Source organism: Mesorhizobium sp. M1409, assembly GCF_040317535.1.
Classification (GTDB): Bacteria; Pseudomonadota; Alphaproteobacteria; order Rhizobiales; family Rhizobiaceae; genus Mesorhizobium.
Genome location: NZ_JAMYKV010000008.1, coordinates 1 through 115,343, shown reverse-complemented (window position 1 = coordinate 115,343; position 115,343 = coordinate 1). Strand labels below are relative to the sequence as shown.

At 62.1% G+C, this 115,343-nt stretch carries 97 protein-coding genes and 2 pseudogenes; 48 read left to right on the top strand and 51 right to left on the bottom strand.

Annotation, left to right across the window (positions count from 1 at the left end):
- Window positions 1-289: 289 nt before the first annotated feature.
- The 4 genes from NKG99_RS09750 to tssH form a co-directional block, all read right to left on the bottom strand.
- Window positions 290-2,002 carry a glycerol-3-phosphate dehydrogenase/oxidase gene (locus NKG99_RS09750; protein WP_502913070.1) on the bottom strand — a complete coding sequence of 571 codons (1,713 nt, stop codon included), beginning with the start codon at window positions 2,000-2,002 and terminating at the stop codon, window positions 290-292.
- Window positions 1,999-2,775, bottom strand: a complete 777-nt coding sequence (locus NKG99_RS09745; protein WP_352655930.1) for a DeoR/GlpR family DNA-binding transcription regulator — start codon at window positions 2,773-2,775, stop codon at window positions 1,999-2,001. The genes NKG99_RS09750 and NKG99_RS09745 overlap by 4 nt, the downstream gene beginning before the upstream one ends.
- Window positions 2,772-4,307 carry an FGGY-family carbohydrate kinase gene (locus NKG99_RS09740; RefSeq protein ID WP_352866785.1) on the bottom strand — a complete coding sequence of 512 codons (1,536 nt, stop codon included), beginning with the start codon at window positions 4,305-4,307 and terminating at the stop codon, window positions 2,772-2,774. The genes NKG99_RS09745 and NKG99_RS09740 overlap by 4 nt, the downstream gene beginning before the upstream one ends.
- Before the next feature lie 619 nt (window positions 4,308-4,926).
- Window positions 4,927-7,707 (bottom strand): type VI secretion system ATPase TssH, encoded by a 2,781-nt coding sequence (gene tssH / locus NKG99_RS09735; protein WP_352866782.1) that lies wholly within the window; start codon window positions 7,705-7,707, stop codon window positions 4,927-4,929.
- 333 nt (window positions 7,708-8,040) lie between these two features.
- Between tssH and tssA the strand changes: the two genes are divergently transcribed.
- Genes tssA through NKG99_RS09650 form a run of 17 tightly spaced genes read left to right on the top strand, consistent with a single transcriptional unit; the run spans window position 8,041 to window position 28,104 of the window.
- On the top strand, window positions 8,041-9,213 hold the full coding sequence (gene tssA, locus NKG99_RS09730; protein WP_352866780.1) for a type VI secretion system protein TssA: 1,173 nt from the start codon (window positions 8,041-8,043) through the stop codon (window positions 9,211-9,213).
- Between the two features lie 6 nt (window positions 9,214-9,219).
- Window positions 9,220-9,759 (top strand): type VI secretion system contractile sheath small subunit, encoded by a 540-nt coding sequence (gene tssB, locus NKG99_RS09725; protein ID WP_027025877.1) that lies wholly within the window; start codon window positions 9,220-9,222, stop codon window positions 9,757-9,759.
- Window positions 9,760-9,762: 3 nt separating this feature from the next.
- Window positions 9,763-11,268 carry a type VI secretion system contractile sheath large subunit gene (gene tssC, locus NKG99_RS09720; protein ID WP_027035515.1) on the top strand — a complete coding sequence of 502 codons (1,506 nt, stop codon included), beginning with the start codon at window positions 9,763-9,765 and terminating at the stop codon, window positions 11,266-11,268.
- Between the two features lie 45 nt (window positions 11,269-11,313).
- Window positions 11,314-11,775 carry an Hcp family type VI secretion system effector gene (locus NKG99_RS09715; RefSeq protein ID WP_352866777.1) on the top strand — a complete coding sequence of 154 codons (462 nt, stop codon included), beginning with the start codon at window positions 11,314-11,316 and terminating at the stop codon, window positions 11,773-11,775.
- Entirely contained in the window at window positions 11,762-12,517 is a 756-nt protein-coding gene (gene tssE / locus NKG99_RS09710; protein WP_352866899.1) for a type VI secretion system baseplate subunit TssE, read from the top strand. The genes NKG99_RS09715 and tssE overlap by 14 nt, the downstream gene beginning before the upstream one ends.
- Before the next feature lies 1 nt (window position 12,518).
- The gene (gene tssF / locus NKG99_RS09705) at window positions 12,519-14,393 is read left to right on the top strand and encodes a type VI secretion system baseplate subunit TssF (RefSeq protein ID WP_352866776.1); all 1,875 of its coding nucleotides are present in this window, start codon (window positions 12,519-12,521) and stop codon (window positions 14,391-14,393) included.
- Complete coding sequence (gene tssG, locus NKG99_RS09700) at window positions 14,357-15,424, top strand: type VI secretion system baseplate subunit TssG (RefSeq protein ID WP_352866774.1); 1,068 nt, start codon at window positions 14,357-14,359, stop codon at window positions 15,422-15,424. Before tssF ends, tssG begins: the two co-directional genes overlap by 37 nt.
- Window positions 15,421-16,893 (top strand): type VI secretion system-associated FHA domain protein TagH, encoded by a 1,473-nt coding sequence (tagH, locus tag NKG99_RS09695; protein ID WP_352866771.1) that lies wholly within the window; start codon window positions 15,421-15,423, stop codon window positions 16,891-16,893. Before tssG ends, tagH (NKG99_RS09695) begins: the two co-directional genes overlap by 4 nt.
- A gap of 3 nt (window positions 16,894-16,896) precedes the next feature.
- On the top strand, window positions 16,897-17,349 hold the full coding sequence (tssJ, locus tag NKG99_RS09690; protein WP_352866768.1) for a type VI secretion system lipoprotein TssJ: 453 nt from the start codon (window positions 16,897-16,899) through the stop codon (window positions 17,347-17,349).
- A gap of 39 nt (window positions 17,350-17,388) precedes the next feature.
- The gene (gene tssK / locus NKG99_RS09685; protein ID WP_352866767.1) at window positions 17,389-18,723 is read left to right on the top strand and encodes a type VI secretion system baseplate subunit TssK; all 1,335 of its coding nucleotides are present in this window, start codon (window positions 17,389-17,391) and stop codon (window positions 18,721-18,723) included.
- Window positions 18,724-18,727: 4 nt separating this feature from the next.
- Window positions 18,728-20,050, top strand: coding sequence for a type IVB secretion system protein IcmH/DotU (gene icmH, locus NKG99_RS09680; protein WP_352866766.1), 1,323 nt, complete (start codon window positions 18,728-18,730; stop codon window positions 20,048-20,050).
- A gap of 1 nt (window position 20,051) precedes the next feature.
- A complete protein-coding gene (gene tssM, locus NKG99_RS09675) occupies window positions 20,052-23,588 on the top strand; it encodes a type VI secretion system membrane subunit TssM (protein WP_352866764.1) in 3,537 nt (1,178 codons plus the stop codon).
- On the top strand, window positions 23,585-24,112 hold the full coding sequence (tagF, locus tag NKG99_RS09670; protein WP_352866763.1) for a type VI secretion system-associated protein TagF: 528 nt from the start codon (window positions 23,585-23,587) through the stop codon (window positions 24,110-24,112). The genes tssM (NKG99_RS09675) and tagF overlap by 4 nt, the downstream gene beginning before the upstream one ends.
- A complete protein-coding gene (locus NKG99_RS09665) occupies window positions 24,112-25,215 on the top strand; it encodes a DUF2169 family type VI secretion system accessory protein (RefSeq protein ID WP_352866761.1) in 1,104 nt (367 codons plus the stop codon). The genes tagF and NKG99_RS09665 overlap by 1 nt, the downstream gene beginning before the upstream one ends.
- Window positions 25,212-26,234, top strand: coding sequence for a 3-oxoacyl-ACP synthase (locus NKG99_RS09660; protein ID WP_352866759.1), 1,023 nt, complete (start codon window positions 25,212-25,214; stop codon window positions 26,232-26,234). Before NKG99_RS09665 ends, NKG99_RS09660 begins: the two co-directional genes overlap by 4 nt.
- A complete protein-coding gene (locus NKG99_RS09655) occupies window positions 26,234-27,181 on the top strand; it encodes a DUF4150 domain-containing protein (RefSeq protein ID WP_352866758.1) in 948 nt (315 codons plus the stop codon). The genes NKG99_RS09660 and NKG99_RS09655 overlap by 1 nt, the downstream gene beginning before the upstream one ends.
- A complete protein-coding gene (locus tag NKG99_RS09650) occupies window positions 27,118-28,104 on the top strand; it encodes a beta propeller repeat protein (protein ID WP_352866756.1) in 987 nt (328 codons plus the stop codon). The genes NKG99_RS09655 and NKG99_RS09650 overlap by 64 nt, the downstream gene beginning before the upstream one ends.
- Before the next feature lie 9 nt (window positions 28,105-28,113).
- Here the strand turns inward: NKG99_RS09650 and NKG99_RS09645 are convergent, their stop codons facing one another.
- Genes NKG99_RS09645 through NKG99_RS09635 form a run of 3 tightly spaced genes read right to left on the bottom strand, consistent with a single transcriptional unit; the run spans window position 28,114 to window position 31,218 of the window.
- Window positions 28,114-28,461, bottom strand: a complete 348-nt coding sequence (locus NKG99_RS09645) for a hypothetical protein (RefSeq protein ID WP_352866897.1) — start codon at window positions 28,459-28,461, stop codon at window positions 28,114-28,116.
- Window positions 28,458-28,880 (bottom strand): DUF6484 domain-containing protein, encoded by a 423-nt coding sequence (locus tag NKG99_RS09640; protein WP_352866754.1) that lies wholly within the window; start codon window positions 28,878-28,880, stop codon window positions 28,458-28,460. Before NKG99_RS09640 ends, NKG99_RS09645 begins: the two co-directional genes overlap by 4 nt.
- A 10-nt stretch (window positions 28,881-28,890) precedes the next feature.
- Window positions 28,891-31,218 carry a type VI secretion system Vgr family protein gene (locus tag NKG99_RS09635; RefSeq protein WP_352866752.1) on the bottom strand — a complete coding sequence of 776 codons (2,328 nt, stop codon included), beginning with the start codon at window positions 31,216-31,218 and terminating at the stop codon, window positions 28,891-28,893.
- 250 nt (window positions 31,219-31,468) lie between these two features.
- On the opposite strand from NKG99_RS09635, the gene tagH (NKG99_RS09630) reads away from it, so the two are divergent.
- From tagH (NKG99_RS09630) to NKG99_RS09595, 8 genes are all read left to right on the top strand, one after another.
- On the top strand, window positions 31,469-32,521 hold the full coding sequence (gene tagH, locus NKG99_RS09630; protein WP_352866750.1) for a type VI secretion system-associated FHA domain protein TagH: 1,053 nt from the start codon (window positions 31,469-31,471) through the stop codon (window positions 32,519-32,521).
- 301 nt (window positions 32,522-32,822) lie between these two features.
- Complete coding sequence (tssL, locus tag NKG99_RS09625) at window positions 32,823-34,331, top strand: type VI secretion system protein TssL, long form (RefSeq protein WP_352866748.1); 1,509 nt, start codon at window positions 32,823-32,825, stop codon at window positions 34,329-34,331.
- 22 nt (window positions 34,332-34,353) lie between these two features.
- Window positions 34,354-37,917: a type VI secretion system membrane subunit TssM gene (gene tssM, locus NKG99_RS09620; protein ID WP_352866746.1), complete on the top strand. Its 3,564-nt coding sequence runs from the start codon at window positions 34,354-34,356 to the stop codon at window positions 37,915-37,917.
- Between the two features lie 157 nt (window positions 37,918-38,074).
- Window positions 38,075-38,854 (top strand): PP2C family protein-serine/threonine phosphatase, encoded by a 780-nt coding sequence (locus NKG99_RS09615; protein WP_352866743.1) that lies wholly within the window; start codon window positions 38,075-38,077, stop codon window positions 38,852-38,854.
- The gene (locus tag NKG99_RS09610) at window positions 38,854-41,274 is read left to right on the top strand and encodes a serine/threonine-protein kinase (RefSeq protein WP_352866741.1); all 2,421 of its coding nucleotides are present in this window, start codon (window positions 38,854-38,856) and stop codon (window positions 41,272-41,274) included. The genes NKG99_RS09615 and NKG99_RS09610 overlap by 1 nt, the downstream gene beginning before the upstream one ends.
- A gap of 105 nt (window positions 41,275-41,379) precedes the next feature.
- Complete coding sequence (locus tag NKG99_RS09605) at window positions 41,380-41,790, top strand: DUF1036 domain-containing protein (RefSeq protein WP_352866740.1); 411 nt, start codon at window positions 41,380-41,382, stop codon at window positions 41,788-41,790.
- Window positions 41,787-44,156 carry a M23 family metallopeptidase gene (locus NKG99_RS09600; protein ID WP_352866738.1) on the top strand — a complete coding sequence of 790 codons (2,370 nt, stop codon included), beginning with the start codon at window positions 41,787-41,789 and terminating at the stop codon, window positions 44,154-44,156. Before NKG99_RS09605 ends, NKG99_RS09600 begins: the two co-directional genes overlap by 4 nt.
- 211 nt (window positions 44,157-44,367) lie before the next feature.
- Window positions 44,368-45,996, top strand: a complete 1,629-nt coding sequence (locus tag NKG99_RS09595; RefSeq protein WP_352866735.1) for a caspase family protein — start codon at window positions 44,368-44,370, stop codon at window positions 45,994-45,996.
- A 59-nt stretch (window positions 45,997-46,055) separates the two neighbouring features.
- Here the strand turns inward: NKG99_RS09595 and NKG99_RS09590 are convergent, their stop codons facing one another.
- Entirely contained in the window at window positions 46,056-46,592 is a 537-nt protein-coding gene (locus NKG99_RS09590) for an OmpA family protein (protein WP_352866734.1), read from the bottom strand.
- A 191-nt stretch (window positions 46,593-46,783) separates the two neighbouring features.
- Between NKG99_RS09590 and NKG99_RS09585 the strand changes: the two genes are divergently transcribed.
- Entirely contained in the window at window positions 46,784-47,359 is a 576-nt protein-coding gene (locus NKG99_RS09585; protein WP_352866732.1) for a DUF6931 family protein, read from the top strand.
- A 48-nt stretch (window positions 47,360-47,407) separates the two neighbouring features.
- Here the strand turns inward: NKG99_RS09585 and NKG99_RS09580 are convergent, their stop codons facing one another.
- The 24 genes from NKG99_RS09580 to uxuA all read right to left on the bottom strand — a co-directional run bounded on the left by NKG99_RS09580 (window position 47,408) and on the right by uxuA (window position 76,610).
- On the bottom strand, window positions 47,408-48,652 hold the full coding sequence (locus NKG99_RS09580) for a caspase family protein (protein ID WP_352866730.1): 1,245 nt from the start codon (window positions 48,650-48,652) through the stop codon (window positions 47,408-47,410).
- A gap of 7 nt (window positions 48,653-48,659) precedes the next feature.
- Window positions 48,660-49,760, bottom strand: coding sequence for an OmpA family protein (locus NKG99_RS09575; RefSeq protein WP_352866728.1), 1,101 nt, complete (start codon window positions 49,758-49,760; stop codon window positions 48,660-48,662).
- A 289-nt stretch (window positions 49,761-50,049) separates the two neighbouring features.
- Window positions 50,050-51,360, bottom strand: a complete 1,311-nt coding sequence (locus NKG99_RS09570) for an HlyD family type I secretion periplasmic adaptor subunit (protein WP_352866726.1) — start codon at window positions 51,358-51,360, stop codon at window positions 50,050-50,052.
- Entirely contained in the window at window positions 51,360-53,105 is a 1,746-nt protein-coding gene (locus NKG99_RS09565; RefSeq protein WP_352866894.1) for a type I secretion system permease/ATPase, read from the bottom strand. The genes NKG99_RS09570 and NKG99_RS09565 overlap by 1 nt, the downstream gene beginning before the upstream one ends.
- Window positions 53,106-53,909: 804 nt before the next feature.
- Complete coding sequence (locus tag NKG99_RS09560; protein ID WP_352866723.1) at window positions 53,910-54,419, bottom strand: hypothetical protein; 510 nt, start codon at window positions 54,417-54,419, stop codon at window positions 53,910-53,912.
- A 591-nt stretch (window positions 54,420-55,010) separates the two neighbouring features.
- Entirely contained in the window at window positions 55,011-56,324 is a 1,314-nt protein-coding gene (locus NKG99_RS09555) for an ABC transporter substrate-binding protein (RefSeq protein WP_352866893.1), read from the bottom strand.
- A 99-nt stretch (window positions 56,325-56,423) separates the two neighbouring features.
- The gene (locus NKG99_RS09550) at window positions 56,424-57,272 is read right to left on the bottom strand and encodes a carbohydrate ABC transporter permease (protein ID WP_352866720.1); all 849 of its coding nucleotides are present in this window, start codon (window positions 57,270-57,272) and stop codon (window positions 56,424-56,426) included.
- On the bottom strand, window positions 57,269-58,192 hold the full coding sequence (locus NKG99_RS09545; protein ID WP_502913074.1) for a carbohydrate ABC transporter permease: 924 nt from the start codon (window positions 58,190-58,192) through the stop codon (window positions 57,269-57,271). Before NKG99_RS09545 ends, NKG99_RS09550 begins: the two co-directional genes overlap by 4 nt.
- 13 nt (window positions 58,193-58,205) lie before the next feature.
- On the bottom strand, window positions 58,206-59,297 hold the full coding sequence (locus NKG99_RS09540) for an ABC transporter ATP-binding protein (RefSeq protein ID WP_352866717.1): 1,092 nt from the start codon (window positions 59,295-59,297) through the stop codon (window positions 58,206-58,208).
- Between the two features lie 48 nt (window positions 59,298-59,345).
- The gene (gene arfA / locus NKG99_RS09535; protein ID WP_352866714.1) at window positions 59,346-60,857 is read right to left on the bottom strand and encodes an arabinosylfuranosidase ArfA; all 1,512 of its coding nucleotides are present in this window, start codon (window positions 60,855-60,857) and stop codon (window positions 59,346-59,348) included.
- 181 nt (window positions 60,858-61,038) lie between these two features.
- Window positions 61,039-61,965, bottom strand: coding sequence for an ArsR/SmtB family transcription factor (locus tag NKG99_RS09530; protein ID WP_352866713.1), 927 nt, complete (start codon window positions 61,963-61,965; stop codon window positions 61,039-61,041).
- Window positions 61,966-62,191: 226 nt separating this feature from the next.
- Complete coding sequence (locus NKG99_RS09525) at window positions 62,192-63,028, bottom strand: SMP-30/gluconolactonase/LRE family protein (protein ID WP_352866711.1); 837 nt, start codon at window positions 63,026-63,028, stop codon at window positions 62,192-62,194.
- A gap of 7 nt (window positions 63,029-63,035) precedes the next feature.
- Complete coding sequence (locus NKG99_RS09520) at window positions 63,036-64,805, bottom strand: CoA-transferase (RefSeq protein WP_352866709.1); 1,770 nt, start codon at window positions 64,803-64,805, stop codon at window positions 63,036-63,038.
- A 14-nt stretch (window positions 64,806-64,819) separates the two neighbouring features.
- Window positions 64,820-65,836, bottom strand: coding sequence for a hypothetical protein (locus NKG99_RS09515; protein WP_352866707.1), 1,017 nt, complete (start codon window positions 65,834-65,836; stop codon window positions 64,820-64,822).
- Window positions 65,833-66,627 (bottom strand): enoyl-CoA hydratase/isomerase family protein, encoded by a 795-nt coding sequence (locus NKG99_RS09510; RefSeq protein WP_352866706.1) that lies wholly within the window; start codon window positions 66,625-66,627, stop codon window positions 65,833-65,835. Before NKG99_RS09510 ends, NKG99_RS09515 begins: the two co-directional genes overlap by 4 nt.
- Window positions 66,624-67,829, bottom strand: a complete 1,206-nt coding sequence (locus NKG99_RS09505) for a CaiB/BaiF CoA transferase family protein (protein WP_352866704.1) — start codon at window positions 67,827-67,829, stop codon at window positions 66,624-66,626. Before NKG99_RS09505 ends, NKG99_RS09510 begins: the two co-directional genes overlap by 4 nt.
- A 21-nt stretch (window positions 67,830-67,850) precedes the next feature.
- Window positions 67,851-68,636, bottom strand: a complete 786-nt coding sequence (locus NKG99_RS09500; protein ID WP_352866702.1) for an SDR family NAD(P)-dependent oxidoreductase — start codon at window positions 68,634-68,636, stop codon at window positions 67,851-67,853.
- A gap of 1 nt (window position 68,637) precedes the next feature.
- On the bottom strand, window positions 68,638-69,633 hold the full coding sequence (locus NKG99_RS09495) for an ABC transporter permease (RefSeq protein WP_352866699.1): 996 nt from the start codon (window positions 69,631-69,633) through the stop codon (window positions 68,638-68,640).
- A 45-nt stretch (window positions 69,634-69,678) separates the two neighbouring features.
- Entirely contained in the window at window positions 69,679-71,211 is a 1,533-nt protein-coding gene (locus NKG99_RS09490) for a sugar ABC transporter ATP-binding protein (RefSeq protein ID WP_352866697.1), read from the bottom strand.
- A complete protein-coding gene (locus tag NKG99_RS09485; protein WP_352866694.1) occupies window positions 71,201-72,184 on the bottom strand; it encodes an ABC transporter permease in 984 nt (327 codons plus the stop codon). The genes NKG99_RS09490 and NKG99_RS09485 overlap by 11 nt, the downstream gene beginning before the upstream one ends.
- A gap of 71 nt (window positions 72,185-72,255) precedes the next feature.
- A complete protein-coding gene (locus NKG99_RS09480) occupies window positions 72,256-73,287 on the bottom strand; it encodes a sugar ABC transporter substrate-binding protein (RefSeq protein WP_352866693.1) in 1,032 nt (343 codons plus the stop codon).
- Window positions 73,288-73,314: 27 nt separating this feature from the next.
- Window positions 73,315-74,166 carry an IclR family transcriptional regulator gene (locus NKG99_RS09475; RefSeq protein ID WP_352866691.1) on the bottom strand — a complete coding sequence of 284 codons (852 nt, stop codon included), beginning with the start codon at window positions 74,164-74,166 and terminating at the stop codon, window positions 73,315-73,317.
- A complete protein-coding gene (locus tag NKG99_RS09470; RefSeq protein ID WP_352866690.1) occupies window positions 74,166-75,308 on the bottom strand; it encodes an ABC transporter substrate-binding protein in 1,143 nt (380 codons plus the stop codon). The genes NKG99_RS09475 and NKG99_RS09470 overlap by 1 nt, the downstream gene beginning before the upstream one ends.
- A gap of 117 nt (window positions 75,309-75,425) precedes the next feature.
- Complete coding sequence (gene uxuA / locus NKG99_RS09465) at window positions 75,426-76,610, bottom strand: mannonate dehydratase (RefSeq protein ID WP_352866687.1); 1,185 nt, start codon at window positions 76,608-76,610, stop codon at window positions 75,426-75,428.
- A gap of 165 nt (window positions 76,611-76,775) precedes the next feature.
- On the opposite strand from uxuA, the gene NKG99_RS09460 reads away from it, so the two are divergent.
- The 3 genes from NKG99_RS09460 to NKG99_RS09450 are packed head-to-tail and all read left to right on the top strand — an operon-like array spanning window position 76,776 to window position 79,440.
- Window positions 76,776-77,540, top strand: coding sequence for a FadR/GntR family transcriptional regulator (locus tag NKG99_RS09460; RefSeq protein WP_352866684.1), 765 nt, complete (start codon window positions 76,776-76,778; stop codon window positions 77,538-77,540).
- Window positions 77,533-78,318, top strand: a complete 786-nt coding sequence (locus tag NKG99_RS09455) for an SDR family NAD(P)-dependent oxidoreductase (RefSeq protein WP_352866682.1) — start codon at window positions 77,533-77,535, stop codon at window positions 78,316-78,318. Before NKG99_RS09460 ends, NKG99_RS09455 begins: the two co-directional genes overlap by 8 nt.
- A gap of 3 nt (window positions 78,319-78,321) precedes the next feature.
- A complete protein-coding gene (locus tag NKG99_RS09450) occupies window positions 78,322-79,440 on the top strand; it encodes a mannonate dehydratase (protein ID WP_352866679.1) in 1,119 nt (372 codons plus the stop codon).
- A gap of 260 nt (window positions 79,441-79,700) precedes the next feature.
- Here the strand turns inward: NKG99_RS09450 and NKG99_RS09445 are convergent, their stop codons facing one another.
- Entirely contained in the window at window positions 79,701-80,597 is an 897-nt protein-coding gene (locus tag NKG99_RS09445) for a LysR family transcriptional regulator (protein ID WP_352866676.1), read from the bottom strand.
- A 270-nt stretch (window positions 80,598-80,867) separates the two neighbouring features.
- Here NKG99_RS09445 and NKG99_RS09440 point away from each other — a divergent pair, with 270 nt between their 5' ends.
- A complete protein-coding gene (locus NKG99_RS09440) occupies window positions 80,868-81,602 on the top strand; it encodes an SDR family NAD(P)-dependent oxidoreductase (RefSeq protein WP_352866674.1) in 735 nt (244 codons plus the stop codon).
- A 41-nt stretch (window positions 81,603-81,643) separates the two neighbouring features.
- The gene (locus tag NKG99_RS09435) at window positions 81,644-82,243 is read left to right on the top strand and encodes an NADPH-dependent F420 reductase (RefSeq protein WP_352866671.1); all 600 of its coding nucleotides are present in this window, start codon (window positions 81,644-81,646) and stop codon (window positions 82,241-82,243) included.
- A 151-nt stretch (window positions 82,244-82,394) separates the two neighbouring features.
- On the opposite strand, the gene NKG99_RS09430 is transcribed toward NKG99_RS09435, so the two are convergent.
- A complete protein-coding gene (locus NKG99_RS09430) occupies window positions 82,395-83,051 on the bottom strand; it encodes a GntR family transcriptional regulator (RefSeq protein ID WP_502913073.1) in 657 nt (218 codons plus the stop codon).
- A gap of 335 nt (window positions 83,052-83,386) precedes the next feature.
- On the opposite strand from NKG99_RS09430, the gene NKG99_RS09425 reads away from it, so the two are divergent.
- From NKG99_RS09425 to atzF, 8 genes are read left to right on the top strand one after another with little or no spacing between them, the layout of a single operon-like run.
- Window positions 83,387-84,514, top strand: coding sequence for a BMP family ABC transporter substrate-binding protein (locus NKG99_RS09425; RefSeq protein WP_352866669.1), 1,128 nt, complete (start codon window positions 83,387-83,389; stop codon window positions 84,512-84,514).
- Between the two features lie 45 nt (window positions 84,515-84,559).
- Entirely contained in the window at window positions 84,560-85,657 is a 1,098-nt protein-coding gene (locus tag NKG99_RS09420) for an ABC transporter permease (RefSeq protein ID WP_352866888.1), read from the top strand.
- On the top strand, window positions 85,657-86,583 hold the full coding sequence (locus NKG99_RS09415; RefSeq protein ID WP_352866667.1) for an ABC transporter permease: 927 nt from the start codon (window positions 85,657-85,659) through the stop codon (window positions 86,581-86,583). Before NKG99_RS09420 ends, NKG99_RS09415 begins: the two co-directional genes overlap by 1 nt.
- Window positions 86,584-86,599: 16 nt before the next feature.
- On the top strand, window positions 86,600-87,301 hold the full coding sequence (biuH, locus tag NKG99_RS09410) for a biuret amidohydrolase (RefSeq protein WP_352866664.1): 702 nt from the start codon (window positions 86,600-86,602) through the stop codon (window positions 87,299-87,301).
- Between the two features lie 10 nt (window positions 87,302-87,311).
- Window positions 87,312-88,844, top strand: a complete 1,533-nt coding sequence (locus NKG99_RS09405; protein ID WP_352866661.1) for an ABC transporter ATP-binding protein — start codon at window positions 87,312-87,314, stop codon at window positions 88,842-88,844.
- Complete coding sequence (locus NKG99_RS09400) at window positions 88,844-89,512, top strand: cysteine hydrolase family protein (RefSeq protein ID WP_352866659.1); 669 nt, start codon at window positions 88,844-88,846, stop codon at window positions 89,510-89,512. Before NKG99_RS09405 ends, NKG99_RS09400 begins: the two co-directional genes overlap by 1 nt.
- Complete coding sequence (locus NKG99_RS09395) at window positions 89,505-89,855, top strand: cupin domain-containing protein (RefSeq protein ID WP_352866657.1); 351 nt, start codon at window positions 89,505-89,507, stop codon at window positions 89,853-89,855. Before NKG99_RS09400 ends, NKG99_RS09395 begins: the two co-directional genes overlap by 8 nt.
- The gene (gene atzF / locus NKG99_RS09390) at window positions 89,852-91,669 is read left to right on the top strand and encodes an allophanate hydrolase (RefSeq protein WP_352866655.1); all 1,818 of its coding nucleotides are present in this window, start codon (window positions 89,852-89,854) and stop codon (window positions 91,667-91,669) included. Before NKG99_RS09395 ends, atzF begins: the two co-directional genes overlap by 4 nt.
- Window positions 91,670-91,712: 43 nt before the next feature.
- Here atzF and NKG99_RS09385 read toward each other — a convergent pair whose 3' ends face one another.
- A complete protein-coding gene (locus NKG99_RS09385) occupies window positions 91,713-91,919 on the bottom strand; it encodes a hypothetical protein (protein ID WP_352866652.1) in 207 nt (68 codons plus the stop codon).
- 742 nt (window positions 91,920-92,661) lie between these two features.
- Here NKG99_RS09385 and NKG99_RS09380 point away from each other — a divergent pair.
- From NKG99_RS09380 to NKG99_RS09370, 3 genes are all read left to right on the top strand, one after another.
- Entirely contained in the window at window positions 92,662-93,093 is a 432-nt protein-coding gene (locus NKG99_RS09380) for a hypothetical protein (protein ID WP_352866650.1), read from the top strand.
- A 349-nt stretch (window positions 93,094-93,442) separates the two neighbouring features.
- Entirely contained in the window at window positions 93,443-95,188 is a 1,746-nt protein-coding gene (locus tag NKG99_RS09375; protein ID WP_352866648.1) for a thiamine pyrophosphate-dependent enzyme, read from the top strand.
- Window positions 95,189-95,346: 158 nt separating this feature from the next.
- Window positions 95,347-96,447 carry an NAD(P)H-dependent oxidoreductase gene (locus NKG99_RS09370; protein ID WP_352866646.1) on the top strand — a complete coding sequence of 367 codons (1,101 nt, stop codon included), beginning with the start codon at window positions 95,347-95,349 and terminating at the stop codon, window positions 96,445-96,447.
- 57 nt (window positions 96,448-96,504) lie between these two features.
- Here the strand turns inward: NKG99_RS09370 and NKG99_RS09365 are convergent, their stop codons facing one another.
- Both NKG99_RS09365 and NKG99_RS09360 read right to left on the bottom strand, forming a co-directional pair.
- Entirely contained in the window at window positions 96,505-96,855 is a 351-nt protein-coding gene (locus tag NKG99_RS09365; RefSeq protein ID WP_352866644.1) for a hypothetical protein, read from the bottom strand.
- Between the two features lie 513 nt (window positions 96,856-97,368).
- A complete protein-coding gene (locus NKG99_RS09360; protein ID WP_352866642.1) occupies window positions 97,369-98,289 on the bottom strand; it encodes a LysR family transcriptional regulator in 921 nt (306 codons plus the stop codon).
- Window positions 98,290-98,449: 160 nt separating this feature from the next.
- Here NKG99_RS09360 and NKG99_RS09355 point away from each other — a divergent pair, with 160 nt between their 5' ends.
- Window positions 98,450-99,199 (top strand): SDR family oxidoreductase, encoded by a 750-nt coding sequence (locus NKG99_RS09355; RefSeq protein ID WP_352866640.1) that lies wholly within the window; start codon window positions 98,450-98,452, stop codon window positions 99,197-99,199.
- A gap of 161 nt (window positions 99,200-99,360) precedes the next feature.
- On the opposite strand, the gene NKG99_RS09350 is transcribed toward NKG99_RS09355, so the two are convergent.
- The 4 genes from NKG99_RS09350 to NKG99_RS09335 all read right to left on the bottom strand — a co-directional run bounded on the left by NKG99_RS09350 (window position 99,361) and on the right by NKG99_RS09335 (window position 101,182).
- Window positions 99,361-99,741: a DUF4267 domain-containing protein gene (locus tag NKG99_RS09350; protein ID WP_352866638.1), complete on the bottom strand. Its 381-nt coding sequence runs from the start codon at window positions 99,739-99,741 to the stop codon at window positions 99,361-99,363.
- A gap of 71 nt (window positions 99,742-99,812) precedes the next feature.
- Complete coding sequence (locus NKG99_RS09345) at window positions 99,813-100,133, bottom strand: putative quinol monooxygenase (RefSeq protein ID WP_352866635.1); 321 nt, start codon at window positions 100,131-100,133, stop codon at window positions 99,813-99,815.
- Window positions 100,134-100,241: 108 nt separating this feature from the next.
- A complete protein-coding gene (locus tag NKG99_RS09340) occupies window positions 100,242-100,775 on the bottom strand; it encodes an alpha/beta hydrolase family protein (protein WP_352866633.1) in 534 nt (177 codons plus the stop codon).
- Complete coding sequence (locus tag NKG99_RS09335; RefSeq protein ID WP_352866630.1) at window positions 100,772-101,182, bottom strand: alpha/beta hydrolase family protein; 411 nt, start codon at window positions 101,180-101,182, stop codon at window positions 100,772-100,774. Before NKG99_RS09335 ends, NKG99_RS09340 begins: the two co-directional genes overlap by 4 nt.
- 118 nt (window positions 101,183-101,300) lie before the next feature.
- Between NKG99_RS09335 and NKG99_RS09330 the strand changes: the two genes are divergently transcribed.
- On the top strand, window positions 101,301-102,209 hold the full coding sequence (locus tag NKG99_RS09330) for a LysR family transcriptional regulator (RefSeq protein ID WP_352866628.1): 909 nt from the start codon (window positions 101,301-101,303) through the stop codon (window positions 102,207-102,209).
- 151 nt (window positions 102,210-102,360) lie between these two features.
- On the opposite strand, the gene NKG99_RS09325 is transcribed toward NKG99_RS09330, so the two are convergent.
- A complete protein-coding gene (locus tag NKG99_RS09325) occupies window positions 102,361-103,155 on the bottom strand; it encodes an MmyB family transcriptional regulator (RefSeq protein WP_352866626.1) in 795 nt (264 codons plus the stop codon).
- 126 nt (window positions 103,156-103,281) lie between these two features.
- On the opposite strand from NKG99_RS09325, the gene NKG99_RS09320 reads away from it, so the two are divergent.
- Entirely contained in the window at window positions 103,282-103,893 is a 612-nt protein-coding gene (locus NKG99_RS09320; protein ID WP_352866624.1) for a glutathione S-transferase family protein, read from the top strand.
- A gap of 30 nt (window positions 103,894-103,923) precedes the next feature.
- Entirely contained in the window at window positions 103,924-104,208 is a 285-nt protein-coding gene (locus tag NKG99_RS35935; protein WP_502910876.1) for a putative antibiotic biosynthesis monooxygenase, read from the top strand.
- A 256-nt stretch (window positions 104,209-104,464) separates the two neighbouring features.
- On the opposite strand, the pseudogene NKG99_RS09315 reads toward NKG99_RS35935, so the two are convergent.
- The 5 genes and pseudogenes from NKG99_RS09315 to NKG99_RS09295 form a co-directional block, all read right to left on the bottom strand.
- A pseudogene (locus tag NKG99_RS09315) lies at window positions 104,465-104,823 on the bottom strand (Arm DNA-binding domain-containing protein); the annotation flags it as partial.
- Between the two features lie 318 nt (window positions 104,824-105,141).
- A complete protein-coding gene (gene guaA, locus NKG99_RS09310; protein WP_352866622.1) occupies window positions 105,142-106,704 on the bottom strand; it encodes a glutamine-hydrolyzing GMP synthase in 1,563 nt (520 codons plus the stop codon).
- A 152-nt stretch (window positions 106,705-106,856) separates the two neighbouring features.
- Window positions 106,857-107,492: a 5'-methylthioadenosine/S-adenosylhomocysteine nucleosidase gene (locus NKG99_RS09305; RefSeq protein WP_352866620.1), complete on the bottom strand. Its 636-nt coding sequence runs from the start codon at window positions 107,490-107,492 to the stop codon at window positions 106,857-106,859.
- 4 nt (window positions 107,493-107,496) lie between these two features.
- Window positions 107,497-107,955, bottom strand: coding sequence for a PaaI family thioesterase (locus NKG99_RS09300; RefSeq protein WP_352866618.1), 459 nt, complete (start codon window positions 107,953-107,955; stop codon window positions 107,497-107,499).
- A gap of 140 nt (window positions 107,956-108,095) precedes the next feature.
- Window positions 108,096-109,385, bottom strand: a complete 1,290-nt coding sequence (locus NKG99_RS09295) for an RsmB/NOP family class I SAM-dependent RNA methyltransferase (protein ID WP_352866616.1) — start codon at window positions 109,383-109,385, stop codon at window positions 108,096-108,098.
- A gap of 316 nt (window positions 109,386-109,701) precedes the next feature.
- Here NKG99_RS09295 and NKG99_RS09290 point away from each other — a divergent pair, with 316 nt between their 5' ends.
- On the top strand, window positions 109,702-110,379 hold the full coding sequence (locus NKG99_RS09290; protein ID WP_352866614.1) for an MIP/aquaporin family protein: 678 nt from the start codon (window positions 109,702-109,704) through the stop codon (window positions 110,377-110,379).
- Window positions 110,380-110,508: 129 nt separating this feature from the next.
- Here the strand turns inward: NKG99_RS09290 and NKG99_RS09285 are convergent, their stop codons facing one another.
- A complete protein-coding gene (locus NKG99_RS09285) occupies window positions 110,509-111,033 on the bottom strand; it encodes a DUF8737 domain-containing protein (RefSeq protein ID WP_352866612.1) in 525 nt (174 codons plus the stop codon).
- Between the two features lie 101 nt (window positions 111,034-111,134).
- Here NKG99_RS09285 and NKG99_RS09280 point away from each other — a divergent pair, with 101 nt between their 5' ends.
- Window positions 111,135-112,043, top strand: a complete 909-nt coding sequence (locus tag NKG99_RS09280) for a LysR substrate-binding domain-containing protein (RefSeq protein WP_352866609.1) — start codon at window positions 111,135-111,137, stop codon at window positions 112,041-112,043.
- Between the two features lie 99 nt (window positions 112,044-112,142).
- Here NKG99_RS09280 and NKG99_RS09275 read toward each other — a convergent pair whose 3' ends face one another.
- The 3 genes and pseudogenes from NKG99_RS09275 to NKG99_RS09265 form a co-directional block, all read right to left on the bottom strand.
- On the bottom strand, window positions 112,143-113,246 hold the full coding sequence (locus NKG99_RS09275; RefSeq protein WP_352866607.1) for a calcium:cation antiporter: 1,104 nt from the start codon (window positions 113,244-113,246) through the stop codon (window positions 112,143-112,145).
- Between the two features lie 43 nt (window positions 113,247-113,289).
- The gene (locus NKG99_RS09270; protein ID WP_352866604.1) at window positions 113,290-115,062 is read right to left on the bottom strand and encodes an AMP-binding protein; all 1,773 of its coding nucleotides are present in this window, start codon (window positions 115,060-115,062) and stop codon (window positions 113,290-113,292) included.
- 93 nt (window positions 115,063-115,155) lie between these two features.
- Window positions 115,156-115,343, bottom strand: a pseudogene (locus NKG99_RS09265) (hypothetical protein); the annotation flags it as partial.

Here is a 115,343-nt window from a genome sequence, read left to right as displayed (position 1 = left end):
TCGCCGGCGTATCGGCGGTCAGCGTCCGCCTATTAGGAGGTCGGCATATTAGGCGATCATACTGTTGTGTTAATTTAACGTCAACTGATGTTACCTACCGATACGAACAACGGGGTTGCAGAGGTCATTGCTGCCGAAATTTCAGTTAATCACTTGTTTTTAATCACGTATATCCGATTTGAAAAAAATCCCAATCAGGCTGTGCGTTGCGGCGTTTGCCCATGCGAAGCCATGGGCAAACCGATAGGATTGCCTCAAGAAAGAGTATCGGCATTGTCCAATGACGCGGTCAGTCCAACCGCATCAGGTTCCGGCCCTCGAGTTCCACAACCGCGGCCTCGATTTCCTGCGCAATGCGCCCAGCACTCCAGTCAAGCGCCCGCGCGGCGATCGACGCGATCTCCCGCAAGTCCCGGCCTGTCAGGGAACCGGCAATCGCCAAGGTGCTGCGGCGCATGACGATATCAGCCAGATGTTCGACGAATTCGTCGCGGACGATGTAGTCAATTTCCGACCGGCTGTAGCTTTCTGAATCCGGCAGTCGACCCTCATCATCCGACCCGTGCTTGGCGATCTGCGTGGCTCTGGTGCCGTATCGCGACAGCAATTGATCGAGGCGCCGTTCCTCGATGCCCGTTTCCGATCGCGCCCGGGCCAGCCAGTCTATACGTGCCAAAGCATCGGGCGGAAAATCCCTGCCACCGCCAATCGGCATGGCTTGCGTCGTCACCTTGCGGCTGCACTGCAGACGATCGAGCACGGTGTCGGCGACTTCCTCGGCGAAGCCACGGAATGTCGTCCATTTGCCGCCGACCAGCGAGATGACCGCGAAAGGTCTGTTTCGATCCGGCTCGGCGACCGGCGCCGAGTGATCGCGGCTGATCAGCCCGGGCAACGATGCATCCGAGGCCGGCAGCGGCCTGATACCGCTATAGGCATAGACGATCTGGTCGCGCTCGAACGCCATTCCCGGCAGCAGCGTCCGCACGCTGTCGAGCAGGTACTCGACTTCGTCAGGCTCGCAGCGCACCTCGTCGGGGTTGTCGGCCTTGATGTCGGTGGAGCCGACCAGCGCCAGGCCGAGATAGTCATAGACAAGGCAGATGCGGCCGTCGTCGGCCTCGAAATAGAGCATGCGCCCGGCCAGGCTTTTGACCAGTTCGTCATGCTTCAACAGGATGTGCGAGCCCTTGGTGCCGCCGATCATCTTCGACGGCGCACCAAGCAAGTCGTTGACGTCGTCGATCCAGGGACCGGCGGCATTGACCACCAGCTTGGGCCGCACCGAAAATGCCGCGCCGTTTTCCGGCTGGAAGGTGAGCACGCCATCGGCCGAAGCCATCAGCGCCGTGTAGTTCGCGCTGGCCGAGGCCGCATTTGCCCGCAGTCCATCGAGGATCAGTTCGAGCACCAGCCTTTCAGGGTGGCTTATCTTGGCGTCGTAGTAGGTGCCGGTGGCGACGATCGAAGGATTGAGCGCCGGCATCCCGCTGAGCGCCTGGCGCCGCCCGACCATGCGGTGGCGCGGCATGACCTGGTTTCGCGAGCCATAGAAATCATAGATCATCAGGCCGATCTTGATCAGGATGGCGCCGCGGCTGCGCGGCGCGCTGGTCGAGCCGAACAGCGTTCGCAGCGCCGCCAGCATGCCCTTGCTCCAGGAAAAGATCGGGATGACGGTCGGCAGCGGGCTGACATAGTGCGGCGCGTTTTTCAAAAGCAAATTGCGTTCGAGCGTCGACTGCGCCACGAGACCGAATTCGCCAGTCTCGAGATATTTCAGGCCGCCATGGATGAGCCGCGATGGCGCGGCACTGGTGCCCGAACCGAAGTCCGCCTTGTCGACGATCAGGCAGCTGACGCCCTGCGCGCACAGGTCGCGAAACAGGCCCGCCCCGTTGATGCCGGCGCCGAGAATGACGACGTCAAACTGGCCGATCCCAGCCATGGCGACCAGACGCCCGGCAGGATTTTCCGTACGTGTTCCTTCAGCTGGGCTCATGGTGCTTTCGTCTTGACGACGCGCAGCTTGACGCCGGCCCGTTCGAGGGCTTGCGCCCGCGCATCGCCCAGGCCTTCGGTTACCAGCACGACGTCGAAGCTGGTCAGATCGTCGAAGACATGCAGCGCGATCCTGTCGAACTTGGCATGGTCGATCAAAAGGATACGCTTGACCGATGCGGCCATCATCGCCTGCTTGACCCGCACGACGTTGGGGTCCTGGATGAAGGCGGTGGTTCCGGTGATGGCCGAAGCCGAACAGATCAGCACATTGGCGCGCAGCTGCGCCACGGCATTCTCGCAGACGATGCCGATATAGGCATTGTAGGTGGCGTGGTACTGGCCGCCGAGGCAGATGAAATCGATGTCATCGACATTGGTCAGCAGCGACGCCGTCGCCACGGAGTTGGTGATGACGGTCAGCGGCTTGACGTCGAGCAGCAGCGTGGCGACGGCGTTTGCCGTCGAGGAATCGTCCAGCATGACCACCTGGCCGGCTTCGACATAATCCAGTGCTGCCCGCGCCAGCGCATCCTTCTCGGCCCGGTTGACCGTCACCCGGTAGCGGAAGGCGCTTTCGTAGAGGCCGGAAGGCTGAACCGTCACCGCACCATGCAGCTTGCGCAATACGCCCTGCTGCGCCAGCCGGTCGATGTGCCGGTGGATGGTCATGCGCGATACGCCGAAATGCTCGACCAGATCGTCGATGCGAACCTGGCCGAGCTTGATCACATAGTCGGCGATCTCTTCGCGTCGCTCGTCGGCCTTGATCATGTGGTTCCCCCGGTGTCTTGCCGCGCCAGCTTCTCGATCTCCGGCCAGTGCGGTTCGAGCGCACCTGCTATGCGGCCATAGAGGGAAAAGCGCTCGTTGAACACAGCACTGGAGGCAGGCACTGGCTCGTATTGGCGCGCCGTCATGCCGACCTGCCTGGCACCTTGTTGCGGCGTCGCGAAGATGCCGACCGCGGCACCCGCGCAAAGGGCAGCGCCAAAGGCGGCAGCCTCGTCGGTCGAGGTGATGGTGACCGGGGCATTCAGCACATCGGCGAACATCTGGACGAAGGCTGGATTGCGCGAACCGCCGCCGGTCAGGCGGATTTCGCGAACGACAAAACCTTCGCGCAGAGCTTCGACATGGGTGCGATGATTGAAGACAATGCCTTCCAGAACCGCCTTCAGCATATCGCCGCGATTGTGCCAGCCGTGAAGGCCGACAAAGCTGCCGCTGGCGACATCGCCAAAGGGGGAGCCGAACAGATAGGGGTGAAACAGGATGGACGACCGGTTCTTCAGCGCCACGGCGATCTCTGTTGCCAGCAACTCATGGATCGAGCCACCCTCTAGCGATGCCTTTTCCTGCTCCGAGCGGCAGAACGTGTCGAGAAACCAGTCGTAGTTTGCGGTCGAGGCCGGTGAGATCGCCATGTTGTTCCAACGGCCCGCGTCGATGGCGTTGCGACAGAACCAGCGCGGGTCGACACGCGGTTCCGATGAGACGACTTCGTTGATCGAATAGGTCCCGGCGACGATGGCAAGCACGCCCTCCTCATGGCCGCCCATGCCGAGCGCCGAGGCAGTCACGTCATGCAGTCCGCAAGCGACGGGTGTTCCCTTGGCAAGGCCGGTCATTTGGGAGGCATCGGCGGTGACGTGGCCGACGATGTCGGCCGAATGCGCCATCGGCGGCAGCGCATCGAAAAGATCGTCCAGTCCGAAAATACGCAATGCTTCAGGCGCGAAGGCTTGCGTTCGGAAATCCGTGAATGAGGTGCTGGCCTCCGTGCGGTCGGTACCGATCGTGCCCGACAAGCAAAAGCGCAGCCAGTCCTTGCAAGCCAGTATATGCCCGATGCGCCCATAGCGGTCGGGTTCGTTCTTCCTGATCCAGGCCAGCAGCGCCGATGGCGCCGAGACGTGCGGCGCCTGGCCGGTGCGCGCCAACGCGTCTTCGAAGACCCGATCCGCCGACCATCTTTCGACAATCTCGCCTGCACGGCTGTCGAGCGACAGGATCCCGGGCCCCAGCGGCCGACGATCCTTGTCGAGCAGGTAAAGACCGTCGCCATGCGCGGTCGCCGCCACCGCCTTGATGTCGTCTGCCGGCCGGCCGCACAATGCGATCGCCTCCTTGATTGCGTCGGCGGTCGCTTGCCAGAGGCCGATCATGTCGCGCTCCACCCAGCGTGCATGGGGCATCGATTGCGGAATCCGCCGACGCGCCACCGACAATTGCGTGCCATCGGCATCGAAGATCACCGCCTTGGTAACCGTGAGACCGTTATCGATTCCGAGCAGACAGGGCATGGTCACCGCCTCTTTCAGCGACTGGCGATGCGCACTGCAAGGCAATCCTGCAGGCTGGGGCAAGGGTGACAGACATAGCGACGATCAACGCGCACGGTGATACAAGCGATGACACCCAATGGACCGAACGAACCATACCGTGATGTTAATTTAACGTCAATGGCTGAGATAATTCCCCATGTATCCATGAAATCCTAACATTTCAAACGATGCAAGATTGAAAATCTTGCTGATCTTGTTGTATTTTTTTGTCATGAAAATATCCCAACCGGACCGTTCATTCAGCCCGCGAACATCATAGAGCCGAAAGGCACCGCGATGTTTGGCGTCAGGCAGCCCTTCGGGCCCGTGTTGGAAGCCATTATCCGAAATATATCGGCCTTGGCGCCAACACGCTCATGATCGGGCGTCGGCTTCGTTGGGCCTCGCCCTGAATGGCGAAGCCGGTGCAAACGCCCTTTTGGCCGTGCTTCGTGACGAGATCGACCTCACCCTAACCATGCCTGGTTTGCGCCAACCCGTTGAATGCAGGGCGGCAATATTGCCGCGATGATTCCTTCTACAGTTGCGCTCCCCGGCAAGCCTCGGTTCCTGATGCGTCATCAACATTCGCCCGAAGCTACTCGAAGGAATAGGTGAAGCCCTCCTTGGAGGCACCAACGGTCACCTTTGTCATCTTTTCGCCCTCGAGCGAGCGGTTCAGCACGCCGCGGCTCAATTCAGGCAGAAGCGTATTGGTCAAAATGGCGTCGATCATCCGCCCACCGGATTCGATCTCGGTGCAGCGAGCCTTGACTAGGTCCATGACGCCGTCGCCGATCACCAATTCCGCGTCGTTGGTCGCACGCAGCCGACGAGCGATTTTGGCGAACTGGTGGCGGGTGATCGCTTCGATCATCGAATCCGAGAGCGGATAGTAAGGAATGGTCACCACCCGGCCGAGAAAGGCCGCGGGGAAGACCTTCAGCAACGGGCTGCGCAGCGCGGTGTCCAGATCGTCGAGCCCTGCCCGCAGCGTGCCATTCCTGGTCCGATCCATGATGACTTCGGAACCGACATTCGAGGTGAGCAGAATCAGCGTGTTCTTGAAATCGATGCGCCGGCCCTCGCTGTCGTCCATCATCCCCTTGTCGAAGACCTGGAAGAAGATCTCGTGCACGTCAGGATGCGCCTTTTCGACCTCGTCGAGCAGGATCACCGAATAGGGTTTGCGGCGGACCGCCTCGGTCAGGATGCCGCCCTTCCCATAGCCGACATAACCGGGCGGCGCCCCCTTCAAGGTAGAAACCGTATGCGCCTCCTGGAACTCGGACATGTTGATCGAGATCAGGTTCTGCTCGCCGCCATAAAGCGTTTCGGCCAGCGCCAAGGCGGTTTCAGTCTTGCCGACGCCCGAGGGCCCGCAGAGCAGGAACACACCCACCGGCTTTTCCGGCGCGCCAAGCCCAGCGCGGCTGGTCTGTACGCGCTTGGCGATCATCTCCATGGCGTGGTCCTGGCCGACGACGCGTTCGGACAGGGTGACGGCGAGCCGCAGCGCCTTCTCGGTCTGGCTCGACAGCATCCGCCCCGTCGGGATTCCCGTCCAGTCCTGGACCACCGCCGCCACGGCGTTGCGGTCGACCGAGGGCAGGATCAACGGCGTCTCGCCTTGCGCCTCGGCCAGTTCGGCCATCAGTTCGCGCAACCGGGCGAGATCGGCGGCCGGATCGGGTGGAGGGGCATCGGCAGCCGCCGGTGTCTTCACGTCGGTTTTGGCCGTTTGGGTTTTGGGCGTTTCGGCCTTGGGTGGCTGTTGCTCAACCGCGTCCGCGTCTGCTGTTTCGCCATTGGTCTCCGGTGTCTCCACCGCATCGAGCGGCACACCTTCGCCGCGCAGCCTGGCGCGCAATTCGAGTATCTCGGCAACAAGTGCCTTTTCCCGATCCCAACGTTGCTGCGCGGCGGCCAGCGTGACCTCGCTTTCGGCAAGCCCGGTGTCGACCCGAGCCTGCCGCTCAGTCACCTCGATGCCGATCGCAGCCTCGCGGCCGATAATGCCGCGCTCGACCTCCAGCGCCTGGCGTCGGCGCATGATATCCTCGACCTCGGCCGGCGTGGCATGCTGCGATATGGCGACACGGGCGCAAGCGGTGTCGAGAAGGCTCACCGCTTTATCCGGCAATTGCCGCGCCGGGATGTAGCGATGCGACAGGCCGACCGCCGCCTCGATCGCCTCATCGAGTATCTGTACCTTGTGGTGCTGCTCCAGAACGCCGGCCACACCGCGCAACATGAGAACGGCCACCACCTCCGAAGGCTCGTCGATTTTTACCACCTGGAAACGGCGGGTCAGGGCCGGGTCTTTCTCGATGTGCTGCTTGTATTCCGCCCAGGTCGTTGCCGCGATGGTGCGCAATTCGCCCCGCGCCAGCGCCGGCTTCAGGAGATTGGCCGCGTCGCCGGTTCCAGCCGCGCCGCCGGCGCCGATCAAGGTGTGGGCCTCATCGATGAACAGGATGACCGGCGTTTCGGACGATTGAACCTCATCGATGACAGCCTTGAGCCGTTTTTCGAACTCACCCTTTACGCTTGCTCCCGCCTGCATCAGTCCGACATCGAGCATGCGCACACTGACGTTCTGCAGGCTGGGCGGCACGTCGCCCTCGGCGATACGCAATGCAAAGCCCTCGACGACGGCGGTCTTGCCGACCCCGGCCTCGCCGGTCAGGATCGGATTGTTTTGCCGGCGTCGCATCAGGATATCGACGATCTGCCTGATCTCCGGATCGCGGCCGACGACCGGATCGATCTTGCCGTCGCGGGCACGCTGGGTCAGGTCGGTGGCGTATTTCGCCAGCGCCGAATCGGCGCCCGGAGGCCGCTTCGGCGTTTCGGCCGCGGGAACCGCCATGCCTGCGCCGGCTTCGAGCGAGCCCTCCATTACGTCGGCGAACCGTGCGATGACCGCGGCGGCGTCGATCTTGTCAAACTCGCCGCTGATCTTCGACAGCAGGCCTTCCAGCACCGGCGTCTTCAGGCAGGCAAGCAGAATATGGGCGCTGCGGACTTCCTCGACGCCGAACTCAAGCGTTGCCAGGTTCCAGGCTTCCTGGATGGCATGGAAGATATGGTCGGAAAATTCCTCGATCGACGTGGCGCCGTAAGGCAGCTTATCGACGGCGCGGGTCATATCGGCGGTCAGCCGGCTCGCATCCAGTCCCGCATCGGCGATTATCATTTGCACATCCGAGCGGTCGGAAAGCACCAGTTGCTCGATGAAGTGGACGAGTTCAACGTAAGGATTGCCGCGCAGTTTGGCGGTGTCGGCAGCAGCCTTGAAGGCGCGGACACCCACAGGATTGAGCTTGCCGACCAGTTCCTTGCGTTTGAAGGTCTGCGATGACCGGCGCTGTTCCATCGAACGTGCTCCTGCAATCTGCCAGCCGATAAACTGCCACATAAGCCGTCACTTGACAAAGCGCGTGACGGAGGGGGCTCGATGCCCGGCTCAGCCGGCTTCTTCCGCTTGTGGAAAATCCTGCGCCACCGGCTGCAAGCAACCACGGAATTGGGCGCCCTATGCGATGCATTTCGCAGCGGGGTTTTGCAATCACGCCACGGATTTCAGCCTCAAGAGCCGGCTGCATTTAGCTTCTGTTAATTTTTGAGCAGTCGTTCAATTGTGGTAAAGTGCGACGGTGTGATAACGTTGGGTCACATACGGTTTGAGGGCCGGGCGCTGGGGGTTGGTGTGATTGATGTCGCACTCTGGCTTGCTTCACTCGACGGTGAAAATCCGTCAGGGGAGGATTTGCGCAACGACCCGGCTTTTCATGAGCTGGAGCGCCTGACGGAACCCCAGGTCAAGGTCGTCCACGACGGCCATAACAAGCCCAACTCGCAAAGCATCATTCCGGTCGACTGGCCTGCCGTGCTCGCAAAGGCAGAGGAACTGCGACCGCATGGCCGGGACCTGCGCCTGCTCGTCATCGTCACGCGCGCGCTGGCCAATGAAGAAGGACTGGCCGGGCTCGCGCAGGGCCTGACCCTCATTGCGCGGACCTTCGACCAACATTGGGCGACCATGCATCCGGCACTGCGGCCCAACGCTTCGCCACGCGATGCCGCCTTGCGCCGTATCAACGCGCTGCTCGACCTCCAGAATGGTCAGGACGGGTTGTTGGCGAACCTGCGGCAGATGACGTTCTTTGCGCCACGCTCGATCGGGCCGATCAGCGGACGCGATCTGGAACAGGGCGCGCTCGACGACCGTGTCATGCTCCAGGAAGCCGCCTCGGGATTGAATGCGGCGGAAAAAGCCACACTGGTCAGTGCGCACGGGCAACTCTTGAACAGGGTGCGTGCCGGATGTGTGGCACAGATGGATCAAGCCAACGCGGAGATGGTCTCACTCGTCGCCGACGCCCGGGCAGCGATCGCGGCTCTTGATGCGGTCGAAACCGCCCTCAACGCTCGCCTCGACGGCGGCGGCGCTCCTGTTCCGGAATTAAAGCGGTTTCTGCAGCGTTTGCTGACGACCCTCGAGCGGAATTCGGCAGCCGGCGCCGTGGCGAATGGCACGGCCAGGCCGCTCGCGCCGGCGGAGCCGGCAGCGACTGCTCGAAACGGTCATGGAGCCGATACTATGGCAAGTGTGGCAAGCTACGCGGACTCGAGCACGGGGCTTCCCGACCGCATCTCCTCGCGCGACGACGTGGTGAAATGCCTCGACCTCGTCGTCGCCTTCTATGACCGCACCGAACCGTCGAGCCCGATTCCGCATCTGGCGCGGCGTGTGCGCCGGATGGTGCACATGGATTTCGTTGAACTGATGGAAGATCTCGCGCCGTCGGGGCTGAAGGAATTCCGGCTCCTTGCCGGCGTTCCCGATGCCAAGAAGACGGCTCAGAAGGATGAAAGGTAAGAGCACATGCCAGCCGAAAGCAAAGCGAAGGTTATCGAACGAAATCGCGCGCCGCGGGTGCAGATCGCCTACGACGTGGAAACCTACGGTAGCCCGACGACGATCGAACTGCCATTCGTCATGGGTGTGATGGCCGACCTTTCCGGTGCTTCGCAAACCAAGGAAGCGTCAAAGTCGGTGCTGGACCGTTCCTTTGTCGAGACCGACGCGAACCGCTTCCCCAAGTTCATGGAGGCGCTCGGGCCTCGCGTCAAAGCCCGGGTGAAGAACACGCTGCCGCAGGCCGAAGGCCAGGAGCGCGACGAGGAGCTGGCGCTCGATCTTACATTTTCCAAAATGGGCGATTTCGCTCCGGACAAGATCGCCGAGCAGGTGCCGCAACTGGCCGAAATCCTCAAGATGCGTCGTCAGCTAGAGGAGTTGCTCGGCTTCATGGATGGCCGCGTCGACGCCGAAAAACGCATTGCGCAGCTTCTGAACAACGAGCCGCTGCTTGGCAAGATCGCCAGCCAGGCACTCGCCGACGACGACAAGACAGGGGAGTAAATCATGGCCGAACAGCAAAAGACCGCCGCAGTCGCCGCCGAGGCCGAAGCCATCGACCTCGGAGAATTCAGCGGGCTCCTCGAGAAGGATTTCAAGGTCAAGAAGGACGACAGCGAGAAGCTGCAGCAACTCGTCCGCAATCTCGCGCTCGCGGCACAGTCCCGTTCCGATACCACGACCATCTCGTCCAATGCGATCAAGTCGATCAAGTCGCTGATCGCGGGCATCGACAAGATGCTGACGACACAGGTCAACGAAATCCTGCATGCGCCGGAAGTGCGCGAAATGGAAGGCACATGGCGGGGCCTCTGGTATCTCATCAACAACACCGAGACGGATCAGAAGCTGAAGATCCGGGTGATGAATATCTCCAAGGAGCAACTGGCCGACACGCTCGAAGACTATGAAGGCCAGATGTGGGACCAGAGTCCGATCTTCAAGAAAGTCTATACGGACGAGTATTCCATGCTTGGCGGCGAGCCGATCGGCTGCGTCATCGGCGCCTACGAATTCTCGAACCATCCGCGCGACGTCGGCCTGCTGCGCAATATCTCCGGCATCTGTGCTTCCGCGCACACGCCGTTTATCGCAGCCGCCTCGCCGCGCCTGTTCCGCATGGACAGCTGGCAGGAATTGCCGAATCCGCAAGACCTGCAGCAGATCGTCTCCAACCCGGCCTATGCCTCGTGGCAGTCGCTGCGCGAGAGTGAGGACGCTCGCTACATCGGCCTGACCATGCCCCGTGTTCTGGCCCGGCTGCCATATGGCACGGATACCGTTCCGGTGAAGGGCTTCACCTTCGAGGAAGAGGTGCAAGGCGATCACAACAAGTATGTCTGGATGAACGCCGCCTTCCCGATGGGCGTGAACATAAACCGCAGCCACAAGCTCTATGGCTGGGGCACGCAGATCCGCGGCGTCGAGAATGGCGGCACGGTCCTCAATCTGCCGGTGCACAGCTTCCCCACCGATGACGGGTCGATCGCGATGAAATGTCCGACGGAAGTCGCCATCGACGACCGCCGTGAGGCGGAACTGGCCAAGCTCGGCCTGATGCCGATCCTGCATCGAAAGAATACCGATCTCGCGGCCTTCATTGGGGCACACTCACTGCAGGACGACGAGACACGGGCGGGACGGCTGGTCGATCCCGACGCGCAGTCCAATGAGCGGCTGAGCGCCAACCTGCCCTATCTCTTTCCGGTCTCGCGCTTTGCGCACTACCTCAAGGCCATTGCGCGCGACAAGGTCGGCTCGTTCAAGGAGCGCTCCGACATGCAGATCTGGTTGACCGAGTGGATCAACCGCTACGTACTGGCCAACCCCGCCTTTGCCGACGACAAGGCGCGCGCCAAGCGCCCGCTTGCCGCGGCCGAGGTCCAGGTGGACAGCGTGGAGGGGCGGCCGGGCTACTACAACGCCCGCTTCTATCTGCGCCCGCATTACCAGTTGGAGGGCATCAATGCCTCGCTCCGACTGGTGTCGGAACTACCGTCCGTGAAGACTTGATCTGCAGCAACAACATCTTGATTTTGAAAGCGGTGGAGAAAGACAATGCCCACAGGTACCAAAATTGATGGCTTTCTGAAAGTTCCTGATATCAAAGGCCCAAGCATTCGAGACGGACATGAGGACGAAATCGAAATCCACGGAGTCGATTACAAAATAGTCGCGCCTTACGATCCGAATTCGCTCTCGCGCCGCGGCCGCGTCTCCTTGGGAATGATCAAGTTCACCAAGCATTATGACAAGTCTTCACCCTATCTGAAAAAAGCACTGTTCGAGAACAAGGCGCTGGACGAGGTGGTGTTCTCGGCACGCCGCACCATCGATGGCGAGACCAAGGATTACCTAGTCGTTACGCTCACCGACGCCTCGATCATGGAATACGACATGTCGCAGGCCGAGGATGAGGAGGACCTGATCGAGGAAGAGGTCAGCTTCGCCTACAAGAAGATCAAGTTCGTCTATGACGACAATGACGAAATCGAAATGGATGTCTATGTCGGCAAGTGAGGGCCGGCGGCCCGACGCGGACAAACTGCAGGTGGCCGGTAGTTCGCGAGCAAAACGCGAAGCGGTCCAGCCCTCACTCTGGGACCGCCTCGTAAACGACCTGCCGGGTATGACCTCCGAGATAGACGGGCTGCGCCAGGCGTTGCAGGAAGAACTCGGCCTCGACCGGCTGGAGACACTGGTTGCGGGCAGCGCGCGGCTCATCGATGCCGATGCGGAGCTGACGGCCGATCAGAAGCGGCGTCTGCACCGCCTGGCCTTTCAGACCCAGCACCGCGTAGAGATGGAAAATCGCGGGGTGGTCGTGTCGGCCCGCGTGCTCAGGGAGGCCGTGCGGCGCGATATCGAGGCTCTCTTCAACACCGAGCGCTTCGAGGCTGTCCCGCTTCTTTCCGATCTCGAAAGCGAGCAGGCAGGGGACAACCCGCCGTCGCTGGCCGATTTTCCGGAGGTGCGACGAAGCGTGCTGAACTATGGCGTGCCTTCCTTCTCCGGCCGTTCCTCCCGCGACTTTGATCGCGAAGCCCTGGCGCGTGAGATCCGCTCGGTGCTTGCAACGTTCGAGCCACGCCTCAAGGAAAGCTCGACGAAGGTCACGGTGACGCTTGGCGACAAGAGCGTGGGTTTGAAGATCGAGATTGACGCGGTGCTGATCATGACGCCGACGCCGGAGCGCATGCGCCTGCGCACCACGATCAATCTCGATAACGGCTTGGCGCGGACCGAATTTAGGGAGGCCTGAGATGGATCGGGTCTTCGTGGAATACTACGAGGAGGAACTGACCCATATCCGTGCGCTTGCTGCGGAATTCGCCGACATGCATCCGGCGGTGGCGCGCAACCTGTCGCTCGACACGGTCCCGTGTCCGGATCCGTATGTCGAGCGGCTGCTTGACGGCGTCGCTTTCCTCGCCGCGCGCACCCGGCTGAAGGTCGATGCGGAACGCTCGCGGTTTTCACGCAGCGTGCTGGACGTCCTCTATCCCGATCTGGTCACGCCGGCGCCGGCAACGGCGATGGTGGTGCTGAAACCCGGCCAGCAGGTCCAGACGATGGTTGCCGGCCATGTCGTCAAGCGCAATACCCGGCTGGTTTCCGGCCTGCAGCCCGGTCTGTCGACGCGCTGCACCTTCACCACCGCCCAGGACATCACGCTGTGGCCGATAGCGGTCACTTCGGTAAGCTATTTTCAAGATCGCAGCGCGCTGGCGGCGGCCGGCATAGCGCCGATCGGCGGTGTTGGTGGCGAGGCGGCACTCCGCATCGTGCTGGCTCGGACCGGAAAAGGCAGGCTCGACGAACTGTCGCTCGACCGGCTTGATCTCTACTTTGCCGGGCGCGCCAAGGCGCCACTGCTCTTCGACGCGATTTTCGGCGCCTGCTCGGCCGTTGGCGCGCGCGCGGAAGGCAAGACCAATCCCCTATCGCCCCTGCCGGAACCCGAAATGATCGGCATCAGCGACGACGAGTCCCTGATGCCTCGTACCCGTCCGACATTCGAGGGGTACCGTCTGCTGCGCGAATATTTCATGATGCCCGAGCGCTTTCACTATGCGCGGGTTTCCGGGCTGCGGCCCGTCGTGCGCCGATGCGCGGCGGGGCTGGAGATCATCTTCATGTTCAGGCGTCCAGTACCTGAGCTTGCCGACCTGACGCCGGCTGATTTCGAACTTTTCGCGACGCCGATCATCAATCTCTTCGAACGTGAGTGCAACGTCATCGAGCTCGATCCGCGCAAGACGCGCCAGGTGCTGCATGCCGACCGAACACGGGCGCGCGACTTCGAAATCTACCGGGTCATCCGCGTCGAGGACGCCGACACCGGGGGCGGCGATGCCGAAATTCCAGAGCTCTTCAGCCTGGGTCAGAATCGCGGCAGCGGCTGGGTCTATTCCACCGAGCGGCGCCCGCGCCGCGCGACGGAAGAGGAGCGGCGCGACGGTCTGACCCGCACTTCTTACACAGGGGACGATGTTTTCCTGGCGATTTCCCGCCCGGTGGAAAGTCAGGCGAACCGGCCGCTGAAGCGTGTCGACATCGTGGCACTTTGTACCAACCGCGATCTGCCGATCCTCGACGACAATCCTACCTTGACGCTGGAGGCCGGCGATCCGGTCGAGACGGTGCGGCTTCTCGGTGCGCTGCGTCCGCCTCGCCCGGCCATCCCCGCGGCGCTGCCTTCGGGCGCGGCGGGCGAATCCCGCGCCGACAATCTCGCCTGGCGGCTCGTGGCGCAGCTGGCGCTCAACTTTCTCAGCCTCGCCAAGGAAGGTCGCGGCGTCGATCCGTTGCATGCGCTGCTTGATCTTTATGCCGACCGGGGAGATCCGAGCCTTGCCCGCAACGTGCATTCGATCGTTCGCATAGACTCGCGGTCCGTGATCGAACGGCTGCAGATCGACGGGCCAATGTGCTTTGGACGCGGCACGGAAGTGACATTGCACGTGGACCAGTCGGTTCTGGCAGGGCAAAGCACATTGCTGCTTTCGGCCTTGCTGGCGCGGCTGTTTGCCCGTCATGCCGGAATAAACGGCTTTGTGCGAACCCGCACGCGGCTGCTGCAGAAGCAGGAGGATGTGCCATGGCCGATGACGCCCGGCAATCGCTACCTGATCTAGACACGGTCGACCCGATCCGGGCCGAGGGGCTGTCCGAGACGTTCGACTTCTTCGAGCTGTTGCGCCGGCTCGAACGGCGGGGCGGGCTGTTCGGCTATTCCGGCCCGCCGGCACGCGAGCCGGCAAGGCTCGGACAGCACGTACGTCTGAGTTTTTCGGCCAGGGACGTGGTTGAATTCCGCGAAGCGAACGACAAGGCTCCAGCCAGGGTCACGGTCGCAAATCTCGGCCTGATGGGACCTGAGGGTCCCATGCCGCTGCATTTGACGCGCTGGGTGCTCGATCGCCTGTCGCAGCGCTGGTTTACTGGCGCTGACGCGCAGCAGACCAGTGACACGACATTCGTGGACTTCGTCAACATTCTGCAGCACCGCATGATCGCCCTGTATTATCGGGCGTGGGCGGATGCGCATCCGGCGGTACAGGTCGAGCGCGCGGTCGGTGGACGCGTTCGCGCCATGCTTGAAGCCATGGCCGGAATCGGACTTCCCGGCACCCAGAACACCGATCTCGATACGGTGAAGCTTCGCCAGGCGGCTTCGCTGGCCAGCCAGGTCGACGGCCCGGAACGGCTGACGCTGTTCCTGGCGGAAGCGTTCAAGGTGCCGGTTCAGATCAAGGAGTTCATCGCCGCCTGGATGACCATACCAACCGGGCTCCAGACCCGCCTTGCCAAAGCCTATGCAGGGCTCGGCCGGGGGGCGATGATCGGCCCACGTGTTTTCAACCGCCAAAGCAGGATTGAACTGCGTGTGGGCCCGTTGGGGTACGAGGAGTTCAAGGCGTTCCTGCCTGGCGGCCAGCGGCTCAAACTGTTCAAGCAAGCCGTTCGCGACATGGTCGGGGAATCGCTCGACGTCGACCTGCGCATCGTGCTTGCGCGTGAAGCGGTGCCGCCGCCGCGTATCGGAGCGGTACAGCTCGGCCGGACCGCCTGGCTTGCGCGGCCCGCTGAAAGGGGCGATGCTGACGATATGCGGCTGCGGACAATCGTCGGATGGCGGCCCGAAATGGCGGAGGTCGCGGCATGAGTCTGCTGCTGACGCTGGAGCAAGGGCCACGCACCCAGGCGGTACGGCAAACCCGGCTGGATGAGGGTGAGCTGGTGATCGGCCGCAGCACGGATGCAGGCTGGCAGATCGACGATCCCGACATGTTCGTTTCGCGGGCTCATTGCAAGATTTCGGGCGGACGAGATGGGTATTTCGTCACCGACACGTCGAGCAGCGGATTGTTCATAAACGACTCCGACAGCCCTCTGGGGGCCGGCAAGTCGACGCGCCTTCTAAGCGGCATGCGGCTGAGACTGGGCGACTACGTCGTACATGTCGACCTGCAGACGCCAACCGCCCGGACACCCGCAGCCGGTCAGCCGATCCCGGAACGCCCACCGCCGGCATCCCAGGCGCCGGCGAGCATCAGCAGCGATGACTTCTTTTCCGCCAAGGTCGAAGAAGAGCCCCGACGGCCACGTCCGGCCGATCTGCCGAACCCGTTCGAGCAGCCGGTTGCGGGCGCGTTCGAGCGTGCTGCCTCCAGCCAGCGTAGTTCGCCTGCTTTCGATGACCCGTTCAGCCTCGATCCGGTTTCAACGCCTGTGTCGAAAGACACCGGCCCTCATCTCGAACCGGGCGTCGCGGCGAGCCAGACGGACCCATTCAGCCTCGACCCCATGCCGTCCCTTAGCCGCGGAGCCCAACTCGCTCAGGGAAAGCCGTCCGATTTCAACGATGATTTTGGTTTTGGACCAGCCGCGGCGCCCGGTTCGGCAAATGGCATCGGCTCGACCGGGCAACGCGAACGCATCGCCCAACGATCACAATCCGCCAATCCCTGGGATTTGCCAGTACAAGCGGCTGATGTCCCGTCTCCGGCGCGGGCAGGCGCTGCTCCCAAATCCGCCCGCCTGCCTGCGGCGGCGCAACTGGGGGACATGGCGCTTCGCTCCGCATTCCTGCACGGCATGGGCGTCGAGGAAGCCGATTTCCCAGGGCGCGACAGCATCGCGGAGATGGAGAAGTTTGGTCGCGAATACCGGCTGATGATGGAAGGCCTGATGCAGCTTCTGCGCAAGCGGGCCGAGGAGAAGGGAAACGCGCGCGTCGCCCAAACCATGGTCGGGGCTTCCGAGGTCAATCCGCTCAAGTTTCTACCGACGGTCGACGACGCCATCGTCACGCTTATCGCCGAGCGCAGTCCCGGATTTCTCGCTGGCGAAGCGGCGATCGCCGACGCGATTCGCGATCTCGCTCAACATCACGTGCGCGCCTGGCGAGGCGTACAGGGCGCCTTGCGGCGGATGATCGACCGTTTTGACCCGGCAGCGATCGAGGAAGAGCTGAAATCGAATTCCGCGATCGGCACCCTGCTTTCGGGGGGGCGCGGCGCCAAGCTGTGGGAGCTTTACCGGAAACGCCACCGTGAAATCGCCGAGAGCGCGGAAAAAAGCTTCCTGGGTGAAATCGGCGCTGATTTTCGGGATGCATATGAGGAGGAGTGAGACATGATCGATCGACGCGAATTTGTCGTTGCCCTGGGCGCGACCGGACTGCTTACGGCTTGCCAGAGTGGACCGCCGAAACCATCCGTGATCACCGTCAAACTGACCGGCGGGGCCGGCATGAACCCTGGACCAGGTGGCGGCGACCGGCCGGTGACGGTCCTCGTGATGCGGCTGCGCAGTACCGGGAAATTCAATTCCGCCGATTATTTCGCGCTGCAGGGGGATGCCGGCTCGGCACTCGCAGGCGACCTCATCGGATCGGACCAGATCGCCGTGGGACCGGGAAAGACCGCGTCCAAGACCATCACGGTCGAGCCGGACGCGACGGCGCTGGGCTTCGTTGCGCTGATCCGCGAGCCCGGCGGCCGGAACTGGCGGACAGCCAAGTCGGTGTCGCCGGGATCACAATTCACGGTCAACGTCACGCTTGGCAGCGGCGGCATTTCCGCCTAGCGGCCAGGGCAAGGGGAGCTCAATGCAGAGAGTAGCGGCATGAGCGATGCAAACAGGGTGCTGTGGTCGGAAGGTCTTTTCCTGCGGACCCAGCATTTCCAGCAGCAGGATCGCTTTTTCGAGGCGACGGTGCGCGGCGCGTTGCAGGCCGGGCAACTGCATACGTTCGGCTTTCAGCAGCTGACGCTGGATCAGGCATTGCTGGAGGCCGGCCAGATCTCGATCCTGTCGGCGCGGGGCATCTTTCCGGACGGGACACCCTTCTCCATTCCAGACATGATGGACGCGCCGCGGCCGCTGCCGGTCACCCCAGACACGGGCGCCGGACCGGTGCTGGTCGCCTTGCCGCTGGAGCCTCCCGGCGGTGTCGGCTTCGATCCGGCACATGCCGCCGCTTCAGGAGCACGATATCATGGGCGGATCGTTTCGGTGCGTGACGCCGTCCAGGGCGGATCAGATCCTGAAGAAATCGAAATTGCCCGTCCGCAAGCGCTGCTGCTGGCGCCCGGCAGGTCGGTCGGCGGCTACACAGCCTTGCCGATAGCCGACCTCAAGGGGGTTCGAGCCGACGGCGGTGTCTCTCTGGACGAGACCTTCCTGCCGCCGACATTGGTTACCGGCGCGGTGGCCTGGTATCGGCAATTGCTTCTGGAAGTCGTCACCGGCCTCGACCAGATCGCCGAGGCGCATGGCAAAATGGTCATGGGTGGGCCTGGGCGCAGCGTCGAAGATCTGCTGATGCTCAATCTCGCCAATGCGGCGCGTCCGCGGCTGGCCCACATGCTGGCGCAGGATGTCTTCCATCCGGCCGAGCTTTACCTGGAGCTTGCAGGGCTCGCCGGTTCGATGGCGACATACGGATCGAGCGCGCGGCGGCTGGGCGAATTGCCCGCTTACGATCATATGGCGCCCGGCCCCGCCTATTCGGCGCTGGCGGATGCGTTGCGCTCGCTCATCCTCAGCCTGCGTTACATCGAACCGAAATCGCGTGCGCTGCCTGTCATGCGGCATTCGACCAATGTCTGGAAAATCCGCATCGACAACCCGAAGCTGCTGGTGGCCAGCCGGATCGTCATCCGGGTCGGTTCGGAGCTGTCGGAGGACGCGCTGCGCAAGATATTCGTCAACCAGGCGACGGTCGGCTCGGCCGACCAGTTCGAGGGCCTGTGGAAATCGCGTTTGCCCGGTATTCCGCTGAAACCGCTTCATTCCCAACCGCGCGAGATCCCCTACGATGGCGATCGGCTATGCCTCGAGCTGGACCAGAAAAGCGAGCATTGGGCGTCGCTGCTTGATGCTCCCGGCTTCGTCATCGGGGTTTCGGGCGTCTTGCCAAGCGAGCCGCAGGTGGACTGCTATTCGGTGAACAGGTGAGATCATGAGCCGCGATGATCCTTTCGGACTGTCGGAGGATCGCGAACGCACTCGCATACGATTGACCGGCGCGCCGATGCCGCGGCCGATGGCGCCGCTCTTGCCGGGCGCGGCGGTAAAGCGGTCTCGCACCCACCCGAACGCGCTTGTCAACGCATTCGCGCCCCTGCTCGAATTCGCTCCCGAGCTTGAAAGCGCGCTGCCGCCGGAGAACCCGGAAGCGCTGCGCACCCGGCTGCTCGAAGAACTGGTTCGGGCACGCGACACGGCAATGTCGACGGGGTCCTCGATGGAGCGGGCCGACCAGGCAGCCTGGGTCGTGGCGGCGTTGCTCGACGATCTGGCCCTGAACACGCCATGGGGCGGAGCCAGCGCCTGGCCGCGGCAGCCGCTTGTGGTCATGCTGCGCGGCGACGTCGATGCCGGCACGCAGTTCTTCACGCGCCTCGACGAACTGGAGCGCCATCCCAACCGCGATCGCGAATTGCTTGAACTGCAGTATGATTGCATGGCGCTCGGTTTTCGCGGCAAATATCGCGTGCCTGGGCGGTCAGGCGACCGCTCGCTCAATGCCGTACGCGTGGCGGCGGCCCGCTTCCTGCGCGATGCCGACGCCGAAGGCGCGCCGCTCTCGCCAAACTGGAAGGGCGTGATCGCCTCCGACGAGCCGCGGCGCTTCACCGTTCCGATCTGGGTCATGGCGCTCGGTGCGGCGGTTGTTGCCACGGCAATCCATATCGGGCTCTCGATGGGACTGAGCAGCCAGGCGGTCGAGCTTTCCGCACTTGTTCGCGCGTTGCCGCCGCCTACGCGAGGCGACATCAGCCGTACGTCGCCCAAGGTCGATGCCCCGCCGCCGGAGAAAGTCGATTTTGCGCTGCTGCCGGAATTTCAGGCCGGGGCCCCGGCCGGCCTCAAATCCGCCCTCAGCGGCACCGAGAGCGTCTCGCTGGCCAAGCTGATCATCCAGGCCTCCGACCCAGAACTGTTCCAGTCGTCGCGGCCACAACTAACCGAAGGCTTCGAACCCCTGATCGGTTCGATCGCCAAGGTGATCCTCGCCAATCAGGAGTTGATCGGGAACATCACGGTGGTCGGTCACACGGACAGCGTTCCTCTGCAGAAGACCAATCCGCTGTCGACCAACCAGCGGCTATCCGAGGCTCGCGCCCAGACGATTGCGGATATGCTGGTCCAAAACGGAGTGCCACGGGACCGCGTCCATTCCGAGGGGCGCGCGGCCACCGATCCAGTGGCCAACGACAGCACGCGCCAGGGGCGAGCCTTGAACCGCCGCGTCGAGGTACTTGTCGAAAAGAGGCTGTGAGATGTTCATCCTGCGCTTCCTCTGGGCGGTTCTGACATCGCGCTGGCTGTGGACGCTGATCGGCATCACACTGCTTTCCCTGGTCATCTGGGTGTTCGGTCCGATCGTCAGGGTCGGTCCCTACGAACCGTTCGCCTCCGAGAACGTGCGCATCGTCATCATCGCGCTGCTGGTCATCTTCTGGCTGATCTGGCTGATCGTCGCTCAGCGCCGGGCGATCCGCGCCAACCGCATGTTCGTCGCGGAGATTGCCGCGCCGGCGGTGGAAAAGCCGCTCAGCCCCGGCGAAGAGAACGTTGCCGTCGTGGGTGCCAAGTTCGCCGAGGTGATGGCCGAACTGAAGCGCCGGAAGCTCGGCGGGCGCAAGTTTCTGCGCGAGATGCCCTGGTACGTGATCGTCGGGCCGCCGGCCACCGGCAAGACCACGGCCTTGCGGCAGTCCGGACTGAATTTTCCGATCGACCTCACCGACGACCTGCAAGGTGTCGGTGGCACGCGCAACTGCGACTGGTTCTTTTCCGAGAGCGCTGTTCTGATCGACACCGCCGGCCGCTATGTCCAGCAGGAGAGCCAGCCCGACGTCGACGCGGCGGAATGGCTGGGCTTCCTCGACCTTTTGAAGAAGCATCGCGGCCGCCGCGCGCTCAACGGCGTGATCGTCGCGCTTTCGATCGACGTGCTTTCGGAGGGCGAGGACGCCATCAAGGCACACGGCCGCAAGATCCGCCGCCGGCTGGCCGAGCTCAACGACCGGCTCGAAATCCGCCTTCCGGTCTATCTGATGCTCACCAAAGCAGATCTGATCAAGGGTTTCGAGGCTTTCTTCGGCGGCTTGTCGACGGCTTCGCGCGAGCAGGTATGGGGAACGACCTTCGCATTGGATGCACGTGTGGACGCCAAGACCATCGAACGTGAAATTTCGACGCTGGCGACGGAACTCGAGCGCCGGCTGGTGCCGCGCCTGGAAGACGAGGACAAGCTCGCCGCCCGCGCCGAGATTTTCAGATTTCCCGCCCAGTTGTCCAGCCTGTCCGAACCGATCCAGGTGCTGGTCGAGGCGATGTTCGGCGAAAGCCGGTATGAAGAGGCCGCATGGCTGCGCGGTCTCTATCTGACATCGGCGACCCAGGAAGGGGCACCCATCGACCGGCTGACCGCGGCGCTTTCGTCGTCCTTCGGCCTCCCACCACGGCGGGCCCTGCCCGTGCAAAGGGTGGAGAAACGCAGCTTCTTCCTGAAGAACCTGCTCACCGAAGTCATCTTCAAGGAAGCAGGCCTCGGCACCTTCGACCCGCTGGCGCAACGCCGCCGCGCCTGGATCTGGCGGGGTGCGGCGGCTGCATGCGCGGCGGCGGCCTTGCTGGCCGGCGGACTGTTCACCTGGTCCTATTTTGACAACCGCAACGCAATTACGGCCCAGGCGAGCCAGTTCGAGGCCCTGCAAACGCCTCTGACCTCTGCTGCCGCAAACCCGGCATCGGTGGAGCAACCGGCCATGGACGGGGCGCTCGAGGCGATGGACGCGGTCGTAAATGGCCGGACACCACCGCCGGGCGCTCCCCAGGATCTGCTGGGTCCATCGGCCTCGGCGGAACTGGTGCGGGCACAGGCGGACACGTACGATCATGCTCTGCGCAATGTTCTCGAGCCACGGATGGTCGCACTGCTCGAGGCGACCATGTGGCGGCAGATCCGCGATCCGGATTTCATGCTCGGCGCTCTGAAGACCTATCGCATGATGACGGGTCTTTCGCAGATGGATCCAGATTTCGCCCAGAACTGGTGGGTGAACAGCCTGCCCGAATTCGCTACCGCGGCACCATTTCCAACCGCCGACGCCGAAGAGCATCAGCTTGCCGCCATCCGCCGGATGGCGGTCGACGAAAGCTATGTCGCGCCCGACCAAGCCTTGGTTGCCGAAGCGCTGAAAACAGTGTGCACGATTTCGCTGCCGGCGCGCGCCTACAAGCAGTTGCTGGCCGATCCGGCGGTGGCTGGGCTCAAGGAATGGATTCCGGCGAATTTCGCCGGCCCCAACGGCGCCAAGGTTTTTGCGCGTCGCTCCGACAAGACGCTTCGCGTCGGCATTTCGGGGGCGTTTACCTATGCAGGCTTCCATGACGCCGTTCTAGACCGTATCGAGGACGTGGCGGCACAAGCGGCGCTGGATCGGGCGGTCTTCGCCGGCGGCTGCGCCGAGAACTCCGAAACCTCCGTATCGGCACTGTCGGAGGATATCCTGAAGCTCTATTACGACGACTATATCGCGCAGTGGGACAGCTTCCTGCGCGATATGAGGCTGGCGCCGTTGACCGATCTCAATGTCGCCAGTGAGAATCTGAAGGATCTCTCCAGCGCCGATTCAGCGCTGAAACGCCTGCTCACCGCGGTCGTTCAGGAGACCGACCTTACCCGGTCCGATGAGGCGCCGGCCGACGACAAGGCTGCGGCCAAGGGCGGCTCGAAACTGCTCGGCAAACTCGGCAAGCTTGGCAAGATCGTGAAAACGGGGGCAAAGCTGCTTCCACGCGCGGGCTCAGCCGACGAGGTGGATCTTACCGGCAATCTGGTGGCCGAGCACTTCAAGCCACTCAAGGGTGCAATCGCCGAGGTCGACGGCCAGCCACCGGCACTCGACGCCGCGGTGGTGGCTCTGACGGCGCTGTCCAACGTGCTGCAGACGGTCACTGCCAATCCCGACCCCCAGGACGCCATAAAGAAGCAGGGCGGCCTCGCCGAACTGACGGGGGCGGTCGCCCGGCAAGCGCAGATCCTGCCCGATCCGATCGACGACTGGCTCGGCGGTGTCGCCGGCGACACCAGCGGGTTGACGCAAAAGGCGGTCACCTCGGAGCTCAATGCCATCTGGCGCGCCGACATCCTGCCCTTCTGCCAGGCGGCGCTCAACGACCGTTATCCGTTCAGTCCTGAAAGCGCGGTGGACGTCAATGTCCGCGATTTCGCTCGTCTGTTCGGCCCGGCGGGTCTGATCGATGCCTTCATCAACGACCATTTGATCAGCTATGTAGACACGGCCAGCCAACCATGGAAATGGCGTGCCGACTTTGGCCTCGACCCTTCGGCGCTTGCCGCGTTCGAGCAGGCCAGGCGGATCCGCGACGATCTCTTTCCCGGTGGCACGGGCCCGGTGATGAGCTTCACGCTCGAACCGAAAGACCTCTCTCCGAACGTCACGCGCGTGACGCTCAATCTCGATGGCCAGACCCTCGTCTACTTCAACAACGCGACGCGGCCGCAACCGATGACCTGGCCTGGCAAGGACGGCACCGGGGTCATCTCGCTCGCCTTCCAGCCGATCGATGGTTCGCCCGAAATCATGCTCAACGAGACCGGCAGCTGGGCGTGGCTGAGGATGCTGCGCAGCGGCCGTTTCACCGGGACCTCGCTGTCCGATGTCTACAGCCTGCGCCTGGGGACCAAAGGCATGTACGCCGATTTCGAGCTCAAGGCCGCCAGCGTCGAAAACCCCTACAATCTGCAAATGTTCAAGAAATTCTCATGTCCACCGCAGATATGAGTGCGCCCGGCTTTTACGGAAAGATGCCCGCCACTGGCGATTTCGTCGCGCGGCGGCTGCCGGGGGACTTTATTCGCGGCTGGGACCGCTGGCTGGCGCAGCACATCGTTCCGCTGGTCGGCTCGGAATTTTGGCCAAGCACAACCGCGCTGCGTTTCCTGGCCGGCCCGGCTTCCTTCGGCGCATCGGCAGGCATCATTTTGAAGAGTGCCGACAGAGTTGGCAGGCAATTCCCTTTGAGCGTCGTCGCGCAGCTTGCTGAAGCCCCGGTTCGGCTGGCCGATGCCGAGGCGTGGTTTGCCGGGATCGAAGAAGCGGCCATCGCCGCCCAGCACGGCGAACTGACGCCGGACGAACTGGATACAGTATTGAGCGGACTGCCGGTGCCGCCTGTCGAGGTGGACGACGAGGTCATCAGCGGCATGGTGATGTGGACTGCCCGTTCGGACATTTTCGACATCGATCCACAAGCGCCGCAAGCGACGCTGGAACAGGTCCTTGCCGCCAGTTGGGAGACCAGCTGATGCAGATATGGAACCAGATGGGGTATCCGCACGAATTCACCATGGGCATGGACAAGGCCGGCCATGAGTGGATCGTCGTGGTCGTCAAAGGCACTTTTGATTTCCCTACGGAGCCGGGCGGGCCTGTGCACAAGTCGGCCGAGCAGGTGCCGCTGGTCATGGCCGACACGTATACCGGCGCGCCGGGCTATTCGGCCACGCTCTGGGAAACCGACTTCGCCTTCCGTAAGTCGCGTTGCGACGTGATTTCCAATGGCTTTGCCTACGCACCGGGCGGGCGCCCCGCCGAGCGCGTGCCGGTCGGCATCAAGGTGGGCAATTGGTCGAAACTCTTCGAGGTCGTCGGTCACCGCGAATGGCGCTCCATCGGCCCGGTCTTTACCGCCACGTCGCCGCAACCCTTCCTGAAACTGCCCATCTCCTATGATGTTGCCTGGGGTGGCGTCGACAGACTGGATCCGGAGGACAAGCTTCCTGCCAGCTACAAGTACAACCCGGTCGGAACCGGCTGGTCACGGACCAGGAACCAACGGCTCATTCCCGGCTTGCGGCTGCCAAATACGCAAGCTGTCGGCGAGGATATCCGCGCGCCATTCGGGGACTACAAGCCGATGAGTTTTGGCCCAATGGGGCGCGGCTGGCCGGGACGCATCGAATATGGCGGCACTTACGACCAGAACTGGATCGACAATATTTTTCCGTTCCTGCCGCCGGATTTCGACGAGCGCTATTTCCAGATGGCGCCGCCTGATCAGCAGATCGACAATCCACGAGGCGGCGAAGAGGTGGTGCTTGTGAACCTGACCCCTGAGGGGCGAGTGAGTTTTCGCCTGCCGTCGACAGCATTGCCGATGACGTTGTTCAAAGGCAGGCAGAAGGCCTATGAGGCCGACATATTTCCAGACACTGTTCTGCTCGACCCGGAACGACGCCGCTTTTCGCTCGTCTGGCGCCTCTCGCAGCGCATTCACAAGACGATCCTCGATTTCTCGGAGTGCTGGGTTGGTCCGCCAACGCCGGCCATGCTGAGAGCGCGGCTCAAGAGAAAACAATACGTACGTGTTGGCCATATCACGCCCGCACGAGAGAATGAAGACGCATGAGTGCGCAACTCGACATCGTCTCGATAGGCATGGTCACGGCTGTCGGCCTCGACGCGCCGTCAGCTTGCGCGGCAATGCGTGCAAGACTCGACGGTTTCCAGCAAACGCGGCTTCGGGGCTCCGCCGGCGAGTGGCTAATCGGTGCCCCCATCGCGTTACCGCGCAATTGGGTTGGCGACAGGCGCATGGCGCATCTGGCGGCTGGCGCTATTTGCGAAGCGTTCGAAAGCGTGCCGGAAGCACGCGGCCAAACGGCACTGATCTTATGCCTTCCCGAGGAAGAGCGGCCCGGCCGAGCTGTCAGCGACAATTCTGCGTTGCTTAGGAGCGTTGCCGAAATTGTTGAGGTCGAACCGCATGCACGCTCCAGAATAATCGCGCACGGACGACCTGCTGGCGTTGTCGCATTGGAACATGCTCGCCGGCTGCTGACGTCAGGCGACGTGCCCTTTGTGATGATTGTTGGCGTCGATAGTTATCTGACAAGCCAGACAGTCACGCACTATATCTCGTGCAATCGCCTCCTCACGCCGCAAAATCCGAACGGGTTCATACCTGGGGAGGCGGCGGCGGCGATCATTTGCAGCCAAGGTCGACAGGGCGGTCTTCGGCTGTTTGGGCTGGGGCTCTCTCGCGAAAATGCATCGATCTACAACACTGAAGATTTGCCTTTGCGCGGTGACGGCATGACGGCCGCCTATCGCGCGGCACTCGAAGAAACCGGTATCGAAATGAACCGACTCGGATACCGGATCGCTGATCTCGTAGGAGAACAGTACTGGTTCAAGCAAAGCGCTCTCGCCAGCCTGCGCTTGCTGCGAGGAAGGCATGAGTTTCAGGACATCTGGTCGCCAGGCGAATCTCTCGGCAATGTCGGAGCTGCCGTGGTGCCACTCATGCTTGGCATGGCTTTCACCGCGGCACGCAAGGGCTACGCTGGCGGAAATCCGGTCTTGATCGAGGCATCGAACGATGCCGGCGCCTGCGGCGCGGTTATCGTGGCATCGAGGGCCGCGTAATGGGCGGGGTGTTTGCCAACGGCCTGGAAATTTCCGGCAAAGCCGTGAACGCCCAGACAATCGCCGCGTTCCCGGATGTTTGCTTCACACCTCCCGAAAACCCGGCAACGCCGCCTGGGGTGCCCATCCCCTACCCTAGTTTCGGATTGGGCAGCGACACCGAGCAAGGGACCGGCACCGTCAAGATCGGCGGCAAGACCGTCAACATCAAGAACAAATCCGACCTGTCCAGAACGTCCGGGACGGAGGCCGGCTGCGCCGCAAAGAAGGGCGTCATCACATCGAAAAATACAGGAAAGGGGTATTTCAACTCATGGTCTAACGACGTGAAGTTTGATGGAGAACCCGTCATACGCATGACGGATCTTGCCACAAACAACCATGCATCGCCGACTGGCAATACGGTTACATGGCCGCACACGGCGGCCATAACTGTCAATGGTCAAGACTGTGCGACGATTTTGAATAACGTTGGTATACATGTGCATCAACACAAGGATTCCGATTGCGCGCACCCAACGGAATCCGAGCACTGCTTTGAAAATCAGATGTTCCAGAGGAGTCGCGGCGGCGAGAACTATTCCGGCTGGGGAAATTACGACGTCGACACCGCACCCTGCATTTGCATGGAGTCCTACAAGAAAACCAAGACCGGATACCGCAAATCCGGCTCTGGATCGAAACGCGGCTCGCCGCACAACAAAAAGACAAAGAAAGTCCGCGATTTCCTGAAGAAGAAGCGCAGTCCGACTTTGGGCGATGCGATCAAGGAGGTGCAGCAGGCTGTCGGCGACCATCACGAGAAGCTGCAGAGCTGCACCAAGAATGAGAAGGACGACGCGCTCGAATGCCTGAAGCTCGTGCTCATCGACTACCTCATTGATTGCGCCAGAGCGCCAAAACCCACCCCCGCCCAGATACTGGCCAAACCGATAAGGAAGAAGTGATGCGTGAGCCCGAAACCATCGCCGACTTCGACCCGGAGGAAATCGATGTCCAGGCCGTGGACGGATATCATCACGGCGGCAATCGCTTCAGCGCCAGTTTCGAACTGAGCGATCCCGATGACGAATTCAGCCGGTCCTATCTCCTGGAAATTGAGCTTGGGGCGACCATTCGTTTCAATGCACGGCTTCAGATCGAGGACGCGATCCGGTCCCATGTCAGTTTCGGGCCGCAAGACCATGTTGCACTTGAGCTTGGAGGAATCATCCACGAGCTCCCGCCTGGTTCGGCATCACGCACGGAGTTGCCCGAAGGCGCGCTGACGCGCCTGTGGTCCCCGTCACACGACCGGGTCTTTGCGATCGGAGATCTTGGCGTAAGCTATCTGCGTGAGCGGGGCCGATGGGCGCAGTTGGAGACCTTCGACGAAGCCGTGCTCAACGATATCCACGGCCGCGACGGAAGTCCGATCTATTGCGCCGGCGACCGCGGGCTTCTCCTGAGACTCGACGGGCGGCGCTGGAACCGTATCGATGTGGGCGTCGAGGAGAATTTCAACACCGTCCTGACCGGACCTCAGGGCGAGGTCTATCTCGGCGGGGCGAACGGGGCAGCCTACGAGTTGCGTGACAGCACGCTGATTGCCTTGAAAGCCGACGAGGTCGACTATTACGATATCTGCGAGTTTCGCGGCAAACGCTACTGGTCGGACATGAGCTACGGCGTTTCGGTGCAGAAGGGACGCGAGCTCGTACCCCTGCTCGAAACGGAACAGGGTTTTACTATGACCGCGACCGAGGAATTTCTTGTTGTTGCAGGCTGGCACGAATTCTTTCTGTTCGACGGCACCGACTGGTCCGGTTTCGAAATGGGCTATGACGGCAATATCTTTCTTCGAACGGTCGACATGAACAACTACCGCTAGGACGGCGGATCATCGACTCTTTCCCAGCGTCACCGCTAGATATTCTCTCACTTTGGGAAGGTCCAGATCCACAATCTGGATCGGTTTTGGTGCGGCCAGCATCCGCAACACGAAGAGTTCACCCGCCTCCGAGAACTCCTCAAAGCGCTCCTGCGCAATTTTTCGACCCTGATCTCCGGCTACCCGCAAACCATCCAGATGGGCCTCCAGCCTTTCAATCAAGCGGGCAACGCGTACTTCGTCCATCTCCGGATTTTCCTCGGGGTGGAGCAGGTGGCGGTCGTAGATCGTCCATAGAAACGCCGCCATTTCGGCATGCTGCCGAACGATCTCGCGCAGGACCGGCGCTGCCATCAGTTCAGGTTCACCGAGCCGCCACGGATACGGTTGCTAGCGCTTGCGTGGCTCGTAACGTATGTGCCTCGGATGGTGATATGGCCGTCCTTTTCCATGATGATCGTGGCCTTGCCACAGCGCAACTCTATTCGTTCTTCACCGACTATCCTTACCTGTTCGCCATCGCGTATGACTTGCGCCCGCGGCTTACGGCTTGGCTCAACTATGCGCCCCACAATCAGAGGTCGGCCGACATCTCCGTCTTCAAACAGGAGCGCTACCTCGGAACCGATCATATCCGAACTCATCTCGGCCAGGCTTCGGGCTCTCACTGCGGTCTCCCTTGTATTGCCCGGGAATACGACGAGCGGTGCTTCGTCATCGAAGCCGAGAAAAACTCCGATTATCACCCCTTCGATCCGCTTTCGGGTCTTGGTCATCCAGCCGCCCTCAATTCTGCTTGATCTCCGAACCTTTCATCGTGATGTCGCTTGAAGCCTTCACGTTGATCTTGCCCGAGCCTTTGACGGAAATGTCCTTGCCTTCGATATTGATGGTGCCGTCCTTCTTCATCGAGATCGCCGCCGAGCCACACTTGATCACGATGGAATCGCCGGCCTCGATCAACAAATCCTTGCCGATCTTAATGGCACCGTCCTCGCCAATCTCGACAAGGCTTCCCTTGGCTATCTTCAGCGAGCGCGCACCGCCGACAGTGGTCGCGTCGTCCTCGGCGATTTTGGCGTCTCGCCCTTTGCCGATCTGCGAGGAATGAGCCCCGCCGACAGTGAAACTTTGATCCGCCGCCACCTGCACGCTCTGGTTCGCGCCCACCGACCAGCTATCGTCCGCGCCAATGCTATGGCTCTGCGCAGCACCCACAGTGACCGACCGTGTCGCGCCGATCGTATTGGCCTGCGGGCCACCCACGGTTCGGGTTTCGGATGCCCCGACGCTGTCGACCCGGGCCGCGCCAACGCTTACTGTCTGGACGATCGCAACAGTCTGTGTGTGATTGGCGCCGATTGTCTCGGTGGAGTTCGACCCGATATTGATCGTTTCATTCGACCCCACCGTCAGCGAGCGATTGACGCCCACCGTCTCGGTGTCGTTCGAGCCTATATTCGTGGTCTGGTCGACGCCGACCTTGACCGTCTTGTTGTTGCCGACGTCCTCGTCGAGGTTGTGGCCGACTGAATGCTTGGCGTCGTGGTCGATGCGGTCGGACTGGTCGTGCTGCACCAGCTTGGTGCGGTCATGCTTGATCAGAAGGTTGTGGTCCTTCTGCGCCTGGAAGTTGACCAGTTCGGAGCCGGCCTTGTCCTCGAACATCAGCTCGTTGTAGCCGCCACCACCGAGCGAGGAGTTCGACTTCCAGCCGGATTGCGTGGCACTCGCCGGCAGGCCGTAGGGCGGCATCTGCGACGCATTGTAGACCCGGCCGGTGATGATCGGCAGGTCCGGATCGCCTTCGATGAAGTCGACGATCACCTCCTGGCCAATGCGCGGTATCTGGATGAAGCCCCAGCCGCTGCCGGCCCAGGTCTGTGAGACCCGCACGAAACAGGAACTGTTCTCGTCCTTCTTGCCCAGACGGTCCCAATGGAATTGCACCTTCACCCGTGCGTATTTGTCGGTGAATATTTCCTGGCCTGACGGACCGACCACCGTTGCCGTCTGCGGCCCGCGCATGATCGGCCGTGGCGTGATGCGCGGCGGACGATAGGGCAAGGCGGTCGGCGCCACCCCGAGGATCACCTTGAAGTTCTCGCTGTCGACATCCGTGTGGCTTCTGTATCCCGGATCGAACAGCCTGTATTCGGCGCTGACCACCAGATACTCCTGGTTCTGATCCTCGCGCGGAAAGCCATCCAGCTTGAAGGTGCAGCCGGAAAACAGGCCGCGCACGGTTCCGACCGCGGCAATGCGCTGGTGGACGGCCTGGATTTCCTCGCGGCGGATCGCAGCCAGGCTGTCGCCCCGGCCCACTTCGAGATGCGCGCCGGGCTGGCGATAATTCTCGCCGGCGGCCAGCTTGTGACTGAACGGCTGGGCCGACTTGGCCATCAGGTCGGCGCCCGGCTTCTTGAAATCGTAATCGGTGTGGGCATAGGCGCCTGGGCGCACAGAACTGCCCGGTATCCATTCGGTGATGTATTCGACATCGCGCCGGGAGCCCTGCCCCTCAAAGTGATAGGGCACTTTCTCGTAGCCCGGCGCCGGCTTCAGCTTGCTCATCGCATCGGTCAGGACAAGCGTATGTTTGCCCTCGTCATGCTCGAAGAAATACAGGATGCCTTCGTGCTCCAGCAGCCGCTGTACGAAATCCAGATCGGTCTCGTCGTACTGCACGCAGTATTCGCGCTGGGGATAGGATCCCTGCAGACGCAGATCGAATTCCGCCGTGCTGTATTTCTTGAAGACGTCCTTGACGATGTCGACGACGCTCTTGTTCTGGAAAATACGGCAATCGGTGGTATTGCCGAGAAACCAGAGCCACGGCCTGACGACCGCCTCGTAGTAGGCCAGCCGGTCTTCGATGCGGGTCAGGCGAAACTCTGAGACGAGGCCGCTGAACCACCGTTTCGGATCGGATTCACCTTCTACCGAAATCACACCCCCTAGCATCTTCAGGGAATCGATATCGGGGCTGGGGCTGACGAATCCGACCGTATAGGCCAAACAACGGCTGATCTCATCGCGCCCGACAAGATGCGTGAAGGTCAACAGTTCGGCGCCAACCGGTGTCTGAACAACCGTGGCACGTTGGTTCGGCATGGGTCGTGCCCCTCCTGGACGCGGCCGCCGGCGCGGTGGATTTGAAGTCCCTGCCATCCGCTCAGGAACTTTTTGGACCCGCCGCACCAGGCTATGTCGAGCCTACCACATGTTGTCCTGCTGACCAAAGCGGTCGCACAGTGGCTGAACCTTGCCCTGTCGATGCGCCGGCTCGAAACGCTGCTGTCCTGTTGTGCCCGCAAACTGCTAGAATGGTGGAGTATCGATCAGCGCGCGACGGCGATCCTAGATGTACATCAGTCTGCAAATCAACAATATCGACGCCTTGCCCGCTGATAACCCGACCGGTTACGCGGCGCGTGATCGCAGCTTCGAAATCGGACGCGATGCTTGTGACTGGACCTTGCCGGACCCCGACAAGTTCATCTCGGGCCGGCACTGCGAAGTTCGATACGAGGCAGGCGCGTTCTGGCTGCACGATGTCTCGCGCAACGGAACCTACATCAACGGATCTAGCCAGCGCATGACCGGCCCGCATCGGCTGAGCCATGGCGACCGGGTGCTGATCGGCCGTTATGTCATCTTCGTATCGATCGACGAGGAGCGCGCCACGACCGGTCATCCTCAAGTCCGCCACGGTTCGACACAACGGGAAGTGCCGGCCGCGACAGGCCGGCCGCTTGAATTCGCCGCCGAGCCGTTCTTCACTCCGGCGGAGCAACGATCCGGGCAGCGGGTTCCGGCGTTCTCATCGCAACCGCCTCTCCCCTCGGCAAGAGACGAAGTGCTGCGGGAAATCGCGATCGCGGCCGGCATCTCGCCGGAATTGCTTCAATCGCGCGATCCACATGAAGTTGCCGCCGAAATCGGCGCGGTCCTGCGGACGGTGGTCGAGGAACTGACCTTGCTGCTGAAAGCACGCGCGGCCGCGAAAATGCTGGCCAAGAGCACACAGCGAACGATGATCAGCGCTGCCGACAACAATCCGCTGAAGTTCGTCCCGGGAACCGACGACATCCTCGAAATCATGTTCGCACGGCGCAGAGCCGGCTACCTCGATGCCAGGCACAGTATCGAAGATGCTTTCCGCGATCTCAAGACGCACGAATTCGCGACCTATGCCGCCATGCAAGCCGCGCTGTCGCGATTGCTTGACGACCTGTCTCCCGAAGCGATCGGCAAAAAGCTCCCACCGACGTCGTTCTCGTCGAAGAAAAGCCAGGCCTGGGACGCTTTTGTCGCGACCTGGCGCACCATGGAGGAAGCACACGAGAACGGCATGCTGGACATATTCCTGGCCTATTTCAGCGAGGCCTATGCCAAAGCCGACAAGCAAAAATAGACCGTTTCAAGGGAGCCGTGGCGCTGTAGCCGGCGAAGAAAATCTCTTACGCGCTCGGCATAGGTTCCAATCGACAGGTTCTGAGATTACGATCGCATACGACAATTCGCTAAGCGGGTAAGGCTGATCGACCTGGGGGTCTGCGGCAAATGTCATCTTACGGCGGGATAGTAAGTTGTAGCCGACCTTCCTCCGGACACTGCCTTGGCCCGCAGGGCTTGCATTTGCTTTACCTGACCGCGAACCGCTTTGTGCCCGTTTGGCGCAGACGCGGGCGCCGCGCGTGGATGGACGATCTGCAATGAGTTCGAAGGACGATCCTTTCGGCCCGGCGGGCAAGACCGTTATTCGCGCCCCTCCACGGCGTGAGCGAAAACCGGCGCCTATCCCTCAGGAGCCCGTCGCGGATGGCGGGCAGGCCTCGCAGATCAAGGATTCGACCGTGTTCGATCCCGGCGTCGGCCGGCATACACCGCCGGGCTGGACGTCCGGGACCGTGATTTATCAAGGAGCTCCTTCCGTTGCGACAGGAGGCGCTTCGGCAGCGGCGCCGACTTCAGCCCTGCGGCAGGAAACCCTGCTCAATGTCACGGACAGTGTCAGATATTCCGCGGTAAACCCGATCCTTGCGGCAGCCGCACCGTTGCTGATGCTGTTCGGCCAACTCAGGCTTATTCCCGTCGAGAGACAAGCGGAGCCGTTGGCGGAACATGTTACCGAGGCGATTGATAGATTCGACAGGACACTGGAGAAATCAGGTGTCGCCGAAGAGGATGCGCGGATTGCAAAATTCGTCCTCTGCGAAACCGCGGACGATCTGATCGGCAACCTGCCTTGGCCACCAAAAGACGCTTGGACGCGGCACAGCATGCTGTCGCGGTTCTTTCATGTCGAACCCAGCGGCACGGGCTTTTTCGAAGCGCTGAACAAGATACTGGCCAGCCCGGAGGCGCACCATGATCTGCTCGAACTGATGCATGCCTGCCTGTCGCTGGGGTTCGAGGGCCAGTACCGGGAGGTGACGCACGAAGACAACAATCTCGAGCGCGTTCGACGCGACGTCTACGAGACGCTTCGCTACTTCAGGGCGCGTGCCGGCGAAGACATCTCTCCGCACTGGCAGGGCCTGGCGGCGACCATGACGCAGTCGTCGACCCGCCTGCCGCTCTGGGTCGTGGGGGCAGCGGCATCGGCGCTGCTGACTGCCGCATTCTTCGCACTGCGGGTCTTCATCACCAATGAAGGCGACGCCGCCGCCGGTGAATTACTGGCGCTCAACCCATCGACACCGATCTCCATCGAGCGCGCCAGTGTGGCGCCATTGGCGGAGCCGGCGAAAGTCATCCCACCCGCCGCCACAACCACGCAGATCGATCGCATCCGTTCGGCACTGGCCAAGGAAGTCGAAGGCGGCGGGCTGACCATCGGCACGAAGGGCGACTTCATCGTGGTGGAAATCAACAATCTCCTGCTGTTCCAGTCCGGCAGGGCCGAGGCGAAGCCAGAGTTCCAGCCCATTGCTGCTGATATCGCCGCGGCCCTGGAACCCGAGCCCGGACCAATCAGGATCATCGGCCATACCGACAATGTGAAGCCACGAAAATCGAGCCCGTTCAAATCCAACTTCGACCTTTCCGTCGCCAGGGCGAAGGCTGTCGAAACAATGATGGCGCCGAAGTTCAGCGATCCTTCGCGACTGACGGTCGACGGCAAGGGCGAGGACGAGCCAATCGCCGACAATGCCACGCCGGAGGGCCGCGCCAAGAACCGCCGTGTCGATGTGATGATCGCCAAGGAGGAAACATTGTGAACACGGCCAGTTGGAAGCGGCCATGACGCGTTGGCTGCCGCGGATCTTCAGCATGATCGCGCTGGCCGGCCTCGCGGCGGCGGTGTGGTTTGCCGGACCCTTGATCCGCTTCGCCGATGCCCGTCCTCTCGGATCTGCCTGGCTGCGTGCGACTATCATTGGTGTGATCGTGGCAGCGCTCGCGCTTTTCCACGGCCTGCGTTTCTGGAAAGCGAGAAAAGCGCAAAAAGAGCTCGAAACCGTGGTCGCACACAACGACGACCGCGATGACGACTCGCGGGTGCTCGAAGCCCGCATGAACGAAGCGATCGCTGCGCTCAAACGGTCGAGCGGCAAGCGCAACTTCCTCTATGAGATCCCCTGGTACATCGTCATCGGCCCGCCTGGCGCGGGCAAGACTACGGCACTGGTCAATTCGGGTCTGAATTTTCCGCTGGCCGGTTCGGGTGATGCCCAGCCAGTTGCTGGCGTTGGCGGAACACGCGCCTGCGACTGGTGGTTTGCCGACCAGGCCGTGCTGATCGACACCGCGGGACGCTACACGACCCAGGATTCCAATGCCGAGAGCGACAAGAAGAGCTGGCTCGCCTTCTTGTCGCTGCTCAAGAGATATCGCACACGGCAACCGATAAACGGCGTCATCCTGGCCATCAGCCTTGCCGACCTCATCAGTTCCGACGATCAGCAGCTTGACGCTCACCTCGTCGAGATACGCAGTCGCCTTCGGGAAATCCACGAGACGCTGAAAATCCAGTTTCCGGTGTATCTACTGTTCACCAAGGCCGACCTGGTTTCCGGGTTCATGGATTACTTCGGCGGCTTCGACGAGCCCCGCCGGCGCAAGGTATGGGGCGCCACGTTCCAGACCACGGATCGCAACAAGAACATGGCCGCCGAGGCGCCGGCCGAATTCGAGGCACTGGCAAGACGCCTGGTAGAGGAGATGCCTGACCGTCTTCAGGAAGAGGCTGATCCGGTCGCGCGCATATCCGTCTTTGGCTTTCCGGCACAATTTGGTGCGCTGAAAGGCCGAATTTCGAATTTCATCGCCAGCCTGTTCGATCCGACCCGCAGCCAGGTGAATGTCAGCCTGCGTGGACTCTATTTCTCTTCAGGCACGCAAGAGGGAACGCCAATCGATCAGGTGTTGGGCGCGATCGGCCGCAGCTTCGGCGGCAATGCCCGCGCCCACCTTTCCGGAACCGGCAAAAGTTTCTTTTTGCATGATCTGCTGACGGGCGTCATTTTTGCCGAATCCGGATGGGTTTCGTATGATAAATCGGCAGTAAGACGTGCGGCGATCGCCAGATTCGGGGCGCTTTGCGCCATCGCGTTGATCGCGGCGGCGGCCCTCGGCACCCTGGCCCTGAGCTTCACAGCCAACAGGTCGTTGATCGCCTCCACCATGCAGGCCATGAGCCAGTACCGCACGACGGCGGACGCGCTGCTCAAAAGTACCGAGGTGACCGATGTCGACCTCGAAAACGTCATTGGCCCGCTCGACCAGTTGCGCAATCTGCCGGCTGGATTCGAAACTGGTGACCTGCCGACACCGATCGAGGAGACGTTCGGCCTCAGCCAGCGGGACAGACTTCTTTCGGCATCCAAGACGGCTTACCGACAAGCGCTGGAACGAATGCTCCGATCGCGCCTGCTGATCCAGGCCGAGCGGACTATCCAGGCCAAGATGGCTGATCCCGCCGCGCTCTACGAGCCGTTGAAAATCTATCTGATGCTTGGCGGCAAGGCGCCGAAGGTCGACGACGCGTTGGTCATTTCCTGGATGAAGCAGGATTGGGAGCAGAACCGGTATCCAGGTGAAAACAACCGCGAAGGACGCGAGCAGCTCGAAAAGCACCTGCGCGCCATGCTTGGGTTGGACGATGCCTACGATCCGGTTTTCGAACTCAACCGGCCGCTCGTCGAAGCCGCTCAACGGTCGCTCGGGCGCATGAGCCTTGCCGACCGTGCCTCCGCTTTGGTCAAATCAGCGGTATACGCGGCAGCGTTGAATGATTTTTCTGTTTCCCTGAAAAGCGGCCCGGAAGCGCGGCTGCTGTTCGAGCGTGTCGATGGCGGCGATCTGTCGGGCCTTCGTGTTCCCGGCATCTATACCTACGCCGGCTTCAATAATTTCTATCTCGTGCAACTCTCCCGCATTGCCCAGACGCTCGTCGACGACCAGTGGGTCCTCGGTGGTGGGGGCGAGCAAGGCGGCATCGATCAGGAGTTGCTCAAGCTCGGCCCCGAACTTCTCGATCGCTATGGGAAGGAGTTCGCAACGGCGTGGAACGGTGTTCTCGACGCGTTGAAGTTCAAAGCGATGCTGAAGGACAAGCCGCACTATATCGCGCTTTCCGCCGTCGCCTCGCCAACCTCGCCGATCGAACAGCTGTTTACCGCGATCGCCGACGAAACGGCGCTGACGCGGGACGCTGCTTCCAGCAAGGATTCAGGCACCGGGCTTGAAGACGGCGCGGTTCAAAGCCAGTCACAGGACGCCGCGAACATGGCCAGAGGCCTGGCTCGCATCGGCATTCAAATCGCCACCGGAAAATCGCAAAGCCGTGCCGGCACAGGATCCGCAGCAGCGCAAAACCAGAACCCGGGAGCCAACATCGAAGCGCAGTTCAGATCGTTCCGGGCCTTGGTGGGCGGACCTGCCGGGCACCGCCCGATCGATGCCTTGACCCAGAATTTCCGCGATATCTACCAGAGCCTGCAACTGGCGACCGACGTTCCCTCCCAGACTGAACGCGTCAACGCAAATCTGCAGCTCCAGATAGCTACCCTTCGCGCCAATGTCTCGCGATTGCCCAAACAACTCGGCCGGATGGTCAACGCGACGGCGGACGAGTTTGAAGGCAACGTCGCTGAGACCTCGGTGGCGAATTTGAACCGGATGCTCGACCAGACGGTCACACAGCCCTGCGAGGCGGCGGTCAACGGCCGTTATCCTTTCGCCGGCAATGGTAGCGACGACGTTTCGATGGCGGATTTCGCAAAATTGTTCGCCCCTGGCGGGCTGATGGATCGGTTCTTCGCGCAAAATCTCGCATCGCTGATCGACATGACCGGTCAGGACTGGAACTGGAAACAGGATGCGCGCTTCGGACGCGACCTGTCGAAATCGACGCTGAAAAACTTCCAGCTGGCGGCCGAAATCCGCGGAGCCTTTTTTCCCCAGGGCGGTTCGGTGCCCTCGGTGAGCGTGACCTTCACGCCGTTCTCACTGCATGGCGATGCCGATGCGGCGGTGCTCGATGTCGACGGCCAGACCGTCCAGAGCAACCAGGCGGGCAACGCGCCAAGCACGGTGGCCTGGCCGAGCGGCACGGCCTCCGGGTCCGCCAGCCTCAATCTGACGCCGGAAATGCCAGGCCGCGAATCCACCATCAAGTTCGAAGGGCCGTGGGCGCTGAAGCGGCTGCTGGACAAGGCGACCATCACTGGCAACGACAACAATGTTGAAGCGCGGTTCGTGATCGGCGGGCGCGACGTCACCTATACGATCCAGACTGGTTCCGGCCCCAACCCCTTCTTCCTTCCCGCACTTTCCGGATTCAGCTGTCCGAAGGCGTTTTGAGATGGGCTTCGAGCCTTTCAGGGCGGTGAGACCCTGCATGTGCCTCGAGCGCCAGACCTAATTTCGGTACTCTAATGTTCGAGCCTGTGGCAAAGTGGCTTGAGCGGGCGCCTGGCGGTGTGCCGTAGAGGGCGCTTGAGAAGCGCTTGGTGGCAAATTGAACGATGTCGCCCTTCCCGTTGAAAGCTTCGGCGTAAGCCACAAAGGCTGTGTCCGCGAGCACAATGAGGACAGCTATCTGCTCGAGCCACGAACCGGCCTCTGGGTGGTGGCCGACGGAATGGGCGGGCATGAGGCCGGAGAGGTCGCCTCGGCCAGCATTGTCGACCACCTGGCGACGATCGGCATCGCAAGCTCCGCGCCGGATTTGCGGGCGCGTTTCGAGGACAGGCTGAGCCGGGCCAATGCCGAGATCCGCGGCATATCGGAATCTCGCGGCATAACCATCGGTTCAACCGTAGCCGCCCTGTTGGCGATGGACGGACGGTTTGCCTGCCTGTGGGCGGGTGATAGCCGGGTTTATCTGATCCGCAACGCCTCGATCTCGCAGATTTCGAAAGACCACACCGAAGTCCAGGAACTCCTCGATCGAGGCATGATCACCGCAGCCGAGGCGCTCACCTGGCCACGCCGCAATGTCATCACCCATGCGGTCGGCGTCAGCGACGAATTCGTCATCGATTTCCAGCAAGGCGAACTGATGCCGGGGGACATTTTTGTGTTGAGCACCGATGGGCTGACAGCGCATGTCACCGACGCGGAGATCGAGGCCGCTGTAGTATCGGCGACACCTCAGGCGGCGTGCGAAAATCTGCTGGAAACGGTGCTGACGCGGGGCGGAACGGACAATGTCACCATTGTGCTGGTGAAGATCGGCAACGAGCGCAACGGACAATCGCTCCACCCTGATTTGTCCAGTGCGGAGGGCCAAGGCTAATGAGCGCCGACGACAAGACGCGAATATCGCCGCAGGTGGCCGACACCGCCGTAGGCACGCAACTCAGCGGCATCTATGAACTTGACGAGCGGATCGCATTCGGCGGCATGGGCGAGGTCTACCGTGGCCACAACATCCAGACCGGAGACCACGTCGCGATCAAGATCGTTCTGCCCGAGTTTGCCCGCGACCAGACGATCCTGTCCTTGTTCCGCAAGGAGGCCTCGATCCTCAACCACCTGTCGCATGATGCGGTCGTGCGATACCACGTCTTCACGATCGATCCGGGGATCGGCCGTCCCTACCTTGCCATGGAATTCGTCGACGGCGAGTCGCTGTTCGACATCATGCGGCGTGGGCCGATGCCGACGGAAGAGGTGTGCAAGCTCTGCCATCGCCTCGCATCCGGCCTGAGCGCCGTACATCAGGCGGGAGCAATCCATCGCGATCTCTCGCCGGACAATATCATCCTGCCAGGGGGCCGGGTCGACCGCGCAAAGATCATCGATTTCGGCATTGCGCGATCAGCGACCGTAGGCGGGGAGACGCTGATCGGCGGAAAGTTCGCAGGAAAGTACAACTACGTTTCGCCCGAACAGCTCGGCCTGTACAGCGGCGACGTCAGTGAACAGTCCGACATCTACAGCCTTGGGCTGGTGCTGGCCGCCGCTCTGCGCGGCAAACCGATCGACATGAGCGGATCGCAGTTCGAGATCATCGAAAAGCGCCGGGTCGTGCCTGATCTCTCCGACATCGACGACGATTTTCGTGGCATTGTTGAATCCATGCTGCAACCGGATCCGCGAGACCGGCCAGTCAGCATGGCGGACATCGCCAGAATGACACGTGGCGAAGACGAAGGAACGATGCCGCCGACGTCCAGGACACCCCGGGACCGGCCGGCTTTGCCGCCAGCCGGGCAAACCCTTGCTCCTGATCCCCAGGGCCAGCCGCAGCCGTCCAATGTCGCGGGACACAAGGCGCCGACGGCAACAGGCCCGGGCGAGCAGCGCTTCGTCCCGCATGTCCGGCCCGCGCATTTGTCCGACCCGCGGCCCTCGCCGGTCGCCGGTCCTCCACGCGCGGTCACGGCGGATGTGTCCGGAAAATCCACGAAGACCCGAACCATCGCGATCGCTGCCTTGGCGACGCTGGCTGTCGCTTCAAGCGCGAGCCTTTATCTGAGCGGCTTCATGACGCCTGCTACGCCAACTGTCGGCAAGACGTCGCTTTCCGCGCCCGAACCGACAAAGCCTGTACCGGAAACGTCGAAGCCAGACCCCACGGACAAAGTCGCGAACGCCCCTGAACCTGCAAAGGCAGTTCCGCCCGCGCAGCCGGAGGCCAGCGTACCGCCGGCTGAAGATCAGCCAGATGCCGCGGGGGCTCAAAAGCCGCAGCCGGCCAAGCCCGCCGCGCGGACCGAGGAACCCCCGAAGCCATCCGCGACGGACACGCAGCCGTCCGAAAAGACATCGCCGGCAATCCAACCGGATACGATGGCCAACGACAGCCAAATCCAGGCTTCGCCGCCTGGCACGACCGCTCCAGTCCCACCAGCGGCCGAGAAGCTCTCAACGCCGCCGGCGGCCCAGCCAGAGGTTGTGGGGAGCCAAAAGCCCGAGCCACAGATCAGCCAGCCCACGGCGACCGAGCCGGCGCCCACGAACCAGACGGATGTCGCGAACGCCGAGAACCAAAAGGCGATGTCACCGGCAACCAAACAGCCAGACCGACCTGTCGTCGCATTGAACGTGCCCAAACCAGCGATCCCGCCGGTGGCCGACGACATCGCGCAACGAGTCTCCTGGGTTCGCGACTTCAGCGGTGGCGACTGTTTCTACGCGACCATGACGTCGTCAACCGACACGGCCGCCGCGATCGAGGGATTTGGAACGGCGGTCCAGCCATTCGAACGGATGCTGGGCGATTTCCAGGCAAAATTCCATGTCGAGCCGGACATCAGCGTCCGTCTCATCGAGCCGAGCCAATGCGAAGTCACCAACTTTCTGCGTTTTCTGGGGCAGCCCGCGGCGGACAAGCCGCAGCTTGTTCTCGACCGGACGTCGGTGCCGAATGGTACGCCGATCAGCGGCACGCTGGTGACGCGTGGCGGGCTCATTTCCAGCGTGCTGCTGATCGATCACAAAGGCATGGTGTTCAATCTCGAGGACCGCATCGTCGCACAATCGGACAAGGCTACCTTCAGCATCCCGATTGGTCTCGGCGCCGCCGACAAGGCCGCCGGAAAGGCCGTGCCGCAGATCATAATGGTGATCACGGGGCCGCAGGATATTCAGGCGGCTGCGTTCTCCACACCGACGCCAGCCTCGGTGCTGCTGCCCAAAATTCTCGAGGAAATCGAGACCGACGGATCTCAGTTTTCAGCCAGTGCCAAGTATTTCCGACTCGGCGGATAGCATGGGCGCCCGATGGAACTCCGCTCGTGTTTGCCCCACTCGTCCGCCGACTTGCCTGTAAGGCGGCGTGACCCGGTCCGAGCCGTGCTTGCGCTCGGGGGCCGCATGAAGCTCGCGGTCATCTCGGGCGCCGCGCTGCTGGCCGTGCTGTCATCCGGCGAAGCGCGCGCTGAATTCACGGTGTGCAATCAGACACTCGACGTCGTCAATCTCGCCGTCGGCCAGACGGTCGATAATGCGGACCAGACCGACGGCTGGTGGACCATCGGCGCAAATCAATGCGTGAACGTCATCCGCGAGGAACTGACGAACCGCTACATCTACATCTATGCAACGGACGTCTTCGGCCACGCGATCCTGACAGGGTCGACCGAGATGTGCATCGAACGACGACGTTTCTCGATACGCGGCATCGACGAATGCTGGCAGCGTGGCCATATCGCGGCGCAATTCCTTGAAGTCGATACGCTCGAACAGGTGCGGTGGACGTTCTTCCTGACCGGAAGCAGCCAGTGACGCACAGTATCGACACGAGCTTCAGGCAGAAGAAGCGGGCGCGCCTTGCGCTTCGCAGACGCACGCGCTGGCGCCGGCTGCTTGCCGGTCTTGCGGCGATTGTCATGCTGTCGATCGCCGTGGGCTTCTACCTCACCGCGGACTATTGGTCGTTCGGCGACGAAGACGAAGAACTTCACGCAGTCGAAGGGGTGGACGACGTGCCGGCCGATGCATCGGTCTATGTGCCTGCCATCATCGACCTTGCCGGGGACCCAATGTGGATTACCCTTGCCCCCGACGCCGACACCACGTCGAAAGGCCATTCGATCGCGAGGCCCGCGGATCTCGATCAGGCCGGCGTTTCTCCGCAGATCGAAATCCTGTCGGATGTGATGCTCAGCGCCAGCGAAAAATTCATGACGACGATACCGTCGACGCAGGAGGACTTCGCTTTCTTCCAGGCGCAACGGCAGACCGCCCCGCCACCGTCCAACGATCTGCGGGACGATCTTCAGCCGCCCGCGGGGGACCTGCAGAACGATCTTCAGCCCTCGCCTGCCCCCAACGAGGCTCCGCCCGCCGCGGGACAGCAGATGGGCACCGACGATCCCGAAGCCGGCTGGGGTGAAACGATCGATGCAGGCGAGGCAGCCCTTCCCGCATTCCAGAAAACACAGATCGAAAACAACACGAGTGTCGCAACCGTCGCGAATGAGTACCAGCGGTTCGAGGCAACAGAAGACACGTTCGTGAAAATCCTCAACGACCGGAGTTTGGATAGTGTCGCGCTCGATGCCCATTTTTCGGCCGACGACGCCAAACTGGCGGGGGAAGCGATGAAGGCGCTTTTCAACCGGGAAGGCCTGGAACCGGGTTATGTCGTCGCCATGCGCGGTTTCAGGCCGACGCGCGAGACGACATCGATGTCGCTCATGCAGGTGTCGATCTACGCCAAGAACGTCTTTGTCGGCACGCTGACGCGCAATGCAGCGGGCGTTTTCGTATCGGGTGTCGATCCTTGGGTCCGGGAAGATCTGTTCAACTATTCGGGCGCGCCGGAGGAAGGCACTCACAAGCGGCAGTATCGCCTCCTCGACGCAATCTATTCGACGGCGGCACGCAATAAGGTTCCGACCGGCGTAATCGGCGAAGCGATCATGTACCTGTCGAGAGGACAGGATCTGGACGCCTTCGCCAGCGAGGACCAGCGCCTCGTCCTGATCTATTCGCAAACGCCGCGCGGCAAAAGCGAGACCGACGGACGCGTGCTGTATGTCGGTGTGCAGGGTACTGAAAGGAGTCTCGAATGCTTTGTCTTCCAGCAGAGTGACGGTCAGTTTGCATGCGTTACCGGCGATGATCAGGTTCGCTCGCTGACGGTCACCAATGGCATGGTCACGCCGGTCAACGGGGTCATGACATCCACCTTCGGCCCACGCAAGCACCCAATTCTGGGCGTGGTTCGCATCCACAAGGGCGTCGATTGGGCGGCCCCCGTAGGCACGCCGATCGCAGCCGCCTTCGACGGCGAGATCACCTTCCAGGGCGACGGCGGCGGTTATGGCAATTTGGTGAAGATTGCGCATGCCAACGGGCGCGAGACGCGCTACGCGCATATGCAGAAATTCGCAATCGCAAGCGGTGTCGGCACGAAGGTGAAAGCCGGTGACATCATCGGCTATATCGGCACCACCGGCCTGTCGACCGGGCCGCATCTGCATTTCGAACTCTATCTGAACGGCGAGGCGATCGATCCGCTGGGCACGGTGACGGCCGTCGCGGTCGCAACGAACGATACTGCCGTCGAAACGCTGACCGACCGTATCGTTCATGTCGAAAGTGGTGGCAGCGCCCGCGCCAAGAACCCAAATTCTTCAGCGACCGGTGCCGGCCAATTCATAACAAAGACCTGGATCCGGATGATGAACACCTACCGCCCAGAACTTGCGCGAACGCTGTCGACGGCCGACCTGCTCGCTCTGCGCTACGACGCCACGATCTCGCGCGAGATGGTGCGAAATCTGGCGCGAGAAGGCGAAGCCTATCTTCGGGCACGCGGCCATCAGATCACAGCCGGCCGGCTCTATCTCTGCCATTTCCTGGGAATGGAAGGCGCGCATCAGGTGCTGTCGGCGTCGGGTGCGGCGCAACTGAGCGCCGTGCTCGGGTCTGCCGTCATTCAAGCCAACCCCTTTCTCACGGGCAAGACCGCCGGCTATGTCGTCGATTGGGCCGAAAGGAAAATGGGCCAAAAAATTGCTCGGGTCACGACTGACGCCAGTCCTCGGACAACGACAACGGAAATCCGCCAGACATCGCCTGAGTTCGAAAAATACAAGCAGGCCGTCACAGCCCTCAAAAGTTCAATTCAGAATACGATCTGAGCCACGCCGTCGCGGCATGGGCCTCTCAGACTATTGGTGCTCCCGTTGCCAAGTGTTAATATAGGCAACTTTTTTTGGGCTTTGTGAACCAAAACGGTGGCCAGGGTCACATATGCCCAAGAGTCATTTTTGGCATAAGCGACCTTGTCGCTGACGAAATTTAGCATGCGCAGACATCAATAGTGCGCCCTGGTGGGCGGAGGGTTGGTCCATGAAAGCGTTCGCTGTCTTTCTGAGCGGGATTATCCTGTTTTTCCTTGCCGCGTTCGGCGCCCAGGCTGCCACGCCTGACGCCAAACGCGTCGCGCTGGTGATCGGCAACAGCAAATACGTTCATGCTGTTACCTTGCCCAACCCCGCCAACGATGCCCACCTGATCGCATCGACGCTGCGCAATGCCGGGTTCGAGGTGATCGAGGGGGTCGACCAGGACAATGCAGGCATGCATAGCCTCATCAGCCGGTTCACCGAGCAATCCTACGATGCGGACCTCGCGGTCATTTTCTATGCCGGTCACGGCATGCAGGTCGACGGCAAGAACTACTTGATACCGGTCGACGCCGAATTGACCACGCCAGCCTATCTCAAGACCCGTACGATCCAGATCGACGATTTCATGGCCGCGTTGCCGCCGGACCCGGCAATTGGCGTCATCATACTCGATGCCTGCCGCGACAATCCGCTGGCAAGGACACTGGCGGCCTCGCTGCCGAAAAGCCGCTCCACCTCGTTGGGCACCGGCCTGGCGCCAGTCGAAGCAAAATCGGACGGCATTGGAACCGGCGGCCTGCTGATTGCCTATGCAACGGATCCGGGCGCCATCGCATTCGACGGCAACGGGGTCGACAGTCCTTACTCAACGGCGCTTGCCAGGCATCTGACCGAACCCGGCGTGGAAATCCAGAGCGCGCTGACGCGCGTGCGCGGCGAGGTGACCGAAACCACGCAAGGTCGCCAGAGGCCGTGGCACAACGCATCGCTGGGACGCGAGGTTTTCCTGGGAAAGCCCGCCTCGGCAGCGGCGCCTGCTACAAATCCAGTGGCCGACGCGTCGAACGCCGCGGCGGCATCGACACCCGCCCCTGTTGCCAGTGATCCTCCCTCCTGGGAAGTCGAGCAACGCCTTTGGGATGAGGCTTCTAAGCGCAATTCAATTCCGTTCTACGAGGCCTATCTCGACCAGTTTCCCAACGGCCGCTTCGCCACCGTGGCACGGCTGAACATCGACGAATTGAACGACCCGAAAGCTCAAAACCGGCAGGTCGCTGCGCTCGATACGGACCAGGCGAACGCCAGTTCCGGCTCTGCCGTGCGCACCTCGGTGGGCGTTTCGGACGAGATAAAACAAACTCCGGGTACCGAGTTGACGGAAGGTGCGATCGGCCTTGATCGCCAAGGACGTATCGATCTGCAATTGCGCATCGAAGCGTTGGGCAACGAGCTTGGCCGCATCGACGGAAACATAGGCCCGCAGACCCGTCAGGCGATCGGCATCTGGCAAGCAAAGAACGGTTTGCCGCAGACCACCTATCTGACGCGCGAGCAACTGTCGTTCCTCGTGATCCAGACAGATCCGATGATGGAAGCGGTGCGCGCCAGATATGCTGCCGATCAGGCCCGCGCGACGCAGCCGAAGCAGCGGGTGGTAAAGAAGGTCCGCACGCAGAGACCGGTGGCACAGAAACCCCGCAAGCAACAGCAGGTCGTTCAGAGGCAGCGCAACCGCGACACCGTGGTGCGGCAGGATGATCCGCCGCCGCCGCAGGACAATAACGACTTCCTGACCAAGGCGCTGATCTTCGGCACCGGTGTGGCTGTGGGCGGCGTGCTCAAGAACTGACCACCGGCGTACCAAGGCCTATTGGGCACGGTTTCTGGCGGTACTCAGCAGCTGGCGCGCTATTGCGTCTTTATCCGCATTTCCACGCGGCGGTTGGCCGGATCGTACGGGTTAGGGCTGCGCGGATTTTTTTCGCCCATGCCGATCGGGTTGATGCGGGTGGCTTCGATACCGCTGGCCGTCAGGTAGGCTGCCACCGATTGCGCTCGTCGTTGCGACAGGCCTTCGTTGTAATGCACCGTGCCGGTGGCGTCGGTGTAACCCTCGACGACGAAACTGAAGGTGCTTAGCCGCTGGTCCTTCAGGGCCGTGGCGAACTGGTCGAGTTCACTACGCGCTGTCGCGTCGAGTTCAGCCGAATCCAGCCCGAAATTGATCAGCATATCGAGGCTGGATTTTTCTGCCGGCGCGTCTTTCGCCTTGCTCTTGCTTTTGCATTCCTCCTCGGTGCCGACACAAATTCCACGCGACTTGCCGAGGTCGGCGGCACCAGCAAAAAACTTCACGATGTCTTGTGATTTCTGAACCGGGTCGGCGTAAGCGTGGGTCGAGAAAAACACGACCGCCAACACAAAGGCTGAACTGCCCCACTGCATAGCGGTTACTCCTGTTTGAGCATCCGATTTCGATGGTCGTGATCATACCAAACTCCGGGGCAATTGTCTGTCGATAAACGCCAGGGGATACGGCGGCGCCGGCAGTTGTTGCAGCGTCGCCGGTTGAGACTTGACCCGCGCCGCGCCTGGGGCTTGAGTGGCCAAAGCTCCTCGATGGAAGCGTAGCGGTCATGGCCAACGGGCTCCGATTCAAGACGGCACGGGATCTCTTCATGGCTTGTCCCGCTGTTGCCCGGGACATGGGAACCCTTCCAACCGAACAGCACTCGGTCGCGTTTTGCCGCGACCTCCTCGCCGGGCGCGTTCCCGAGGAAGCGATTACCTTCTGTGCCTACCTGCTTCCCGAGCGGGCCGCAGTCTGGTGGGCGCATGAATGCCTGAGCCACCTGACGGACCTGCTCCATGAGGCCGATCACGAATTGCTTGCGCATGTTCGTGACTGGGTGGGTGAACCGGACAGTCCACATCATCGGGCGACAATCAGCACAGCCGCGGCGACACCGCCAACGACCCCGGTCGGCTGGATCGCTTTGGCCGCGGGATGGCGTGACAATGGCTCGGCCATGGCGCCGACGATGGTATCGGCCTTGCAGCCATTTCCTGCCGCCCATGCGGTCAATGCCGGTGTTCTTGCCGGGCTGGCGCGTGTCGCACTGGCGGACCGCTTTGCCGTTCTTTCAGCGTTTGTCGAAATGGGCATCCAGATGGCCGAGATCGAGGCGCTGCGCCAATCAGCGAATGCATAATAGATCACCCGATAGAACCGGATGGGCGATGCCATCACCCTTACCGGCCTACTTGCAGCCACCCTGGGCCCATTTGGCGAGCGCCACCTTGAAGCGTGTTCCCAGCGGATGTTGCAGGCGCAAAACAGAGACATCGTTGGCGGCGAAATTTTTCGCCTGATCGCACAGCCGGGCCTCGTTCCATTCATGGCAGCCGTCGCAGTGCTTGCCCTCCCAAACCGACTTGTCCAATCCCTCGACCGGGCTGAACAGGGGCTTGCCTTTGATCAGCTGGGCAATGCTCTTGCCGTCGATTGCCGGATCGCCGAAATCGATCGGATGGTCGAAGAGGATCGGTGCATCCGATGCCAGCTTGGGGATTTTCTGACGCAACACGTCGAGCGCAAGCTGATCGTCGCTCTGGCCTGACGCACTTGCCGCGCCGGTGTTGCGCGCGTCGGATCCGCCTTCGGTCTGAGGCGCACTCGCCTCACCCACGATCAACGGTGCATCGAGATCGACCTTGTGCAGGACGACTTCCCTGGTCAGCGAAAGGTTGATCCAGGGACTCTGCTTGCCGGCGGTTGCATTGAAGACGTCGCTGGCAACTCTGTTCATCGCTTCGGTAATGGTGACATTGGATGCGCCGATATGCCGGAGCAGCGCCGAGGTGAAAGGCGAATGTTCGCCCGATCCGTCAAACGCCAGTTGATTGGGACTGGCGGCGAAAGCGACGAGGGTGCCGGCGCCACCATTCTCGATAGGAATCTCCGCAAGGCCGCTGCTTGCACTGTTGACTCCCGCGGTCCTGGCCAGCACCTCGGCGAGGGGATTGTTGCGGCATGCGTCGAGAAACACCAGCCTTATGCTGGTCTCGCGCGACATCTGGAGCAGAATGAAATCAACCGGCACAGCCTCGAAGTCGAGGGAGGTCTCGTCCTCCAGCGCGGCGTCGACCGGAAGCAGATAGTTCTTGCCCGAAACCTGCAAGCCGTGACCGGCGTAGAAGAACAGCGCGATGTCGGCACCACGCACCTGTTTTGCGAATTGAGCGATCGTCGCCTGCGTCCGCGGCTTGGTCAGGTCGAAGCCGGAAACCACCTCGAAGTCGAGCTTCTCTAGGCGCTCGGCCATGGCCTGGGCATCGCGCACCGGGTTGGCGAGCGGCGGCGCGTGCTCGTACTGGGAGTTGCCGAGGACAAGTGCTACGCGGCGCTCGGCACTGGCGGCCGTCAAAGTCAAAAGCAAGGCGAGCGCCGCAAGGCCGGTGGCGCGAAAGAGTCCGCCGCAACGGGCGATCAGATCGCAGCTCACCGCAACCTCAGAGCTTGGTGGCGGAAAACTCGATCCGCCGATTGAGCGCCTTGTTCTTGGACGTATCATTGGCGGCAACCGGCCGCTCCTCGCCATAGCCGGTCGCTGTGATCTGGCTGCGCGGAATGCCTGCGGCAACAATGGCATCGGCAACCGCCTGGGCTCTCCGCTCCGACAACTGCTTGTTCGCCTCCGGCGATCCATCGGAATCGGTATAACCGGAAACCTCGACCTTGAGGCTTGGGCATTTGCCGACGACACCCTCGACCTCTTCAAGCAGCGGCCGGCTCTTCGCATCGAGCCGCGCGCTGGCCGGCCGGAAGTAGATGGCGCCGGTGCGCGAAAGCACGGCGAACCTGTTCAGGCATTCCTCGTCGCTGAAGTTCGCCTTGGCGGCGTCGGTGGTAACGGGCCCCACTTCGGCCGAAGTCGCCGCGGCGGCCTGGGTGGCGGCCGGCTTGCTGCCGTCGGCGGTGAAGACGAAATCGAACGACACCGACGCGGTTGGCACGATGTTGGTCACATTGGCCGCCTGCTGGAGCTTGTCGACGTTGGGCAACAAGCCGAAATCCTCCACATGGACAGCGACCGGAGCCTCCGAAGCGACCGACACCATGTTATCGCTGATCATGGTGACGACGATGCTGGCCTCGAGATCCTTGTCGACGCCGTGCAGATTGAGACGGAAAGGCAGCGTCGACTTCACCCTGCGCTTTGTCGCGAGATCGGCGAATGCGGCGGGATCCACCTTCGCCGTCAGTTCGGCCGTCGGGTACTTGAATGTCTCGAAGAACAGGAAGCGCATGCGGACATTGCGCAGGTCGACACCGGTGTCGACCGAATTGAGGTCGAACGTGACCTTGGCATCACCCGCCGAGCTGAGCGTGCCGGTGATGTTCCTGATCTTGTTTGTCTCGACGATCGTGTTCTTCTTGACCGACTGGTAGGTGATGACTGAAGCTGTGGGATCGAGCGTCCAGTTCGGCGCGGCGCTGGCGGCTTGCGATCCGAGCAGCAGCAAGCCGGAAAGCGCGAGGATCAGGCCAAGACCTCGTGACGCGGGGCCTTTCGATGTTGTCTTCCACCAGAATGCGACGACTTCGTACATGGAACGCCCCTGCCCAGGACAACCGTATCGATACCGACACCAAGCAGGAGCATAGAGCACTTGCGGCTGGTTGGCGAGCAGTTGCGCCGATCGTCGCGAAAGCGTGAAAATATCGCTCGCGCTCGAGTTGCGGAATGGCGCACGGCGATTCTATGCCGAACCGCCGGGAACCAGAACGTCGGGGAACAATTCGTCGGCCTGGACATCGGTCCAGACTGACCTGCGGCATAGCAACAGGCGTCGATGCCACTTCTCCGATGCCCTCGCCCTGAGCCACCCCTACCCACCGTCACTCTTCCCTGAAAGCCCGCTGGATCTGATCGGCCAGCGGCTTTACGAGGTAGGAAAGCATGGTGCGGCTGCCGGTCGAAAAGAACACTTCGACCGGCATTCCAGGTGCCAGGGTCAGCCCTTTCAGCCTGGTGAGTTCCGTGCGCGGCAGGATGACATGCACGGTATAGAAACCCACGCCGCTTCGCTCGTCGATGCTGAGGTCCGCGGCGATCTTGCTGACCGTGCCATTCAGTTCCGGCGTTACGCGCTGATTGAATGCCGACAGCCGCAGGGTCGCGCTCTGTCCGGGCGTCAGTTGATCGATGTCCTGGGGCGCCACGCGCGCTTCCACCGTCAACGCGTCCGCCACCGGGACGATCAGCGTGACCAACTCGCCCGGGGAGATAACGCCGCCAACCGTGTGCACACCGAGCTGGTGGACCACGCCATCCTGCGGGCTGCGGATATCGATGCGTTTGAGCTGGTCTTCGGCCGAGACCTTGCGCTCGACGAATTCGGATATTTTTCCCTGGACGTCACGCAGCTCGCCGGCAACCTCGCTGCGCAAATCCTGATCGACCTGGATGATCTGCAGCCGGGTTTCCGCAATGCGGCCCTTGGCCTGGGCGATGGATGCGGTCAGTTGCCCGTGTTCGCCATCAAGCCGGACCGCGTCACGCTCCAGCGCCGTCATGCGGTCGATCGAGATGAGCTTCTTGAGCCACAATTTACGGATGCTTTCGAGTTCGGTGCCGATCAGCTTGATTTCCTGGCTCTTGGCCGCCCGCTGCTCCGTCAGACCGGACGACTCTTCGGAAAGCTGCGCGATGCGCTCTTCCAGTTGGGCCTTCTGGCCGGCGCGTGCCTGCCGGCGAAATTCGAACAGCGACTCCTCGCCGGCCATGGCGCGCGCGACGACGGCGTCATCCTGCCGTGAGATCAGCGAGGACGGAAAGACGATGCTGTCGTGGCCGTCGCGCTCGGCTTCGAGCCGGGCCAGGCGCGCGTCGAATTCGTCAAGCCCCTTGGTGACGATCGCCAGATTGGCCCGGGTCACGGTCTCGTCCAGACGGACCAGAACCTGGCCGGCTCGCACGACGTCTCCTTCCCGCACCAGGATTTCGCCGACGACGCCACCGGTTGGATGCTGGACCTTCTTGACACTGGAATCGACAACCAGCTTTCCCGAAGCAATGACGGCTCCCGAAAGCTCGGTGACGGCGGCCAGGCTTCCTGCGCCTCCGACAAGAAGAATGCAGGCCGCAACGCCGCCAAGCAGGTAGCGTCGAATGGTGCGGTCAATCGTGGATGCCGTGCCCTGCGCCATCAGGATGCAGTCTCCTCAGGCCCGGACACGACCTTCAGGGGAACTCCGCTCGAACGGGTTACCTTGTTCAGGACTTCGCTCTTCGGTCCGAAGGCCTGGACGCGGCCGTTTGCCATCACCAGAACCTGATCGAGGCTTGCGAGCGCGCTCGGCCGATGCGCCACGACCACGGCGATACCGCCGCGCGCGCGAACCCCCTGGATGGCTTCCGTCAACGCCGCTTCGCCCTCGGCATCGAGATTGGAATTCGGCTCGTCGAGGATGACGAGGAAGGGATCGCCATAGAGAGCCCGCGCGAGCGCCACCCTCTGCCTCTGGCCAGCCGACAGCGCCGACCCGGCCTCGCCGATCCGTGTCTCGTAGCCCTCCGGCAAATGCACGACGAGATCGTGAACACCGGCCGCCCGGGCCGCCGCCAGTATCTTGTCCGAAGCGGCCCGAGGCTCGAAACGCGCGATGTTTTCGGCGATGGTGCCGTCGAACAGCTGCACATCCTGCGGCAGATAGCCGATATGACTGCCGAGTTCTTCCGGCGACCACTGGTCGAGCGTTGCTCCGTCCAGCCTGACGGTCCCACGTGCGGGGAGCCATATCCCGGCAATCGCGCGCACCAGCGACGACTTGCCCGAAGCGCTCGGGCCGACGATGCCGAGCCCGGCGCCCTTCTCCAGCGCAAAGCTGGCGTCCTGGACGACAACGCGGCGTTCCCCCGGCGGCGTGACGCTGATGGTTTCGACCTTAAGAGCGGAGGTCGGCGCCGGCAGGTCTACGCTGGTTGCGGTTTCGGGAAGCAGTGCCAACAACTGGGTCAGCCGGGCCCAGGCCTGGCGGGCATTGACGAAGCCTTTCCAGTGCGCGATCGCCAATTCGATCGGCGCCAGCGCCCGGCCCAGCATGATCGAGCTGGCGATCATGATGCCGCCCGTCGCCTCCTGATGGATGACGAGCCAGGCGCCGATCGCCAGTATGCCCGATTGCAGCATCATGCGCAGTATCTTCGAGACCGTTCCCAGCGTGCCGGCCAGATCGCTGGCTTTCGCGTTGGTGCTGAGATAGTCAGCGTTGATGCCAGACCAGCGCTCGGCGATGCGCGAGCCAAAACCCATCGCCTGCAGAACCTCGACATTGCGGCGCGTCGCCTCCGCCAGCGTGTTGCGCGCGGCCGCCTGGCTGTTGGCTCTTTTGGCGGGCTCGCGCGTGCGGGCCTCGGCAAACAAGGTCAGGCCGAACAGAATGACGGCGCCGGCCAGTGCCGTCATGCCGATCCAGAAATGGAAGAGGAAACATATGCCGAGGTAGAGCGGCATCCACGGCAGGTCGAAAAGAGCCGTCGGTCCGACGCTCGACAGAAACGACCGCACCTGGTCGAGATCGCGCAGCGACTGCAAGCCATCGCCCGCCAGCTTGGTGCGCAAAGGCAGACGCATGAGGGCGGCATAGACCTGGCTGCTCATGCGCGCGTCGAGCGCCATGCCGATGCGCACCAGCAAGCGCGACCGGATGAGCTCGAGCACGCCCTGGAAAACGAACAGCGTGCCGGCAAATACCACAAGCCCGACGAGCGTCGGCACGCTGCGGCCGGGAATGACGCGATCATAGACCTGCAGCATGAAGAACGAGCCGGTCAGCGCCAGGATGTTGACCACGCCGCTCATCACCGCGATGCCGGAAAAGGCGCGGCGAAACGAAGCCAGAGCCGCCGCGAGGGTCGTTCGCGGCGGCTCTGATGGGGGGGACTGCGGCATCGCGTTCAAGTGCATTTCAATTCAGGCATCAAGCTGAACTCCAATTCGGACATCAAGCTGCGATGGACTGGAAATCGTCCTGATGCAGGTTCGCCAAAAGCGACGTTCTTCAGGGTTCGAGCAAACGGCACGCCAGTTCCGGCCCGCTCAAACCTGACACACATAAGATCAACACTGCCAAGCGTGGCGCGCCCGACACCATGAAATTCCCCGCCGCATTTCTGGGTTGAGGCGATCGCCGCGCTACCCCCGCAAGCAAAATCGCTAACACATCCGTGATGGCCTGTTAAGAGCCCGCTAAGAAACGGGTTAAGGAAATCTTCATTCTATTCATAAGAAGAATCTTATTTACACTTTTATGTATTGTACATGTATGGACAAGACTCATTTCGGCACGATGGAGCCAGACAACTCCCGACCGAGCCAAGTATTTATGCCGCTTGCCGTCGGCACGGCCATTGGCGACCCCAAGGGCAGTGGTGTGCCGGATGTTCATGCCGAAGGCTGCAGGGCAACTCCAACCTGCCTGGCAGTGGTGACCGAACTTGGCGAACGGCTGCAGGCCCTCAAGACAACAAAAACTGTGAATAATCGGCCTGCCGCGCCTTGGCGAATATCCGCATCACCTGGCATTTGTAGAAGCCTCGGCAGAGAATCAGTCGGGGTGGCGGGAGGCTGGTTGTGCCGGCACTCAACGCCCAGGTTCTGGATTTCTTCGACTGGTGGCTCGACGAACTGCGAGAGGTCTGGATTCGGCTTGCCGGCTTGCCATAAGCGACCAGTTAGATTTAGATGCTTCTTTGATCACTGCTTAATGAACGTGCCGGTGTAGGTCTGGTCGGCAAGCGTAACGGTTCCGGCCACGGTTCCCTCCGGCAGCATCACAAGACTGACGTCCGCGCCATTCGGTAGGCGCCCAAGTTTCAATGTCCTGCCCAATATTTTTCCAGCGCCGGCCGCCTCCCCCGGATTGTTGTCGCCCAGATTTCCCCACGCAAAGGTGACTGTCACTTGGCCATTCGGAGAAATCGTCTGCACAGCGACTTTGGCTTCAGATGTCCCCTCCAATCGTCCAGCCCACATGCCCGAAAATGCAGCGTACTTTGTCGGAACGCCCTTCGCAGGGGGAGTGATCGTCACGGATTGATCCACGATTGCCGAGTCAGGAGGAACCGCGCCGGGATCCAAGGCGAGTGGAGGAGGAACGGCAACAGCATCTGACGCAGGCTCGATAGTGGCGGATTGGGGCACTGCGGGAGCCGACTGGCAAGCGGCCAGGGCAAGAGCCAGGAAACCCAGCATCATGTTCCGCATCAAGTTCTCCACCTCGTTCCCAAGCTATCGATGGCGCCCAGACCCGCCGAATTGCACGTCATTCCACGCCACGGCCCGAGGGGATACCGCCGAGTGTTCGTTATTGCTCGCAGGCCTCTCACTCACACTCGACGTTTCAATCCATGATAACCAATTGATTTCGAAAGGCGATCTATTTTCGTTCGGCACAGATACCGCCGAACATACCGTAAAAGTCCCGTCAATCCGGCAACCACTCGACAGCGCCCCCTTGGAATTCACGAGCAAAGCGGCATGACCTCGGGCATTTACTCAAACGTCCAAGATCGGAAATCCCATGTAGCAGCCGCCTCATCAAGCGGCACGAGAATGCCGTCGTCTGGGGACGCTAGCCAGCATTCGCGGCAATTCTCTCATTTCGCGCGGGGCGGACGAATTCCTGCTCTTGCCAACAGGGAATTATTTGGCGACCAGCAGGGAAGTGCTGGATAGAGCAGTCAACGTTTGACCATCTTGGACAAAAAGCAGTGCTGCTTGCATTTGGCAAAAAGCCCCGCGACTGTCTCCAGTCGCGGGGCGTTGGGAGAGTTCTCTGGGAACCCTGTGGTTAAATTAAATGTTGGCGAGCAACTCGTTGACGCGGCTTTCCATGTCGGCAAGCGCGGCATCGACGTCCTTCTGGCCAGTGATCGCAGCGCTCATCTCTTCGCCGACAATGTCCTGGATCGCAAACTGACGCTGCACGGCTGACGGCAGCGGCCTGCCGAGATCGGCGACAGCGGCGATCGTGTTGCGATGCGGCAGTGCCTTGAAGGCGTCCGAGGTGATGATGGCCTTGTATGCCGGCAGATGGCCGGTGCGCGACCATTCGAAATCGTTGTCGGCGAAGAACTTCAGGAACTTGCCGATGGCCGCGGTCTGTTCAGGCGTGCGGTCTTTCTGCGAGACTGCCCAGGTGTGGCCATCGGCATATTGCGCATGGGCGCCGCCAAAAAGCTGCGGATAAGGGTAAACCGCGTAGCCGCCCTTGTTGAGCGCCGTACCCTTGGTTTCGGACTGGGCGTTGTTGTCGCCGACGACCCATGTGCCGTTGAGCTGAACGCCACCGTCACCGGCAAGAAAAGCGTTGATCGCGCCGCCGTAATCGAGATCCTTGGTGGTGTAGCCCTTGTCGAAGATCGCCTTGTACATCTCGACGACCTTCTTGGCTTCCGGCGTATTCAGCTTCACATGCTTCGGATCGGCAAAGAAGTCGGAATCCTGTTGAAAGAGATAGGTGTAGAGGTTGCGCGTGTAGAGTGCCGTCTCATTGGCCAGGTTCTGAACGAAGTAGGGCTTGCCGGTCTTCTGCTTGAACTGTTCGGCCTGGGCGAGCAATTCCTCGGGCGACTTCGGAAGCATCGGCGTGCCGTCGGCATTGACGAGGCCGGCCTGTTTGAAGAGATCCATGTTGATGTGATAGAGCATCGTCCAGCTGTCGATCGGCAGGCCGTAGATCTTGCCATCTTTAGTGGCGCCGTTGCGCGCTGCGTCCGTGAAAGTTTCAGGTGTGACGCCGACGGACTTCAAGAGATCGTCGAGCGGCATCAACAGCCCCTTGGACTGGTAGTCCGACAGCGCGGATTCATGGATCGTGACGATGTCCGGGGCATCGCCCGAAGCGAATTGCGCGGTCAGCTGGTCATAGCCCGGCCATTCCACGGTGCTGACGCTGACATGCACGTCGGGATTGTCGGCGTTGAACTTGTTGATCAGCGAGGTGATGATGCCGCATTCGCCAACAGCCTTGGCGACATCGGTGTTGGTGCCGAAATCGGCGTCGCAGGCACCGAAAAAGCGCTGTACCGTCAGCTCCGTCGCTGCAAAGCCTGGGCTTGCGAGCATCATTACCCCCGCGGAGACCGCGGCAAACAGTATTTTCTTCATTCTCATGTCAGTTCCTCCTACTGAGTTTCCGCCACTCCACACTGGATTGGCGTCATGCTTTCCATCGCTGCGGCGCACTCCCCCGCCCTGCAATTTTCGCTATCGGACCGCGGCGCCAGAGACGGCGGTGACGATGTATTTCTGGAAAAAGAGGTAGACGATCAGGATCGGCGCGCCGGCGAACACCGCCTGCGCCATCAGGAAGCCGATGCCTTCGGACTGGGCGAAATTGGTCTGTGTCGAAGCCATGCCGACGGTCAGCGTGTACATGTCCTTCCTGGTTGCCGAGATCAGCGGCCACAAGTAATCGTTCCAGGCGCCGAGGAAGGTGAAGATGCCGAGGGTTGCCTGCGCAGGCACCGTGAGCGGCAGCAGCACCTTCCAGAAGGTCCGGAACCGGCTGGCATTGTCCAGCATGGCGGCTTCGTCCAGCTCCTTCGGGATGGCCTTGAAATATTGGGTCATCAGGAAGACGCCGAACGAAGCCGACAGGCCGGGGAGAATGAGCCCGTGATAGGTGTTGTGGAACTTCAACATGCTGAAGATCTGGTGGCGGGCGACGAGCACGGCCTGTTCCGGCACCGCCAGACCGAAGAGCACGATCACGAACAGGACGTTTTTCCCGGGGAAGTTCAGACGTGCAAACCCGTAGCCGGCGAGCGACGACAGGATCAGCGTACCGAGTGTCAGCCCGCCCGAGACGATTATGCTGTTGAGCACCCAGAGAAATACCGAAGAGGTACCGATGGTGTTGATGTAGTTCCTGAGCGTGTAGGGTGCGCGAAAAACCGAATTCGGATCGGCCATCAGCTCGGCATTTTCCTTGAGCGACAGGCCGATGACCCACAGAACCGGCGCGATCATGGCGATCGAAAGCAGGATGACGAGGGCCAGCAACACGCGGTCGCCAAATGCGCGTCCCCTGATGGAACTGGCTGGCGCGCTCATGCCTGATCCGCCTTGTTGCGTGCGACGAGGTACTGGGCCATGGCCGCGATCAGGATCAGAATGAACAGGATTTCCGATGCCGCGGCGCCCATGCCCAGATCCCAACGACGGAATGCGGTGTCATAGATGTAGAGCACGATCGGCTTGGTGAGATTGTTCGGGCCGCCGCGCGTCATCAGCCAAGCCTGGCCGAACAGCTGAAATTGCAGCACGATCTGGATAATGATCACCAGGATGAAAGTGCGTTTGATCGACGGCAGCGTAATCGAGCGCAGCGTCTGCCAGCGATTGGCATTGTCCAGGGCTGCCGCTTCGTAAATATCCTGCGGAATCTGCTGCAGGGCCGAGAGAAACAGCATCATCGGCAAGCCGATGCACCACCAGACAGTGGCAATGGCGATACCGATCATCGCGAGGCTGGGGTCGGAAATGAAAGCCGGGGCGGTTGCGCCGAACCATCCGTAGATCGTCGACAGAAGGCCGACATTCGGAATGAACACGATGCGCCAGATCAGTGTGACGATTGTGACCGACAGCACCGAGGACGAAAAGAAGAGGGTCCGCAGCACAGCGGCGGTACGCGTGCGGCGGTTGAGGCAAAGCGCGAGAAAAAGACCGATCAGCGCCAGCGTCGGCACTGTCAGAAGCACGAAGTAGAAGGTGTTCCAGACCGATTGCAGGAAGACCTTGTCGTGAAACAGCCTGACATAATTGCCGAGACCGACAAAATTTCCGGACGAGAACGTGTCGGCCTTGTGGAAGCTCAGCCACATTCCCCAGAGGAGCGGAAAGATGAGCAGCGTCGTGAAGAAGAACAGGAACGGTGCGACGAAAACGAAGTTTCGCCATTGCGGCGCATAGATATCGATGCTGGGAGCCCTGACGCTCGCTGCCAGCGTCGCGGTCCGCGGCATCGTCATCCGGTCGGCCATATCAAGCCTCCCTCGCGTGCCAGGCGCGGCCGGCCGCGTTGAACAGATGCGACTTCTGGCCGTCGAAGGCGAGCCCTACCTTGTGGCCGACAGCGACGCCGCTGTTGCCGACATCCGAGCCGACGATCTGCTGGCCATCGCCGAGACTAATGTAGATCAAGGTGCGCTCGCCAAGCCGCTCGAGCACATCGACCACGCCATCGGCATTGCCCTGTCCGGCAGGAACGATGCGGACATCTTCCGAGCGGATGCCGAAGCTATACCTATCGTCGGTCAACAGGTCGGAAGAAATCGCGGTCCGAACCGATATACCGTCCGAAAACTTGGCCGTGGCGTTGCCACCCGATCTGTCGAGTGCCGCATCGATAAAGTTCATCGCCGGGGCACCGACGAAGCCGGCGACGAATCTGGTCGCGGGGCGCTCGTAGATTTCCATAGGAGAGCCGATCTGCTCGATCCTGCGATTGTTCATGACGACGATGCGGTCGGCGAGCGTCATGGCCTCGACCTGATCGTGGGTGACGAAGATCATCGTCGATTGCAGGCGTTGGTGAAGCTGGGCAAGTTCGAGGCGGGTGCGGGTGCGCAGGGCCGCATCGAGATTAGAGAGCGGCTCGTCGAACAGGAAGGCCTTCGGCTCTTTCACGATCGCACGGCCGATGGCGACACGCTGGCGCTGGCCGCCCGAGAGCTGGCCCGGTTTGCGTTCGAGCAAATGCGGCATTTCCAGGATGCGGGCGGCTTCGTTGATCCGCGCGTCAATGACCTCGCGCGACATGCCGATATTCTCAAGCCCGAAGGCCATGTTGTCGCGCACCGTCATATGCGGATAGAGCGCATACGACTGGAACACCATGGCAATGCCGCGCTTGCCCGGCGGCAGATGATCGATGCGCTCCTTGTTGATGGCGATTTCGCCGCTATCAACAGTTTCGAGACCTGCGATCATTCGCAAAAGCGTCGATTTCCCGCATCCGGATGGACCGAGAAATACGATGAATTCGCGTGCCTTGATGGAGAGCGACAGATCCTCCAGCACCGACATGGCACCGAAGTGCTTGCTCACATTCCTGATTTCGATATCGGCCGTCACTTCGACGCTCCTCCTCAGCGCATGCACTTTCCGACAACACGCCCGAGGTCACAGCTTCAGGCGTATCATCTGGTAGGAATAGGCCGGCAGCGACAGGCTCAATCTGCCGTCAGTCACCGAGGCGCCCACTCCCTTCCTGGGGCCGACATTGCCGGGATTCCCGGCTGAATTGACGGCTTTGAGATCGGCGTGCGTCATCATTTGATGATCGACGATATCAGCCGCGCCGAAACCGGTGATGTCGATCACGGTTTCGATCGCCTCGCTCGAATGGCGGTTGACGGCGAAGAAGGTGACATGGCCGGTTTTGGTGTCGTGCACGCCGGCCACATCGACATAGGAAACGTCGCCAGCGACGGTGGACTTGTAGGTCGGGCATTCCACCTTGAGATCCAGCGCATTGCCGCGGCCGTAGATCGAAGCATAGAGATAGGGATAGTAGATCGTCTGGCGCCATGCCGGGCCGTTGGGAACGGTCATGATCGGTGCGATGACGTTGACCAGTTGCGCCATGCACGCGATCTTGACCACATCGGAACGACGGATGAAGGTGTTGAGGATCAAGCCGACCTGCAGCACGTCCTCGAAATTGTAGATATCCTCGAGCAGCGGCGGGGCAAAGGGCCAGCCGTCATTGCCGCCCAGGATCTTCTTGTCCTGCTCCTTGGAATGGTACCAGACGTTCCATTCGTCGAACGAGATGTAGACCTGCTTGCTGGAGCGCTTCTTGGCCTTGATGTAGTCGATGACGCCGGCGACCGAGGCGATGTAGTCGTCGAGCTTCTCGCTCATGGCGAGATAGTTCGGCGCGTCATTGGCTTCGTTGTCGAAATACATGTGCAGCGAGATGTAGTCGACCTCGTTGTAGGTGTGGTCGAGAACGGTCGCTTCCCACTCGGGATAGGTCGGCATCTTGGCATTCGAAGAACCGCAGACCACCAGTTCGAGCGACTTGGAAAAGGCGCGCATGGCCTTGGCCGTCTCGTGGGCCAGGCGGCCGTACTCGTCGGCGGTCTTGTGGCCGATCTGCCAGGGGCCGTCCATTTCGTTGCCGAGGCACCACAGCTTGACGTCGAAGGGCTCCTTGCGGCCGTTGGCGATACGCTTGTCGCTCCACTCACTTCCGCCTGGATGATTGGTGTATTCGAGAAAGTTGCGGGCTTCATCGAGGCCACGCGAGCCGAGATTGACGGCAAGCATCATCTCGGTGTTGGCGGATGCGCACCAGTTGGCAAATTCATGCAGGCCGACTTCGTTGCTTTCCGACGTATGCCAGGCGAGGTCGAGGCGCACCGGGCGTTCTCCCTTGGGGCCGACACCGTCCTCCCAATTGTAAGCGGACACAAAATTGCCGCCGGGATAGCGGACGATCGGAACGTTGAGTTCCCTGACCAGATCGATAACGTCTTGACGCATGCCATTGGCATCCGCCGTCGGGTGGCCCGGCTCATAGATGCCGGTGTAAACTGCCCGCCCCAGATGCTCGATAAAGGATCCATACAGCCTCGGATCGATTTCCGAGACGACATAGCGCGGATGCGCCGTAACGGCTGCCTGCATACATTCCTCCCACAATATCACAAATGATGATTTAAATCACCTTACCCGATATCAAAGGCGACTTGGCAGCCTTCGTCAAGTCAAAATTGGCAAAAGTCTGACAATTGAACTATGATTTCGGCAATAAGTGATTTCATGCCATTGAAATTGCTTAGTTATTTCAAAACCCGGTTTGATGATATCAACCGGTTTTGATCCTAAGCAGGATGTCCTGGTCGTAATTTCCAAACCCCTTGCCGAAAATATTGATCCCACCGGGACGCTTGGCGTCGTCCTTGACGCCAATACGGACGCGGATTGAATGATGGCTCTTGAGGTCGAGCGCGGAGAGGCTGGTTTCGGAAATCCTGAGGCCGTCGACATAGGTGCCGTCAGTGGAAATTCGCCAGTTCTTCAGCTTGCCATATTGCGAGCCCTTGAGCTTCCACCAGGAGGGCGTGAAAACGCCACGCTTGTCGCCGAAATCGCCGGGTGACGTCCAGGTGCCGACATCGACGCCATTGATGGTCAACGTGATGTCGGAGGGCCAGTCGGCGCTGGTGCCCGGCACCTCCGAGGACAGTTCCATTGCCACTTCGAGTTCGGTGATCTCGGCGTTGGCGAGCTTGGCATTGTTGGGGAACTGATATTCGACAAAGCCGCGCGTGAACCACAGCAGCCCGGCTTTCATACGGTCCGGATCGAGGAACGTGTTCGGCACGTCGAGCAGACCGATGATCCCATCCGGCGAACACAGGCCGCAGGGCGCCGTGACCTCGAAACCAGTGTAAAGCCCGATCGGCATCGACACTTCGATCGCGTTGTTCCTGACCGCGCGATATTCGCTCTTGAAGACCACGAGCACTTCCTCGGCGGTCGGATAACAGATCTTCTGGCTGCCCTTCTTCGCCTTCTGGTTCTCGGTGCGGATCAGGCCAGCATCCTCGAGCACCTGGATATTGGTCGAGACCGTCGATTGCGGCAGCGACAGCACGGCGGCGATGTCATTGACATTCATCGGCCCCTTCTCATGCAGCAATTTCAGCATGGAGATGCGTGCCAAAGAGGCCAGCCCCTTGAGGACGGCAATGTCCTTCTCGGGTTCGATCACAAGAAAATTGCGACTCATGAATTTGCCAACCCTGTGCGAAATCTATATCCGAAATTACCTTGTATATCGGGATAATTGATTTAATCAATGCACTGGCTGGGCATTTTTCTGCTCAAACCGCGGAGGAGGGCTGACCAACATGCCGAGCCGCACGCGGAGACCGCGCGGTACTGGCGACAATCCACCCACAAGGTCTGATCGAATTTGCACATGTCACCACGAGCAATTGACGCCGTGCGTCGGTTTATCGACCGACCAAGGTCAAATCGATCTCGGTAATGTGCCAGCGGCCGAGATTGGCGGCGTAAAGTTTGTTGCCTTTGAATGCGATGTTGGTGGGATGCGCGAGCGTCGTCGCGGCCGAATCCTCGATCAGTGTCTCGAGTCCCCGGTCCTTGCGCCAGCAATAGATCCGGCTGGGCTCATAGCATGAAATGAACAACGAGCCGTCCTGAGCGAAGGCTAGGCCATCCGGGACGTTATGCACGCCTTCGACAACGACCCGTCGCGGCCCAGCCGCACCGTCGGCAAGGATCGGCACGTGGCTGACACACGACGCATTGCTTTCCACCACATAAAGCCCGCTCCCCTCCGGCGCCATGGCCATCCCGTTGGCGAAGGACATCGCCTCCTGGCACCACAGACGGCCCTCGCCCGTCTTGAGATCGTAGCGGAAGATGCCGGAGCGATTGTCCTCGCCGACGCTGTCCGACACGTAGAGCCAGCCCCTCGCCTCGTCGACGATGGGATAATTCGGCACGCGGATGCCGGACGACGCGAAGCGTTCCATGCGCGCGGTTGCGGCATCCCAGCGAAAGATCGCGGCATGCTTCAGGTCGCAGGCAAAACAGTTGCCGGCGCTGTCGAAGGCTATGCCAAGCAGGAAGCCATCCGTGCCGCCCATGCGTTCGACCGAGCCGCCGTCGGCGGCAAGCCGCAGGAGGTCACCGGTTTCGGTGCCGCACCAGATCGACCCGTCACGGTGGACAGCCACGCCCTCCGGGTGCGCGACGCGAGGGCTGGTGAAGATGCCGTCGAAGAAAACGCGCGCGGCGGACATGTCGAGCAACGGCTTTACCATGGGGTCCTCAGCTTGCGATATACGATCTCTGTGCGACGATGCAGCGCTCGACCATCGCGCGGTCGGCGGCGAGAATCTCGGCGATCAGCGCACCGCGCTCCTTGGCGCTGACAAATTCGAGACGACGCAGGCCGAGCGGGTCGATGCGATTGCGCAGAACAGCGAGCGCATCGCTGGAAGGCAACGGGACCTCTCGGCAATCGGCGTCGAAGGTCACCGCAAACCCGGTGGCGGCGCGGATCTGCTGCTGCATGACGCCTGGCATGGTCTCGATGACGATCAATTCCCGGGATATCCGGTCGAGCCGGAAGACGCAGAGATCGGTGAACACCAGCGCCTTGCCGGTGCGATAGCCCATCGGCTCGCGCTCGGCCGGCGTCAGCAGCCCGCGGGCGGAACTCGCGATCTCCACCTCGTCCACCAGCGACTGGACAGAATGCCGGGGAATGTAGAGCAAATAGTCGCGGTGCATGTTGGCGACATCGGCCATGCCGCCTTGCCCTGGCAACCGGATCAGGCCGCCGCTCGGTTTGCGCAGCGCGATGGTGTTGACGCGACCACGCCGGTCGACTTGTGCCGCGCCGACGATCTCATGCGTCACGGCACCTGCCTGATAGTAGGTCGAGTAGGTGTCGTCGCCGCCGGCATGCGTCACAGCCGTCTCCCAATCCAGGCTTTCGATCAGCGACAGGATCATCGGGCTCGGCGCGATGTCGAGATGGCCGCAGCTCATCGTCGCGATGATCATGTCGGGCGCGTGCGTTGCCTTGGCCAGCCGGTAGGCAACGTTGGCCAGCGGCGAGACAGCGCCGGCGCTGGCAAAACTCTCATTGTCGAGTTCGGCGGCGATGCGGCCTGCAATGATCTCGTCGATGGATGCTTTCTCCTCACCATGTGCGAGCGCCGGCATTGCGAGGGCCGTTTTGGCGCGAACCTTCGCGGCCTTTTGCAGCGGCTTCGGCACGCCATCGGAGGGCAGCCGCAAACTATCCGCCAAGAGCGTTTCGCTGGCCGCCAATCCCTGCGCAAGCGCCTGATAATCGGTGACATAGAATGGCAGGCAGGACGCCGGCCAGGCGCCACCCGGCGCCAGCGCTATGGCCGAAACCTGGTTGCGGGTGAGGATGCTCTGGCGCCCGTCCTGCCGCAGCGCCCCGACCGGGACGACCTCCTCGACCGTGACCAGCACCTTGCGCGCGGCACCCGCCATCGCGAAGTCCAATGCGCGCGGCCCAACGATCTGCACATTGCCGCTTTCATCCGCGCGCTGGGCGTGGACGACGAACGTATCGAGGCGCAGCGGCGGGATGAAACCGGTGTCGGTCCCGGCGATCGGATCAGGCCCGGCGCTCGCCCCCGGCACGCGCGCCAGCATGTCGGAACCCAGGGGCAGCTGAAACGGCATTGACGGCAGGTTCTGCTGCGCTGCCCGTAACGCCTGGATCATGGCCAGCGCTGTCCAGTCGCGAACCGGCATCGCACCAGTTTCGGCGGCAGCGCGGAAACGCGGCGGCAGGCCGAAAATGTCGAGGCTGGAAAAGCAGACATCGATCTCCGCCACCGCACCCGCTTCGAGCAGCAGTTCGAGCGGCAAGCCGCCGGCCCAGCAGACGTAACGCAAATCCTTGACGTCCGACTGGGCTATCGTGCGCAGCAATGCAATCGGCAACCGAGCGAAATGGTGACCGCCGACGCCAAGCGAGTCGCCTTGTCGGACCATCGCGGCCAGCCCTTCGATCTCAGTGAAGCGCGGCCGGTTCGACTTGACCAGGGACATTGCGGCACGATCATTCACAGCGCGGACGCCTCGATGCGGTAGCGGGTCACGAACGGCTTTTCGGCTGAGAATTCCAGTGCCGTCGCAATGCCGGATTGGGCGATGGGGTTGTCAGCCAGCGCGGTCGCCGGGCCGAGCCCGAAGGCTGAGCAGATCGGCTCGATGCCGATGGCGACATGACGCCCATTCCAGGGAGCCGCCTTGCGGCCGCGATTGGAGTACCAGAGCAGAAGGCTGGGGAAATGCTCCCTCTGCCAGGAGAGCTCTACCCGGTAGCCGTCCTCGTGGTTGGCGAGCGCCGCCACACCATCGACCCCCTCGATCTGCAGCAACTCCTCCGTGTCGGCGGCCAGAGGAAGCAGCGAGGCATCGATCGCACCCCCGCTGCGCGATGGCACGGCGCTCAGTTCGAAGAAGGTTTTGTTTCTTGCAAACAGCGCTGCGCCCGGTTCCACGTCGTGTGGATAGGTGCGGCCTTCATCGAAACCGCCGAGCTCGAGCGCGGCGGCGCCTGTCTCGAACGGCAGCCGGAACACCGGGTGCAGGCCGATCGGCAAGCGACAGGCTCGGCGGACGGCGATCTTGAATTCAATGTCGATAGCCGGCGCCGATTGATCGGGCGTAATCGTCCGTTCAACACGCTCGACAGGACTGCCTTTGGGATAGTCCAGTACCAGCGACAGCGACCCGCTCTCGCTGTCGCGCCAAGCCCAGTCATGGTTGGAGCTGTGGCCATGGACTTCTTCGTCAAGCTCCGGCGGCCCCATCACGCGCGTCCAGCCCTCGGGCCATCCACCGGCGGGCACTGAATAGCCGAAGGGCACGCAGGGCCACTCGCCGCGCAACCGGCGCAGGATGCCCGGCAAGGCTTCCGCCCCCGGCTCGTGCGACCAGGGTGCGATGTGCATCGGCGAGATTTGCCGGCCGTCCGCCAGGAGGAACGTGATGGGCGCCAGCATCGCGCCGAGCCGCTGCACGGTCAGCGCGCCATGCGCCCAACCCAGCCCACGATAGTCATCATCGACGCTCACGGCCCGGCCTTTTTCACCTGCGCTCCGCTCTTGTCGGCAAACGCCTTGACGCGCTGCTGGCCGATCTCGCCTCGGTAGAGGTCACCCAGCATGTCGCGCTCCATGGCGAGGCCATCGGCCAGATTGCCAGACACGGCGTGCGCCGTCAGGGCCTTCAACCCTTCGATCGCCTCGGCCGGTTCGGCGGCGATCATCTGCGCCAGCTCAAGCGCGCGCGGCATCAGCCTGTCGACATCGACGACCTCGTTGACCAGGCCGGCAGCGATGAATTCGGAAGCCGGCACGATGGCACCGGTCATCAGCAGAAGGTTGGCACGGTTGCGGCCGAGCTTGGCGACGCTGCGTTGCGTGCCGCCACCGCCGGGAACCAGCCCCAGCTTGATCTCCGGCAGACCGAGTTTCGCGAACTGGTTGGCGATCACGATGTCGCAACACAGCACCAGTTCCATGCCGCCGCCCAAGGCAAAGCCGTTGACCGCCGCGATCACCGGCTTGCTGTTGTTCTCGATCGCCGCGTACATGCGCATGCCGGCAGCCTGGAACGTGTCGAACTCGGCGGCCGTCTGCGCGGCGTATTCCTTGATATCGGCGCCGGCCATGAAGCCGCGACCTTCGCCGGTCACCACGATCGCCCCTACACCCGCATCGTCGGACAGGGCCTCGAAGGCGTTGGTGATCTCGCCTTGCATCATCCGGTTCATGGCGTTGAGCTGGTCGGCGCGGCGGAAGGTGACGACCGCGACGCGGCCCAGGATTTCGACCGTGAGTGTCTGGTAGACGCGCATTGTCATGCCGCGTCCACGGTCATGTCGCCGGACGCCTCCAATGCTGCGATTTCCTCCTTGGAGACGCCGAACTCGGCCAGGATCTCGCGGCCATGCTGGCCGACCAGCGGCGCCGGCCGATCGATGGTCGCGGGGGTCTCGCTCATCTTGACCGCGGGTGCCACCACCCGCACCTTGCCGCCGCGCGGATGATCATAACTGGTGATCATGCCCATATGCTTGACCTGCGGGTCCTCTGCCGCACTGCGGATATCCTTCACCTCGGCGCACCAGACGTCGGCCGCCAGCAGCCGTGCCAGCAGATCCTGCGTAGCGAATTTCTTCGTCTCCGCGTTGACCTTCTCGAACACCTCGTCGCGCTTGTCGAACAGGGTTTTCAAATCGTCATAGACGGCAAGCTGCGGCGCCTCCAGCACCTCGTAAAGCGTCTTGAACGGGCTCATCGCGATCGAGATGTAGCCGCCGTCCTTCGCTTCGTAGATGCCGAACGGCGCCTGCATGCCGGGATGACCGATGCCGGAATTGGGCCGCACGAAATCCTCGCCGAGGTTGAGCACGGCGACATATTCCTGATTGAGATGCGCCAGCAGGCCGGCCAGCAGATTGACCTCGATCTTCTGGCCTTTGCCGGTTTTCTCGCGATAATAGAGCGCCGACAGGATGCCGTAGACCATGTTCATGGCGCCGATCTGGTCGGCGAGTCCGGCGCCGGCCGGAACCGGCGCCTGATCGCCGCGGCCGGTGTTGGCAATCAACCCGGCAAGCCCCTGGATCAGCATGTCCTGGCCGGGGCGCTCGACATAGGGGCCTTCCTCACCATAGCCGGAACCCGAACAATAGATGATGCGCGGATTGACTACCTTGAAGTCCTCATAGCCATAGCCGAGCTTGGCCAGCACGCCGGGGCGGAAATTCTGCACCACCACATCGGCGCTCTTGGCCATCTCCATGATGATGGCGTGCACCTTGCGGCTCTTCAGGTTGAGGGCAATCGAGCGCTTGTTGCGGTTCCAGGCGAGGAAATTCGGGCTCTCCGAGCCGCCCACCCATTTTGCGAAGAAGGTCATGCCGCGGAACATGTCGCCGGCGCCGGCGCGCTCGACCTTGATGACGTCGGCGCCCATGTCGCCGAGCAGCTGCGTGGCGAACGGCCCCTGCAGCAAATGGCTGAAATCGAGGATGCGGACGCCTTCGAGGGCCTTGTTCATTTCAAATCTCGTTTCGTGTTTTCAAAGCAGTTCGGGAACATAGCGCGGTGCGGCGGTCAGTCCGCCATCCACACGCAGATCGGTGCCGGTGGTGAAGCCCGCGGCATCGGAGGCGAGATAGACGGCAGCCTCCGCCACTTCGGAAGGCTCGCCGATGCGGCCGAGCGGATGCATCTTGACCCAGGCTTTTGCCAGATTGCCGCCGATCTCCTTGATCAGCCTGTCGTTCATCGGCGTGTTGATGGTGCCCGGCGAGATCGAATTGACGCGGATGTTCACCGGCCCAAACTCGACCGCCATCTGGCGCGTCATCGCCATCACCGCGCCCTTGGCGCCGGCATAGGCGGTCCAGCCGTCGAGGCCGATATGACCCTGCGCCGAGGCCATGTTGATGATCGAGCCGGACTTCTGTGCGATCATGTGCGGCAACGCGTATTTGCAGCCGCGAAACACGCTGGTCAGGTTGACCGCGATCAGCCGGTGCCATTGCTCATCGGTCATCTCGTGCACCGGCATGCCGCCAATGGCGATGGCGGCATTGTTGACCAGGACGTCGAGGTGCCCAGTCCTGGTGACAGCGCTGTCGATGAGGCCGGCGATATCGGCCTCTTGAGAGACATCGCAATGCACGTAATCGGCCTGACGGCCGGCGGCGCGAAGCGCGGTCGCGAATTCCTCGCCCGCGCCGTCGGCTATGTCGCCGAGGAAGACATGCGCGCCTTCACGCGCCATCGCTTCAGTGATCGCGTGGCCGATGCCATCGGCGGCACCGGTGATGACGGCGGTTTTCCCTTCGAGACGAGCCATGTCAGCCTCCATTCGCGCGCCGGCGTTTCGCCTCGTCGAAGGCGACCGCGGCGATGATGATCATGCCGGTGATGACCAGCTGCCATTCGGTAGGCAGGCCGAGCCCGCGCAGGCCGTTGGACAGGAACTGCAGGATCAGCACGCCCAGCGCCATGCCGGTCAGGCTGCCGATGCCGCCGGCAAGGCTGACCCCACCGAGCACCGTCGCGGCAACGACCTGGAATTCGAAATTGAGCCCCGCCGTATGCTGCGCCGAGCCGACGCGTGCGGCCAGAATAATGCCCGCAACGGTCGCCAGCAGTGAGCTGATGATGAAGCAGATGAACTTGACGCGCCGCACATCATAGCCGGCCAGCCGCGCCACTTCCTGATTGCCGCCGACGGCATAGATCTGCCGTCCGAACGGCCGATGCCGCATCATGTAGGCGAAGGCGGCGAGCAGGACGATGGCGATGACAGCCGAATAGGGGATGGTGTTGAACAGGCGGCCATCCGACAGAGCGATGAAGCTGTCGAGGCTGGCATCGTCCGGGATGGCGCGCTGGCCGGTGTAGAGATAAACGCCGCCACGCATGATGAACATCGTGCCCAAGGTCACGATCAGCGAGTTGATGCCGGCATAGGCGGTGAGATAGCCGTTCACCACGCCGATGATCAGCCCGAACAGCAGCGCGCAACTGACGCCGAGCCACAGCGAATTGGTGTCGTTCATGACGATGACCAGCGGCAACGCAATGGTCGCGAGCAGCGAGCCGATCGAGATGTCGACCTCGCCGGAAATGAAGACGATGGCGCAGCCAATCCCGGCGATCAGCGGCAGCGACGCCTGGCCAAGCACGTTGGTCAGATTGCGCACGGAGAAGAAATTCTCGACCGTGAAGGAAAAGAACGCCAACACCAGGATAAGGCAGACAAGCAGCGCCAGTTCCTGCCGGGCAACGAGCCGCACCAGCATGGATGGTTGGGCCCTTGCGGAAGCCGTGGCTGCAAAGCTCATCGGATGCTCCCTTCGAGGCGGGGCTGATCGCTGGATGTCATCATCTTACCCGATCGCCGCATTGAGGATCTTCTCCTGTGTGGCTTCCTCGCGCGACATGATCACGGTCAGGCGGCCTTCGCACATCACCGCGATCCGGTCCGCAAGACCGAGCAGTTCCGGCATCTCGGACGTCATCATGACCACCGCTAGGCCCTCGCCGGCGAGCCGGTCGATCAGCGCGAAGATTTCCGACTTGGCACCGACATCGATGCCGCGCGTCGGCTCGTCGACGACGATCACTTTCAGGCCCCGCATCAGCCAACGCGCGATCAGCACTTTCTGCTGATTGCCGCCCGACAGGTTCTTCACCTGCTGGAGCAGGCTGGGCGTCTTGATGCGGAAACGGTCGACATAGTCCTGCACTGCTTTGTGTTCCTTCGCCTTGTCGACGAACCCCAGGCGGGCGAAAGCACCAAGCGAGGCCAGGCTTGCATTCTGGTAGACAGGCAGTTCGCCCATCAGCCCTTCGCTCTTGCGGTCCTCGGTAAGCAGACCAATGCCGAGCTTGACGCCGGTGCGCGTATCGTGCGGCGCGAGCCGGCTGCCGTCGACGGTGATCGTCCCCGCGGTGATTGGGTCGTAGCCGACGATCGCCTTGGCGAGTTCGGTGCGGCCCGCGCCCATCAACCCGAAGAAGCCGAGCACCTCGCCGGCGCGCGCCTCGAAGGAGACGTCGGTCAGCTTCTTCGCCGTGCTGAGGTTATCCACCGACAGCGCGACCTTGCTGCCCGCCGCGCCGCGCTGGCGGGGAAACAGATTGTCGATGCGCCGGCCGATCATGTCCTGGATGAGCGTGTCGTTGGTGTGCTCGCCGATCGGCCTGGTCGAGATGTGGCGTCCATCGCGCAGCACGGTCACCGTGTCGGCGATCTCGAAAACCTCGTCGAGCTTGTGGCTGACATAGACCACCGCGATGCCAAGGCTGGCCAGCCGGCGGATGACTGTGAATAGCAACGAGACCTCGTTCGGCGTCAGCGAGGATGTCGGTTCGTCCATCACCACGACGCGGGCTTCATGGGCGAGCGCACGGGCGATCTCGACCATCTGCTGCTGGCTGACCGGCAGCGATCCCGTGCGTGCCGCCGGATCGACGTTGAAGCCGATGCGGTTGAACAGCGCGGCAGAATCGGCACGAATCTTCTTCCAGTCGATCGAGCCGGCCCTGCCGGTCGGATAGCCTTCCAAGAAGATGTTCTCGGCAACGGTGAATTCGGAGATCAGCGCGATCTCCTGAAACACGACCTTGATGCCTTCCTTCAAGCTGTCGCGCGGCGACTTGATGTCGACCTCGCGCCCGCGCATGCGGATGGTGCCGGCATCCTTGCCGTAGACACCAGCCATGATCTTGATCAGCGTCGACTTGCCGGCGCCGTTCTCGCCCATCAAGGCATGGATCTTGCCGGGCTCCAGGCTGAAGTCGACATTGTCGAGCGCCACGACGCCGGGGAAGCGCTTGTCGATGCCGCGCAGTTCGAGCGCCGGCACGCTGGTGTCGATGGCCGCGCCTTCGCCAGGGTGAAGGAAATCAACGGACATTGGCTCTGTTCCGGATGATGTCGAGATAGGTTGCAAGGATGATGACGACGCCCGGCACGACCATCTGCAGGTCCTGGTTCCAGCCGAGAATGATGATGCCGTTGTCGATCACCTTCAGCACCAGTACGCCGAGCAAGGTGCCGAACAGCGATCCACGGCCGCCGAGCAGGCTGGTGCCGCCGAGGATGACGGCAGCAATGACCGTCAGTTCGAAGCCGCGGCCGGCGGTCGGCTGGCCGGCATTCATCAGCGACGACAGGATCATGCCGGCAACGCCGACGCAGAGCCCGGTGAGAACGAAGGCAAACAGCTTGAGGCGCTCCGACCGAAGGCCGGACAGGCGCACCGCCTTTTCATTGGCGCCAACCGCATAGAGGTAGCGGCCGAGCGTGGTGAAACGCAGCGTCACATAGGCAACCACGAAGATCAGCGCCGCCAGAATGACGGGGACCGGCACCGCGCCGACGTAGCCGGCGCCGAGATCGGTGAAGCTCGCGAGCTGATTGTGGTTCTGCACCGCCTCGCGCGTGAACAGATAGACGCCGCCTTGCAGCATCATCATCGTGCCGATGGTGGCGATCAGCGAGTTGACCCGGAGCCTGGTGACGACCAGCCCATTGAACAGGCCTACCCCGCCGGCAAAGGCAAGGGCCGCCAGCAAGCCGAGCGTGAGGCTGTGGGTAGAATTGAGCACCGCCATGCCGATGCAGCCGACGAAGGCGAGTGAAGCGCCGACCGACAAATCGACCTCGGCAGTGATGATGAGCATGGTCATGCCCGAGGCAACGATCAGCACCAGCGCGCATTGGCGCAGAATGGCGATGATGTTGGCCTCCGAATAGAATTGCGGCGCCGCGATCGAGATGGCGATGCACAGCACAGCCAGGATGACACCCAGCACAAGCTGGCTGCTGCCCAGCAGCTGGCCGCCGACAAGGCGCTTCGGCGCGGAGGCGTGTATAAGTTCGCTCATCTCAATCCATTCCGAGCCGCCATGGTTCAGGCGCCCTTCCCGCAATGCGGGAAGGGCAAAGTCGGTCGGCTTTATTTCTTCAGGTCGGCGGACGTCTTCATGCACTTTGCCGGCGGCTGCAGTGCGTTGACGGCATCCCATTTGATGGTTCGGGTGGTGCCGTCGTAGTCATAGAACTTCTTCCAGTCCTCGCCGTTCATCGGCGCGGTCGGGCTGACGATGTGCTCCGGCACTTCCTCGCTGTTGAACAGTTTCACCGCGGCATCGATGGCAGTAAAGCCTTCCTTTTCCGGGAACATCGCGGCCTCGATACGATACGATGGCTCGTTCTGCATCGCGTTGATGAAGGCAAGCCCCTCGCCGCCGGTGCCGACGGTCAACAGGCCGTCCTGCTGCTTGCCGGCCGCCTTCCAGGCTTGCAGGCCGCCCAGCGACGACGAGTCGTTGATGCCGTAGATGATGTTGATGTCGGCGTTCTTGGCGAGTGCCGCCGAAGACACTTCGAGCGCGCGGTCCGGATTGCCGCCGCCGTCAAGGTCGTGGATCATGACCGCGTCAGGGATGACGGTCTTCAGCCCGTCCATGAAGCCGTGCGAGCGCAGCACCGTGGCGGAAAGCAGCGGCAGGCCGACATTCATCACCTTGGCAACGCCGCCGAGCTTTTCCTTGGCATATTTGCCGGCCTCGACGCCGGAGAAATAGCCGGTGTCATAATCGCAGATGGCGACCATCGTGGTCATGCCCTTGACCGGATTGCCCTCGAGCACAACCGGAATGTTGGCGGCTTTGGCCTGACGCAGCAGCGGCACCACACCTTCTTCATTCACCGGCGTGATGATCAGCACATCGACGCCCTTGGCGATGAAGTCTTCGGCCGCGGCGACCTGCTTGGATATGTCGAGATTGGCGTCCTGCACCTCGACCTCGATGCCGAGTTCCTTCCCGTGAGCCTTCATGCCCTTGATGACGTTCTGGTACCATTCATGGGTGGCGTAATTGGTGACGTAGCCGATGCGCTTGGGCATGTTCTCGGCATATGCAGCCGCCGCGCTCATGGCCAGCGCGGCCGCGGACGCAAACAGGATTGACTTGGACCAGTGCATTTTCTTCTCCCAGGTTTATCGCTTTTGTTAATCGCTGAACGGATAGTCCCGCCGTTCCGGGTCGGCACGTAACGAAGAGTTGGATTCCCCCCAACCGAGCTCCGCCGATATCTTCTCGGCGGCTGCCCGGGTGCGTTCGAAGACGGCCTGCCGGTCGAACCGTGCCGCCTTCTGCGGCAGCAGCGGGACCGTGAGTGCGGCGATGACGGCACCGGTGTGATCGCGCACCGGCATGGAGATGTTGGTGCAGGCTTCGACGGCCAGCGAGGCCCGCATCTCGTAGCCGAGCCTGGCCACCTCGTTCAGCCGTGCCTCGATTTCGGCCCGCGTGCCCTGTCCTTCGCCGGCGGTCACGATGCGATCGACAATGCGGTCGCGCTCGGCCCGGTTCGAATGGGCGAGCAAGACCGCGCCTGAACTGGTTTCGAGGATCGGGAAATGCGACCCCAAGGCAACCGAGTAGCGCATCGGCAGCGGTGAATCGATCTGCAGCACCACGAGCGCGTTCTGGCCTTCGCGCACCACGAGGTGGCAACTCTGATCGGCATTGGCGGTCAACTCACGCATCACCGGCAGCGCGCATTCGACCAGCCGGTTTACCGGCGGGTGCATGTGCGCCAGCTCGAACAGCTTCAGCGACAGGCGGAAGCGGTCCGACTGCGTGCGAAAGATGTATCCGCGCTTTTCCAGCAGGAGCAGGATGCGGTAGATTTCGTGAATGGAGCGCCCGAGGCCGGCCGCGATCTCGGTCTGGGTCAGCGTTTCGGCGCTGGCTGCCATGAACTCAAGGACGTCGAGCGCCTTGTCTACCGCCGGCACACGATAGCCGTTGCGGCCGCTTTCGCTGTCGTCGAGCGTCTCGGTAACGCTGGCGGCCATCACGCAATGCTCCGTTCCGGTTGCCTGGTTTCGCGGTAGAGGCGATTCACATGGTCGGCGAGTTCGGCAGCCGAAATGTCGCCGGCAATGGCGGCCGCCGCATGCGGCGCGCATTCGCGGAAGAAGGCGATGAAGCCTGGATGCGTCGGACGCAGATAGGACGAACTGATCGTCGCAAGCGTCGAGCTGAAAAAATTGCCGGTGAGTTGGTTGACCTCGACATCCTTCCAGGCCGCCAGCGATCCCGGCTGTCCGCCCGACTTCACATAGTCGCCGCGTTGGTATTCGGGCGAGCACAGGAACACCGCGTAGTCGATCGCGGCCTGCTTGTGTTTCGACCGGGCGCTGACGCCGATGCCGGCACCGCCGAGCAAGGCTCCGGCGAAGTGCGGCGTCGGCACGTCGGCAAAGCGCAGACACGGCCTGTCGCTCTTGGAGGCATAGTTCACATAGCCGAACGCGAAAGGAACATAGACCACGTCGTCATGCGCGATCATGTGGTCATAGCAGCGGATCGGGTTCCATTTTGATGAGTTCGGATGCGACAGCGCCGCGAGCTCTCGCAATTGAGCGACGGCCTGCTCGACCGTCTCCCTGGCAATGAATTGCCCACCGTTCTCCTGTGGGCGGCCAAGCGTCAGAAGCATGCACATGGCATCCGTCGGGACCGAGGGCAGGCCGAGCCATTTGCCGTTCTTACGGGCGCGCCGACCAAGCTCGACCACCTCGTCATGTGCGCGCGGCACCGGCCCGTAACACTCCAGGAGATCCGGGCGATAGGACGCGACCTGACAAGCGGCATCGATCGGCAACGCCCATTGGCGTCCGTCCTTTGCGTAGGAGCGCCAGGACGCACCGACCGAATCGTGTTCGAAGAAACGGATTTGTTCGGCCGACAGATAGGCGTCGAACGGCACCATCAGCTCATCCTGCGCGATGTCGCCGATGAAGGGATGGTCGAGCACGACCAGATCGTAATTGCCGAGCACCGAACCGAGAGCACCCTCGCCGAATTCATAGAGGCTGCGGCGATCCCATTCGATTTCAAGGCCTGGATTGCCAGCGCAATACGGCGCCACGCTGGCGTCGAGCGGACCCCAGCAGCGTCGATGATCCCACGCAAGACCGCGCAGTCTTGTCATTTCAGGCAATTCCTCCCTGGAACCGAGCATGTCCGCCCGGCCCGCAGTCGTAGCACCTATTTTCACATAGACAAGTAACTTTTACATATGCAAATTACAGTTGGCTTCCTGACGGCTTCACGCCAGCCCGAAGCGTTCCACGGCGCGAATGATGCCACGCAGCTCGGCGAGGCCTTTCAGCCGGCCGATCAGCGAATAGCCGGGATTGATCCTGGTCTTGCCGATATCGTCGGCGAGCAGATGGCCGTGATCCGGCCGCATCGGAATGCGCCAGTCGGCGCGGCCCTCCTTCCGGCGCCGCGTCTCCTCCTGCATCAGAGCGAGGATGACATGCGCCATGTCGGTGCCGCCCTCCAGATGCTCGGCCTCATAGAACGAACCATCATCCTCGATGGTGATGTTGCGCAGATGGGCGAAATGGATGCGGCCGGCGAACTCCTTGACCATGGCGACAATGTCGTTGTCGGCGCGTGTCCCGTAGGAGCCTGTGCAGAACGTCAGGCCATTGGCGGGGCTGTCGACGGCGTTGAGGATGAAACGCGCATCCTCGGCGGTCGAGACGATGCGGGGCAGGCCATAGAGTGAGAAGGGCGGGTCGTCGGGATGGATGCACATGCGCACCCCCTCCTCTTCGGCCACCGGAATGATCTCGCGCAGGAACCACGCAAGGTTGTCGCGCAATTCCTTCGGACCGATCGTATCGTATTCCGCCAGGGCCTCGCGAAAACTGTCCCTGTTGTAGCTGCGCTCCGTCGCCGGCAGGCCGGCGATCAGGTTGCGCTCGATCCTGTCGATCGCCTCGCTGCTCAGTTCCTTCAGTCGCGCTTCCGCTTCGGCGATGCGGGCGGCACTGTAGCCGGCCTCGGCATTCCTGCGCTTCAGCACGAACAAATCGTAGGCCGCGAAATCGACCGCGTCGAATCGCAGCGCATAACCCGTTGTCGGAAGCCGATAGGCCAGATCCGTGCGGGTCCAGTCGACCACGGGCATGAAATTGTAGCAGACCGTCGCGATGCCGGCCTTGGCGAGCGCGCGGATGCTGTCACGATAATAGCCGGCGTAGCGCTCGCGTTCCGGTGCGCCGATCTTGAAGGAATTGTGGACCGGGATGCTCTCGACAACCGACCATGTCAGATCAGCGGCCTCGATGATCCGCTTGCGCTCCAGAATGCTCTCGAGCGGCCAGGCGCGCCCGTCATAGATATCGTGCAAGGCCGTCACCACGCCTGTCGCGCCTGCCTGCCTGACATGATCGAGAGTTACCGGGTCGTTCGGTCCATACCAGCGCCAGCACTGTTCCATGAAGCCTCCTCAATGTTAACAAGGCGACCATATTGTTGGACCACAGACCTGTCAACAAGCTGAATTCTTCTGGCGGCGATCCTTTTTCCCTCTTTTGCCGGGCGCCGATTGATTTCCTATCCGATTGGGCCTAGGCTTGGTCCAACAAATAAGGAGAGACAACCCTTGGATCAAGAAGCGACGGAAGATGCCGGAGTCAGCAGTTCGGCCGTCGACCAGACTGTGCGGCAGATCCTTGACCTCATTCGGAACCGCGCCATGTCCGTCGGCGACGTCCTGCCAACCGAGCGGGACCTTGGCGAGCTATTCGGCGCCAGCCGCAACACGATACGCGAGGCGCTGCGCACCATCCGCACCTATGGCCTGATCGACCCCAAGCCGCGTGTCGGCGCGGTACTGGCCGACCGCCAGAATATCGCGATCCAGAATTTCTTCGCCGCCCAGATGGATATTTCAAGGACCTCCTTTCACGACATACAGGGGTTTCGCCGCATCATCGAAGTGAGCATCGGCGACCACATCATCCTCAATGCCAGTGCCGCCGAACTCGATGTCCTGGACGAAGTCAACGGCCTGATCGAAACCAGCAAGGACGTCCAGGAAGCCGCGCAGCGCGATTTCGATTTCCATCTGGCGCTGATGAAGCTTGCCGGCAACCGCATGCTGGTGCAGACTTATCAGTTCCTGTCGCCGGTCATCCTGCACATCATGACCGTCGGCAAATCCATCCGTCCGGTGCTGAGCGAGACACGCCACGCCCATGGCGAGATCATCGCGGCTCTGCGGGCGCGCGACCGCATCGCTTACAGCTACCTGATGAGCCGACATCTCGATTTCGGCCTGCGCTTCGTTCCCGACGACCTCGAAAACGCTCGCACCTCGCCGGCGCTGCCGGACCCGACATCTTCCAAGGATTTGCAGCATGTCTGAGTTTGAGAACAAGGTTGCGCTGATCACCGGCACGACCGGCATCGCGCTCGCCACCGCGAAGCGTCTGGCGCAGGGGGGTGCCGCGATCGTCGCCTGCGGCATCGATGAGGCAGCCAATGCGGCCATGCAGGAAAGCCTCGCCGGAGCCGGAGCGAATGCGCTGGTGCAAACGGTGGATGTTTCGGTTTCCCACCAGGTTCGCGACGCGGTCGCGGCGGGCGTCAAGCGGTTTGGCGGCATCGACATCATCGTCAATTCCGCGGCGGTGCATCCCTACGGGACGGCGACGACGACCGACTGGGAAACCTGGAACCGGGCGATGGCGGTCAATGTCGGTTCGATCTATTTGACCGCGCATTTCGGCATCCCGGAAATGATCAAGCGAGGCGGCGGCGCCATCGTCAACGTCGCTTCGGTGCAGGGCTTCGCCTGTCAGCAGAACGTCGCCGCCTATGCCACGACCAAGGGGGCCATCCACACGCTGACGCGATCGCTGGCGCTGGACTACGCGGCGGCGGGTATCCGGGTCAATTCCGTCAGTCCAGGCTCGATCCGCACGCCGATACTCGAGAAGGCCGCGCGCGGCGACAGCGGCACGGATGCCGATGTCGAGGCTGCCTACAAGCGCTTCGGCGCGGCCCATCCGCTTGGCCGTATCGGCGAGCCGGAGGAGGTGGCGGAGCTGATCGCCTTCCTGTGCTCGTCGAAGGCCGGCTTCTGCACTGGCGCGGACTACAGAATAGACGGTGGTCTAACCGCCGGTATCGGTGTGAAGTAGGCCATGAAGATCGGTCTTGGCCTTTACCGGGAGTCGCTGACCCCTGATAATTTCCGCTTCGCCCGCCAGGCAGGCGCCACCCACATCGTTGCCCACCTCACCAACTATTTTCGCGGCCGCGATCCTTCGCTGTCCGCCGGCAGCGAAGCCGAGGGTTGGGGCGATTGCTCCAGCGATGAGCTTTGGGATTATGAGGATTTCGTCGGTCTGCTGAAGACCGTGCGCGACAACGGCCTGGAAATCGCCGCGATCGAGAATTTCTCGCCGCGTTTCTGGTCGGACGTGCTGCTCGGCGGTCCTGACAGGGCAAAACAGATCGAAGGATTGAAGCGCCTTGTTCGTGATGCCGGACGTGCCGGTATTCCCTGTATCGGCTACAACTTCTCGATCGCCGGCGTCTGGGGCTGGTCGCGCGGCCCATTCGCTCGGGGCGAGGCGATGTCGGTGGGGCTCGACCTCGCTGCCATCGATCCCGATCTGCCCCTCCCCGACGGCGTGGTCTGGAACATGCGCTATCGTGCCGGGCGGCCCAATGCCGAAACGGTAAAGGTCAGCAGCGATGAGCTTTGGCGGCTGCTCGACGTCTTTCTTCGCGAGATCATACCAGTGGCCGAAGAAGCTGGCGTTGTGATGGCGGCGCACCCCGACGATCCGCCGGCCGAGGCGCTGCGTGGCGCCGCGCGGCTCGTCAACCGGCCGCAGAAATACGATCGGCTGATGGGCATCGTCGACTCGCCGTCCAATGGGCTGGAACTCTGCCTCGGCTCGCTTCAGGAGATGCCCGGCACCGACGATATCTACGGACACGTCAGGCGCTTCGCTCGAAGCAAACGCATCGGCTACATCCACTTCCGCAATGTGCGTGGCAAGGTGCCTAACTATCATGAGACTTTCGTCGATGACGGCGACATCGATATGGCCGAAATCATCCGCATCCTGCGCGACGAAAACTATGAAGGTGTAATGATTCCCGACCACACGCCGGAGATGTCCTGCGACGCGCCCTGGCACGCCGGAAAGGCCTTTGCCTTGGGCTACATGCGTGCGCTGGTCCAGAACGCTGTGGCGCTGGGGCCTTCTCGGACCGCCCAAGCCACCAACATCCGGATGCAAGCCTCATGACAAAATCGACGCGCCTCTATGATCTCAAGCCTGGTGAGATCCACGTCGCCAGTGGCGCGTCGCCACGCTACGCGGTGGGGGCGAACTGATACCGACCTGAGCGACGATTCTCGATGTGTCCGTACCCCGCCAGTAGTAGTGCGGCCCTCGCGCCGGTTGCGATACGGCGCGCCATTCGCGGACTGAACGACGCCGCTTCAAGCGATCGCGCTCGGCTTCCGACCGGATTACGGCAAGCGTCGCCGGCGACCTGCCGCGCATCAGTCGAGCGATATGGACAGCCCCGCAAGAAGCGGCGCGTACGCGGCGAGCCTGCGGGATACGAATTCGGTGAAGAGCCTCACGCGCTTCGTCTTGCGTGTCTCCCCCTGTGTGAGGAGCCAAACTGTTCCGTACAGGTGCAGGTCGGTACCCGGCACCCTCGCCAGTAGGGGGTCGGCATCGCCAACGAAGCACGGCAGTGTCGTGATCCCGAGCCCTTGCCGTACGGCAACGATCTGAGCCTCGGCGTCCGAGGTCCTGAATGGAACCCCCGTGGCGCGGACCTCACCCTCGCTGGCCCAGTCCGGGATTCCATGAATGCTTATGACGATCCACCGGATGGGATCAGGCGCGCCCGCACGCCACGCGGCTAGTCGATCGCAGGACATGTAGACGCCGCCGAACAGCTCCGGTCCTTTCAGGCCGTGAAGATTGAGCGGCAGGGTTTTGCGGTCGTAGACGACGCGGATCGCGACGTCGGCCTCTCGATTGGTCAGATTTGCCAGCTCGCCGGACGACAAGATTTCCATCTCGATGTCCGGATGCAGACGCGCGAAATCGGCGAAGTCCGGCATGAGCAGATGTGTCGCCAGGGGTGGTGCCAGCGTCACCCGCAGAAGCCCGCGCACGCTCTGGTCGCGCCCGAAGACGCGCGTCTCCAGCTGGTGCGACGACGATTCCATCTGGTTTGCGAGTTCCAGGACCTCCTCGCCCGCGGCCGTCAGGCGGTAGCCCGAAGGCAGCTTTTCGAACATCTGCGCCCCTAGGCGTTCCTCGAGCTGAGCGATGCGTCGCAGCGCGGTCGAGTGATTCACCCCGAGGCGCTCGGCGGCGGCCCGCACTGAGCCTGCGCGTGCGACGGCAAGAAAGTAGCGAACGTCATCCCAGTCGATCATGGTGCAATCCAGCACCGCGCGGTGCGCCTTCCAAAGCCCCGTATCTAACACATCGAACAGCAGTGCGGGTGGTCAATAATGGCCTATGTCGACGAGTGCGGCCCAATTCCGAACGGCGGACACCGATCGTCGCGGCTGGCGTCAGTCGTCCAACCGGATCGATTTCGCACCACCGATGTGCGCGCTTCCGCACTCAACAACTGATACCGGCGGACCCATTTCGAGGTCCTCGGAGGCAGATGCTGTCCCGACAACACAAAAGGAGAAGTCATGGGAAAGCTTGAGGGTAAGGTTGCTGTGATCACCGGAGGATCGAGCGGCATGGCGCTGGCGAGCGCCAGGCGGTTCGTTGAAGAAGGCGCCTATGTTTTCATCACGGGCCGGAGACAGGAGCCGCTCGACGAGGCCGTCAGGCTGATCGGCCGGAACGTGACCGGCGTGCGCGGCGACGCGTCCAATCTCGACGACCTCGACCGCCTGTTCGATACAGTCAAGCGGGAAAAGGGCAAGATCGACGTCCTGTATGCGAGCGCCGGCACCGGCGAAGCCCTCCCACTGGGCGAGATTACCGAGCAGCACTTCGATGCGGCCTTCAACCTGAATGCGCGCGGCACGCTGTTTACGGTTCAGAAGGCGTTGCCGCTGTTCAACGATGGCGGATCGATCTTCATGACCGGGTCGGTTGCTTCGATCAAAGGTTTTCCTGGTTACAGCGTGTATGCGGCGAGCAAGGCGACGTTGCTCGCATTCGCACGCGGATGGCTCAACGAACTCAAGGGCAGGAATATCCGGGTGAACGTGCTGCACCCAGGGCCGATCGCCACACCGATGCAGGACCAAGTTCTCACCGAGGAGGCGAAGCAGATGTTCGAATCCCTGATCCCGCGGGGAAAGATGGGGCGTCCTGAGGAAATTGCGGCGGTCGCGCTGTTTCTTGCTTCAGACGATTCGAGCTTCGTGAATGGGGTGGAGTTGTCTGTCGACGGCGGCTTCTCGGCCATCTGAAGGGTCAGAGAATCAATATCAACACGGATCGGAGAAGCATTATGAACTACGCGATTGTAGGATTCGGTAAGATAGGCCAGGCCCTCGCCCACGCCTTCGCCCGTAAGAACATCGGCGTGACCGTCGCAAGCCGCCGGCCGCCCGAGGCGTTGGCGCCGCAGGCTCGGGCGATTGGACCAACGGTCGTCGCCAAGTCGCTGCGGGAAGCACTCGAGGCCGACACAATCATCTTGGCGGTCCCTTTCGGGGAGCATCGCGAGGTTGCGAAAGCCCTGCCGAGTTGGAAAGGCAAGACGGTCATCGACGCGATGAACGCGTTTCCTGTCCCTGAAGAGCTGGACGGCCTCCCGTCCTCCGCATTCGTCGCGAAGTCGTTCACCGGCGCCAAGTTCGTGAAAGGATTCAATCACCTGGTTGCGGCCACCCTGGCTACCGATCCGGTCGTCGAGGGCGGCCACCGGGTCGTCTTTCTGTCGAGCGACGACGAGGACGCGATCGCACCCGTGGCGGCCTTGGCCAAACAACTCGGGTTTGCACCCGTCAAGCTGGGAAAGCTCAACGAGGGTGGCGCGCTGGTGCACGCACGCGGCCGCACTTGGGGCCAGCTCATCTTCCAGGATTTGTTCAAGAAGGAGCAATAATCGATCTACGACCGCGTGCGATCGACGCCGAGAACTGGTCGCGCGCTAACCTCTTCGAGCAGCGCGCGACCGAATATTTGAAGGCCACAAGGTCGCGCAGCCAGATCCGTAGCTTCGGCGCTATGTGCCGGTGCTGCAACCAGTTGGTTTCTCAGTCGGCGGTGACCGGCGTCGTGCTTGCGGCTTTCGGCTGATCACCGACGGCAAAGACGGCACTTGCCTCGCTGACGATCGAGACGTGATTCTTGGCCGCGGTTCCGGCTGCGGTACCATCGCCGCGCAGGATGGCGGTGACGATGGCGTCATGCTCTTGCCAGGACTTGGCCAGGCGGCCGGCTAGTCTGAACTGCGCGCGGCGGAAGGGGGCGAGGCGGCTGCGCGTCGTGACGGTCAGCTCTTGGATGTGCGCGCTATGGGCGCCGCGATAGAGCCGGCTGTGGAATTCGGTGTTGAAGTATTCATAGTCTTCCTCGGCGCCCAGCCGCACCAACCTGGCCGAGGCTTGGTGTTCGATCTCGAGCGCGCGACGCTCGCCGCCGGTCATGCGTTCGGCGCAGAAGCGGGCGCAGATGCCTTCCAACTCGGCCATGCTTTCGAACATCGAGGCGAGATGCTCCTGCGTCACCACGGCGACGATCGCGCCCCGGTTAGGTCGCCTTTCGACAAGGCCCATGACGCTGAGCTGGCCAAGCGCCTCGCGTACCGGCGTGCGTGACACCTCGAAGCGGGCGGCGAGCGAAGCCTCGTCGAGCTTTTCACCAGGGCGCAGCACGCCGGTGACGATGCGGTCGCCGATCGCCCTCACCATCTGATCGACGGTCGTGCCTGACCGGATCAGGCTGCGCTTTCCCGACAAATCTGCTTCGCCTTCCGTGCTTCTACGTCCGAGCCATGAAATCAGTGCCGAACGGCGCGACCCGACTCGCCTCGCATCCTCTATGCCTATATTTTAATCCACCTGTCAAACTGGCTTCGTTTAAGGCAATAAGTGTATGCAATTGCCTTTCAATTGTGCAGCGCAAAAGATATTCATTCCTGATTTCATTATATAAATCTTCTGTTTTGAACTGGCACAGCGATTGCATGCACTTTCTCGAAAAGGCGTTAACCGACCCGGAGAGGGTCCTACAGGGGAGCATTCACATGACCGACCGATTCATGCTTAGCCGCCGCCAATTGCTCAAGACCACCGCCGCGGGAGCCGCACTCGGGCTTGCCTCCGCGGCCTTTCCCATCAGCAAGGCGTTCGCCGCGAGCGCCACGGTCGGCTTCATCTATGTCGGCCCGAAGGATGATTACGGCTACAACCAGGCGCATGCCGAGGGGGCAGCGGCGCTGAAAGGCATTAAGGGCATCACCGTCGTCGAGGAGGAGAACGTACCGGAGACGGTCGATGTCCAAAAGACTATGGAATCGATGATCAATCTCGACGGCGCCTCGCTGATCTTCCCGACCTCGTTCGGCTATTTCGACCCCCACATGCTGGCCATGTGCGCGAAATTCCCCGACGTTCAGTTCCGCCACTGCGGCGGCATGTGGAACAAGGATAAGCATCCGATGAATGCCGGCTCCTACTTCGGCTATATCGGCATGGGTCAGTATCTCAACGGCGTCATCGCCGGCCACACCTCCAAGACCAAGAAGCTCGGCTTCGTCGCGGCCAAGCCCATTCCGCAGGTGCTGCTCAACATCAACTCCTTCCTGCTCGGCGCGCGCTCGGTTGATCCGACGATCACTTGCCAGGTCATCTTCACCGGCGAATGGTCGCTGGCGGTCAAGGAGGCGGAAGCCACCAACGCACTGGTCGACCAGGGCGCCGATGTCGTCACCTGCCATGTCGACAGCCCGAAAGTGGTGGTCGAGACGGCAGCCGGCCGCGGCGCCTTCGTCTGCGGCTACCACGCCAACCAGAGCCCGCTGGCACCCGAGAAATACCTGACCGGCGCCGAATGGAACTGGGCCAAGGTCTACAAGATGTTCGTCGACGATCTCGTCGCCGGCAAGCCTTTGCCCAACTTCACGCGCGGCGGTCTGGCCGATGGCTTCGTCAAGATGAGCCCGCTCGGCCCCGCCGTCTCCGAGCCGGCGCGCAAACAGTTCGACGCCGCGCTGGCCGAAATGATGAAGGGCGGCTTCGCCGTCATCAAGGGTCCGCTGAACAGCAACAAGGGCGCTGTCGTGGCCACCGAGGGCCAGGCTTTCCCCGAGAACGCGATCGAACTCGAAAGCATGGACTATCTGGTCGACGGGGTCGTCGGCTCGACCGCCTGACCGAAAGGGAGCGGGGCGATGGCGGAGATAGTGACGGAAGCCGGCATGCCGGTGACATTCGGCACCAGGGGTCATCCGGCAGTGCTGGAATGGATGGCGCGGCGGGCGGAAGCATTCGTCATTCCGCTGGCGGCGCTGGTCGTCGGCATGGCCCTGTTCAGCCTGTTCATCCTGGCTGTCGGCAAGTCGCCGGTCCAGCTCTATGAAACGATGTGGCGCGGCGGCTTCGGCTCGTGGTTCTCGGTGCAGAACTCGCTGTCACGCGCCGCACCCCTGTTGCTGGCGGCGCTCTGCGTGGCGCTGCCGGCGCGGCTCGGCCTCGTCGTTATCGGCGGCGAGGGCGCCATCGTGCTCGGCGGCGTCGCCGCCGCGGCAGCAGGCACGGCGCTCGACGGCGCTCCCTCCTTCATCGTCATTCTCGTCATGGGCGTGGCGGGCATGGCCGCCGGCGGCATCTGGATAGGTGCCGTCGGCGCGCTCCGCCATTACCGCGCCGTCAACGAGACCATCTCCAGCCTGCTGATGGCTTATATCGCCATCGCCCTGATGAACCAACTGGTCGAAGGGCCGCTGCGCGACCCGGCCTCGCTCAACAAGCCCTCGACCCAGCCGCTGGCCGATATCTACCGCATCGGCAGCATGCCGGGCATGGAGGTACATTGGGGCCTTGCCGTCGGCGTCGTCGCCTGCGTTCTGTCCTGGGTGCTGATCGAAAAGACCCGCTGGGGCTTTGCCGCCCGCATCGCTGGCGGCAATGTCAGGGCCGCCCAGGTGCAGGGGCTTGCCGTCGGCTCGCTGATCGTCGGCTTCACCGGGCTGGCCGGCGGCTTCTCCGGTCTTGCCGGCATGCTGGAGGTCGCGGCGGTGCAGGGCAGCGCCAACGCCTCGCTTGCCGCCGGCTATGGCTATACCGGCATCCTCGTCGCCTTCCTCGCCCGCCACAATCCGCTGGCCATCATCCCGGTCGCCTTCCTGCTCGGCGGCATCGACGCCTCCGGCGGGCTGATCCAGCGCCGCATGGACCTGCCCGACGCCACCGTGCTGGTGCTGCAGGGCATGCTGTTCATCGTCATCCTCTTCAGCGAGACCTTCTATGGCCGCCTCAAGGCCTTCAACCCCGATCTGTGGCAGAGGAGCAGCTGATGGACGCCAGCGGGATCGGCCTGTGGGGCGTGCCGCTCGCCATCCTCGGCGGCGCGATCCGCGTCTCAACGCCCTTCATCTTTGTCTCGCTCGGCGAAGCCATCACCGAGCGTTCGGGCCGCATCAACCTCGGGTTGGAAGGCACGCTGGTGTTCGGCGCCATGGCCGCCTATGCCGTGGCGGTTATGACCGGCTCGCCCTGGCTCGGCCTCATCGCCGCCGCCTTCGCCGGCCTGTGCTTCGGCCTCTTTCACGGCTGGATCTGCAAATTCCCGAAGGTCAACGACATCGCCATCGGTATCGCCTTGATGCTGTTCGGCTCGGGCCTCGCCTTCTTCTTCGGCAAGCCGTTCATCCAGCCCTCGGCGCCCGACCTGCCGGCCATTCCGTTGGGCGCCTGGTCGGACATTCCGCAGGTGCAGGCAGCCCTCGACGTCAACGTGCTATTCCTGATCGGCGCCGCACTTGCGGTGTTCCTATGGTGGGCCTTCCGCAACACCCGCGCCGGCCTCATCGTGCGCGTCGTCGGCGACAGTTCCGACGCAGCGCGCGCCATGGGCCTCAATCCCAACACCGTGCGCCTGATCGCCACCGGCGTCGGCGGCGCGCTCGCCGGCATCGGCGGCGCCTATCTGTCGCTCTATTATCCCGGCAGCTGGACCGAACGCATCTCGTCGGGCCAAGGACTGATGGCGGTGGCGCTGGTCATCTTCGCGCGCTGGAACCCGCTTGGCTGCTTTGCCGCCGCCCTTCTGTTCGGCGGCGCCGGGGCACTCGGGCCGGCGCTGCAGTCGGTCGGCGTCACGCAAGGGTATTACCTCTTCTACGCCGCCCCTTACATCCTCACCCTGGTCATCATGATCGCCACGTCGTCGCCGACCCGTTCGCTCGCCGGCGCACCGAGCGAACTGTCGATCACCAAATGAGACCGGAGTTTTTGCCATGAACGCCAGAGCCGGTGTCACCCAGCGCTATATCGACGCCGATCCCTATCCATGGCCCTACAATGGCGAGCTTCGTCCCGACAACACGGCGCTGATCATCATCGACATGCAGACCGACTTCTGCGGGCCGGGCGGTTATGTCGATCATATGGGCTACGATCTGTCGCTGGTGCGTGCGCCGATCGAGCCGATCAAGTCGGTGCTGTCGGAGATGCGGGCCAAGGGCTACACCATCATTCACACCCGCGAGGGCCATCGGCCCGACCTCGCCGACCTGCCGGCCAACAAGCGCTGGCGCTCGCGTCGCATCAATGCCGGCATCGGCGATCCCGGCCCCTGCGGGCGCATCCTGGTGCGCGGCGAGCCCGGCTGGGACATCATCCCCGACCTCTATCCGGCCGAGGGCGAGCCGATCATCGACAAGCCGGGCAAGGGCTCCTTCTGCGCCACCGACCTGGAGCTGATCCTCAACCAGCGCGGTATCGAAAACATCGTGCTCACCGGCATCACCACCGATGTCTGCGTCCACACCACCATGCGCGAGGCCAACGACCGCGGCTTCGAATGCGTGATGCTGGAGGATTGCTGTGGCGCGACCGACTATGGGAACCATCTGGCCGCCATCAAGATGATCAAGATGCAAGGCGGCGTCTTCGGCGCGGTGTCGAACTCGGCGTCATTCGTCGCCCAACTGCCGTGAGGAACCGGGGATGATCAAAATCACCGGCAAGAAGGCCGTCGGCGTCGAAACCATCGGCATGACCATGCGGTTCGGCGCCTTCACGGCGCTCGACGATGTCTCGGTCAAGGTGCCGGCGGGATCATTCCACGCGCTGCTCGGCGAGAACGGCGCCGGCAAGTCGACGCTGGTCAAATGCATGATGGGTTTTTACCATCCGACCTCCGGCGACATGCTGGTCGACGGCCGCGAGGCGGCGATCGCCAGCCCCAAGGATGCCTCGGCGCTCGGCCTTGGCATGGTCTACCAGCATTTCACCCTCGTGCCGTCGCTGACCGGGGCGGAAAACCTGGTCATTTCGCGCGAAAAGGTGCCTGGCATCATTGACTGGCGCAAGGAGCGCGGCGAGCTTGCCATGTTCATGGACCGGATGCCCTTCAAGCTTCCGCTCGACGTCAAGGTGGCCGAGCTTGCCGCCGGCGAGAAGCAGAAGCTGGAGATCGTCAAGCAGCTCTATCTCGGCCGCTCCTTCCTGGTGTTGGACGAGCCGACTTCGGTGCTCACCCCCGGTGAGGCGCAGGAGGTGCTCGGCCTCGTGCGCGCCATGACCAGGGCGGGCGACCTCACCGTGCTGATGATCTCGCACAAGTTCCACGAAGTGACGGCGTTCGCCGACGACGTCAGCGTGCTGCGCAAGGGCAGGCTGACCGGCACCGGCCGCGTAGCCGACCTCAACCACAGGCAGATGGCGGCGATGATGATCGGCGACCAGCCGATCGCGACGCTCGACAGCCGCGCCGAGCCGAAGCCGGACGCCGAGATCGTACTCAAGATCAAGGCGCTGAAGGCGCCGGACCGCACCGGGCTGAAGTCGATCCGGATCGAGGATCTCGGCGTGCGGTCCGGCGAGATCGTCGGCATCGCCGGCATTTCCGGCAACGGCCAGAAGGAATTCCTCGAAGTGCTGGCCGGGCAGCGCCCGCGCGATGCCGGCGAAGTGATGGTGCGCGGCACCGCCTATGCGGCGACACGCGCCGAGGCGCGTGCGCTCAATGTCCGCCTCATTCCGGAGGAGCCGCTGAAGAACGCCTGCGCGCCGAAGATGACCGTGGCCGAAAACATCTCCTTCCGCACCTTCGACATCGACGGCAACGGCAAGCCGGTGAGCTGGATCAGCGCCGGCGCCATCAGGGCCTTCAGCGCCCGCCTGGTCGAGCAGTTCAAGGTCAAGACCGCCTCGCTGTCCTCGCCGATCGCCTCGCTGTCAGGCGGCAATGTGCAGCGCGCCGTGCTCGCCCGCGAACTCACCGGCGAGGTCGACCTTCTGATCGTCTCCAACCCGTGCTTCGGCCTCGACTTCTCGGCAGTGGCCGAAATCCGCGCCCGCATCATGAAGGCGCGCAATGCCGGCGCCGCGGTGCTTTTGATGTCGGAAGATCTCGACGAGCTACTGGAGCTGTCAGACCGCATCTTCGTCATGTCGGACGGCACTCTGGTCTATGAGACGCCGATCGCCGGTGCGAGTGTGCAGACCATCGGCGAGCATATGGCGGGGCATCACTGATGGCCGAAATCGATGCGCAGCCGTTTGCCTTTGCCTTCAAGCCGGAGTCCCTGGCGCTGGTCGTCATCGACATGCAGCGCGACTTCGCCGAGCCCGGCGGCTTCGGCGCCAGCCTCGGCAACGACGTCAGCCGCATCACCACCATCGTGCCGACGGTGAAGCGGCTGATCGAGGGGTTCCGCGCCGCCGGCCTGCCGGTGATCCACACGATGGAATGCCATCGTCCGGACCTTTCGGATTTGCCGCCAGCCAAGCGCAATCGCGGCAATCCCTCGATCCGCATCGGCGATGTCGGCCCGATGGGCCGCGTGCTGATCGTCGGCGAGCCGGGTACGGCGATCCTCGACGAGCTGGCGCCGCTGCCCGGTGAGATCGTCATCGAGAAGCCCGGCAAGGGGGCATTCTACGCCACCTCCTTCAACGAGGACCTCAAGAGGCTCGGCGCCGGGCAGCTGGTCTTTGCCGGCGTCACCACCGAGGTCTGCGTGCAGACGACGATACGCGAGGCCAACGACCGTGGCTATGAGTGCCTGCTCGCCGAGGACGCGACGGAAAGCTATTTCCCCGAGTTCAAGGCAGCGGCGATCGCCATGATCAGGGCGCAGGGCGCCATCGTCGGCTGGACAGCGACCACCGACCAGGTACTCAAGGGAATTGCCAATGCCTAATCTTGCCTTTGCCGGCCTGCTCGACGGCGGCTGGCGCGATCTGGCGTTCGAGCCTTTCCGTGACGGCATCAGTGTGCACTGGCTGCTGAAGGGCGGGCCGGCGGAGCCGTCGGTCGCCATCCTCAGCTACCGGCCCGGTGCCGGCGTGCCGCGCCACCGCCATGTCGGGCTGGAGACCATCGTCGTGCTGGAGGGAACGCAGAGTGACGAGAATGGCGACTATCCCACCGGCAGCGTCGTGCTGAATCCGGTCGGCACCGAGCATTCGGTGTGGACGAAAGACGGCTGCGTCGTGCTGATCCAGTGGGACCTTCCGGTGATCATTCTGGGAGAGTCCACATGAGCGAGGTCCGCTTCGACATAGGCAGTCTACATGCTGCCTATGCAGCCGGCGTCAGTGTTGCCGCCATGATCGATGCCGTTCACGCCCGCATCGCGGCGGCCGACGATCCCGGCATCTTCATTCATCTGCCCGGCAAGGCGGACATGCTGGCGCAGGCGCAAAAGCTCGGACCGTTCGATCCGGTGGCCAAGCCGCTGTGGGGCGTGCCGTTCGCGGTCAAGGACAACATCGATGTCGCCGGCATGCCGACAACCGCCGCCTGCGCCGAATATGCCTATATGCCAGAGGCGGACGCTACCGTGGTGGCCCGGCTGAAGGCAGCCGGCGCATTGGTGGTGGGCAAGACCAATCTCGACCAGTTCGCCACCGGCCTTGTCGGCGTGCGCACGCCGTATCCGATCCCGAGGAACGCGGTCGATGCCAGCTTGGTGCCGGGCGGATCCTCGTCGGGGTCCGCGGTGGCAACGGCGCGCGGCATCGTCTCCTTCGCGCTGGGCACCGACACCGCCGGGTCCGGCCGCATTCCAGCCGGCCTCAACAACATCGTCGGGCTGAAGCCGACGGTCGGCGCGCTGTCGGCCGCCGGCGTCGTGCCGGCCTGCCGCACGCTCGACTGCGTCTCGGTGTTCGCATTGACCGTCGACGACGCCTATCGGGTGTTCTTGGCGGCGGCGGGGCGCGACGCGGCCGATCCATATTCTCGCGACATCGCCGTCCAGCCGCTCGCCGTACGCCCGCCGGTGCTGAGCGTCGGCATCCCGGCTAAGGCCGACCTGAAGTTCTTTGGCGATGCGGCGATGCAAGCCGGCTTCGAGGCCTCGCTTGCCACGCTGTCGCGGCTCGGCTGCCGGCTGGTGGAAATCCCCTTCGGCGATTTCTACGCCACCGCCAACCTTCTCTATGAGGGCGCCTGGGTGGCCGAGCGCTATGCGGCGATCCGCGATTTCATGGAGGCCAACGAAGCGGCCCTGCATCCGGTGACACGCAAGATCATCGGCGGCGCGCGCAACCTTTCGGCGGCGGACGCTTTCCGCGGCCTCTATGCGTTGCAGGCCTACAGGGCGAAGCTCGCTCCCGTCATCGCCTCGGTCGACCTGTTCTGCGTGCCGACCGCGCCGACGCACTACACCACCGCCGCCGTGCTCGCCGATCCGATCGACACCAACAGCCGCCTCGGCACCTACACCAATTTCGTCAACCTGCTCGACATGTGTGGCATCGCCGTGCCGACAGGCAAGCGCGACGACGGCCTGCCGATGAGCGTCACCTTGCTGGCGCCGGCCGGCCGCGATGCGCTGACAGCGGCGCTCGCCCGCGACCTGCATGCGGCGAGCGGCCTTTCGCTCGGCGCAACCGGCTGGCAGCAGCCGGGTTTTCTGCCTTCAGCTTCATCAGCCGATGATGGCATGATCGATCTCGTGGTTGTTGGCGCGCATCTTTCGGGAATGCCGCTCAACGGCCAACTGAGCCAGCTCGGCGCACGGTTCTCGCGCTCGGCAAAGACATCCGCCGCCTACAGGCTCTATGCGCTGGCTGGCCAGTCCGTGCCCAAGCCGGGGCTGCTCCGTGTCGCAGAGGGCGGCGCTGCCGTCGAGGTCGAAGTCTGGCGGCTGTCGGCCGATGCCTTCGGCCGCTTCGTCGCGGCCATCCCGCCACCGCTCGGCATCGGAACCATCGAGCTCGATGACGGCAGTTCGGCCAAGGGCTTCCTGGTCGAAACCGCTGGCCTCAGCGGTGCGTCCGACATCTCGTCCTTCGGCGGCTGGCGCCGCTTCGCCGGCCCCAGCAAGAACTCGGCCCCGGCAAGAACATAGCAGACCAAAGCGATCAGCACCGAAAGGCCCACTGCCCCGTCGCTCACACCCCAATTGTTAGACGAGACGGATAGCGCCGCTCTTTAGGCTGAAGAGTGCTGTCAATCGCGTTGCCGCCAGCCCTCAGAGCCCTCGACCTCGGAATTTTTGCGTCGGTTGGCTCTGCAATACGCGCGGTTTTACGCTCGTCACGCCATCCTTGGGCGTCGTTCTCGACTTTCTTGCGCAGGGTCTCTTTCGCTTTCGACATTGGCGCATCCTCCTGCCAGTCTGTCGTTTGGTCGAAAAAATACAAAGCCGCGGACTCAACCCCCGCCCTGTTTAAGAAGCCGGGCCTCGCGCAGGATCGATGCCCTGTCCGTCCCGACCAATGAAACGATCTCACGGATTTGGCTCTCCGTCACTCCGCACTCGCGCGCCAGCGCCCGCACGGCTTGCGGGGTTATGACCGGGCGTCTGGTTTCTTCGTCAGCCACTGCTCATTCCTTTCAGTTCGAAAGGGAACGCTCCAGTTCATCCGGCAGGCGGTGGCCTGTCGGATGGACCTCTCCTATAACTTGACCCTGGCTGTTACTTCCGCAACCCGGTGCAGTTCTCCACCCTGCCCTCGAACAAGGGTTTGGTCGTGAATCGTCGCGGCATTGGGATTGGGGGGAGCTGCTTTGCGCGCCATGCGGTCCTCCTTTGGACTTGTTTTGCGACGGGTTGCTGAGCAACCCGCGGTAAGCCGACAGGTTCCATTGAACCGGGATTCCAGGCCAATTTCTTCGACGGGAGCCGCTTGTTTCGCGCTGCCGCAGTCCTTCGCCGAGTTTCTTGGGGTGTTTGCAAATGGGACGCCGCAACGCACGACGTCCGAGTGCTGGAGGTTGTCTTGGGACCGACCGTTGCGCGGTCAATGGAACTCCTTTTCGGCGACGCCCTTGTCAGGACATCCCGTCGCGATAGTTCCTAGAAAAAGGGGGAATGCCGCGACCAACAGGAGCCAAACCATGAAACACCAGACCCTCCACGAACTGCAGACAATCGCAGATGTTAAACCCACGGCGCAAAGCGTCGTCATGACCAAAACACAGAGGATCGAACGTTGGGCGGAGCTTCTCGAGCGGAACCCCTCGCGATCCCTTGGAGCGCTTGTTGGCACTGAACATCTTCATCCCAAAGTCCGTGAGGAAGCACGCACGGCTGGATCGGCTATTACCGTTGCATTCGAGGATCCGCTGCTGCGTGCATCGGGTCTCCAGGATGACAGCTATGGGGAGGCAAAACGCTTTTTCCAGCTGGGCGACTGGCAACTGCACGAAATCGTCTGCAGCTGTCACGTCGGGACTACGATGCAAGCGAGTTGGGCCGCCGTCAGGGTGCGTAGGACCATTCGCGGAAGCAGGTTCACGGCTTGGCTGAGAACTGTTCTGCTGCACTGAACCGGATGCGCGGCGTTTTCACGGACGTTCGGCGATCTGTCAAGGGAGGATAGTTCCCCGCACGTTGTGACCCCGGATGTCCTGCACAGGCCCCGAGCGACGAAACGGAACGCGGCAGAACCACCCGTTGGTTGATAATGAACCTGGCTCTCCAGGCGGCTTTCGTCGGGACCGTCATCCGGATGGAGGTGCCGCGGGCCGGACAGCCCTGCTGGTGATAACGCGCGGGATGGCACACGGGCGCATTGTCATCCTGTGGTTGGTTGGGCGGCGGCACAGGCCAGCGGCACGCCGATACCGTCAGTGCACAGCGCGCTCGGGTTTGGCAAGCGACAGAGTGGAGGTTACGATGCCCAACACCGCCGAGATACTTGTCGACACGCTGATCGCATGGGATGTGCGCGTGATCTTCGGTCTTCCTGGAGACGGCATCAACGGGATCATGGAGGCGCTGCGCACCAGACAGGACAAAATCCGTTTTGTTCAGGTGCGGCACGAGGAGTCGGCGGCGTTCATGGCGACGGCCTATGCAAAATGGACCGGCAAGCTCGGTGTCTGTCTCGCCACCTCCGGACCGGGTGGCACCCATCTGCTGACCGGCCTCTACGACGCAAAGCTCGATCAGGTGCCGGTCCTCGCCGTAACCGGAATGCAGTTCCATGACCTGATCGAGACCTTCACGCAGCAGGATGTCGATCTGACCCGCGTCTTCAACGACGTCAGCGTCTTCAACGCTCATGTCGCCGATGCGGCGCACATGGAAAACGTCGCCAGCCTGGCCTGCCGCTCCGCGCTTGCCGGGCGCGGCGTTTCCCATCTGTCGATAGCAAGCGACGTGCAGGAACAGACATCGGCGAAGCGCTCACCGCGCAACCTTCCAAGGCACACGCCTAACCGATGGTTCGAAGGCAGCAAGCAACCCGGCGAGGCCCAACTCGATCTCGCGGCAAACATTCTCAATGCGGCCTCGAAAGTGGCGATCCTTGCCGGGCGTGGCGCCCTCAATGCCAAGGCGGAACTCGAGAAAACCGCGAAGCTGCTCGCTGCGCCCGTTGCCAAGGCCCTGCTTGGCAAAGCCGTGCTGCCGGACGATCATCCGAACGTCGTCGGCGGCATAGGAATATTGGGAACGCTGGCCTCCCAGGAAATAATGGAGCAATGCGAGGCGCTGCTGATCGTCGGCTCAACCTTTCCCTACATTGAATATTACCCCAAGCCAGGCAAGGCGCGCGGGGTCCAGATCGACCGCAATGCGCAGCGCATAGGTCTGCGCCATCCCGTCGAGGCTGGCCTCGTCGGCGATGCGGCCGTCACGCTGCAATTGCTCAATGAAAGGTTGAAGCAGAAAACAGACAGGTCATTTCTCGAACAGGCACAGCAGGGTGTACGGCGCTGGCGCGGCATGATGGCCGAAGCGGAAAGCAAGGACGACGTGCCGCTCAAGCCGCAGCGCGTGGTGAAGGCATTCGGCGACCGCATGCCGGCCAACGCCATCCTCGCCACCGACTCCGGCCAGAATACCGAACTTGCCGCCCGACATATCGATATAAAGGCGGGTCAGGACTTCGCCGTCTCCGGCTCGCTGGCATCCATGACCTGCGGATTGCCCTATGCGATCGCGGCCGGCATCGCCTTTCCTGGCCGACCGGTTTTCGCCGTGGTTGGCGACGGTGGGCTGGCCATGCAGCTTGGCGAATTTTCGACGGCGGTGCGCTACAAGATCCCGCTCAAGCTTCTGGTGATCAAGAACAACATGCTCAACCAGATCGCGTGGGAACAGATGATGTTTCTCGGCAACCCGCAATTTGCCTGCGAACTGCAGCCGATCGATTTCGCCATGGCCGCACAGGCAATGGGCGGTATCGGCTACAGCGTTACCCGGCCCGAGGACGTTGAGGGAGTTCTGGATGCAGCTTTCGCAGCCGAAGGTCCGGTGATCATTGAGGCAGTCGTTGACGCCTATGAGCCCATGCTGCCGCCGCGCATGCCCGAGGAGTATCGCAAGAACATGCGCACCGCGCTGAAAGAAACGCCGGGTCGACAGGAGATAGAAACAAACCTCGCCCAGGAGCCTCTGAAGACGATGATGGGTTGACAGGGTGGAAGCACGTCGCCACTCATTTCCGACGTGGGCGCCTCGCCCGACGGGCGCCGTTGTCTTTTGAACGCTCGGCGACCGGGGCTGCGAACCATAACTCTTCCAGCGCGTTTTGCTCTGTGTCTGCTAGGGGCGCTGAAAGGTTGTGGTTGTCGATGAAAACGCCCGGTCAACAATCCAATGCACCTTCGCCGCGCAAAGGCATGCCAAGTCCCAAGCTAGCAGAAGAAGAATTCAAGACACGATATCTGGGCCAGTTTGAAGATCCGGCATTTCGCGGCCTCGACTCCGAATTGTCCAAGATTGCTGAAGTCGCGTGGCAGGCTTATGCCGCATCCCGTAAGAGCCCTATCACCAGGAAAGCCGGAGAGGGATTTACCGATCCTGATTACGAGCTTTCGGTGGACTGGTTAGCGGCGCGCGATGCCATCCAAGCCGCGCAGGCAAGACATGACGCCCCTTCCAAGACACCTCGGATATTGCTCGTCAATGCGTCCTCGCGCAGCGAGCATACCTGTCCTGGGGAAATGTCGAAGAGCTACCGGCTGGTCGAACTGTCCCGGGACGCGATCCTGGACGAAGGCGATTTCGAAATTGAGATATTGGACCTATCCCGCCTCGCTTCGGAATACGGGCGCAAGATCCATCCCTGCAAGGCATGTTTCTCGACCGCGGCTCCGCTGTGCCATTGGCCGTGTTCTTGTTATCCAAACCACTCCCTCGGTCAAACGCAGGACTGGATGGCTGAAATCTATCCGATGTGGGTCGCGGCGCATGGGATCATGATCGTCACTCCGGTCAATTGGTATCAGGTGACCTCCCCCCTGAAGCTGATGATGGATCGCCTGGTCTGCGCGGACGGGGGAAATCCGGACCCGACAGCCACCCACGGCAAACACGCGGATGAAGCGAAGGCGATCGAAATGGCCGGGTGGAACTATCCGCGCCACCTGCAAGGCCGACTCTTCTCTGTGGTTGTTCATGGCGACGTCGATGGTGTGGAGAATGTCCGGCATTCGATATCGGATTGGTTGCGCTTCATGAAACTGGCGCCGGCCGGTCCACTGGCAGAGGTTGACCGCTATATTGGCTACTGGAAGCCCTACGCTACGAGCCACCTTGAGCTGGACGCGGACAAAGACATTCAAAACGAGGTCCGAAATGCTGCAAGAACGCTGGCTCAGGCCGTCAACGCCCAGCACCAAGGCAGTTTTTTCATAGCCGGCAGCGATTTCGCGGAGCCAAGAGAAAAATAGTTGGCCAATCCAGCAGCTTGGGCACTGGCTGGCTCAAAAGCTACCGGATTGTTTGAATTAGCGCCTTGTTGAAGATCCCGATTTGGCGCGGCGCGTCTTGTTGGGAATCAGTCTCCACCCGTTGGCGTGAAGACCGCGAACAAATTCCTCCAGGTAAGGGAGCAACTCTAACAAAAGAACGAGGATCATAACCGTGGCAACGTAACCAACGGGCAGTGGCTCGGGTTTCCAGGCAATCCCGAACCGAGCAGGTTCTTCTCCAAAACCGAACAACGCCTGAAACTGCACCCAGTGAAGCGATATCACGCTGACAATTCCAATCAACGGAATCATCTCTAGAAAACTATGCACGTGCTGCTCAACTGGCGAGACGGTTCGGGCCGTGGTCGCATAGCTGACGTCAAACATGGCAGTTGCCTCATGCACAACGAAAGCCACCAGCCGGCAGATGGCTTCAAAACGCGACGGCTGGGCGCAGCTCGGCATGCAGGTCGAGCGACGGCAGCGACTTCAGGTGCCTGCCCCATGGCTGTCATGTTGGTTGTTTGACCTCCTCATGGTGTCAACCTTGATAAGCGGCGTGCTGGGCCTGCCCAACAAGGTCGGGAAGTCCCCGCTTTCCGAACCAACGACGGTTCGACGCGGGTCAGTTCGGACGTTTGGGGCTCGGCCCCCCTCTCCAGATAGGTGGAAAGGGCGATATAGCTGCGGGTCAAAGTAAGGGCATGCGGCACGGTTTGGCCCGGACCATGCCAACGCGCTCTGCCACAAACTCGCGCTGCTTCGTATGGCGCGTTTGGGGAAGCATTCGGCCGTGACCACCATTGCGAGAGCCACATAACTTTGCAGCCAGAATCTCAAGATGTCTCCGGCGGTCGCCGGTCATCTATTGTCAACGCCGGGAAATCTCCAATCCGTCATTCACCGGCCTTTATCAGAGCTCGGAGAAAGAAAGCGTGGCTCAGACTGCAGATCGCCGAATACATCTACGAGCCAGTTGATGAATATCCGAAGACGTCGTGAAACGTGACGCTGGCCGGGATAAAGAACCGAGAGCGGTGTCGGCGTCGGCGGATTGTTGGGCAGGATGTCAATCAGGGATCCTGACGCGAGTTCCTCCTCGAAACGAAATCGGGGAGCCTGCACAAGTCCGAATCCGGCGCGCGCCAATGCCGCGCTGGTATCGGAACTATTGACGGTCAGAGGCGACGAAAGGGTCACGTGATGGACCGATCCGTTGTCGGTGAATTCGAGGGGCAACACTATCCCTGCCCGGGACGATACGAACCCGATCATCCGATGTCCCTGAGAGTGGAGATCTTCCAGGCAGGCGGGCGTGCCGTGCTTTGCAAGATAGTCCGGGCTTGCCACCGTGACTTCTTCGAGCAGCGCAAGACGACGTACAACCATGCCGCTGTCGTCGAGCTCTCCCGCTCTCACCACGCAATCGACGCCTTCGCGAACAAGGTCCACCAGCCGGTCGCCATCGCCGATATGCAGCGTGAGCTCGGGATATCGGGCCGTGAACTCAGAAAACCGTGGCAGGAGCAATTGGCGAAAAAGATTGCCGTGCACATCGATACGTAAGTGCCCCTTTGGAGGCGAGGCGGCGAACTCGTCTTCCATAGCTTCCAGATCGCGGATCAATGCGCGGCACCTGTGGTAGTAAGCGTCCCCGTCCATCGTGGGAGCGACGTGCCGCGTCGTTCGCTGCAGAAGCGACACGCCAAGCCGGCGTTCGAGCGCCTTGATAGTGTTGGTCGCGGTGGCCCGGGGAATACCGATGTCGCCTGCGGCGGAGCTGAAGCTGCCGCGCTCAACGATCCTCACGAAAAGGCGCATGCTATTCAGTAGGTCCATTCTAACATTGTTATCGCCAACGGAATTATCTTGTCAATTTAGCTCTGATTATTAATGCGAGGCGTGAGCCTAGACATAGGCTCTCATAAGATAGGAGAGACGGCTGACCTCCGAGCATCTCTCAGAAATAAAGGAAGCAGAAGTGAAGTTCTCCAACGCAACCATCCTTATCACCGGAGGCAACTCGGGCATCGGCCGCGGCCTTGCAGAAGCCCTCGCTACTCTCGGCGCAAAGATCATCATCACTGGGCGCAACAAGGATCGGCTTGAAGAGGTGGCCGACGCCAATCCCGGAATGTCCGCCTATCAGCTCGATGTCGCCAACGTCGTTGACCTCAAGGCATTCGCCGCCAAAGTCATTGGGAACCACCCTGACTTGAATGCCGTCATCCACAACGCCGGCATCCTGCCGTACGAGAATGTCCTGGCAGAGCGCTACGACATGGAAATCGTAGACAAGGTCGTTGTTACCAACCTACTGGCTCCGATCCGGTTGACCGCCGAACTCCTGCCGCACCTCCGCTCCAAGGCGGAAGCAGCAATCGTCACAGTATCATCCGGGCTGGCCTTCGTGCCCCTCGCGTCCGCGTCCGCATACAGTGCGAGCAAAGCCGGCCTACACTCCTGGACCCAGAGCCTTCGCCACGAGTTGCGGAACACAAGCGTCTCGGTCGTCGAGATCGCCCCTCCGCTGGTGGCGACGGAACTGACGCCTGGGCAGTCGAGCAATCCACATGCGATGCCGCTTGATGCCTTTGTCACGGAAACGGTCGGGCTATTGTGTGCGGATGTCACCCCGAAGGAAGTGCTGGTTCAGCGCGTCTTGCCGCAGCGCACCGCCGAACAGACCGGCAGCTTCGACAAGGTGTTCAATCTCATCAATCCGTCGTGATCACTCCGCAGTCACAGGCTCTGTCCCGGACTGGCTTGTCTCGTTTGGGCAACCGCATCGTCGGCGCTCGGCGGACCCCGACGCGCGCGGATGGTGTTCGCCATCATTCCCGGCATCAACCGGCTGCGCCGTCCAAGCGCCTCGCCCGATGGGTGAACGCGTCACGCCAGCCCCATGACCAGGGGAATGCCTGCCGCGATCATCAACAGCGCGGTTACGCCGTGGATCGAGAGCGCCGCTCGCGTCGAACCCTTTGCGCCGAGGATGAGCGACATGTCGCCGAGGGGGATCAGCGCGTCGACCAGCAACGCAATGCCGACGATCTGCGGGGTGCCGCGGAGCATCAGCGCCAGGACGAGCAATCCCGCCGCGATGTCGCGGACGCCTTTCAGGCGAAGCCACCACATGGTACTCTCGCCGTCTCCGGGAAGCGGCAAGCCGAAGCTGCGCATAGCGGTCGCGGGACGGGCGAGATACATCGCCCCAATTGCAATGATGCCGATCGAGATCAGCAGCGCCGCGCTCATTGAAAACCAGTACATATGGACCTCCTAGCTCCGGTGTGGTGGGGCTCCGCGGCGCGAGCCGTCCTCGCGTTCGATGTCGCCCGACCTCAAGCCGGACGAAATGGGCGAAGGAGCCGGATCCCGGCCTCAATCGACCCCTCCATGAGTTCGAGAAGCTGCGGCACCAGTTCCTGCATCCTCGGCGCGTGAAGGTGTGCTTCGAGCGCTTCCCGGCTTATCCAGCGCTCATAGATGATGAAGGTGCCGGGCTGACCTTCCATCTCGTGCGGCTCGTAGTCGATGCAGCCGGCATCGTGCCTCGATGGCGTCACCGCTGCGGTCAGGAAGTCCTTCATCTCGGCCTCGCGGCCCGGCTTCGCCTTGGCTTCCCACAGCACGACGGTGAGAGTGTTGTTAATGTTGGACATCTTGTCCTCCTTTTCAGATAGCTCTTGCGAATAGGATGGTCCGGCCGGAGCTGCCGCTCGGGATCGTTTGACCCGATGCGGCAGGCACGCGGCCGACCGGCAGGTGCTTCACTTCATGAATCGTTCGAACCAGTCGAGCATCGGCTTGGGGTTGGCGGGCAGGTAGTTGTAGCCGTCGAAGCGCCGGTTCGTGCCGTCGATCCAGATCAGGTCCTTCTGGTCGGTTGGCATGGCGTCATAGATCGCCTGCACGTCGGCGGGCGTGGTCAGCGTGTCGTCGCGGACCTGCAGGAGCAGCGTCGGAATATCCACGGCCGTTGCATAGGGCGGCATGTCCATGTCCTTCAACTCCATGCTGGTCATGCGGCGCAGGGCGTCGGCGACCTCTGGCAGCGCATCCGGCATCCCCATGTGGTCGAGGATCGTGCGGTAGAAGGAGCTGAGCGAGATCGGCTGCGGCGCGACGATCGCCCGAACGTCGTCGAACTCCTCGCGGTGCTTGGAGATGGCAACCATGGTCGCGTTCATGCCGCAGCAGCGGCTGAGCAGGCCGAGCTTCAGGTTCTTGAGATCGGGGCGTGAACGGACGTAGCGCAGCGAGCCGATCACGTCGCGATACTCGCGGATGCCGTTGCCGATCACGCGCCGCTGCCGGCGCCGCTCTGGCCAAAGTTGCGCAGATCGTAGGCGAGGATGTTGTAGCCCGCCTCGTGCAGGTGCTTGTAGTCCGGCATGAAGTTGACTTCGATGTTGTTGCCGCTCGCTTCCCAGGCGTCGCTGTAGGGCTTCAGATGGCCGGGGTAGCCTTGCCGGTTAGCCCAGATCGGATGGTTGGCGATGATCAGGCGATCACTGTCGCCGGGGATGAACCAGCCCTCGATCGTCACCCCGTCCATCGCGGGGAAGAAGACGTCCGAGAAGGCGATGCCGTCGTCAGCCGGCGAGCGGAGGATCGGCGAACGCGCCGGGTTCGCCATGGCGGAGACCAGACCGGCGATGAGCTCGGCGCGGGTCGGTTGTGCTGTTGCAGCTTCCGTTACCTGGGTCATGTCAATTTCCTTTCAGAGCTCAGCCGGGTTGGAAGGTGGCTGATGCCCAACATGTACCCCTTGCGGATCATAGCGATAATCCGGCATTATCAACACAGGCTGTACGGATAACTGGACATTGGTTGCGAACATCGACGATCTCACGGCGTTTGTCGCCGTCGCGAGGGCGCGTGGTTTCCGCGAAGCCGGGCGCTTACTCGGCGTCAGCCCGACGACGCTCAGTGAAACCGTGCGCCGCCTGGAGGACCGGCTGGGTGTGCGCCTGCTTCACCGCACCACCCGCAGCGTCTCCCCGACCGAAGCCGGCGGGCGGCTTGTCGAGCAATTGGCTCCTCTCCTCACGCAGATGGATGCGGCGCTCGCTAGCCTCAATGACCTGCGCGACACGCCGGCGGGCACGCTCCGGCTCAACGTGCCCGTAGGTGTCGCGCGATTGGTGCTCCCGACACTCCTGCCGGAGTTTCTCACCCTCTACCCAGACATTCAGGTCGAGGTCGTCGCCGAGGACACCATCGTCGACGTGCTCGCGGCCGGCGCTGACGCCGGGATCCGCTACGACGAGAAGCTGGAGCAGGACATGATCGCGGTGCCGATCGGTCCGCGGGTGCAGCGGTTCGCGATGGCCGCCGCGCCGGACTATCTCGCCCAGGCGGGCAATCCAGAGCATCCGCGGGATCTGCTGCAGCATCGATGCCTGCGTGGACGGTTCGACAACGGGTCGCTCTTCAGCCCATGGGAGCTTGAACGCGGCGACGAGACGGTCCGGATCGAGCCGAAGGGGCCGCTGACCGTGAGCATCAGCGGCGCGATGGACCTGGCGGTGGACATGGCGGTCGCCGGTGTCGGGATCATAGGCCTGTTCGAGGAATGGCTGCAGCCGCATATCGAAGCCGGAAAACTGAACCCCGTTCTGCCTGAATGGTGGACGCCTTTTCCCGGCCCTTTTCTCTATTATTCCGGACGCCGTCTTGTTCCGCCCCCACTGCGGGCATTCCTCGATTTCATAAAGTCAGTGAAATCGGCGTGAGGCTTTACAGCCCGGCAAGCCAAAACACTCTATGGAAAATCGCCAACCAGACCTCCTATAACTGTGGGCGGGTTCGCGGCCCAAAGGCATCTGCCGGTCTTGAACAACCATCTTCTGCATCTGGCGTCCACCACGCTGTAAGGCTGTGCGCTCAAGCTGCTACTTTTTCATCGTAGAAGGCGATGCGAAGTCCGGGCCTGTCCTCGGAGACGAGGATATTGAGGCGATAGCTTCGCCACCTGCCCTGTCCATCGCGGAGCGTAATGTCCGTATCGCCGATTCGGAGGATTTCGGGCTCATCCCACCATTCCATAGTTTGTGGAACGGCTTGAAGTACCTCGTTGAGGATGGACCTTAAAGTCGGGCTCTTCCCGCCCGTCAGATAGTCATGGCGTGCCTTGAGCAGGACAAGCCTCGCGGCGAACTGCCAGTTTTGAATCCTCTGCCGGTAGTGGTCGGAAAAGAAAACGATGCGGAGTATATTCGGTCGCGGCAATTTGAAGTCTTCAAACAGGATCCCGGCCGCCTCGTTATGGGCCAGGACATCCCAAGCGCTGTTCATTATGTAGGCGGCTTGATCGAGAGCATTGATCATCCTTACGAGTGACTGAGGAAACTCGGCACTTTCAGCGCCATCCGCAAATGTCTCACGGCCAGCCAGTGCAAAAAGGTGCTCCCGTTCGGCTCGGTCGAGGCGAAGTCCTCGCGCCAATCGATGGAGGAAATCATCCGATACTGCTATGTCGCGTCCCTGCTCGAACCAAGTGTACCACGTCAAACCGACACCAGCCAAAGCGGCGACTTCCTCACGACGAAGGCCTTTGGTTCGACGGCGGCGCACCTGCGGCAAGCCAAGCGATTCAGGCGAAGTGCGTTCGCGACATTGGCGGATGAAGTCCGACAGCGCCTGTCTGGCCGGCACACGCGTTAAACGATCAGACGCCACGTCTCACCTCGCAAAGCATCACTTTAGTAATAGCATAAAAGCTCCATTGTAACACGATAAATTTGCCCGTAGATTTCTGAGACATGGCTAGTGATCGAATTGCCCAAGGTCGGAAGGTTGGATGGTATGCTGCTCTACCAGTTTCAAAGGGGGACAAATCCTCGGCGCGTTATCATTTACCTGAACGAAAAAGGGATCGACGTTCCGCGATATGAACTCGATTACGCGGGAGGGGAGCACAAGTCGCGTGAATACCTCGCGATCAATCCCAGCGGACGAGCCCCGACACTCGTGACGGATGAGGGTATGCCGATCACAGACTCGGCTGCCATAGTCGAGTATCTGGAGGAGCTGTATCCCGACACGCCAATGATGGGGACAGATCCGGTTTCCCGAGCGAAAGTGCGCTCGCTTGAGCGCCTGGGAACTGATCTGGTGGTCCGGTCTCAGCTTTGGCTGTGGAACGTTACTCAATCCTTTCCCGCCAAGGAGCCGTCGCCATCACCGGAGGTTGCTGCCAAACTCTTTGGGTATGTCACCGAAATACTGGATGTCCTGGAGGTGACGATCGGAGATAACGAGTTTCTGGCAGGAGATAGGCCTACGATCGCGGACTGCACGGGATTTTCAATTTTTCAAACATGCCGGGAGAGGTTCGACCAACCCTTCGGCTCCGTCCATCCGCGCCTTGACGCCTGGTACAAGAAGTTTCGCCAGCGACCGAGCGCCGAATACTAAGGGGTTAGTGATTTGAACAAGCCCAAGGCTATGACCTGCGATTTGAATAATCTGAAGGCATGCGACGGCCCCGTCGTCGCTCCGATCAGACCATCTAAAATCAGAATGACAGTCGTCATGATTGTATTCGTCTACCCGATCGTGACACTCCTGCTCTACGCATTGAGTCCGCTGGCCGACAACTGGGCTGTGTGGCATCGAACACTGGTTCTAACGCCGATCACAGTAAGCCTAATTGTCTTTGTTGTGAGCCCGTTGATAGCAAAACACTTCGACTGGTTCCTGCGGCCTCGCTCAGCGCCGTGGAGTCGGTAAAGGTGGAGAGCTCCGGCATCAGCCGTCTATAATGCGCCTTCCGACCGACTGATCCTCTCAGAGGACGGCGCGAACACACTCCTCTGAGGCCGAACCTAATCCCGAGAAACAACCCGCCCGGTGCCTGGAGGTGGACGATGAAGTCGGCCAAAGCGAGCCATCGGCAAACACGAGCAGCATTAAGGATGCCGGGAACGCATGCCAAATATGTCTCTCGACCTTCGATACCTTCGTTACGCGATGATCGCGGCCGAGCACGGGGAGCTTTCGCCGCGTCGCTCATGCGCGACTCTTGGAACCACTTCTCGCCGAACTCGCCGAACCGCTTCGCCTCCTTCAGTCGGCGCTTGTCGTGCTGCTTCTCTTGAGCAGGCGACCGTCCCTCTGAAATGGCCCGCTTCGCGTCGATCAGCTTCTCGCGAGCCCTGGCAAGCGAGAGGCCATCGGGGCCGTATCGGCCGAGCGTCAGCGTCTCTCGACGTCCGTTGAGGCGGTAGTCGTACCGAAACACGATCGCCCCGACGGCTGCGCTACAACGTACATACCGTCACGATCGCTCACCTTGTACAATTTCTTCTGTGATCTCAGCGCCTTAATCGCTGTGTCAGTTAGCATGAGGGCCTCCAAAAACCGTTCAAAAACTGGAGAGAGGCACCGATTATACCGTCAGGCCAAATAGGCGATGCTAGAAGCATAAATCCCTTTTGGAATCAGCCTGTTAATACCAAAAATAATACCGTCAGCAGCTCTCTTAGCCATGACGGTATAGCGAAACTCCAGATCGAACAAGTTTCCCCATACCGTCTGCTATACCGTCAAATCGAAGCACTGCCCCTCGATAGACGGCAATAGATGCCGTCACGATTATCGTTATGTTTCAATGCCTTAAGGCGTACTAGAGCGTACAAACGGATACAGCCGGACGGGCAAAAATCATTCCCACTCAATCGTTCCCGGCGGCTTCGAGGTGACGTCGTAGACGACGCGGTTGATGCCGCGGACTTCGTTGATGATGCGGGTGGCGGCAGCTCCGAGGAACGCCATGTCGTAGTGATAGAAATCCGCCGTCATGCCATCGACCGAGGTGACGGCACGCAGGGCGCAGACGAATTCGTAGGTGCGGCCATCGCCCATCACGCCGACGGTCTGCACCGGCAACAGAACGGCGAAGGCCTGCCAGATGGCGTCGTAGAGGCCGGCCTTGCGGATCTCGTCGAGATAGATGGCGTCGGCCTCGCGCAGGATCTCCAGCTTTTCGCGGGTGATGCCGCCGGGGCAGCGGATGGCGAGACCCGGACCTGGGAATGGATGCCGGCCGATGAAGCTCTCGGGCAGACCGAGTTCCTTACCGAGCGCCCTCACCTCGTCCTTGAACAGTTCGCGCAGCGGCTCGACCAGTTGCATGTTCATGCGCGCGGGCAGGCCGCCGACATTGTGGTGCGATTTGATCGTCACCGACGGGCCGCCGGTGAAGGAGACGCTTTCGATGACGTCGGGATAGAGCGTGCCTTGCGCCAGGAATTCGGCGCCGCCGAGTTTCTTGGCCTCCTCCTCGAACACCTCGATGAACAGCCGGCCGATTGTCTTGCGCTTTTTCTCCGGGTCCGACTCGCCCTCCAAGGCGTCGATGAAACGGTCCGATGCGTTCACCAGAATGAGCGGCAAATTGTAGTGCTCGCGGAACATCGCCACCACGCCCGCGGCCTCGTCCTTGCGCATCAGGCCGTGGTCGACAAGAATGCAAGTCAGCTGGTCGCCGACCGCCTCATGGATCAACAGCGCCGCGACCGAGGAGTCGACGCCGCCCGACAGCGCGCAGATGACCTTGCCCTTGCCGACCTGCTTGCGAATGGCCTCGACGGCGTGCTCGCGGTAGGCGCGCATGGTCCAGTCGCCCTCGATGCCGGCGATGTTGTGGACGAAGTTGCGCAGCAGCCGGGCGCCATCGGGTGTGTGCACCACCTCGGGATGGAACATGATGCCGTACATCTTGCGCTCGATATTGCCGAAGATGGCGAAGGGCGAGCCTTCCGACTTGCCGAACACTTCGAACCCCTGGGGCAAGGAGATGACGCGGTCGCCGTGGCTCATCCACACCTGGTGGCGCTGGCCGGGCGCCCACAGGCCCTCGAACAGCGGGCTGTCCTTTTCGATCTCGACGAAGGCGCGGCCGAATTCGCGATGGTCGGAGCTTTCGGCGACGCCGCCCATCTGCACGCACATGGCCATCTGGCCATAGCAGATGCCGAGCACCGGCACGCCGGCGTCGAAGACGATCCGCGGCGCGCGCGGACTGCCGATATCGCCGGTCGAAGCCGGGCCGCCGGACAGGATGACAGCCTTCGGATTGATGCGCTTGAACGCCGCTTCGGCCGACTGGAACGGCACAATCTCGGAAAACACTCCGGCCTCGCGGACGCGGCGGGCGATGAGCTGGGTAAACTGGCTGCCGAAATCGACAATCAGGACGGTGTCGGGATGATTGGCTGTTTTCATGGCGAGCGTTTAGAGAAAGAAATGAGTCGGCGCAATGGGTTGCGAGGCCTAGCTGTCACTTCGATTCCACGACTTCACCTTCAGCGCCAGCGTCTTCATCCATTGCAGCAGCCTCTCCGGCCGCAAGCTTGGCGGCTTGATCCGATTTGCGGTCAGGCGCCGAGCAGACCGTGGCGGATTGCCTGTTCCAGCAGCCCGACCGCCCCGGCCAGCTTCTCGTCGATGACGTGCAGATATTCGGTCCAGTCGTTGACGTGCCGCAGATCAGCCGCGCCGTCGGAGATGCCGCGCAGTCCGATCAGCGGCACATCGAACAACTGGCAGGCGCGCAGGCAAGCGAAGGTCTCCATGTCGACCATGTCGGCGGCGATCGCATCATAAGCCGCGCCGGTGACGATCGCGCCGCCGGTCGACAGCGTCGCCTCCCTGATTTCAGGAATTTTGAACGGCAGTGGCACCGTCACCGGCAGATCGAGAAACGGCGTCGCCCCTTTCTCGAAACCGAGCGGCGAGGCGTCGATGTCGCGATAGCTGACCGACACCGCCTGGTAGATTTCCGTCTGCTCCAGCGTCCGGCTGCCGGCCGAGCCGAGCGACACGACGAGGTCCGGCAGCGCCTTCCGCGACTTCAGCCAGGAGAGTTCGGCGCCCAGCCTGACGCCGGCCTCGACCGGCCCGACACCGGTCATCAGCGGCGTGAACAGTTGCTTGAGGTGCGGGCCGTATTCGGCCTGTGCCGCCATGACGAAGAGGACGCCCTTGCTGCCTAGTCGCGCAACGTTGCCCATCGGATCACCCTTCAATGCCGTCCCGCCCGACCACCGTCATCATCGTTCCGGTCATCGTGGCAATCAGCTTGGCTTCGCCGTCGGCGGCGAAGGCATAGGCCTGGCCATCGGCAACGATGATGGTGCGGCCGGGTTTGGTCACGGAGCCGCGGAACAGGAAGCGCTCGCCTCGGCCCGGCGCCAGCAGATTGACCTTGAACTCGATGGTCAGCACGCCTGAGTTTTCCGGCATCAGCGAAAACGCCGCATAGCCGCAGGCCGAGTCCAGCGCGGTCGAAATGACGCCGGCATGGAGAAAACCGTGCTGCTGGGTGAGCGCCGCCGAATAAGGCATCTCGATCTCGATGATACCGGGCGTCACCAGCGTCAGTTCGGCGCCGATCGTGGCCATCGCTTTCTGACGCGCGAAGGATGTCCTGACGCGGTCGTCATAGTCCGGGGCGGGTACGATCTTTGCTGCCATGGCCGCTGCTTTCCTTTATGCGGATAAGCTTATTGCAGAGGCATGGGCGGCAGGCAAACGCTTTTGCTGCACTGCAGCAATCGGTCTCGTCTGCCGGCAAGGGTTACGCATCCGCCGGGATTGGCGGTATCCAATGAGGTTCAGGCCGACCTGCGCAACGCACAGAAGTAGAACCCGTCGGTGCCGCTCAGCGCCGGCGACAGCGAGATGTCGCCTTTGGCACCGATGCGTGCGGCTGCCGCATGGCCGGGAAAACGGCCGTCCCAGAGCGCGCGATGATCGACCGGGACAAAACCGCTGTTGCGGTCGCGGAAGGCCGCGACCTGCTCGCCATTCTCCTCATCGAAGACCGAGCAGGTGATGTAGACCAGCAGGCCGCCTGACTTGACATAGGCTTTGGCCGCATCGAGGATCGCCGATTGCTCACCCTTGCGGGCGTCGAGCTGTCTTTGCGTCAGCCGCCACTTGGCATCTGGACGGCGCCGCCAGGTGCCGCTGCCGGTGCAGGGCGCATCGACCAGCACGATATCCATGTGGTTGCCGAGCGGGGCGAGTTCGGTCGGCTTGGTGACGATCTGGATATTGCGGTTTTCCGAACGACGGATGCGGTCGAAGATCGGCGCCAGCCGCGCCTTTTCGGCGTCGTGGGCGAAGATCTGGCCCCTATTGCCCATCGAAGCCGACAGCGCCAGCGTCTTGCCGCCGGCGCCGGCGCAGAAATCCAGCACCTGCATGCCGGCTTCGGCCCCGGCAAGGGCGGCCGCCACTTGCGAGCCTTCGTCCTGGACCTCGAACCAGCCTTTCTGGAACGCCGGCTCGGCCTGGACGTTCGGGTGCCTGCCGTCGCCGTCGATCGGCGGGATGCGGATACCGTGCGGGGCGATGGCGGCGGGTTTCGCGCCGGTTCCCGACAGTTCGGCCAGCACCTTGTCGCGATTGGCCTGCAACGTATTGACCCTGAGATCGAGCGGCGGGCGTGTCGCCAGCGCCGCTCCCTCGTCGACCCAAGTGGGGCCAAAGGCTCGTTCGAAAAGCGGCGCGCACCAGTCGGGAACATCCGCCCGTACCGTGTCCGGCGCATCGGCAAGCCGGCGTTCGGCGATTGCCTGAAGCTCGGCGGCGGTCAGCAGCGGCGGTGCGAACTTGTCGCCATCGAGCGCGTCGTTAAGCGATTGTGCGGTCTGGCCCCATTCGAGCAGCAGGGCGCCGAAGCCGATGGCGCGCGGCGTGTCCTCGCCCAGCAGCCAGCCGGCGGAACGCTTGTGGCGCAAGGCATCATAGACGATGTTGCCGATTGCCGCGCGGTCACCGCCGCCGGCGAAGCGATGCGACAGGCCCCAATCCTTCAGCGCGTCCGCCACCGGCCGGTGGCGTCGGCCGATGTCTTCCAGCACTTCGATGGCCGCAGCCAGCCGTCCGCCCAGTCGCATTCGTCATTCCATCAAATCGAGCACGTGATCTTAGCCTGCTCTTAGAGCCTTTCGCGCCTGGATTGAACCCCGCTTCCGCCTGGCGACGACGAGGCAATCCAAACCGAGACCAGCGAGCCAGCCAGTATATGCCCTAAGCCGGCGGCAGCAGATCGATCAATAGATGAACGGTCTCTAATATTCGTGACCGGCGACTTCAAGCATGGCATGTGACGCAACCGCTCTGCTTCCCAAGTTTTTCAGTTGAGAATACTCTTGGCGCCATGATTCGCGGCGCGGAAAAGGCGGACCGGCGGATCGCTACGAGGAGAGGGCAATGAAAACTTATCTGGCGGAAGTTCTAGGCACATTTCTATTGGTGTTCATCGGTACGGCTTCTGTGGTGACGGGCGGCTTCGGCGGTGCGCTGCCGCTTGGCCAGGAAGGCATCGGTCTGGCGTTCGGCATCGGCCTCATTGCGGCGGCCTATGCGATCGGCCCTATTTCGGGCGCGCATCTCAATCCGGCGGTGACGCTCGGAGTCTTCCTTGCCGGCCGGCTGCCGGCCAAGGACGTCATCCCCTACTGGATCGCGCAGGTCATCGGCGCCATCCTCGCCTCGCTGGCGTTGTGGATCATCGTCTCCGGTCAGACCGGCGGACACACTGGCGGCTTCGGCGCCAATGGCTGGGACGTGACGAAATGGGGCGTCAGCTCGGCGTTCCTGTGGGAAGTGATCGGCACCTTCACCTTCGTCACGGTGATCCTGGGCGTCACGGCTGAAAAGCACTCAACGGCGTTTGCCGGGCTGGTCATCGGCCTGACGCTGGCAGGATTGCATTTCGCCATCATCCCGGTGACCGGCACCTCGCTCAACCCGGCCCGCTCGATCGGCCCGGCGCTGTTTTCGGGAACTGCCGCGATCGGCCAGCTCTGGCTCTTCATCGTCGCACCGTTGATCGGCGGCGCCATCGCCGGCGTCGTCGCCAAGGCGCGCATCTTCGAGAAGGACTGAGCTTCGAAAGGCTGAACGAGAAAAAGGCGCGGGCCCGGGTCCGCGCCTTTTTCCTTGGTGGATGCTCTTGCCGTCAAAGGCACAGTGGGGCCGGTGGTCGTTAGGACCCGAAACGGACCTCCGGATGCTCTATGAAACAGCCGCATCGTCTGCAATGGCTCGGGTCGCGTTCTGGTGAGGACGCAGCAGAAAATAGAATGCGGCGATGTGCGTGATCATCAGCAGCGGCACGTAGATGATCGGGATCGCGTAGGCGGCGCCCAGTTGTTCCGCGTGCGCGGGGAGGCCGACCTGGATGGCGTGGTAATAATCGACGACGAGCTCGGCCATTCCGACAAGGTTGAAGGCGACGACGAGCGGCCAGAAGAGCGGTGGTATCCTCACCGTGAGCAGCGCCAGCATCGCCAGCACCCCTGTCGCGAAGTCGCCATAGGCGGCGAACACGGCGAAGCCGGCCGGCAGATCGCGGCTAACGACGCCCGGCAGGATGAACACGAGGCCAAAGAAGCGGAAGCTGTGCAGGGTGGCGATCGCACGTTGCGCGGCGACCCGGTCCATTGAGCTCAGCCACGGCAGACCATATGCGCCAAAGCAAAGCAGCCACGCGACGTAGCCTAGAACGAGATGGGTCTGGAACAGCATTTCCGTGGACATTTGGCCTCCTGTCAGCGGCTGGTTCACGCAGCCTCCCAGCCAGTCGGTTACATCTAAGCCAGCTTTCATAGTTCGACTAGCCGGTGTAATCACCACAACCTATGAAGCAGAACTACACAGTTCGACACGGTGCGCTGGAAGGCGTCGAAGCCTTCCTGGCCGTCGCCAGGCGGCGCAATTTCCGCCGTGCCGCCGCGGACCTCGGCGTGACGCCGTCGGCCGTGAGCCAAGCGGTACGCACGCTGGAGGCCCGCACGGGTGCGGCGCTGTTCGTGCGCACGACGCGGAGCGTCGGTTTGACCGAGGCCGGTCAGCGGTTCCTCGACCGTGCGGGCCCTGCCTTCGAGGAACTCGTCGCGGCAGGCGAGGCCGCGCGCGACCTCGGCCAACGGCCGACCGGGTTGCTGCGCCTGTCCGTACCCCGCGCCGTCGTGCCGTTGATCCTGGAGCCGATGATCGCGTCTTTCTGCCGAACCTATCCCGAGATCGAACTGGAGATCGCCGCAAGCGACGAAATGGTCGATCTCGCCACCGGCGGGTTCGATGCCGGCATCCGCCTCGGCCAGTTCATCGCGCCCGATATGGTCGCTGTGCGGCTGACGCCGTCGTTCCCGTTCGTGGTTGTCGGCAGCCCGGACTATCTCGAGCGCCACGGCAGCCCCGAGCGTGTGGACGACTTGCGCCACCACGCCTGCCTGCGATTGCGCCGCTCGAACGGCGCCATCGCGCCCTGGTCCTTCGTCGACGGCAACGAGGCAATCGAGGCGATGGTCTCCGGCCCGCTGATCGCGCACGACTATCCGACGTTGCTCGGTGCGGCGATACAAGGCATCGGCCTGGCACAGACGCCTCGACCCGTCGCCGTAGCCCCGATAGAACAGGGCAAACTCAGATCGGTGCTGGACGGCGTCGCCGCCACGACGCCGGGCGTCTTCCTCTATCATCCCGGCAAACGCCAGATCCTGCCGAAGCTGCGCGCCTTCATCGATCACCTCAAATCCGGCGCGTGAGGTTATGAGGGACGTCGCACCCTGCCCTCACGCCATCTTCTGCGTCACCAGTAGCAGTTGCCTCATTCGTGCAGTAATTGCCTGCTCGAACCAAAGCTTTCATGGTACAAATATCAGAAATACGTAAGTAAAAAATAATACAAGATGGACCATGCCGGTCAGGAATGTCGTTCTTTCATTGCTAAAGCTTACGCTACATATGAAAAGCGCCAAAATCAAAAGCACTGTGTCGGTCGCCGGGAGCCCCAGGGTCAAACCCCTTCCCGTCAGCAGGCTGGCGGCTGCGACCGCAGGTATTGTCAAACCAATTGTAGCGCAAGCCGAACCCATCGCGACATTCAAGCCGCGCTGCAGCTCATTGTTGAGTGAAGCACGAACCGCCGAAATGGCCTCTGGCATCAAAACCAACCCCGCGATCAATGCTCCCACAATAGCGTCAGCTTGGGTCACCTGGTAGGTAACGAGCGCATCTTCAACGCTTGCGGCGACTTGCTCGGCGAGCATGACAATTCCGATCAGCCCGATTAACAGGAGCAGAGCGCTGGCAGAGATGCTTTCGTGCGGGGCAGTTCGCATCGAAACATCGTGTGCTTGTCCTTCGATGAAGTCGTCGCGATGCCGGACAGTCTGCGCGAACACGAAACCTGCATAGAGCAGCACTGAAAGTACGCTCACGAAACCAAGTTGAGCTGCTGAAAATGTGCCGGGCTCCGTAGTTCGTGTGTAGGTCGGCAGAATAAGCGTCATGACGGTCAGCGCGGCCAGAACCGCAAGATATGCGCTGGTCCCTTGTCGAACGATTGCCTGCTTGCGATGGCGCCAGCCGCCAAGCGTGAGACACGTGCCGACAACGCCGGTAGATGTAATCATCACCGTCGAGAAGACGGACTCACGTGCAAGCGTAGGATTGTTCTCTCCATGCAGCATCATGGAAACGATGATCGACACTTCGATTGCCGTCACGGCAAAAGTCAGCACCAACGTACCGTAAGGCTCCCCTACTCGCCGAGCTACCGCTTCGGCGTGGTCGAGCACCACGAAAATGGTGATAAACATGATCGCACTCGAAAGCGCTCCGACAAGGATCTTGACGCTCGGCGAACCTTCGTCCACCGACAGCCCGCTGGCTCTGACTGCGATAGCCATCACCAAGGCGGCCAACGGCATCGCATAAGAAGTCACCGATCGCGCGAAACCACTCATGCAAGCCCTGTGTGTTTCTGCGAACCTTGCGGAAAGCCTATACTCACGCCGTCCTCTGCGTCACCAACCCAAGTTCCTCGATCATCGCATTGCGCATCAAAAACTTCTGCGGCTTGCCGGTCACCGTCATCGGCAATTCGGTTCGGAAGCGGATATGGCGCGGGATCTTGTAGTGGGCGATTTGGCCGGCGCAGAAGTTTTTGATTTCCTGCTCGGTGACGATCTGGCCGGGCTTGAGCACGATCCAGGCGCACAGTTCCTCGCCGTATTTGGCGTCGGGAATGCCGAAGACCTGCACCTCCTTGACCTTGGGATGGCGGTAGAGGAATTCCTCGACTTCGCGCGGGTAGACGTTCTCGCCACCGCGGATGACCATGTCCTTGACCCGGCCGACGATGTTGCAATAGCCCTCGGCGTCGATGGTGGCGAGGTCGCCGGTGTGCATCCAGCCGTCGGCGTCGATCGCCTCGCGGGTCTTCTCCTCGTCGTCCCAGTAGCCCTTCATCACGGAATACCCACGTGTGCAAAGCTCGCCCGGCGCGCCGACGGCGACGGTGGCGCCATCGGCATCGACCGCCTTGACCTCGACATGCGGGTGGACGCGCCCGACCGTCGAAACGCGCTTTTCCAGCGGGTCATCGACGCCGCTCTGGAACGAGACCGGGCTGGTCTCGGTCATGCCATAGGCGATGGTCACCTGTTCCATGTGCATCAGCGACACCACCTTCTTCATCACCTCGATCGGGCATGGCGAGCCGGCCATGATGCCGGTGCGCAGGCTGGAGAGATCGAAAGATGAAAAGTCCGGGTGATCGAGCAGCGCGACGAACATGGTCGGCACACCATAGAGCCCGGTGCAGCGTTCCTGAGCCACCGCCTTCAGCGTGGCGCCCGGGTCGAACCCCTTGCCCGGGAAAACCATGGTCGCGCCCTTCGACACGCAGCCTATCGTGCCCATCGACATGCCGAAGCAGTGATAGAGCGGCACCGGGATGCAGAGCCGGTCGTCGACGGTCAGTTTGATCGCCGAGGTGACGAAATTGCCGTTGTTGACGATGTTGGCGTGGGTCAGCGTCGCGCCCTTGGGGGCTCCTGTCGTGCCTGACGTGAACTGGATGTTGATGGCCTCGCCCGGCTTAAGCCCCTCCGAGATGCGATCGAGGCTGTCATGCTCGTCGCGGCCTGCCATGGCCAGCACATCACCGAAGTTGAACATGCCGGGTGAGTTGTCCTCGCCCATGCGGATGACGATCTTCAACGCCGGCAGTTTTTGCGCCTCGAGTTTGCCGGGCGTGGCCTTCGCGATCTCCGGCGCCAGCGTCTCGATCATGCCGAGATAATCCGATGTCTTGAATTTGGCCGCCGTGACCAGCGCCTTGCAGCCGACCTTGTTCAGCGCGTAGTCCAGTTCGGTCAGCCGGTAGGCCGGGTTGATGTTGACCAGGATCAGGCCGATGCGGGCGGTGGCGAATTGCGTCACCAGCCATTCCCATCGGTTGGGCGACCAGATGCCGACGCGATCGCCCTTTTCCAGGCCAAGTGCCAGGAAGCCGGCGGCCAGCGCGTCGACCGTGTCCGACAGTTCGCTCCAGGTGAAGCGCTTGTCCTGGTCGACGAAGACGGCGGCATCTTGCGTGGCATATTTGCTGGCAGTGTCGGAAAACAGCGCGGGGATCGTCTTGTTCAGCAGCGGCACGGTGCGCTCGCCGGAGACATGCGCCTTGCCGTCGACGGGCGCTACGAAGACACCGCCATTGCGCGATCCATGTCCGCGCAAATTGCTGGCATTCTTCAGCTCGTCGAGATTGACTGGCATCGCTCTCTCCTCCCGGGACTGGTCGAGCCTATCAGCCTGCCGCGACGGTGGAAATCCCGCCGATGGTACTGGACGATCCCCTCCCCCTTGAGGCTAGCGTGCGCACACATTTGCTTCGGGTTGATTTTGCGAGGCGAGAACGAAGCCGTCTGTGATGGCGTTGAAGCGTCTGAGGCCGTGGGTGAAGGTGATGGGCCCTGGCGGGCGCTCGCTTTCGTAGCCGTTCCAGCCTCCGAGCCTGGCGATACACCAGGCGGCCCAGGCGAGCGTGTGCGTGGGGT

What these genes read in the sequence shown, in the direction of transcription:
- NKG99_RS09560 (WP_352866723.1), bottom strand. Translation starts at nt 54,419, where the DNA reads ATGCGGAACATGATGCTGGGTTTCCTGGCTCTTGCCCTGGCCGCTTGC.
- NKG99_RS09290 (WP_352866614.1), top strand. Translation starts at nt 109,702, where the DNA reads ATGAAAACTTATCTGGCGGAAGTTCTAGGCACATTTCTATTGGTGTTC.
- NKG99_RS09360 (WP_352866642.1), bottom strand. Translation starts at nt 98,289, where the DNA reads ATGCGCCTTTTCGTGAGGATCGTTGAGCGCGGCAGCTTCAGCTCCGCC.
- NKG99_RS09280 (WP_352866609.1), top strand. Translation starts at nt 111,135, where the DNA reads ATGAAGCAGAACTACACAGTTCGACACGGTGCGCTGGAAGGCGTCGAA.
- NKG99_RS09525 (WP_352866711.1), bottom strand. Translation starts at nt 63,028, where the DNA reads ATGGTAAAGCCGTTGCTCGACATGTCCGCCGCGCGCGTTTTCTTCGAC.
- NKG99_RS09415 (WP_352866667.1), top strand. Translation starts at nt 85,657, where the DNA reads ATGGACGCCAGCGGGATCGGCCTGTGGGGCGTGCCGCTCGCCATCCTC.
- NKG99_RS09380 (WP_352866650.1), top strand. Translation starts at nt 92,662, where the DNA reads ATGAAACACCAGACCCTCCACGAACTGCAGACAATCGCAGATGTTAAA.
- tagH (WP_352866750.1), top strand. Translation starts at nt 31,469, where the DNA reads ATGTACATCAGTCTGCAAATCAACAATATCGACGCCTTGCCCGCTGAT.
- NKG99_RS09385 (WP_352866652.1), bottom strand. Translation starts at nt 91,919, where the DNA reads ATGTCGAAAGCGAAAGAGACCCTGCGCAAGAAAGTCGAGAACGACGCC.
- NKG99_RS09530 (WP_352866713.1), bottom strand. Translation starts at nt 61,965, where the DNA reads ATGAGTCGCAATTTTCTTGTGATCGAACCCGAGAAGGACATTGCCGTC.
- NKG99_RS09425 (WP_352866669.1), top strand. Translation starts at nt 83,387, where the DNA reads ATGACCGACCGATTCATGCTTAGCCGCCGCCAATTGCTCAAGACCACC.
- NKG99_RS09510 (WP_352866706.1), bottom strand. Translation starts at nt 66,627, where the DNA reads ATGACAATGCGCGTCTACCAGACACTCACGGTCGAAATCCTGGGCCGC.
- NKG99_RS09300 (WP_352866618.1), bottom strand. Translation starts at nt 107,955, where the DNA reads ATGGCAGCAAAGATCGTACCCGCCCCGGACTATGACGACCGCGTCAGG.
- NKG99_RS09565 (WP_352866894.1), bottom strand. Translation starts at nt 53,105, where the DNA reads ATGCCGCAGTCCCCCCCATCAGAGCCGCCGCGAACGACCCTCGCGGCG.
- NKG99_RS09490 (WP_352866697.1), bottom strand. Translation starts at nt 71,211, where the DNA reads ATGTCCGTTGATTTCCTTCACCCTGGCGAAGGCGCGGCCATCGACACC.
- NKG99_RS09660 (WP_352866759.1), top strand. Translation starts at nt 25,212, where the DNA reads ATGAGTGCGCAACTCGACATCGTCTCGATAGGCATGGTCACGGCTGTC.
- NKG99_RS09570 (WP_352866726.1), bottom strand. Translation starts at nt 51,360, where the DNA reads ATGGCGCAGGGCACGGCATCCACGATTGACCGCACCATTCGACGCTAC.
- NKG99_RS09485 (WP_352866694.1), bottom strand. Translation starts at nt 72,184, where the DNA reads ATGAGCGAACTTATACACGCCTCCGCGCCGAAGCGCCTTGTCGGCGGC.
- NKG99_RS09500 (WP_352866702.1), bottom strand. Translation starts at nt 68,636, where the DNA reads ATGGCTCGTCTCGAAGGGAAAACCGCCGTCATCACCGGTGCCGCCGAT.
- NKG99_RS09480 (WP_352866693.1), bottom strand. Translation starts at nt 73,287, where the DNA reads ATGCACTGGTCCAAGTCAATCCTGTTTGCGTCCGCGGCCGCGCTGGCC.
- tssG (WP_352866774.1), top strand. Translation starts at nt 14,357, where the DNA reads ATGGCCGATGACGCCCGGCAATCGCTACCTGATCTAGACACGGTCGAC.
- NKG99_RS09455 (WP_352866682.1), top strand. Translation starts at nt 77,533, where the DNA reads ATGTCTGAGTTTGAGAACAAGGTTGCGCTGATCACCGGCACGACCGGC.
- NKG99_RS09275 (WP_352866607.1), bottom strand. Translation starts at nt 113,246, where the DNA reads ATGAGTGGTTTCGCGCGATCGGTGACTTCTTATGCGATGCCGTTGGCC.
- NKG99_RS35935 (WP_502910876.1), top strand. Translation starts at nt 103,924, where the DNA reads ATGACCTGCGATTTGAATAATCTGAAGGCATGCGACGGCCCCGTCGTC.
- NKG99_RS09635 (WP_352866752.1), bottom strand. Translation starts at nt 31,218, where the DNA reads ATGCCGAACCAACGTGCCACGGTTGTTCAGACACCGGTTGGCGCCGAA.
- NKG99_RS09750 (WP_502913070.1), bottom strand. Translation starts at nt 2,002, where the DNA reads ATGAGCCCAGCTGAAGGAACACGTACGGAAAATCCTGCCGGGCGTCTG.
- NKG99_RS09740 (WP_352866785.1), bottom strand. Translation starts at nt 4,307, where the DNA reads ATGCCCTGTCTGCTCGGAATCGATAACGGTCTCACGGTTACCAAGGCG.
- NKG99_RS09505 (WP_352866704.1), bottom strand. Translation starts at nt 67,829, where the DNA reads ATGAACAAGGCCCTCGAAGGCGTCCGCATCCTCGATTTCAGCCATTTG.
- tssF (WP_352866776.1), top strand. Translation starts at nt 12,519, where the DNA reads ATGGATCGGGTCTTCGTGGAATACTACGAGGAGGAACTGACCCATATC.
- NKG99_RS09370 (WP_352866646.1), top strand. Translation starts at nt 95,347, where the DNA reads ATGAAAACGCCCGGTCAACAATCCAATGCACCTTCGCCGCGCAAAGGC.
- tssH (WP_352866782.1), bottom strand. Translation starts at nt 7,707, where the DNA reads ATGGAACAGCGCCGGTCATCGCAGACCTTCAAACGCAAGGAACTGGTC.
- NKG99_RS09400 (WP_352866659.1), top strand. Translation starts at nt 88,844, where the DNA reads ATGGCCGAAATCGATGCGCAGCCGTTTGCCTTTGCCTTCAAGCCGGAG.
- NKG99_RS09395 (WP_352866657.1), top strand. Translation starts at nt 89,505, where the DNA reads ATGCCTAATCTTGCCTTTGCCGGCCTGCTCGACGGCGGCTGGCGCGAT.
- arfA (WP_352866714.1), bottom strand. Translation starts at nt 60,857, where the DNA reads ATGCAGGCAGCCGTTACGGCGCATCCGCGCTATGTCGTCTCGGAAATC.
- NKG99_RS09475 (WP_352866691.1), bottom strand. Translation starts at nt 74,166, where the DNA reads ATGGCCGCCAGCGTTACCGAGACGCTCGACGACAGCGAAAGCGGCCGC.
- tssC (WP_027035515.1), top strand. Translation starts at nt 9,763, where the DNA reads ATGGCCGAACAGCAAAAGACCGCCGCAGTCGCCGCCGAGGCCGAAGCC.
- NKG99_RS09440 (WP_352866674.1), top strand. Translation starts at nt 80,868, where the DNA reads ATGGGAAAGCTTGAGGGTAAGGTTGCTGTGATCACCGGAGGATCGAGC.
- biuH (WP_352866664.1), top strand. Translation starts at nt 86,600, where the DNA reads ATGAACGCCAGAGCCGGTGTCACCCAGCGCTATATCGACGCCGATCCC.
- NKG99_RS09470 (WP_352866690.1), bottom strand. Translation starts at nt 75,308, where the DNA reads ATGACAAGACTGCGCGGTCTTGCGTGGGATCATCGACGCTGCTGGGGT.
- NKG99_RS09420 (WP_352866888.1), top strand. Translation starts at nt 84,560, where the DNA reads ATGCCGGTGACATTCGGCACCAGGGGTCATCCGGCAGTGCTGGAATGG.
- NKG99_RS09590 (WP_352866734.1), bottom strand. Translation starts at nt 46,592, where the DNA reads ATGCAGTGGGGCAGTTCAGCCTTTGTGTTGGCGGTCGTGTTTTTCTCG.
- NKG99_RS09605 (WP_352866740.1), top strand. Translation starts at nt 41,380, where the DNA reads ATGAAGCTCGCGGTCATCTCGGGCGCCGCGCTGCTGGCCGTGCTGTCA.
- NKG99_RS09350 (WP_352866638.1), bottom strand. Translation starts at nt 99,741, where the DNA reads ATGTACTGGTTTTCAATGAGCGCGGCGCTGCTGATCTCGATCGGCATC.
- NKG99_RS09450 (WP_352866679.1), top strand. Translation starts at nt 78,322, where the DNA reads ATGAAGATCGGTCTTGGCCTTTACCGGGAGTCGCTGACCCCTGATAAT.
- NKG99_RS09285 (WP_352866612.1), bottom strand. Translation starts at nt 111,033, where the DNA reads ATGTCCACGGAAATGCTGTTCCAGACCCATCTCGTTCTAGGCTACGTC.
- NKG99_RS09430 (WP_502913073.1), bottom strand. Translation starts at nt 83,051, where the DNA reads ATGGTGAGGGCGATCGGCGACCGCATCGTCACCGGCGTGCTGCGCCCT.
- NKG99_RS09345 (WP_352866635.1), bottom strand. Translation starts at nt 100,133, where the DNA reads ATGTCCAACATTAACAACACTCTCACCGTCGTGCTGTGGGAAGCCAAG.
- NKG99_RS09365 (WP_352866644.1), bottom strand. Translation starts at nt 96,855, where the DNA reads ATGTTTGACGTCAGCTATGCGACCACGGCCCGAACCGTCTCGCCAGTT.
- NKG99_RS09405 (WP_352866661.1), top strand. Translation starts at nt 87,312, where the DNA reads ATGATCAAAATCACCGGCAAGAAGGCCGTCGGCGTCGAAACCATCGGC.
- NKG99_RS09270 (WP_352866604.1), bottom strand. Translation starts at nt 115,062, where the DNA reads ATGCCAGTCAATCTCGACGAGCTGAAGAATGCCAGCAATTTGCGCGGA.
- NKG99_RS09585 (WP_352866732.1), top strand. Translation starts at nt 46,784, where the DNA reads ATGGCCAACGGGCTCCGATTCAAGACGGCACGGGATCTCTTCATGGCT.
- tssM (WP_352866764.1), top strand. Translation starts at nt 20,052, where the DNA reads ATGTTCATCCTGCGCTTCCTCTGGGCGGTTCTGACATCGCGCTGGCTG.
- tssJ (WP_352866768.1), top strand. Translation starts at nt 16,897, where the DNA reads ATGATCGATCGACGCGAATTTGTCGTTGCCCTGGGCGCGACCGGACTG.
- NKG99_RS09595 (WP_352866735.1), top strand. Translation starts at nt 44,368, where the DNA reads ATGAAAGCGTTCGCTGTCTTTCTGAGCGGGATTATCCTGTTTTTCCTT.
- NKG99_RS09545 (WP_502913074.1), bottom strand. Translation starts at nt 58,192, where the DNA reads ATGACGATGCCGCGGACCGCGACGCTGGCAGCGAGCGTCAGGGCTCCC.
- tagF (WP_352866763.1), top strand. Translation starts at nt 23,585, where the DNA reads ATGAGTGCGCCCGGCTTTTACGGAAAGATGCCCGCCACTGGCGATTTC.
- NKG99_RS09555 (WP_352866893.1), bottom strand. Translation starts at nt 56,324, where the DNA reads ATGAAGAAAATACTGTTTGCCGCGGTCTCCGCGGGGGTAATGATGCTC.
- atzF (WP_352866655.1), top strand. Translation starts at nt 89,852, where the DNA reads ATGAGCGAGGTCCGCTTCGACATAGGCAGTCTACATGCTGCCTATGCA.
- NKG99_RS09435 (WP_352866671.1), top strand. Translation starts at nt 81,644, where the DNA reads ATGAACTACGCGATTGTAGGATTCGGTAAGATAGGCCAGGCCCTCGCC.
- uxuA (WP_352866687.1), bottom strand. Translation starts at nt 76,610, where the DNA reads ATGGAACAGTGCTGGCGCTGGTATGGACCGAACGACCCGGTAACTCTC.
- tssM (WP_352866746.1), top strand. Translation starts at nt 34,354, where the DNA reads ATGACGCGTTGGCTGCCGCGGATCTTCAGCATGATCGCGCTGGCCGGC.
- NKG99_RS09575 (WP_352866728.1), bottom strand. Translation starts at nt 49,760, where the DNA reads ATGTACGAAGTCGTCGCATTCTGGTGGAAGACAACATCGAAAGGCCCC.
- tssL (WP_352866748.1), top strand. Translation starts at nt 32,823, where the DNA reads ATGAGTTCGAAGGACGATCCTTTCGGCCCGGCGGGCAAGACCGTTATT.
- tssK (WP_352866767.1), top strand. Translation starts at nt 17,389, where the DNA reads ATGAGCGATGCAAACAGGGTGCTGTGGTCGGAAGGTCTTTTCCTGCGG.
- tagH (WP_352866771.1), top strand. Translation starts at nt 15,421, where the DNA reads ATGAGTCTGCTGCTGACGCTGGAGCAAGGGCCACGCACCCAGGCGGTA.
- guaA (WP_352866622.1), bottom strand. Translation starts at nt 106,704, where the DNA reads ATGAAAACAGCCAATCATCCCGACACCGTCCTGATTGTCGATTTCGGC.
- NKG99_RS09665 (WP_352866761.1), top strand. Translation starts at nt 24,112, where the DNA reads ATGCAGATATGGAACCAGATGGGGTATCCGCACGAATTCACCATGGGC.
- NKG99_RS09295 (WP_352866616.1), bottom strand. Translation starts at nt 109,385, where the DNA reads ATGCGACTGGGCGGACGGCTGGCTGCGGCCATCGAAGTGCTGGAAGAC.
- NKG99_RS09715 (WP_352866777.1), top strand. Translation starts at nt 11,314, where the DNA reads ATGCCCACAGGTACCAAAATTGATGGCTTTCTGAAAGTTCCTGATATC.
- NKG99_RS09655 (WP_352866758.1), top strand. Translation starts at nt 26,234, where the DNA reads ATGGGCGGGGTGTTTGCCAACGGCCTGGAAATTTCCGGCAAAGCCGTG.
- NKG99_RS09745 (WP_352655930.1), bottom strand. Translation starts at nt 2,775, where the DNA reads ATGATCAAGGCCGACGAGCGACGCGAAGAGATCGCCGACTATGTGATC.
- NKG99_RS09640 (WP_352866754.1), bottom strand. Translation starts at nt 28,880, where the DNA reads ATGACCAAGACCCGAAAGCGGATCGAAGGGGTGATAATCGGAGTTTTT.
- NKG99_RS09305 (WP_352866620.1), bottom strand. Translation starts at nt 107,492, where the DNA reads ATGGGCAACGTTGCGCGACTAGGCAGCAAGGGCGTCCTCTTCGTCATG.
- NKG99_RS09520 (WP_352866709.1), bottom strand. Translation starts at nt 64,805, where the DNA reads ATGTCCCTGGTCAAGTCGAACCGGCCGCGCTTCACTGAGATCGAAGGG.
- NKG99_RS09320 (WP_352866624.1), top strand. Translation starts at nt 103,282, where the DNA reads ATGCTGCTCTACCAGTTTCAAAGGGGGACAAATCCTCGGCGCGTTATC.
- NKG99_RS09495 (WP_352866699.1), bottom strand. Translation starts at nt 69,633, where the DNA reads ATGAGCTTTGCAGCCACGGCTTCCGCAAGGGCCCAACCATCCATGCTG.
- NKG99_RS09375 (WP_352866648.1), top strand. Translation starts at nt 93,443, where the DNA reads ATGCCCAACACCGCCGAGATACTTGTCGACACGCTGATCGCATGGGAT.
- icmH (WP_352866766.1), top strand. Translation starts at nt 18,728, where the DNA reads ATGAGCCGCGATGATCCTTTCGGACTGTCGGAGGATCGCGAACGCACT.
- NKG99_RS09445 (WP_352866676.1), bottom strand. Translation starts at nt 80,597, where the DNA reads ATGATCGACTGGGATGACGTTCGCTACTTTCTTGCCGTCGCACGCGCA.
- tssB (WP_027025877.1), top strand. Translation starts at nt 9,220, where the DNA reads ATGCCAGCCGAAAGCAAAGCGAAGGTTATCGAACGAAATCGCGCGCCG.
- tssE (WP_352866899.1), top strand. Translation starts at nt 11,762, where the DNA reads ATGTCGGCAAGTGAGGGCCGGCGGCCCGACGCGGACAAACTGCAGGTG.
- NKG99_RS09335 (WP_352866630.1), bottom strand. Translation starts at nt 101,182, where the DNA reads ATGACCCAGGTAACGGAAGCTGCAACAGCACAACCGACCCGCGCCGAG.
- NKG99_RS09550 (WP_352866720.1), bottom strand. Translation starts at nt 57,272, where the DNA reads ATGAGCGCGCCAGCCAGTTCCATCAGGGGACGCGCATTTGGCGACCGC.
- NKG99_RS09610 (WP_352866741.1), top strand. Translation starts at nt 38,854, where the DNA reads ATGAGCGCCGACGACAAGACGCGAATATCGCCGCAGGTGGCCGACACC.